The sequence below is a fragment of the Paenibacillus sp. LK1 genome, from assembly GCF_002750415.1.
GTDB classification, from domain to species: domain Bacteria; phylum Bacillota; class Bacilli; order Paenibacillales; family Paenibacillaceae; genus Paenibacillus; species Paenibacillus taichungensis.
Genome location: NZ_PEII01000002.1, coordinates 461,372 through 576,714 on the forward strand (window position 1 = coordinate 461,372; position 115,343 = coordinate 576,714).

A 115,343-nucleotide genomic window follows, 5' to 3' on the forward strand; every position below is an offset into this window, starting at 1 on the left:
TTCTCTTTCAACAGATCAACCAACACTTGATTGGCCTCGAGCGCCTGTGGCGTAAAGCGTGGCAGAATATTACGCAAATCCCCCTGATCAAACGTTGTTTTCGCATTAAAACTTCCCGTGAGATATCCTTTACCCAAAGGACTAAAAGGGACAAAACCAATACCTAGCTCCTCAAGCGCTGGAATCAGTTCTTCTTCCGGACGTCTCCACCATAAGGAATATTCGCTCTGAACAGCAGCGACCGGCTGAACGGCATGCGCACGTCGAATCGTGTTCACGCCGGCTTCCGACAGCCCCCAATGCTTCACTTTACCTTCTCGAATCAGATCCTGCACGGCTCCGGCAACCTCTTCAATCGGTACATCCGGATCAACACGGTGCTGATAAAACAAATCAATTGCATCGATCTTAAGTCGTTTAAGAGACTCTTCGGCAACTTTCCTGATCTGCTCAGGACGGCTATTCATCCCGCTCTGTTTGCCACCTTGAATGTCAAATCCGAACTTTGTCGCTATGACAACCTGATCGCGTACAGGGGAAAGTGCTTCGCCGACGAGTTCTTCATTGATATATGGACCATAGACTTCAGCGGTATCAAAGAAAGTTACATCGCGCTCAACAGCTTCCCGTATGACCGCGATCATCTCCGTTTTATCCGAAGCTGGACCATACCCGTAACTCATTCCCATACAGCCAAGCCCAATTGCCGAAACTTCCAAGCCGCTATTTCCCAGTGTCCGTTTTTGCATCATATAACTTCCTTTCTTCATTCAAATGATGTGAATGTGAACTAACGTACATGAATTTATTATCTCCATTTAGGAGTACACTGAATTAATGGGGTTTACTCACACCAAGACTGCGACGTATTTCCAGTTCTGGTGACTCTGCCAGCTTAACCACCAGAGCGGCCACGCTTTTGCAGGATACTTCCCTTCCTTTGAATGGCTCGCCTTTCTGGGTTATTTCATAATCAATCTCGTTTGATCTGGTAAACCACGCTGGCCGTAAGATTGTATAGTCTAGATCTGAAGCTTCAACGATGGAAGCTGCTTTACGATAAGGGTCCAATATACTGCTGTACTTCTGTCCGGGTACTTCATCGTAGATCCCCATGGAACTGATAAAAATCAGACGTTTCACTCCTACAGATTTCATCGTTTCCACGATAGTTCTGGCATACTGTTCCAAGTCACCTGCAAGATTGACATAGACAACGTCCACGCCATTCATGGCGTCTTTCAATTTGAGTTGATCCATCACGTCACCGTCGATCACACGTGCACGATTCGAATCGATATTTCCAAGCCTGCTGGATTTTCGCAAATAGAGTGTTAGCCTGACATCGGTTTCTTTGAGAAACAAGTCTATCGCTTCACGGGCGATTTGACCGTTTGCACCCAAAACTAATACATGACTCATTCCCATACCTCCTTTTGTTCAGGATATAGTTGCTATTTTTGTAGAGGTACTTCAGCTATGCTGTCTGATTGCCTTATTACGTCCCCTTGCTTAATTCTGCGAGCCTAATATTATTATGCCGAACTGAAGGAGCGAAGCGGTATATCATTTGTCTTAATTGATTGCCTGATTCTCTCAGGCCCACTTTTGTCTAAAGTCGTTAAGTCTTATAATGAAGCAAGAACAACTCGCAAGGAGGATATGTATGTCCGATAACGCAGTGCAGCAGAAACAGGAACTCACCGAACTAATCAAACGTCACTCCATTCATAACAGCTCTAAGGAAACGGCAATCCCTTCCCTGTATGTCTATCAGCATTCCAGCATAAGTGAGCCTGCTTACCGGGTTTACAAGCCTTCCTTTTGTGTGATCGTTCAAGGCTTGAAAGAAATCTTGCTGGCACAGGAAAGATTCGAATACGGACCATCCAATTATCTAATTGCTTCCATGAACCTTCCAGTGATTGGTCAGATTATAAAAGCATCCACTGATACGCCATACTTAAGTCTGAAGCTTGAGTTTACACAGAACCAGATTCTTGAAGTACTGAATGATTGTAATATTAAGGTCACCTATAAAGAAAACGCCAGACGCGCGCTGTTTGTTGGACAGATGGAGCCCTCCATTCAAGATGCTGTACTTCGATTGGTTCGGCTACTGGATACGCCGGGAGAAATCCCGTTCCTTGCCCCACTCTATACGCGAGAAATACTGTATCGGCTTTTGCAGGGACCTTATGGAACTGAACTCGCCCAGATTGCAATGGAAGGCAGCAGCAGCTACCGGATTCGGGAAGCCATTGAGCATATTATTCGACATTGGGAGCAACCATTTCGAATCGAAGATCTTGCAGAGACAGCCAACATGAGTGTGTCCTCATTCCATCGACATTTCAAAGAAATTACCGCCATGAGCCCACTTCAGTTTCAGAAGCAGCTTAGGCTTCAGGAAGCACGTCGACTCCTCATGGCTGAGTCAGCTGATGCTGCGGATGTAGCCTTCCGGGTTGGTTACGAGAGTGCGTCCCAATTCAGCCGGGAGTACTCCCGTATGTTCGGCGCACCGCCGAGGGCAGATATCAAACGTTTGAAGGAAAAATATGATCATGTTATGAGTGAATAAGTACATCGGCTGAGAAATTGAAATGTTAGAGAAATGGATAGCCAATAAGCTATCCATTTCTTAATTTAAAGAATGAATATCTAAATCTATTCCCATCCTTATATTGACAGCTTGTGATATATGGAACTATAATCCTTACTAAACCAAGTTACATACAATGTTTTATAAAGGAGAGGTATCGGATGGCTAATGTTCAGACTTTCAAAGCTACTGCCCATCTACAAGATGGGGTTAAAGTGATCACCAAAGCAAGACAATTCGAACTGATCATCGATGAGCCAACAAATCTCGGTGGTACGGACACGGGAATGAATCCTGTAGAAGCTTTACTTGCCTCCCTTGGCGCATGTCAATCCATTGTGGCCCGGGTCTATGCTTCCAAATTCGATGTAGTCCTTGATGATTTCAGAGTTGAAGTTGAAGGTGATCTGGATCTTGACGGATTTTTTAACCGATCTGATGTACGTCCCGGTTATTCTGATATTCGATACACCTTCTATATTAAAACCAGCTCATCTGAAGAAAAAGTTGAATCATTTGTACATTTTCTAGAAAGTAAATGTCCTGTGGGTGATACGATTTCCAATCCGGTAAATACCAAACTCAATCGTGTCATTATCGAAAATGGGATATCGTTGTAATAAAACGAATGAACCAGATACAAAAAGGTACAAAGAATACAGAAAGGCTGCTTCCCAACAAGTTAAACTTGCTGGAGAGCAGCCTTTCTGTAATTTTGAATTTATTTTGTGAATTGAATAGTTCTTTCGATGAGTGTAGCAGCTTCTGCGCGAGTTGTATTCCCTTTTGGTTTCAATGTTCCGTCTGGATAGCCGTTAACGAGCCCATTAGTAATGGCCGCAGCAAGTGCTGAACGTGCCCAACCAGATATTTCAGCGCCATCGGAGAAGTTGATATTACTATCTGAATCTGCGATCTGCGCTGCACGAACGACCATTGTCGCAATTTGCTCGCGGGTCACCAATTCGTCTGGACCAAAGGTGTTATCACTATATCCATTCACAATGCCCAGACCTGCCGCAGTGGAAATTGCGTCTTGCGCCCAATGCGTCGTAGTATCCGCAAATCCTTTGTCAGCAGAGCCTTGCAGATGTAAAGCCTTAATGATAAGAGTAACAAATTCGGCTCTGGTAATTTTTTTATCCGGTCTGAAGCTGTTGTCCGGGTAACCCTGGATCACACCAAGTTCAACCAAATCCATAATACTGCCGGAAGCCCAATGCCCTACGAGATCCGTGAACTTCTTGGTTCCTTCCGGAGTTGGCGTTACGGTCTTATCGGATACCAGAACAGCAAACTTGGTAAAATGATGAATGGTTCCCGATACCGTTCCATTCATTTGATCCACTTTCAAATTATCGAGTAAAACCCACTTTTGGGCTTGCTCGTTGAACCAATACAATCCCACTATTGATTTGTCAAAGTCCACCTTGTTCTTGTCGAATGGCAAGGTAACAGTTACCGGTTTGCTGAAATTCCCGCTCTTGTTTGCAGTAATCTCATAGACCTCCCCGAGCAGTTTCAATGTGGAATCGGTGAACAGATTCGCCGTTTGGCTTACTTTATTTACGGAAATGACGATGCTGCTATCCGTCGCTCCAGCTGGCACATTGATTTTGACCCCGCCCAGGCTCAACAATCCACCATTCACAGTAATCGTTCCACTGTTGGCAGTGGTACCCGTTTGATCCCCATTCGTTCCTCCAGTTGAAGTTGAAGGATTTGAAGGATTCGAAGGCGTTGGTGAAACGGAGGTGGATTCTCCGGCTCTGACGACAGTTATACTGTAAGTCTTGCTTGATCCATTACGTGCTTGTACGGTAATTTGAATTACATTTTTTCCAACAGACAAACCGAAAGATTGATTTATTCCGTTTGCATAAGGTTCACCTTTAGCAGACAAGGTAGCCCGGCTATCCGTAGCCTTCGCCATAACGCTGATGGAGTCTGTTGCTTGTTCAACATTCAGAGTATACGCCGTGATTGTAGGATTGAATGCTGGAGTTAAAGAGCCTTGATCAACAGATAAATCATCCAATGTAGAAACGTCAATCAGCTTCCCGGTTCGCATATCTTCCTTTACAAGCGCAAAATCCGCTGCGACCTGGTGGGAGTAATCCTCCGCTGCATTAAGAATAAAGTTCTGCAAATCATCCCAGATGGGTACGATATTCGATACAAAACGTTCCTCAAAACGATAGTTCAACTCATCGGATACCTTGTCCAAGCGCGAACTTGCATAAGCGTAAGCCTTGGCCGCATCGACCAAATACTGCTCCAGCTCTTCCTTGTTCTTGAATGGCTTATCTGTGTAATCCCCTTTAAAAGGTGATACTTCCTTAATCAGATACGAGCGATTCATTGCTTCGAGTACACCCAGATAACAATCGGGATCGACTGAAGTTTTAAGATAAGCATCTTTCGATACATTGGCGTCCCGGGTCTGCTCTTTCACGTCGAGCAGAATATCATCCGTATTGGCCTCACTTGCTCCTTCGATTAACACATTGTAGCGTTCAACCCCAATGCTACCAATTCCCTGATGAATACGGCGTACAATATCCTTTATCTTAAAATAGGCATCGAATTCATCATCACTCAGGTTCGGGAAATTGCTTCTGACTTGTAATTTGTATGCTTCCCAAGCGGCTTGCAGGGAAGATTTCTCTGCATCTGTCGCGGATTCAAACTTATCGGAGTTGCCGGCAATGTTTAATTTTCCATCAAGTGCCCGCTTGCCGAGCAATTTTTGCAATGCCTCCTCATAAGACACTTTAGAGACTTTGTCCATGACCTCTTTCGTATAAGCCGTTACATTGCTTTTGGTCAACTTGGTGTTTTTAGGGTTTATCTCGCTATTAATCTCTATCAGAGTATCCTTATAGGTATTTAGAAAGGTACGAGATACATCCCGGAAATCGGCGTCCTGTAGATTGCTAATCGCAGAGCTGTCTTTTTCGTATTTGACTACATAAATACTTGTAACAAAGCGAATCAGGTCGTCATAAAAGCTGCCAATGCCGGAAGAATCCACATCGTTTAAGCTGAACACCATTTGATTGGTACTATCGTTAAAAGTCCCCACATTCTGAATATGGGCGTCGCCTTGCGTGTAAGTAAGGACGTCCTTCTCATTCCAGCCTGGAATGACCAAACTCGGAGAAGGAATAATACCCGCTGCCAGATCAGCCTTGAATAAGGAATGTGTGCCGCGCAGGAAGGTATATTCGTTCGCTCCCATGGCATCACTTCCATATTTATATTCTTTGGTGGCAGGGTCATTAAAACCTGTATTGTCCGCTATGATGCTGTCTTCAACGACACGTTTGCGATTCTCATCAGCAAGAAGTGGTTGACTGTACCGAAGCAGCGGGACGCTGATCACTTCCGAAGCCAGCCAGTCCAGATCCTGCACAGTATCAACCATTAACGTCACATTCAGCATGACGGAGTTCATGACAGCAGAATTGGATGTACCCGAAATGGAGAGCGTGATTGTACGATCACTGCTTCGGCCCTCAGCCTTGATGCTCCAGTCTCCCTTAGGAAGGCCCGTCACACTGTAAGCATTCGAGTCCAATACCCCATCCACGGGAACGCCGGCGCTAAGATTGAGTTGGATCGTGGTATTCAAGTCCTTCGCACTGTTCATACGAATGTTGGACGATGAGGAGTCCAATGTTGCTACAATCTTATTGGATGGCGTGAATTGAGCCAAAGTTACGGTATTGCTTCGTTGATACACCGTTGAGGATGAGACTGGTCTGTGTGCTTGATCCCACGCACCAGGATGAATCTCAAATGTCAGAATGCTGTCTGAAGCTACATTCCCAGTACCGTCTCCAGATATGGTCACTTCGATCTGATCACCGTTCGCATTGGCTTCAGCAGTGAATCCTGCCGGGAGGCCTAGTACACTGAAGTCATCGGATGACCATGGTCCCTGCTTAACCAAGCCTCCAAATGCATTTAACGTAATCTTGTTATGTACAGGATCTACGCTCGAAGCCGATTGCATCTCTAACCTTTGATTACTTTCCAGAATGACATAGGCGGAAGTTGTGCTTGAATTGCGAGCCTTCGCCCCTTTTACCTTCTCAAAGTCATTTCCGTTATTCCGAGTGTCCCAGTTGTTTCCACGATTCGGAAACGCAGCTGCAGTCGTGCTATTCTCTGGATTCAGCGGATCATATACCAAACGCTGCATGGTGCTCTGCTTGCCCGCTTCCGGCGCCGGACTTCCCCAATAAGCGTCAGCACTATATCCAACAAAATCAATTACATGTTCCTGTAAAACATCTGCTGTTGGATCATTAGCAGTCAACAGTTGTGTCGTATTTAACAAAACCAGCTTTCCGCTGTTGTTGCCTAATTTGAATGAAGTTTCAGTCGCATCTGGCTGTGGAAGCTGCTCCCCGACATTTCCATTGCTGCCAAGCGCAATCAGATAATAACCAAATGCCGGAATCTGGGCAGTCGTTGTACCTAGCTGAGCTGCTTTCCAATTATTTTTTTGGGTATCCGCAAATTGTATGGACCAGTCGTTCAGCGAAACAGGTTCTGCTGTCGGATTATATAGTTCTACAAAGTCGTTGCCGTACACGTCGAGTACGTCGTCTTTTTTGCCTCCATAAAAATGGCTGATCACCACGTTTTTTGCTAAATTGCTGGTATTAAGGTTTTCTGATGCTGCAGCCTGTCCGATTCCTGCAAATGTCCAGAATGATTGGATAACCATTACTGCCACAAGAATCGTCGCTACCCAGCGTTGATTGATGTCTTTCAAGTTGTCTAACCCCTCTCCCATATAAAAGCTCAGGCTAGTATATCAACCCAATGTAAGAGGACAGTTAAACTAAAAAATCATAATATTAAAATTGTAAAATCCTTGAATACGTAAAAATCACAACAAATGTATACCGTGGATGATCTTTAAATAAAAGCAAATAAAAGAGCCGCGACTGATCGCGGCCCTTAGCTTGCTGAATGCGGGAATCTGAATTCCCCCTACCCCTTAAGAAACATTTCCATTCCATTTATACGTCATGGCGGACTTGCCTGGAATGGTGACAACGAAGCTTTGGCTGCCCCATTGGATCTTCACATTTTTCGACGAGCTGGAAGAGTTGTAGGCAACTACCACTTTGGAACCGTCCGGATTGCGGAAAGCCACATTTTTGACTTCAGATCCGGTGTTGCTGTCAATGCGGTATGCATTGGGTACTACAAATTTACTAAAGTGACCCAGCAAATAATATTGTTTGTGATATGTGACATTATTCTCAGGAGCATCATTACGGTTGTCCGAGTTACGGATTGTAATCATGCCTTTGTTCGTGTTGTTCGGTGAAAGCAATGCTGGACCGTCTTTTTGATCCAGGGCAGCGTTCCAGAGAATGATCGATTTGGACCAGTTTCTCGTAATATTAATGAACTCGTTCATCATATTATCGAAACCTGAAGAGGTACCATTCTGCGGATCATTCCAGTTGCCGAAACCACCCTCTGTGAACCAAACTTCCTTGTCCGGATGACTGTTATTCATGGAGGTCATGGTCGATCCGTCCCCACTGTCATAATGGTGGAATGCACTGCCGGAAACGTAGCTGCCCTTACCTGCGTTCTTCAGATTCGTAATGACTTGGTTCGGGAAGTTCCAGTCCAAAAAGTTATGGTCGAATGCAATAATCTTAGTGTTAATTCCGGCATTGCGGAGTGTTGGTCCAAGATAATCGCCGATAAAGCCCGTCTGATCCTGTACATTCATACCCATGGAAGGATAATGGGATGGCTCGTACATTGGCTCATTTTGCAACGTAACAGCATAGATGGGTACACCTTCAGCCTGGTAGGCTTCAATGTATTTTTTGAAATAGTTCGCATATGTTCCGTAATGTTCTGCTTTCAGTTTGCCGCCATTCAGATTGTTGGAATATTTCATCCAGGCAGGCGCACTCCATGGGGAACCCATTACTTTGATATTAGGATTCTTAGCGATTGCCGCTTTGACCATGGGCAGTATGTAAGCCTTGTCCCGGTCGATCGTAAATTGGTTGAGTGAAGTATCATTTGGCGTATCGGCATAAGTGTAGGCGGCCCAGGCAAAATCAGAACTTCCGATCGGCTGTCTCAATAAACTAAGCCCAATACCTGTGGTGCCAAACAACCTCTCCATCACTTCCGCGCGCTTACTGTTATCCAGCTTGTAGTTCATGAGCCATGCGGAAGCATCCGTTAACGACACTCCAAAACCATCCATTTGCTGATACGTTTTGTTCTCATTTACCGTAATGGTAACATCGGCATTGCCTGAGTTGCTGCTGAAGTTTTTGGATGCAATCTTGGTGAGTCTCGCATCTGTTCTAAGTCCCACTGCAGGTTCGGAATTGGGGTCTGAAGTTGAAATCCATACCTCCACCTGTTCACCCGCGGCATGCGCAGTCTTGGGCATATATGAACCATATGAACCTACCGTTACCAGGAAAGTGGACAGCAACACTAACGCACTCTTTTTCCATATCTTCATCAACATATCTCCTTTGATTTATTATAATTTGGACTGCCAAATATTGAATACTACAAAATGAAATCGATTTCATTTTCAAAAGCATAAAGTCTGTTTTTCAGTTATTGCATGTCGTAGTACTTACACCTCCTTTTTGAAGGGTATCGGAGAAAGATATAGATCAAAATCTTGTAAGCGTTAACAAAGATATTTATACACTTTATTGGAAAAAATTTCAACACTAAATTTTATTTTTTTATTTAAAATTGTAGAAAACCCTAAATTGGACTGGATTCTACGCTCATTCTGCTCCTCATTTCCCCCAGTCTGCCATCATATAATACATAAATGACGTACTCTGGAGGTATCCGCGGAATGAGCCATGTACTGAACACGATTGATGATGAAATAAGTCGGATGACGACTTCCTTGCTTCAACAGCAGCGACAAGACGGTTCCTGGCATTTCTGTTTTGAGAACGGGACGGTAATTGATGCTTATGTCATCATTCTCTTTCGGATATTGGAAGTCCCAAATGAAGTGCTGATCCGGGAGTTACATGACCGTATCCTTAACGAACAGCAACACGATGGATGCTGGAGATTGTACGCCGATGAAGAGGGTGGAAATTTATCCGCATCAGTTGAAGCCTACTACGCCCTGCTATACTCCGGGTACAGCCAGAGTACGGACGAGCCAATCCAGCGGGCCAAACAGTATATTCAGTCCAAAGGAGGTATCGGGAAAGTTACCAGCATTTTGACCAAAGCGATACTTGCCGCTACTGGACAAATGAATTGGCCTTTATCCATCTCTATGATCCCCCTGGAGATACTGATGTTCCCTACCTATTTTCCCATCAACTATTTTGAATTTTCCGGATATTCCAGAGTTCACCTCACTCCTATGCTCATTATGGCAGACTTACGTTTCGCTCTTACAGCCCCCCATGCCCCCGATCTGTCTGATCTGACCGACTTACGAAATGTGGAAAATGAGCCAACTGCTCAGGGATATCAGGAAATGCAGGACGACATTCTAAGCGGGAGAAGCCGACTGCTCGGTAACCCTCGCCACATCCACAACACTGCAAGAACGAAGGCGGAACAGTTCATGATAGAGCGAATTGAATCTGATGGCACATTATACAGCTATGCCAGTAGTACAATTCTCATGATTTTTGCCCTATTGGCCCTAAAATACGATAAGCAGCACCCCCTGATTACAAAAGCCGTAACCGGACTCACGGCAATGCAGTGCCGTTCTTCAGGAGGTACAACAACGATTCAAAACTCCCCATCTACCGTATGGGATACGGCCTTAATCACCTACGTATTGCAGGAGGCTTCTATCACCGATGACCATAAGTCTATTCAGCTCGCGGCCTCCTATTTGCTCTCCCGTCAGCAAGATAAAACAGCCGACTGGAGCATCCATAATCCGAATACAGCCCCTGGAGGATGGGGATTTTCGGAGTCGAATACAATCAATCCAGACGTAGATGATACAACAGCAGCTTTACGGGCTATTCGAAGCTTGTCCACAACTCTTCCAACATTTCAGGAATCCTGGAATCGCGGACTGAATTGGGTTCTGTCCATGCAAAATAAAGATGGCGGCTGGCCGGCATTCGAAAAAAATACAAACAAGGAGATGCTCACCTGGCTTGCCATCGACGGTGCCAAATCTGCGGCTACAGACCCTTCCGAAGCTGACCTGACGGGACGTACCTTGGAGTACCTCGGTAACTTTGCCGGGCTTGACACCAAGCATGAATGGATCAATCGTGGAACGAAATGGCTCATTCGAAACCAGGAGAAAGACGGCTCATGGTACGGAAGATGGGGCGTATGTTATATCTATGGTACCTGGGCAGCATTAACCGGTCTTACGGCAGTTGGGCTACCTGCAAGCCATGATACAGTACAAAAAGGAGCCAAATGGCTCTTAAGCATCCAGAACTCTGACGGTGGCTGGGGAGAATCCTGCCAGAGTGACCGACTCCTGCACTATGTGCCATTAGGGGAAAGCACCCCTTCTCAGACCGCTTGGGCACTTGACGCACTAATTGCAGTCCAACCCAAACCCACACCCGAAATAAATAAAGGCATTCTAAGGCTTATTGCATCAATACATGAGAACGATTGGAGAACCACTTATCCAACAGGAGCTGGTCTGCCCGGGAATTTCTATTCCCATTATCACAGCTATACATATATTTGGCCTCTTGTCACATTAAGTCACTACAGAAGCAAATATGGGGCATCTTAAAAACTTACTTGCGCGGCTATTTTTCAATATTTCAGATCCGGATCAATGTTCACCCATACCTACTCCTACTTCACACAAAAAAGCAGGAAGCTCGTTGAGCTCCCTGCTTTTGTTTGATATAAATTTTATTGAATGATCAAATTAAAGCCATTTTGAATCTGATTCACATTAGGGTTGGCAATGTTGCTTGTTGTCAGATTATTGAAGGTGGCAGAACCGTTACCCGTATAGGTGTAAATTGCTGCACCTTTATGCGGGGTTGTGAACCTAGATGTCTCAATGCCGTCCAGACCAGTACCATTAATGTTGATGTTATTAAACACAATGTTCTGGAAACCGCCGCCGTACCCGAATTGAACTGCACTGCGCTGCGTATTGAGGATGTCAATATTGGTAAACGTTACGTTCTTGATGGAATCATTGGAAGCTTCCAGATCAATAGCTCCGCGTTCACCATTGTACAGATCTTTACTTGTGCCACTGTTAATGATCGTTGTATCGGAGAACAGAATACCTGTGTTATTTTGGAAATGGTATCCAGGGAAAACCGTGTTCATCCGGATCGCCGAACCACCAACCGTATCAACAATCAGGTTGTTGGTTGCCTTATGTCCGCTACCACCAAAGAATGCAATGCCTGCTGCGCGCCAGTTATTCTCAATCGTGTTGAACGAGAATGTATTGTTCACACCTGCAGGAGCACCATTCACGTTGCTGGTCCATACGGCCAGACCATCATCACCATTGTTGCGGACACTGCTGTTGCGTACAGTCGAATTGCTCGTGCCTTGGGCAAAGTTGACACCGTCAGCAAGGTTATTCCGAATACGACTGTTCTCGATCACTAGGCCATCGGCAATGATTGCAGGTGTGTGGGCGTAATCCCCTACCCAGAAACCACATTCAAAGTGCTCAACCCATACGTTGCTAACCTTTGAATTTTTACCGAAATTGTCCATAAATCCTTTGTAAACTGCATTCTCGTTATAGCGCGAACGCAGCATGGAATTCATATAAATATTGCTGAAATCCAGCTTGCCCTGCACACGGAAAGAAATCCCGCCTGAAGCTGCATTAGGGTTCGTAAACTGAATGTTCGTATGCCAGATACCTGCACCTACAATGGTAAGGTTGTTAATCATATTTGTCGGCGTACCAATTTTCCACATATTGCCCAGATGGAACGTGCCCTCAGGGATATATAGAGTCTTGCCTGTAGATACCGCGGATTGGACCGCCGCTTCGAATGCGGCAAGGTCATCTTTTCCATCATTTGCAATCGCACCGAAATCGGTTACAGAGACGGAGTTAGCCGGGCGCGGGATTACCGCTTGAACGGGTTCGATTTCGAGGAAATCCACACCGTATTCCAGGTTATCTCCATTGTTTTTCTGAATACGAATGGTGTCTCCAGCTTTTAGAGGTGTATCCAGTTTCCAGTGCACTTCATCAAAACGGAACAACGGACGTCCTGCACTTGGTGTATCCCCCGGATGATCACTGGAGAAGTACTGCCAATTGTAGTAGGAGGTCAAAGGAACCGTTTTGGCCTTGGTCCCGTTAACATAGACGTCAAGTGCGCCGTTAAGACCCATGCCATCTGTGGAATCCGGCATCGTGAATCGCATGGTTACACCTGCGCCTCCCTCCCCTTGTCTAACCGTCCATTGTGCATAGGAACCGTTGGAAGGAAGAGCGATATAGCGCTGGCCAGAGGCTTCCGAAGCCGTCAGAGCCTGATCAAAGGTCGGTGCGGATTTCAGTGTGGCACTGCCACCCCGCGTAGCATCATCCGTATCATACCGGGTATAAGGCATGCTTGCACCACGGGCTGAATATACGTTCAAACCTGTTGTAACGACGTTATTCGTTTGTTTGACCGGAGCTTCATTATTGTCCACTGCTACGGTAGTTGTCACATTGTAGTTACCAGTTGCAGCAGTCCAGGTACCTACATTGACATTGACCGAAGCTCCAGGTGCTAATGTACCGGTATAGGAACCACTATACGTCTGAAGCGTTGCTCCGGCAGCGTTCTTGAGAACCACTGTAACTCCGTGTGCACCACCTGCGGAGGCCATGTTGCCTTGATTTTTCAGATTAACTGTAAATGTTACTGTACTGTTTGCTGTAGGGGTTCCAGGACTCCAAGAGACCGTGCCTACCAGATCAGAACTTGTAATCGGTGCAACCACCAAAGAAGAGGTGTGTGTGTAACTGTTGTTTCCTTCATTCTCTTCGATAATCTGGTTATTCTCATCTACCTTGGCACTGAGCGTATATGATGCAGCTGCTTTATTGCCAGCATTAAGCGAGACCGTAGTCGAAGCCCCTGCTTGCAAAGTAGCTACAGGTGAGGAACCCGCCAGTTCATTGTTAAGATAGAAGTTGACGCTAGAAGCTGGAGAAGCGGCAGAACCAATGTTTTTGACGATGGCATTAAGGGTGATGGCATTGTTCTCCACTGGAGACGATGGAGACCAGGACATACCTGTAATCGTCAGATCAGGATTGGGTGCAGGTGTACCGAATACCTGAAATTCAGCAATTTGCCCGGCAGGAGCGCCCGAGTTCGTGGTAATGTTCAGTTGCAGACGTTTAACCGTTGCTGTAACGGGAATGGTCACCGTGTTACCAGAAGCCGGGTTGAATGTATATGATTGGGCGGAAACCAGATTGCTGAAGGTGGTTGTATCCTGGTTATGTCCAAGTACTTGAATGGTCTGTGTTCGGGTGCTCCAGACCGGATCCGGGTTCAGTTTAAGTACAATGGATGTAATCTTATGATTGGAGCCGAGATCCAACGTCAGTGAGCTTGGATTGCTGCCTCCTTCCCAGTACGAATTGATATTGTTATCGTTAGCATTTGCAGCTACAAAGGATAAAGTGCTGGACGATGCAGTAATCGACTTGCCGATGGCGATGTTGCTTCCCTCTGTAGGGATGATTGGGGGATCCACAGGATCGGGGCCAGGTAGCGTTGGTCCCTCACTGCCTGGGCCGTAAATTTCAAATGTCGACAGTTGAGCTGCCGGCCACTCGGAATTGCCCGTTACGCTTAAGCGAACGAACCTTGTCTCGACAGCAGGAAAATCGATGGTCACCGAGTTCTCCCCAACTGATGGATTAAATACATAATCCGCAGAACCTACGATATCTGCGAACGATGAACCGTTCGTGCTGCCTTGCACGGTTATCGTTTGGGTTCTCTTTTCCCACACTGTCGGAATCTTCAATACAATTTGGTCAATGTTGGTGTTGGCGTCAAGATCCACTTGAATCCATTGGGGGAACTCACTATTGGTACTTTCCCAATAAGTTGCTTGGTTATTGTCAATCACATTGGTCGGGCTGTATGTTTGGTTGTACCCGCTCGCGGTAACCTGTTTGCCCTGTGCCAGATCCGGTCTTTCGGCTGCTGATACAGGAGATGGAAATCCGACAGTCAGGAATACGTTCGAGATCAGCATCGTTAATACGAGTGACCACACAATGTACTTGTTGCGCAAATTCAATTCCTCCTCAGGTTATTAGCAAAATGGATTTTCAAAGAAAATGGACGGTTGATCTGCCTAATTCTTTCGCTGCGCCGATCATCACCCCCTTATCAAAGTACAAAACAAAAAAATAGAAAACTCATACAACAACATGGTTACACGACAGTATTGCGTGGTTGCTACTTAACTTGAGGAGTTTCTTGGATAAACTGATTTGATTTTCTGCTTGGATTTGTCATCTCTGGAATAGATTAAGTATAAACCGCTTCCAATTCTCCTTATCGGACCCCTAGAGACGGTATTCGGACTTCTGATGTTCCTTTTTGGATGTTTACGAGCAGCCTTAAGGCTTGCGAACAGAAAATACATCGTTATCCAGACTTTCATATGTGCATTTCGGACTTTTGAACCAAAAGAGGGAAATATTTATATTTTTTCAAGCGATGGATTTATACTAATCCTTTCGTGTTTGTTCTGGATCTGATGACCAGCTTCTTTCAAACAACAAAAAGCACGCATTGATCCACTTAGGGTCAATCCGTGCTTTTTATTAAATTCATGCAGTGGAATACTTAATTTTGGACACACGACCTAGTTCAGGCCAAAGCCACAAACGAGCATAAAGCCTAGAATGGACAACACAATAGACCCCAGCAATCCTGCCAAAAAAGGTTTCTTGCCCAGACGACGGAAGGTTGCAATATCCACACCCAACCCCAATCCAGCCATCGCCATCGCGAGCAACATATAGGACAGAACCAGAAGTCCCGAGATCATCTCTTGCGGAATAATACCCAGCGTGTTTAACCCACTCATAGCCAGAAAACCGAAAATGAACCAGGGTACTGGCAATTCACGCCACCGGATTCCTTTAGATGATTTTTGCTCTCCCCCACGCGCTTGTCGTCCACTCCACAAGCCAATGATCAGGGCAATGGGCACCAACATAGCGACCCTAGTTAGCTTCACGATGACTGCCATATCCAGTGCTGTTTGCCCTCCAGGTGCAGCCCCAGCGATGACGTGTGCCACTTCATGCAGTGTAGCGCCTGTGAATAGGCCATATCCATTCACACTTAAACCCAACACCGGGTATAGCAATGTATAGGCTAAAGTGAAAATTGTGCCGAGTATCGCCACTGTGGCCGCACCTACTGCCGTTTCTTCATCTTTGGCCTTGATCTGTGGCGCAATCGCGACCACTGCCGCTGCACCGCAGATGGCTGTTCCACAAGCAGTCAGCAGCCCTATTCGTTTGTCGATCTTTAACCACTTACTCAGTCCATAGACAACAAAAATCGTGACAACAACATTGATTGCCGCTAGCGCAACGACTTTGTATCCTGCATGGACAATATCCATAAGGTTCAGCTTCAAGCCCAGCAGGATGATGCCAAACCGCAGCAATCGTTTTCCCGAAAAGGATATCCCTGATTGCGCGGTCAGCGGAACGCCACGCACCGCCCGGTACAAGATGCCAAGCAGAATTGCAATAACGAGTTGACCCATGATATTTAAAAGCGGCAGATAACCCAGCAGCTTGGCGATAAACGAGAGCAGTAAAGTCAGTCCGATCCCCTGCAGAAATCCCCTGTTCCTAACACCTTTTATGTTTTTAACGAATTTCAATTGTGTCTGTAAAATCATAGCTCCACACTTCCTTATTGGATAAAGTATATCCTCACTATAGAAGCAGACAGGAAGGAAGTGAAATATGAATCTGCGATCCTAACCATTATAAAAACTTATGATTGGTTAGGTATCTTATGCTAAAATGAGCTCAATAGGCTTATAACTATAAAAACACACTATTTAAATGAGGAATTCTAATGATAACTGATGCCTTAAAAGTCTTCGTTACCGTTGTAGAACAAAGCCATTTCTCCAAGGCTGCAGAACTGCTGAACCTGTCCCAACCGGGGGTGAGCCTGCATATCAAAAATTTGGAGAATGAACTGGGAGCCAAGTTGCTACATCGTTCTCCAAAGCAAGTGTCCCTGACTGAAGCGGGGGCAATCCTCTACAGACATGCCAAAGTCATTCAGTCCCGCTACGATGAAGCGCGTCAGGAGATTCAGATGCTGCGGGATGAAGTGACTGGAAGCATTCAGATCGGGGCAAGCTTCACCATCGGTGAATATATTTTGCCTAAGAAGCTAGCAGAATTCGCATCACAGTATCCTCAGGTCAACATTCAGGTTACGATTGGCAATACCCAGGAGATTCTGTCTGCGGTTAGGGGAAATCAGCTGGATATCGGATTTGTGGAGGGTGAAGCGCGAGCCTCGGCAGACCTTGACGTTATCCCTTACATGAAGGATGAGATGATCGTAGTAGCTCCTTCCGGTCACCCCCTCTCCGGTTCCGTCGTGGTAGAGCAGAATATGCTTCAGGATCAGGTCTGGGTTCTTCGTGAGTTGGGTTCGGGAACACGCGCGTTTAGTGATCATTTTATGGAACAGACTACGATTCGCCCTAAGCGGTCTTATGTCTTCACTAGCAGTCAGGGTGTGAAGGAAGCTGTTGCTGCGGGACTCGGAATTGCAATGGTATCCAGATGGATTGTTCATAAGGAGCTGGCAATCGGGGAAGTTGAAGAACTGCGAATCAGACAACTGCATCTGGAACGCAGCTTCTCCATCATTCGTCTCATCGAGCATTCACATTCCATGGCGCTTGACGTTTTCTTGCAAAAGCTTCTTTTCGTCAAAAAAGAGGGTTGAAGGCTATTTGCCTTCAACCCTCTTTTGAACTACACAAGCAGATACATTCTTGCTTCATAAGGCCTCAGTTCATTCTCTGAATGGACGTCCGCATAGTTACTAATTAATAATGTTTTATCCTCTCTAAACTCCTCAGGAATATCAAACGTAACTGTATTGCCATAGAAGTTGCACAGGACTAGCAATTTGGTATCACCAAGTGTTCGTGTGTAAGCGAAGAGGTTGGTGTCTTCCGGATACAACAGTTCATAATCCCCATAGATGATCACTTCATGCTCTTTTCGCAGCTGAATCAGAGTTTTATAGTAATGGTAAATGGAATGCGGATCATTGATAGATTCTTCCGCATTAATCTCCGTGTAGTTCGGATTCACCAAAATCCATGGTTTTCCATCTGTAAAACCCGCATTTTCGGAAGCATCCCATTGCATCGGCGTACGTGCGTTATCACGGCCTTTTGCATAAATGGATTCCATCACTTCTTTCTCAGCATACCCATTCTCGACCCGTTCCTTATACAGATTCAGCAACTCAATATCACGGTATTCTTCAATAGGGTAACGTACATTCGTCATGCCTAACTCTTCACCCTGGTACACATATGGCGTACCTTGCATGCCATGAAGAAGAGTAGCCAGCATTTTGGCAGACTGTACACGATATTCCCCGTCATTTCCCCAACGGGACACGATCCGCGGAAGATCATGATTATTCCAGAACAAGCTGTTCCAGGCTTCGCCCTTCAACTCGGTCTGCCATTTGGACAACACTTTCTTTAATTGAAGCAGATCCAGCGGCTGGAGATCCCACTTGCCTTTTCCCTCCTGCTCATCCAGGCTAATATGTTCAAATTGGAAGACCATGGATAGTTCACTGCCGTCCGGGTTGCTATAAAGCTTGGCACTTTCGGGCGTTGCTCCCCAGGTTTCTCCGACGGTTAGCAGATCACCCTTCTGGAATGTCTCTTTACTGAGTTCACGCATATATTGGTGCAAATTTGGCCCATTGCCTGTAATTTTGAGGTCAGGCTGCTTGCCAATCAGATCGATAACATCAAGACGGAACCCGCCCACGCCTTTATCCATCCACCATTGAATCATATCGTATATCTCCTGCCGTACCTTGGGGTTCTCCCAATTAAGATCCGGTTGTTTAACAGAGAAAAGATGCAGGTAATACTGTCCCAGCTCGGGAACCCATTCCCAGGCTGATCCACCAAACGTTGAACCTAAATCGTTGGGAGGTGTTCCTTCCACACAATCTCTCCACACATAATAATCGTGGTATGGATTATCCTTACTTTTCCGCGCTTCCTTAAACCAGGGGTGTTCGTCGGATGAGTGGTTAAGCACCAGATCCATGATTATTCGGATGTCCCGCTTGCCTGCCTCCTGAATCAGCAATTTCATATCCTCAAGCGAACCAAACATCGGATCGATATCCTGATAATCTGAAATGTCATACCCGTTGTCATCTTGCGGCGATTTGCACACTGGTGACAGCCAGATCGCACCGATGCCAAGATCCTTCAAATAATCGAGTCGGGATAAAATACCTTTCAGATCCCCGATTCCATCACCATTGCTATCTTGAAAGCTGCGAGGATAAATTTGATATACGACAATTTCTTTCCACCAATTTTTATTTCCCATCACGCACCACCTTTCTCTTGATCCAGATTCTGCTCATCTAAATTCCGTTTCATTCACTATTATTCTTTTACCGACCCCACAACAATTCCGGTTACAAAGTATTTTTGCAGCAGCGGGTAGATCAGAAGCAGCGGAATGACAGCCACTACGATTTTGGCTGCATTTAGATTTTTGTTCGAAATCTCAGTTAGATTGCTGAGCTGAGCAGAGTTCGTGCCGGATTGAAGAAGCTCCGCGATATTCACGTTAAGAGACTGAATATAGGTCATTAGCGGATAATTGCTAACTTTGGTCATATAGATCAATCCACTGAAGAAATCATTCCACGTGCCCACGATACTGAACAGGGATACGGTCGCCAGCGCAGGAATAGACACGGGCACATACACTTTGAACAGGACCTGCAATGCATTTGCCCCGTCAATGAATGCCGCTTCTTCAAGCGCTTTTGGTACTGCGGCGAAGAAGTTCATCACAAGGATGACACTGAATATTGGGACAGCACCCGGCAGTACAAGCGCCCAAATGGTATTGAGCATATCCAGGTTTTTGATCAACAGATAACTAGGGATCATGCCCCCACTGAATAGCATGGCAAAAATCATGATATTCATATATATATTTCTGCCCTTAAACTCCCTTTTCGATTTGGACAGCGGGTAAGCCATCAAAACAATAAGAATCATGTTGAGCACTAGAGATAGAGCCACACGTAGAACTGAAATGCCAAAGGATCGCCAGAACTGCGCATCCTCAATAATTTTCGAATATGCGGCTGTTGTAAACTTAACGGGTAACAGACCTACGGCATTGGCCGATACGGCCTCACTGCTGCTGAATGAAATCGCAACGATATTCCATAATGGAAGGAGGCAGATCAAAGCCAGCAATATAACGATGGCGTAGATGACAAACCGGCCCATTCGGTCTTTCAGGCTTGCGGAATAAGACACAAGTTTCGCCTCCTTAGAATATTTTTCTGTCGGTGTATTTTTTGGCCAATTCATTGGCGGACAATAATAGAACAATACCAATCACTGACTTGAACAACCCAACAGCCGTACCGAAACTATACTGTCTGCCAACGAGACCGATCCGGTATACATAGGTATCCAGAATATCGCCCGACTCATAGACAACCGGGTTGTACAGATTGTAGATTTGATCGAAGCCTGCGCTCAAAATATTGGTGAGACTCATAACCCCCATGAGCAGGATAATAGGGAGCATACCCGGTAATGTAATATGCCATACTTTTCTCCACCAGCTCGCTCCATCTATCCCTGACGCTTCATATAGGCCGGGATCAATCGAGGTAATTGCAGCCAAATAAACGATGGAGCTATAACCGAATTCCTTCCATACGTCCGTCCCGATAATCAACGGCTGGAACCAGGTGTTGCTTCCGAGAAAATTAATATTTTCCAAGCCGAAAAAGGCTAAAATCTGATTTACACTTCCATCCAGGCTGAACATGTTAACAACCACGGAGGCCAGAACAACCCAAGACAAAAAGTGAGGCAGATATACAATGGTCTGCACAGATTTTTTAACAAATTTAAAGCGGATTTCGTTTAATAAAATGGAAAAAATGATGGCCATCAGTGTTCCAAGTAGAATCTTGGCGATGGCAATCACCAACGTATTACTGATCACTTGGCCGATGTCCGGCAGCTTGAACATATAAATAAAATGCTTGAGCCCAACAAACTCGGAGCCAAACATACCTTTGGCTGGTACGTAATCCTGAAACGCCGTAATGACACCAACCATTGGAATGTAGCTGAATACCAGCAAAAATAAAATGCCTGGCAGCATCATCATATGATACATGGCACCCGTGCCCAAGCGGTTTCTTGCTTTATATTTTTCCTGCTTCATGGATGAACCCCTTTCCTGAAGAAAGGCTGCTCAGCGCAGCCTATCAGCAGTGTTAGCTTAATTATTTTTGGGATGTGGTCTCGGCTTCGATCTCCTGGATCACTTGGTCTCCGCCTTGTTTCTTCCAATTGCTGACGAATGTTTCGAAGTAATCCAGCGGTTCCGCACCCGTTATGATTTTGATGAAAGATTCCTGTTCCATTTTGGTCAGGTTAGCCCACGTCTGTTTCATGCTTGGTGTAGTTCCAGAGAACGCTGGCGTCATCCAGTTGAATTTGCCTTCCTGTGTCAACTTATCGATCAGCCCTACTCCGTTCATACGTGAGTGATATTTCGACCAAGCTGTTACATCATCCGTATCCTGGTCTTTCAAGTACGTTTGGATACTGCCAATATTGTTCTTCGATTCCGTTGTACGGACCTGATCCAAACCGATCTCGCCTTTAATTCCACGAACAACGTCGGAGTAATCATCCAACAGGGATGTTGCCGAGTTGACTTCAATATTAAAAGGTCTGGTTGAACCGTCTACGCCGCTTTCCAGATACTTAGCTGCCTCTGGCATGGTAGTTGCGACATCTTTGTCATTTGCCAATTTATCGTAGAACAGATTAATAATTTTAATCGCGAGTTCCGGGTGTTCATAACCTTTTCTCACAACGATAAACTGACCGGATGGATTGGCGTGTGCCACGTTTACCTTACCGTCTGCATCCTCCAGCGTGTAAGCCGTGAATTTTGCATGTTTATCCATCTGTTTCACACTGCTAAGTCCCCAGTCTGGAATGTGCCACGGTCCAAAAGCAATTCCGCTCTGACCATTGGTGTACAGTGCAGTGATATCGTCAAATGTACGGGTTCCAAATTGCGGGTCAATGATACCTCTCTTGAACCAGTCGGCCATAACGCCCAACATCTGCTTGGTTTCCTCTGTAGTCGAACCATAAATGATGCTGCCATCTTCACCCTTCATCCAATATTGAGGATACGCGCCTTCGGTTGAAGCAACACCCAGCATGGTATAGGCAGAACCGTTATAGTCCGTCGTATTCAAGGTGTTTACAAAAGAGATGCCCACCGGTTTCCCAGTTTGCCCAGGATCTTTTTTCAGGAACTCTTCTGCTGTTTTCTCTACATCTTCCAGCTTGATGGCACCGTCTCCGTCAGCATCGAGTTTGATTCCCAGCACATCCAACCAATCCTGACGAACCCAAACCATAGTTGGTGCGGAGTCCAGAGAGGTCGCTGGAAGGCCCATCAGTCGGCCATCAATCGTGGCATTGTCCAGTGCACGACCATCGTAGGAGTCGTAAATTTGCTTGATATTATCGGTGGCATATTGTTTGTATACTTCCGTCAGATCTTCAATCAGATCATTATCAACCAGTTCTTTAAGTTCATCCTTGGAATCGACTCGCATCATATCGGGCAATTCCCCGGAAGCGATTGCAAGAGAGACCTGACGACTGTAATCTTCACCATTAGCCTCAAATTGGTCCTTAATTTGTGCGTTAAACGATTCTTTAACCAGACGGGTATACGCATTGTTCTCATATGTATCACCAGCCGGTAATTTCGGGTTCGCCGTCGTAACACGCCCCATCGTTACCGTCACTTCGTCTTTATAAGCACTGAACGGATCTCCAGGTGTTACCTCATATTGGCCTGCATCCTCAGCAGTCGGCGGATTCGAAGATCCCCCACAGGCTGCAAGGACGGAAACCATCAATGCGGACATGGACAGCACTGCCAGTCGTTTCGTCAACAGTTTGCTTTTTATTGACCAATTATTTCTCATCAAATTCAACTCCCCTTCGTTCTGATTATTTCTCTATCATGTTGTTTGCGCTTTCATTATAAAACTTGGAGAAGCTTAATCGAGATAGGGATTAAACGCTAGTTTGGATAGAGAAATGTATACAGTTTTCACTCGGATCAACGAACAACATGGAGGTTGTGAACATTTATCTCACCTACTGACTTACATTTGTCTATCCTCGTTAATAAGTGAGGGTAGCATAGCTAGTGTGGCACAAAGAAAAACCGGCAAACTCCTTAAGCAGGAGTCTACCGGCTATGAATGATCGAATTAAGTAAAAAACGTGGGGATTCTTGCAGCTATGTTAGCAATTCAGCGTTGATTCTGTGGAGGAGTCACTTCAGCAGTCACTTGGTCGCCTCCCTGTTCTTTCCACTCTTGTACAAATTGATCGAATGAATCGATCGGTGCAGCGCCTAAAATAATTTTCAAAAACGTATCATGTTCCAGCTTGGACAATTTGCTCCATAATTTCTCCACCGCTGGCGTGCGTTTGTAGGTAAGGCTTCGAACTTTATGAATATTCGGATCAAAGAAGTTTCTTCCACCCACGAGCAGTGAATAACCACGCATAAAGTTTTCGTTGTGCTGATCCCAATACGAAATGCCAAGTTGATCATAAGGCTTTAGCTTGGTTTGTTTTATCGTCGAAACTGTATTTTCCAGTAGCTTATATTCGGACTTGTCCTTAAAATCAGCTGGGGTTTTGGTTCCGGCCAGAATCTCCTGCACCGCTTTGGATTCAAATCGTGCTTCATCTGCTGGAGCAAAGAAATTGCGGCTGAGCATAAAACTCGTACCATATTTGAACTCATCACGGAGGTACAGATTGTTTATCTTGATAATCGATTCGGGATGAGCATACCCTTTGCGAACCACCAGGAAAGAACTTGAGGGATTATCCACTTTCACACGAAATGCTCCGTTTGCATCCAGTGGGAGCGCGTATGCCTGCCAGTTCGCCTTGGGATCATTCAGCCAAGCGCTTGGGAGCGGCCAGTAGCCTGCAAAGAAACCTTGAAAGAACATCCCCGCCTGTCCGCTAATGACAGTTTCCTCTGGCTCTTTGCGAATGCCCAGATCTGGATCAAGGAGACCTTTGGCATACATATCGCGAAGCCTAACCAAAGCGTTCCTTGTCTCCGGTAGAATCGAACCGTATACAGGTTTTCCATCTTTTTCGAGCCAGTATCCGGGGAAAGCTCCATAAGCTGCGAAGATTGGCGTTAGATCAAAAGCAAAAGCGCTGTTGTTGAAATCGTTAAACAGACTTGTGCTTGAAGCAAGCCCGATCGTATCCCGTTTTCCGTTCCCATCCGGGTCCTGCTCCACAAAGGCCTTCGCGATAGCTTCCAATTCATCCACTGTTTTCGGTGGTTGTAATCCAAGACGATCCAGCCAGTCCTCCCTGATCCAGAGCATACTGAAGTCCTCCGCCGTCACAGACGGAACAGCCATCATTTTCCCTTCAAAGGTCACTTGTTCCAGAGCCAAACCATTGGTGCTGTCGATAATTTTCTTCATCTCAGGTGAAGCGCTGCTTGCATATGCCTTGGTCAGATCTTCAATTTCTCCCGCTTTGACCATCTCATTCAACTGAACTTGATTAACGATCATCGCATCTGGCAAATCATTGCTGGCAATAGCCAAATCAATTTTCTGTCCAAAATTCTCCTTGGATACCTGCCACATGACCTCGACATCAATGTTGAGGTTTTGCTTAATCACCGTTTTCCACATATTCTTTTCTAATGTCTCTCCTTCGGAGAGATCCGTACCTGTGGGGTCAACCACATATCCCAACCGGATGGAAACGGGATGTTTATATTTACCGAATGGCTCGGTGGCGGCTGTGTCAGGAGCGGTTGTCGTTGGACCAATTGGCGATTCCCGAAAGTATGAAATACTGAAAAATACGATCCCTGCAATCAAGCTGACGACAACAACACACACAGCCATCTTCTTGATCATTGCTTTCCCTTCTTTCACCGGATTGTCAGTCGGTTGTGTGGAGCGTACACTATTTGTCCGCTCTGCCTAATTGTCGATATTCACTAGGCAGCACGCCTGTCAGTTCGCGAAAGATTCGGCTGAAATATTTCTCATCCGTATAACCCACCCGCTCTGCAATCCAGAAAATCGTGTTGTTTGTGTTCAATAAATACTCTTTCGACTTCTCCATTCGTATATATCGGGAATAATCATTAAAGGTTTTTCCCATGATGTCCTTGAAGCATTGGCTGAAATAGCTGCGGCTAATGTTGAGTTGCTGGGACAGCCCTGAAGCTGTAAATGCCTGATCCAGATCATTCTGCATAATCATCACGGCTTTTTTCACTCCATCTATCATTTCCTGAGAATAAGAAACCTGTTCATCCGCCTTTCGAATACTCTCAGAGGTCAGCTTGATCCACTGTTCCACCTCGTACCAGGATTGAAAGGAATGGATCATTGAGATTCTGCCCAGTGTAGTCTGTGCGAAAAGATGGTTCCACTCCATGACCAGGGAGTACAGTAATCCCATCAGCTGCCCTTTTTGCAGCCTTAGAGATCTAAACTCTTCAACAAGCTGGTTATAATAATTATCATTATGCGTCCACGGAGATAGAAACCAACTTCGCTTAATACGATCCATGTCCTCATCCCGAGGTTCTATTGGAGCTGTATCCTCTTCATTCATGGAAACGGCAATAACCGGATCTTGGGGTTCATACGCATAAAATAAGGACGATTCTGTATAGTTTATAATCCAGTTTTGAATTTGCGACCATGTCCGTTCCTGTACATCAGACAACACCAGTAGCGCACCTTGAGGAACTTGATCCAAATATCCCTTCAATCTATCAAATAGCTGATCCTCTTCACCCTGAGGTACCGCCCACATCCAGCTGTTCCGTTCCACTTCAAATTGGACCTCATCTGTACCGGATTCGAGTCCAATGGGCCAGATCTGACCAGATTTTCGGTCCAGTGAAACAAGTGCAAACACTTTACGATAATGGACGTTGGTTTCACCTAGCTGCGGCAGCTTTCGTCTTGTATTCGTGAGCTCACCAATCCGGGTATGTATTCGATTCAGTACATGTTCGAATTGTTCCTTCTCAAGCTGAACTTTGGCTATATAGTCGATCGCTCCCAGCCGAAGCGCTTCCTGGATATAATCAAAATCCTGATGAAGAGTAAGTACGACAATATGTAGTTCCGGGTATAGCTGCCTTGCACCGCGCATCAGTTCAATGCCTGACATCACGGGCATCGCAAGATCCGTTAGCATCAGATCAACCGAGTTGGATTCCAGAAAATCCAGCGCCTTAGCCCCGTTACTTGCTTCTCCAACAACCTCCATGCCGAACTCGTTCCATGGCATTGCGGAGCTTATTCCTTTTCGCACCAATTTATCATCATCCACAATCAATACCTTAATCATGCCGAGATATCTTCTCCTTTAATCGGAAGTATAAGTAATATGCTTGTGCCAGTTCCCAGTTCACTCTCAATCACCAGTTGAGCTTGATCCCCGTATTGTGCTTGTAACATGCGGTGAACATAATTGAGCCCGATGCCCATCCCTACTTTTTGATGATCTGCTACACGATTGTTCAGAAGTCTTTCAATCGCTTCCTCCGTCATGCCAGCTCCATTATCCTGAATCATAATGTTCAGCGTTTCTTTGCGTGTCACTTCAATTTGAATAAAACCTTCGTCGCTCAGTCCATGGTAAAGTGAGTTTTCTACCAGTGGCTGTAAAATAAAACGAGGTACAGGTATTTGAAGCACTTGTTCATCAGCCGAAATACGCACATCAAATTCAAAATCATAGCGAATTTGCTGCAGGATCAAGTACTGTCTAAGCGCGTCAATTTCCTCTTCCATCGTGGAAACCTGTCCTAATTTACCCAAATTGTAATACAACAGCTTATTCAGGGACTGCACCAGCTTGTCGATCTCCCCTTGTCCATTCATTACTGCCAGCCAGTGGACCGTATCCAGCGTATTCATCAAAAAATGAGGATTGATCTGGTACAGCAGCTTCTCTACTTCAAGGTCTGCACGAATTTTCTCTTTCTGCTGCACCTCTTTAAAGAGGTCACCGATTTGATGCTGCATATTCGAGAATTCGCCTAACAGAAAATCAAATTCCGGAATCTGCGTGCGGGTCTGGTTACCAGTTGTTTGAGGATTTTGAGACATGCCGTTAATCTCCGAATGGAACAGACCGAGAGGTTTATAAACCATCTTCCACAGCAGCCAAGCCAGAAATACCGTAAAGCCCAGGAAAAATAAAGCGACCAGCAATATTTGAAGCAACCACTGGTTTTTTTCCTGTTGATACTTAGCCTGCGAGATCACCGACACAACGCTCCAGTTCTGAGTGGACCCCTGTCTGAACCAATGATAATCGCGAGCTATTCCGTCGGATGCTGCACCATTCGATAAGCTGGAGAAATTCTCCCCGACTTTCATCGCTTCCGGAATCTCACTATACACAATATTCCCCTCTCCATCGAGGATCAAGTGGGATAAATCTCCTTTGTACTGATTGTAACCCAATATATCCTGTGCAAGGTGAAAACCGGATTCAACGTAAATATACACATCGTCCCTCTGGGGTAATTTTACCTTCCGCATGGCGGATAAGACGAGCTGATCATCAAACCGGTTCATACTGACATGAGGTCCATAGTAGGTGATACCATATGCTTTGGAAAGTACAGGCAAAGATTCAGGTGAAAAACGATCCTTTATAGGAAAGTTTCCAAACTGTGTGGAGCCATCCTTCTGAAAATAATACAATGTCAAACCTATATTCGGGTTGGTAAAGGTTACGACATTTAATTCGCTCTTTAGTTCATCCCGAGTTTCAATCAATTCAAATATATTGGAGGATGGCTTCAACACCTCATCCAACTTTTTGCCTAATGTACCACTGTAGGATAATTGCTGAGTAACATGATTCAGGTTGGTGATCGAATTCTCCAGTGAGGAAGTCACCTGCTGTAAATTGCTCCGAATGCCATCATCGATCTTGTTCGCAAAAATGGAATCAATGGTGTAGTAGGAAATCGCAACTATACTAATGAAGGGAATAAACGCACTGAGAAAAAACAGTAAAAAGATCCTTTTTTTAAGTGTCATTCCAACCTATTCTCCTTAACTTCATCCATTCTATGTTGAATGCATAACTCCATAATTATAGATTGATAATTCAATATGTCAAACGCTTTCAAATTGTGATCATGACAAAAAGACCCTGCCAGCGTAATGCCAGCAGAGTTGTTATTATGGTAAAGGAATTAAACCAGGAAAGCTTTAGAGATGATGACCAACAAGATGAACAGAACAAGGATTGCGCCGATGGATGTGAAACCACCGTATCCACCAAGACCTCCAACATTTCCATATCCTACTTCACTCATGTAATCTCCTCCTCTTTTGTGTTATGTCATAAGGTATTCAACTCTTTGTGTATTGACAAGGCTTTTGAGGCAATCATCAAAAAAAGGGCTCTATCCGCTTATGCAGCAGACAGAAACCCCATCATCATACTGATCATTGTCTTATGCACTTACTTCAGTTTCATTAAAGAATTCAAGTGCAGAATAGTACCATTTAGGTTTAGGCTGTAACTCACCATCCACATAGACATCAACTTGCTCGTTATAAAACGACATCAATCCAGCAATCTTTGGGATTTCGGGGATTGGATTTAGATAGCTCCACACGATATTCTCATAGGTCTGTCCATTGAGGACAGCCGTCCAGTAGGATGCATCCCCTTTATAAGGGCAGGATGTCTGCTTGTCATTTGCGGTAAGCACATTCTGATCCACGTCTTCCATCGGAAGATAATAGCGAACGGGGACGCCCGTTTCAAATACGATCACCGGGCGGCGGCTATCTGCAAGCTTGATTCCATCTAGAACGATCTGAACATGCCGGGAACTATGGATCGCATCAACTCGCTTGTATGGGTCACGTGGATGAACAAAGATCTGCTCTTCTTCTTCATACCAAGCGTCCACCTTTTCCCAATAAAAAGCCACAAAACCTTTGATCGACTCGATATCCTTAAGTGGATTCTCATAACCCCAAACTGCATTTTCAGAAATACGTTCACCAACTTGAATGGTCCAGTAAGAGGCGTCCCCTTTAATAGGGCAGTGGGTCTGTAACTCGGTCTTCACCAGAAATTGCTGCATCACATCTTCTAGTGGGAAATAATAAACCGGTAGCTTGCCGCGCTCATGAAGTGTAATAACCCGTGTGCTGTCCGCAATAATCTCACCCGCAAACGTGACGTGAACCCGACGCGGGTTTAGATCTGCCTTCAACATCAGTTTATCTTCCTGACGCAGAGAACAGGCAATAGATGAATTCAGATGATTTACCATTTCACATTATCCCCTTTCTATATTGCGGTAAGGAAGGCGATCATCAGCAGATAGGGACCACCTTACCCCATCTACATAGAGCGCATCCACAGACTCATGATAAAAGCACAACAGTCCTTCAACTTCATGAACTTCCGGTAATGGGCTCTTATAGCTCCAAACAAGATCATTGTATTCTCTTCCATTCACTGAAGCTGTCCAATAGCTGGCTACTCCTTTATAAGGGCAACGTGTGGTTAAATCTACGGGCTTCAACAAATCCAGACGCACATCCTCCTGATGAAGATAATAACGCGGGGTCAATCCTGTCTCATAGAGAATCACAGGTCGCTTGCTATCAGCAACAATTACTCCATCTAATTCGATTTGAACATGACGTGAGGCCGGAATTGCATCCACCCTGGAATACGGGTCCCGTGCATGAACAAATATTTCTTCCTCTTCTTCATACCAGGCATCTACTTTGTTCCATGAAAAAGAATAATGATCTTGCAAATATACCGCTTCTTGATGCGCACCCGAATAGCTCCATACCGCATTCTCTACCGTGCGCCCACCGCTGCTGATATGCCAAAACAATTGATTTCCTTTATTCGGATCAGTCACTTGCTTTTCCGAAGGTTTGAATACGTCAAGGTTCACATCTTTTTTTGGAAAATAATAAACGGGCAGTCTACCTGTTTCGGTAACGATGAGAACCTGCTTGCTATCTGCGATAAACCGTCCATCAAATTTTACGCGAATCCACTTCGGACAGACTTCCGCACGGATTTGCCACCCTTCTTGGGAATGGTCCCTTAAAGACCACTGGGGATCAACATGTGCCATTGTACGTCCTCCTCTTTTGATCATTATTTAGAGAATTCATTCATCTTCCCACGAACTGCCCTTAGCCATTTCCCTTCCTTAAGCAGAAGGTATGCACGCTCTATATCTATAGATTGATTACGATCTTCGGACAAAAAAGGAACCTCGGAACGCAACAGTTCATAACCTGCTCTTGTCCCTTCACCCAGAGTCATATCCCTACGCAGATCGATAGCTTGAGCAGCATGGAGCGCTTCAATCGCCAAAATATAAGTAACACGATCAACAATCTCTCTTGCCTTGCTTACCACGTAAGGAGAATTGGCAGCATGATCCTCCATGTCTCCCGCCAGTGAGAAATAGTCAGATGAAACGGGATTACTCAGATGACGTATTTCTGCATCCAGTGAGGTTGCTGTTTTCTGAACCGTGCAGAAGCCGACAGAGCGGCTCGGATCAGAAGTCAAGAAGCGGCTTAACCCTGTAAAATCCGGGTCACCCAGCTTGATTATGCGATAGCATGAACTTTTGGATACATGATGCAGCGCACTTCCAAGCATCTCGAAACCTAGTGTCCATGTTATGGGATCATAATTAGCGCAGGATAAAATTCTCCGCTCTTCCGTCAGTACACAGGGATTATCGTCTGAACTGTTGAGATGAACTTCGAGCTGCTGGCGTGCATAGACATAAGCATCTCTTGCGGCGCCATGAATCTGGCATGCATCACGGAAGCTCAGCGGATCTTGCAGCGAATCTGGATTAAAATTATTCCAGAGTCCGCTGCCACGTAGACTACGCCGGACCATAGCCAGACTCTTTAACTGCCCGGGAAAAGGACGCTTGAGATGAACCGCTTCATCCAATGGACTAATATTACCCCGGATGGCTTCCAAAGACAGCGCGTATACAGAGTCTGCGGTATCCAGTAACTCTTCTATGTCGAAGAGCGTCAGTGCTCCGTTTCCGGCAGAAAGAGCATTGGAACTGACGATAGCCAGACCGTCCTTGGGACCAAGGCGCAGGGGTTCTAAACCCACTGCCATTAATGCATCGCTCGCTGGTATACGATTGCCCGCCATGTTCACTTCACCTTCACCAATCATGGCCAGACCGATATGCGATATCGAGGTAATATCCGCCGCACCCACAGATCCGCGAAGCGGGAGAACCGGGTGAATACCCATATTGAGAAAATCTGCGTAACGTTTGGCAATATCGGGCTGAGCGCCAGTTGCTCCAGCAAGTAAGCTATTGAGACGGGCAAGCATCACCGCACGAACGACATCTTCTGTGGCCTCCGGCTTCACCCCAGCACTGTGAGATAACAACAAATTCCGGTTATAGTCTTCAAAATAATCATCTCCGATAACCTTGTCCTTATTCCAGCCTACACCACGATTCAGTCCATAGACAGGAACGCCTTCTGCAGCTAATTCATAAATTACTCTTCGTGCCGTAACTAGTCGTTCCCAGGCTTCATCGGCAATCACCACCGATCTCCGCGAACGAGCTATACTCTCCACATCCTCAATGGTCAAGCGGCTTCCGTCCAATACAATTTGGTTAGAGCTGAGCGAGAGAATGCTCTCCTCAAGCATAGATTGTTTTCTCCTTGTCAAAAGCATAACTCTGTAAATCGATGCCCAGCATTTCTTCTACCTCTGGATATACGCTGGGGTCCTTTACACTGGAGCTCAGTGGCACCTTGGATTTATCAATGGCGAAGACAGCTACTTCCATCCCCTCTTCAACATCTCCCACACTCACAGGCAGACCATTCTTCAGGTCAAACGTAGTAATTACGTCCGGAAAGGTGGTCAGACGTGTACCTTCATTGTCCTCGACAGCCATATATTCATTCATCACATGAAGTGTAAGCCTACGGTTGGGGATGGATACTTCGATCGTACCCACATCGAAAGCACCTGAATAACGAACATTTTTTGTTGTCACCGTCCCTCTGCCGAGGATTCTTCCATTGGTCTTTTGTACCACGGCCTCTAGCACCGCTTCCGGTCCATCTGGCTCTGCCTTCTGAATGACACGACCCAACTCAATCGCTATCGAGATGCCACCGATCGCAGCATGCTTCTTAATATGTTTGATCGGGAGCGGGTGCCGTGCGGCAGCAATAAACCCACCCGCCATGTCCGAAGCAGTACGCAGTATATTGGAGGTCCGTGCCGGAGTTCCCTTAACCACAAGTTCCATGTAGCTGCCAATCTCTGGTTTGCCACCAGCCACTGCTTGTATCGTCTCGTAATCAATAGAAGACGCGAGGCCAAGTGAGCCCATCTTGCCAGTTGGATGTGCGCGGATATCTCCAGTGGCATCAATAACAGCAAGACCTAGGGCTGCTGCCGGCAGCCAACCGTTAATGGTGCTGGACATGCCATTCTGCGGAGTCATGACCCCGGCTATTTTGCCATCATAGTTTTCAATGATTAGCTGAACAGCCTTAATGTAGTCCTTTCCAAGCATTTGCCAGTCTCGTCCGGCAGGTGCACCGATTGCGGTACAGGTCAATATAATGGCGTCATCCGGCAGTTCATCTACCGACAGGAGCTTCGGTCGTCCGATGCTCAGGGCCGCGTGTCCAATCTCCAGTCCATGATCCACCCAGCCTCCCCCGCCGCTGGCAAATACAGAGCCACCTTTGACAGCAGCATTTACATCATCTCTTGTTAATTCCCGCATAAAATCTCCTCCTGATTGAAATTTTGTTGTAGCATTTCCCGATGTTATTTCACAGTGGATGAAATGGTTTCATATTGATGGGTATCAATTCGGGCAATGCCCTTGGTTTGAACTTCGGCCAACGATTGCTCGTAACCGGCATCTGCATAACGGAGTACGCCAAGACCAGTATCATTGTCAAGCGCTGTACGAAGACGTGCATCACTTGCCTCTGACCCGTCGGCTACAATGGTGACTCCCGCACTTGTCATATAACCGGAATAGCCCCCTCCGCCAGAATGAATCGCCACCAGATCAGCCATGGAAGAACAATTGAGCATGGCATTCAACAACGGCCAGTCGGAAATCGCATCGCTTCCGTCTTTCATCCGTTCGGTCATAATGTTGGGATGAGCCATAGCAGCTGCATCCAGATGATCCCGGGAGAAGGCGACTGGTCCTGCAAGTTTTCCTTCTCGTACCAATTGGTTAACCGCGAGTGCCAGCTTGCTGCGGTCTTTATGCCCAAACCAGCCTATACGGGCCGGCAATCCCTCAAACGGCACATACGTATTTGCGAGTTTGATCCAATTAGACACGATGTCATTATCACTAAATTCTTTCAGAATATAATCGTCAATGATTCGTATATCTTCTGCCTCTCCGCTTAGAGCGATCCAGCGGAAAGGACCGATAGCCCGCGCAAAAAGAGGACGAAGAAAAGCTTCCGTAAATATATCAATCTCAAAAGCATTCGTAACTCCATATTGCACTGCCTGTGAACGGATATTGTTACCATTGTCAAAAACAACCGCGCCCCGTTGTTTGAATTCCAACATCGCCTTTACTTCATTCGCAATTGAAGCTCCGGCAGCGGCTTGAAGCTCCGTCGGATGTTCTCGTCGTGCCACACCAGCGGTTTCAGGTGAGTATCCGCTTGGAATATAGCCGTATAACAAATCATGTGCAGATGTTTGGTCAGTCACAATATCCGGCTGGACACCTCTCCGAAGTAGCTCAGGATAAACATCCGCAGCATTTCCGAGCAGTCCAACGGACAGGCTTGTGCCGGTGTTTACAGCTTCATTAATCCATAGCAATGCTTCATTCAGGCTATCAGTCTTTCGCTGTAAATAACCGGAAGCGATTCGTTTGTCTATTCTCTCCTCCGCAACTTCTACACAAAGGATTGCCGCATTAGCCATATAACCTGCTAAAGGCTGCGCGCCCCCCATACCTCCCAAGCCAGCTGTTAGAATGAAACGTCCTCGCAAATCGCCGCCGAAGTGCAGCCTAGCGATACTTTGGAAGATTTCATAGGTTCCCTGTATGACACCCTGTGATCCGATGTATTGCCAAGCAGCCGCAGTAAGGCCGCCCCAAATGATCAGACCTTTATCTTGCAACTCATAGAAATTATCGCTGGTTGCCCATCGGCCGACCAGATTGCAGTTAGCCATTACGACAAGTGGTGCTTGCCGATGGGTTCTGAATACACCAATCGGTTTGCCTGACTGAATGACCAGTGTTTCCTCTTCCTCCAATTGCTTAAGGGTATCGACAATTGCCAGATAGGAAGGCCAGTTACGGGCTGCCTTTCCAAGGGAGGCATAGACGATCAGCTCCTTCTGGTTCTCACCGTTCTCGAGCACGTTCTCCAGCATGCGCAGCAACGCTTCCTGACGCCAGCCTTTGCACCGCAGCACGCCGCCTCGTTCAGCAACAATCCTTTTCACAGTCACTCCTCGCTTTCTTATCTTTCTGCAATTCCTGAAGTAATCTTTTCTTGTGAATAGCGGTTCTCTGGTTTGCTGAGTCCAAAATGGTCCCTCAGTGTAGTGCCTTCATATTCTAGGCGCAACAAACCTCTGCGCTGAAGAATGGGCACTACCTCTGCTACAAAATCATCCAGAGCACCAGGCAGGTGAGTAAAGGCAATATTGAATCCATCTGCCGCACCATTGCTGAACCACTCCTCAATATGATCAGCAATCTGCTCGGGAGTTCCGGCAAAAGCCCGTTTGCTTACAATCCGTTTGGCAAGCTGAATCAGCGTCAAATCTTCTTCCTTGAGGATACGCCGGATACGTTGTAAACCACTTTTACTCTGGTTAAAGCCTTCTTCTTCAGGTAGAAAAGGCAGCGGTTCATCCAGGGGATAGCCGGAAACGTCTACCCCGATGTAATGTGATAGCAAGTCCAAAGCCAGTCGGTCTGGAGTAAGATTCTCGACAATAGCAAGCTGCTCTGCTGCCTCTTCCGTAGTAGCCCCAATAATGGGCATTAAGGCAGGCAATATCTTGATCTCATCGGGAGAACGGCCATATTTGGCAAGCCTTCCCTTGATGTCTTCATACAGTGCTTTCCCTTCTGCGAATGTGCCACCAGGGGCAAATACAATTTCGGCCGTTGCCGCGGCTACCTCTTTACCGGCTTCCGAAGCTCCGGCTTGGATCAAAACAGGATACCCTTGTGGTGGACGGGATATATTAAGGGGTCCTTTTACTTTAAAATGAGTACCTTCGTAATCCAGATTGTGCAGCTTGTTCTTATCTGCAAAGTACCCACTTTCCTTGTCGAATAGCAGTGCATCCTCTTCCCAACTATCCCAAAGTCCTTGCGTTGCCTCTACAAATTCTTTCGCACGTTCATATCGCAGCTCATGCTGCAGATGGCGTTCCTTACCGAAGTTCCGCGCCTCTTCGTCCGTTTGAGACGTCACAATATTCCACGCGGCTCGCCCGCCACTGAAATGATCCAGCGTCGCCAGCTTCCGCGCAATATGATACGGATCGTTATAAGTCGTCGAGATGGTCGCCGCCAAACCTATATGCGACGTTACCGCCGCCAGTGCGGAAAGTAGTGTGAACGGCTCCGGCCGAATGCTATTTGCATGGCTAATACCCGACTCGAATCGGTCCCAGACATACAGTTCATCGGCGTAGAAGAACATGTCAAATCTTCCACGCTCCGCCGTCTGCGCAATTCTTTTGTAATAATTGAAATCAAGAAGTCCCTCTGCTTCAGACCCAGGATGTCTCCAACTTGAAATATGCTCACCCGCCGGAAAAAACATCATTGCTCCCAGCGCAAGCTGACGATTATCATTACTCACAACGTATCACCCTCTCTTGTTAACTCGTTGTTAGACAACGTAATTACTATTAATCATTGATCTATCATGTAGAAATTCACTTGATTAGCCCTTGGGCTTTCAACCAGTCCCTCGCAACATCAAGTGCCGGTTTCTGATCCTGTTCCACCTCTGCATTCAACTTTTGCATTGCCTTCTCATCCAGTTTTCCTGCCAACTTGTTGAGGACTTCTTTCAACTCCGGATGTTCTTCCAGCGTCTGCTCACGAACCACTGGAAATGCATCATACGGAATAAACACATGCTTGTCATCCTCCAACGCTACGAGGTCATTCGCCAGGATTTGGCTGTCCGTTGAATACGAGAGCTTCACATCAATCAGCTTTTGCTTTATCGCCTGATACTGCAAGGAAGGGTCCTGAATGGATTTCGTTTCCTTGAACTTTGGTTTGTATATGCTCTCTACATAAGGCCAGGCATCTGGGCGATTCAGAAACTCCTCACTCGCTCCAAAAACCAGTTCACCTGATTTCTCAGCAAGTTGAGAAGCTGTCTTTAGCCCATACTTCTCAGCGGTTTCTCTGGGTACCGTAAAGACATAGGTATTGTTGAACCCTAGTGGGTCGAGCGCAATCAATTTGCTCTTTTCCTTGAGCTGGGTTACGACTGTTTTGAATGCTTTATCTGCATCAAATTCTGGTTCCTGCTTCAAAATATTGATCAAGGCCGTCCCGCTGTACTCTACATAAGCATCCACATCTCCCGAGTCAATGGCATTCCAGAGCAGTGTGTTATCCAGCTTCTTAACCTCTGTTTTCAGCTTCGTGTCATTCTCAACTAAAATTTTGAAGGCGTTGGCCAAAATATCCGACTCTGCGAATCCTTTTGTGGCCAGTACGATGGTATCGTTGCGCCCGGACGCATTGGAATTTGAGCACCCCGCTGCTGTCAGCACGGTCGTCAACACCAGCCCAAGGGTGATAAGCAGCCTGCCTCCTTTGATTACACTCCATCTTTTTTTGTTTGTGGTTGTCATGATTGCTTCCCCTCTCCCTAAGTAAAAGCTTAAAATTTATTCAAATGCCGCAAACCTTTCGGGGTAAGTGCCCTGTTAAGTAGCAGCAAAATGAAGTTAACGGAGATTACCAGCATCGAGACAGGGATAGCCCCTTCCATAATGGTAACCGTGTTAATCATGGCAATGCCTCTTGTGATGATGTCTCCTAGGCCTCCTGCGGCAATATAGGTCGCAATTGTCGTAAGGCTGATCGTTTGCACCGCGACGAGTCTTACGCCGGCCATGATGACACTGCGCGCAATTGGAAGCTGAATCATCTTCATCATCTGCCATTTGGTCATGCCCATTCCGGTTCCTGCCTCAATCAGAGAAGGATGAACACCATTAATGCCGACATAGGTGTTCTGGAGCATTGGAAGCACGGCGTATAAGGTTAATGCAATAATGGCGGGTGTTGTACCGATACCTACCAGCGGAATCATGAATCCGAATAAGGCCAAACTTGGGATGGTCTGGATGGCAGAAACTACAGTAATGATCGTATCTGCCATCCGCTTACGGCTGGTCAGATAAATACCAAGGGGGATTGCAATAATTCCCGCCATCAGGACGGAAATGAGGGACAAGTACATGTGCTCTCCCATTTTCTCAACGATCATCGGCCAGTCAGCAACTAACGTATCCCATACATGGTTCATGCACTGGTCTCCTCTCGGTGAAAGTGTCTCCCAATTGCTTCAATAACACCTGAGCGGGTTACCGTACCGATTAAGCGGTTCTGATCATCCACGACAGGTAATATTCGTTGACTTTGCATCAGTTCGAATACATCAGAAATTGGTGTGTTCTCAAAGAGGGCGGGAGTCCCATTTTTCACAATATCCCCGACCTTCATTTTGCTGTCATGCTGCAGATATTCACTGATTTCTTCAATTCCTACAATACCCAGCAGCTCTCCCCAATTCCCGGTCACAGCAAGGGCATCTGCCTGATTCAAACGCAAGAGATCAAGTGCCTCTACGATTGTTGAGATATTACTTATCGAGAGACCGTCAATCATAATATGCTGTGCCATCCCACTTGGAAAAGAAGGACGAAACCTCTCCTGACCAATGAATTCAATCACAAAGTCGTTTGCCGGATGGGCCAGCAGCTCCGCAGGTGTACTGTTCTGAATTACCTCACCCTCCTTCAGTAGAATAATCCGATCAGCGATCTTCAGCGCTTCTTCAATGTCGTGGGTGACAAAAATTATCGTTTTATGCAGCCGCTGATTCAGCTGGATCAGTTCTTTTTGTAGCTGGACTCGGCTGATGGGATCAAGTGCGCTAAAGGGTTCGTCCATTAAAATAATGGAAGGGTCTGACGCTAGTGCACGGGCTACACCGATCCGTTGTTGCTGCCCGCCACTAAGCTCATGGGGATAACGTTTGCTGTATTGTTCAGCTGGGAGACCGATCAGGTTCAGTAATAGATCAACTCTCTCTTTTCGTTCTTCCTTTTTCGCTCCCTTAAGCCTCGGAACAATGCCAATATTCTCTTCTATGGTCATATGTGGAAACAAGCCAATTTGTTGAATCACATATCCGATATCGCGTCGGAGTTGGACTGCATCTGCAGCTCCTACATCTCTCCCTTCGACAAGAACTCTTCCCTGACTCGGCTCCTCAAGGCGGTTGATCATTTTGAGCAGTGTAGTTTTGCCGCAACCCGAGGGCCCAATAATTGTTACAATCTGACCTTTCGGTACCGTAAGATTAAAATCATGCAGCACACTACCGGAGCCATAATTTTTATTTACATGTTGGAACTCAACTGCCACTGCTTCAGTCATCGTTCTTCCTCCCCTTCAAAAATACAGTAAACAAATTTGTTAACTCGGATAAATAAATAAATTTTTTTACTTCCTTACTTCACATTTAACTAATATTGCGAACTCTTGCTAAAAAAGAAGAAGGCCTTATTTCTCGCCAATAGGCGAAAAACAAGACCTCCACTGTTATGGTCAGCCATTTATTATTAACATGTGATAATTAAATTTCTTATTTCAATAATATTACCAAGAACATTCTTTTGTCAATCATTAATTCAACTATTTCTATCGGGATTAATCGTGATCGGTGATTTTCTTCTATTCCCCTCCAAGTAGATTGGAGAGATGCTTGGACGATTCCATAACGCTATTAATCATTTCGGGTATCCTCTCTTTGGTCCCGCGAAATAAAGGACCCGCAATAGAAAGACTTGCCACGACAAGACCATGACTATCCAATATAGGTGCACCAATAGCGAACACATCAGGATCGTATTCTCCTTCAGTACAAGCGAAGCCCTGTTCCTTGATAGCTTTCAAACTATCAATCAATTCCGATCGATTCCGATCGGTTGTAATATTCGCTACAACCTGCTCAATCGTCTTTTCATTTTCAAAAGCCAGTATACTTTTTCCAGAAGCGCCTTGATGTAAAGGCAGACGTCTACCGTTCTCGATTACAAATTGAATAAGACCTCGGCCCTTCACATGTTGAATGCATACAGCATCATTTCCAGTTCTAACGAACAATAACGAAGTTTCTTTTGTAGACTCCATCAGATCGATCATAATAGGCAATGCAAGTGACAACAACTCACGATGAATTTGTTGATTCAAGCTACGAGCTAAATCCAGAATACGCAAACCAAGTCCAATCTGATTTTTGCCCCTACGCTCCACAATCCCGTTCTTTTCAAGCGTTTGCAAAAAACGATAGGTTGAGCTTTCTGGAATGCTGACCTTTTCTGCGATCTCACTAACCGATAATGTTCCATTCGCCTCAGATAACGCAAATAAAATATCCAAAGCCCTTCCAAGAGTGTTTGTTCCACTTTTCCGATCCAAAGCGACGCTCCCTTTCATTGTCATCCGTTTCTTTTATCATATAGTGAAAGATTACGGAAATCACTATCGTTTTACTCGTCTGTATAAACGACATACAAATAGAAGGCATATTAAATAGTTACTGTCATAGCACGTTAGTTCACTCCAGCACTGCAATGACTGGGTAGACATACCTCCAGAAAAAATCATTAAAAAAAGAGATATGCACCTCCAAAAAATGAGGCACACATCTCTAATGATAAGCATTTTATGACTCTCTGTCTCATGGCACAGGCATGTTAGAGATCTTGAATTTTAACCTTCCTGTGCAATGGAAACACGGTGTATCTCATCTTCAGCCACTTTTACAGAAATAAAGCTGATCTGTTCTCCACCTTCGGTTGTTTCCTGCTCGGCAGCAACGGCTATGCCGTTGTGGTATAACGTCTCGGTATTTACAGGGAAAGCAGCCTTCCAGACAAAAGGTTTTCCAGATAACAGCGTCACTTCACTCTCTGTATTTCCCGTATGTTTAACCATAATGTTCCGATCAAGGATAGGGATATTCCCCATTTCCGCCCATTCCAGTGAATGCGTAAGTCTTGGCAAGGTGCTAATTACGGATGCACCGTTTCCCGTAATTCCCATCAATCCTGCGGCGATGGAACCTATTACGCAATAAGATACCTCCGGGTAATCCCGTCGCTCCAATGATGGATTTACCAGCTCTTTCAATTCACTAAAGGCTTCTTCATTTTGGCCGTACTGATAAAAAATATCCGGCAAGTAAGTCTTACCTTCAACGTTAGCAACACGATGGATCTTGACATCCTCAAGCGCTTTATGCAGTTTCTCCGGGTCACTGACTGCCCCGTAATAGAGAGGGAGAAATGTCCCTTCTGCATTATAGCCTGTTAGGAATGAATGATCTTGCAGCTTGGCGCCGAAGAAGCGCCTCTCCTCCTCGTTCCACCATTCCTGCTCATAACGCTGTTTCAGGTCTTGCGCCTTGATAGCGTACACTTCCGCTATCTCCGTTTGCTCCCTGAGACGGGCAAGATGAACAAATGCACGGTAACCGGCAATTTGAGCAGCAATCATATCACCACCTATTAAAGGCTGATGTCCAGCTTCGTTGAAGGTAGCCAGGCCCCTGCGTCCGTATTCGGGATAATATTCCAATACTCCGTCTCCGTCTTTATCCCAAGTGTTCGTATATTCATTTAAAGTCAAACTAAAGAAATCCAGTAACTTACTGTTATTTAAATAATAAGTATCGCCGGTCCATAAGTATTGACGTAAGCTGGCATCAATAATGTCGAAATTCGCGGGGAGATTATACCAAAAGTCCTCATCACTTTCATAATCGACTGGGGCAGGAACATTGTCTTTATTGATCTCCCAGTACGTGCACCAGTCACGTGACTCGGCAATATTTTCGGCAAATTGCATGATCATGTTCTTGGTATGGAGACGAAGCCCAAGAACAGCAGCTCCGGTGCTATGGTGCATGACATCACGGATGCAAAATGCTTCTCTGGCTGGAAGAGCGGCTTCGTACCATAGTCCGACGGGATCTTCACCAAAGTGGGCATATTCCAGCGCCTGCCGTTTGGCCCAAACAAAACCTTCATTCAACTCCTTATCGGAAGATTGAAAAGTTACTGCACCAGCTTGGGATTCTACCTCTCTCTCATAAGGCATGTCAAAGTCACTCCTATCCTTTTTCGGTTTAACTTTCCTTGGAACCTGAGAAGGTCAGACCTTCCATAAACGCTTTTTGCGCGGTGAAGAATAATAGGATACACGGTAAAGTGATTACGACAGCCGCTGCCATTAACAAGTTGGTATCTGTGGCATAAGTACCCTGAAAACCCGCCAAACCGAGCGTGAGTGTCTTCCATTTGTCGCTGTTGATATAAATCAGCGGTCCCATGAAGTTGTTCCAGGAGCCCATAAAGACCATGACGCCAACCGCCATTAGAGCCGGTTTGGACAGCGGCAGGAAAATCTTCCACCAAATTTTAAAGTAACCGCAACCGTCGATGATCGCTGCTTCCTCCAATGCGACGGGTAGCCGGGAATAGAACTGACGTAGCAAAAAGATATAGAACGCCGATCCAAAGAAGGTCGGAACGATCAGCGGGTATAGCGTATCCAGCATGCCCAGATTCTTGAACAGAATGAATTGCGGAATCATCGTAACCTCGCCCGGTAGCAGCATGGTTGACAGCACTAGTACGAACAAGATCCCGCTTCCCCTCACCTTCAAGCGGGCAAAGGCATAGCCCACAATAGATGAAGAAAGAACCGTACCCACGATCGGGAACACCGTTGTAATTACAGTATTGACCAGATAACGACCAAACGGGAACGCGGTAAGCGCCTTCGCATAATTATCCCAGCGCCAGTTATCAGGCCATATACTCATTCCTGAAACTGCAACCTCTTCCAGACTCCTTAGCGAGGCAGAAACCATCCACAGAAAGGGATACAGGAACATAACGGCTCCGATTAGCAGCAATATATAGGCCAGCCAATGCACCTTTTTGTGAGTAGACTTACGCTCTTTTTTTACGGACACGACGCTTCCTCCTTCCGGTTTGCTCTGTTTCGTAATAAACCCATAATGCACTGCTGCGGAATACGAGCGCAGTGAACACGAGAATAATCACAAAGAGTACCCAAGCCAGGGCCGAACCGTAACCCATTTTGAACCACATAAAGGCATTTTGATATAGATAGTAGGCATAAAATAACAACGAATTATCAGGTCCGCCGTTAACCATGAAACCTTGGGTAAAGGTCTGGAATGCCCCAATCATACTTGTAACGGTGTTGAAAAATAATATCGGTGAAATCTGTGGTAGCGTCACATGCCAGGCTTTTCTTGCTGCCGTTGCTCCATCAATCTCAGCCGCCTCATACAAGCTCTGTGGAATATCCGAAAGACCGGCCAGATAGATAATCATATTGCCTCCGACCGTCCAAAGACTCATGATAATGACCGCCGGCATTGACCAATCTGGACTGGAGAACCAGCCAGGGCCTTCGATACCAATCAAACGTAATAATGAATTGACCAGACCGACATTCGGGTTAAAAATCCAGATAAACAGTACCATTTGTGCAACACCCTGCACGAGCGTTGGCAAATAATAGATGGTACGGAAAAAATAGATCCCGCGCAGCTTCAAATTCATCAGCAAGGCAATCGCTAAAGAGAGAATGACCTGCAAGGGTACACTTACAAGTGTGTAATAGAAGGTTACCGTCAGCGATTTATAAAACATGGTATCCTTGAACAACATGCGGTAGTTATCCAAACCAATCCATTTCGGGTCGCTGACGACCTCCCATTTGTTGAAGCTGATATAGAATGAGAAAATCATCGGACCTACCGTAAATAACAGAAAGCCAATAATCCAGACTGAGACGAACAAATAAAAACTTGCTGTTTTGGTATGAATAATCCTCTTTTTCACAAGAACTCTGGTAATGGTATAAATAATAGCGAATACTAGCACGATAACGGTCAGAAAAGGGAGAAGAGGCAACAATGCTGCTGGTGCCCCTATTCCTTCATAGAAACTGTAGATCCCTTCTATTATTCCATTCATAGTTTGCTCCCGTTAGTTTTGTTGTAAAATCTTGTTTATCTTCTCTGCCACCTGCGGGAATACTTCCTTAACATCCTTGTTTCCAATTCCGATTGGTGTCGTATCATCGATAGCTTTCATCTCGTTGTTGATTTCATTCGTACCCTTCTGGGCTTCTTGTGTATGCTGCTTCTCGGCGGCAAGTACAAAGGCTTTTAGGTTCTTGTCGGGGGAAACCGTTTCAAACGCGCTTGTTGCACTGGAAATAACTGGTACCCCATAAGCATTCTTGTTTCCTCCGATGATCTTTTGCACCTCTTCGTTTTGTGTAAGGTGATTAATGAACGTTTCGGCAGCTTCAGCATTCTTGCTGTCCTTGCTTAGAGCCAGTCCATTAACTTCTTTGGAACCGCCGTTCCCTGGGAAAGGAACAATATCCCATTTGAATTTCTGCACATCAGCCATTTGCGGCAAATACCAAGGACCAAAGTCGGTGAACATGCCGATTCTTCCACCCAGGTACCAGTTCATCATGCTTTGTCCCTGCTTCTCACTATCGTTCGGCACGATGCCAGCTTGTTTGCTAGAGACAATATACTCAGCAGCAGCTATGACTTCTGGTGAATCTAGTGCCGACTTACTCAGATCATCGCTGTAAAATTGACCACCGAACGCATAAATCCAGTTACCGAGCCACAGCGGTTCTGAACCAAAAATCTTTGTTGCCCCTTCTCCAGATGTGAGTTTCTTTGCGATGTCATTGAATTGTTCAACCGTCATCGGTTCAGTCTTGCTTGGAAGCGGAATGTTATTTTTCTCAAAAAGATCGACGTTAATCGCCATAACTTTAGGCTTGATAATAAATGGTGCTGCATAGGCTTTGCCATCCACACTCATGGAATCGACGAGGGAAGGTGAACTGAAGAGCGATTCATCCAATTTCAATTCTTGGAAAGCGTTTGCAAAACCAGGCAAATCCCCTCCTGAGATCAGCATGACATCAGGAGTCGTACCTCCAGCAATCATCGTCTGTAGTTTGGTGAGGTAATCCTTCTGAATCCACTGGCTCTCAACCTGAATGTCGGGGTAATTTGACTCGAAGTTATCAATGGCTTGCTTGATCGCATCAGCTTCTGACTGAGCTCCCCAGAAGGCAAATGTTATTTTACCCTTGTCCTTCGTCCCGCCCTGACTTTTCGACGAGTTCCCTCCATTTCCGGAACACGCCGACAATGCAATTACAACAAGCAGAGATAAAATAATCAAAGACCATTTTTTCATCATTTTTCCCCCTATTGAATTGAATATTTAAATAAAGGTCAATCTTTCACGTCCCCTACGGATCTGATTTCCGCACCACAGCTGCTTCTAATAACCAGCTTCGACGGAATCACGATCTTTAACGGTACTTCTCTGCCACCGATCCGTTCTAGCAGCATTTTCACCGCGCTCTGGCCCATTTGTTCAGTGTAGATTTTCACCGTGGTTAACGGTGGATTAGCGTAAGAAGCCATTTCAATATCATCGATGCCGACTATTGCGATATCTTTCGGTACCTTTAACCCGGCTTCTTTTAAGGCCCTCCCAGCAGCTATCGCCATGGGGTCGGAACCAATCAGGAAAGCTTCCGGTAAATCCTGCTTATCAATCACTTCCTTCATGAGCTGATACCCGGTAGACATGGAGAAATTATTACCGATATGGACATGCTCAGGCAGGTACAGATTTTTCTGCTTCATATAAGATTCAAAACTGCTTTGCCGTTGATCCACTGAATCAATACCAGAATTGGAACCAAAACGATTGATGAAATCACGTGAGCTGATCAGGCCAATTTTTGTATAGCCAAGTCCGGTAAGATGATCCAAAGCCATCCGAGTTACCTTGTCAAAATCGACAACGACGGAATCAAAGCGGTCCTCATCCGGCGAATAGTCGACAAAAACAATGTTATGTATTCGGCTGAAGTACAAATTGTATGGATCAAATTCGAACTTGCCAATCACTATAAGGCCATCAAGCCCCGATAGGCTTTCATACGAATCATGGTTCACCCAGCGAATAGTCCGAGTAATGTGAAGGCCCAGTTGATTGAATTCCTTTTCGATTTGCAACCTTATAGTCAGGTAGTACGGGTCCTCCGACTCAAATTGCTCCGAACAGAAGGTCACCAACCCAATTTTATAATCTTTCAACTGCGCCGCTTGATTGGTATGACGACGCTGGGTTACTTTATATTGCAGCTGTTCTGCAGCAGAAAGAATTTTTCTTCTTGTTTCCTCCAATACCGATAAAGAAGGATCCCCGTTCAGTACACGGGAAACTGTAGATGGAGAAACACCGGCCAGACTTGCAATATCACGAATTGTTGGCACTACTGATCACCTTTTCACTTCATATTTGGGAAACACCCCTCACAATCATTTTATAGTTTTGCTAACCACTTGCCAATCACATTGTATTTTGTTTACTAAACATTAGCGAACTAATGTGTGTTTTCAATATATCAGAGATCAATTTGTTTGACAATACCTTATTGTCATCGCTTACATACATTTTTATTAGTATAAAACGCTAATTATATCCCGTATTACGTATATTTATTTTATTTGTTTACTAAACTTTTTGTAAACATTATACTCTAAACATGGTATCGTTAGTCCAATATCTATTTATACAAGCAGGAGGTATTATGAAAACTTTAATCAACTACGATTGTCCCACTGTAATTATTAACGGCAACAACACCTTGTTTGAAAGCTTTACCCACGTCGAAACCATTACGGAGAACCTTTTTCTGGTCCATATCCGGCTAACTGCTGCGAAAAAAGAACAGCCGCCAGTTTGCCGGATCGAGTGGTCTACTCCCGCCATAGACATCCACTCTTTATGGCATCCGGGAACCGACCGGAATAAAGCCCTTCAAGTGGATTGGGGTGATGGTTTCCAATCCAAAAGCACTTCTCTCGCACCTGTGGCCTCTCTATATAATCTAGAGGGGCGAAATCGAATGACCTTCGCTTTTACTGATGCATTGAACAACGTGTCGATAAAAGCCGGTATTCATGAAGAGGATTCCACCTTCCTATGCTCTGTTACCCTGTTTGAAGAAGCGATGCCAAAACTCGATCATTACGAAGCAACGCTTCGAATCGACCGTAGAGATATCCCCTTCTATAAGGCGCTTGAAGATGTAACCAAGTGGTGGGAAGGCCTTCCGGGCTATGAACCCGCCGCAGTTCCTGATTTGGCCCTCCGTCCTATGTACTCCACATGGTATTCCTATCATCAGAAACTGACCGCTGCCGAATTGGAGGAACAATGCAGACTTGCTAAGGAACTTGGCTGTGACACTATTATCGTTGATGATGGCTGGCAGACGGACGACAACAACCGGGGTTATGCGTATACCGGGGACTGGGAAGTCTATGCGGGTAAGATTCCGGACATGAGAGCTCATGTGGATACCGTACATCGGCTAGGTATGAAATATATGTTATGGTACTCCGTGCCATTTGTAGGGAAGCGCAGCAAGGTATGGAGCAAGTTCGAGAATAAACTATTGCGGGTAGATGAGAAGCTGAATGCGGGAGTGCTGGACCCCCGGTATCCGGATGTACGGGAATACCTGATCAATACCTATGAACAGGCCGTATTCGGATGGGATATCGACGGTCTGAAGCTGGATTTCGTGGATAGCTTCAGGCTAAGCCCAGATCAGAAGGAGGGAACAGCGGAAGGACGGGATCATGAATCAGTGCCTGAAGCGGTGGACCGACTGCTCTCCGATGTTATGGAGCGACTGAGAGCCATTAAGCCGGATATTCTCATCGAATTCCGCCAAACGTACATCGGCCCGTTAATGCGAAAATACGGCAACATGTTCCGGGCCAACGATTGCCCGAACGACTCTATCCAAAATCGCATCCGTACGCTCGACCTGCGACTATTGTCGGGGAATACAGCCGTCCATTCCGACATGATTATGTTTAACCCTAAAGAATCGGTCGAAAGCGCAGCCATGCAGCTGATCAACGTTCTCTTCTCCGTGCCTCAAATCTCTGTTCGTCTCGCTGAGATTGGAGAAACGTACGCTGGAATGATCCGCTTTTGGCTCTCCTTCTGTAAGGAGAACAGTGACATTCTGCTGAAAGGTAAGTTAGTTCCGGAACAACCCGAGCTACTTTACCCACTTGTCAGTGCTCAAAGAGCAGGTACGAAAATTGTCGCTGTTTACGCTAATATTGTTGTCCCAATGGACGCTACCTATGACCGATTCATTGTAGCCAACGGCACTTATAACGAACAAGTAGTTGTGCGTTGCCACCATCAGGGTCGTTACGATCTAACTGTAAAAAATTGCTGCGGTCAAGTTGTTCTACTTCGTCAAATTGAGCTTCAGGACGGTTTGCACGAGCTGCCCATCGCAAGAGCTGGTCTAGTAATTTTACAGCGTATAGATGATTCAGGAGAGATATGAGCAGATCATTCAATAGCAGACAGATGCCTTCCGAGGTCATAGCCATGTCACATAGACAATAAAAAAAGATTTTTGAAGCGGCGACTTTTTCCCGGAATTCAATTGGGGTGAGGTCGCCCTATTTGTTTTGGGAAGATGACAAAAGTCACCTTAAACGAATTACTTTGTACACTGATATAAATTTTAAATATCCTCGATACTTAGGTTACACAAAAAACAGACGAGGTGCTTACCATGAATCCAATATCTTTAACAATCTCATTATTAATTGTCGTACTTATTTTGAGGGGCGTTATCCAGGGCAGCAAGAAACCATTGCACGAATCTGGGCGGAAATTATTAATTCCTATCCTTTATATCTCTACTTCTTTGTTTGAATTGTTCGACCCTACGTTGGTGCTTACATCTGGCAGAATGATCAGTTCAATTATTATAGGTGCAGTTCTGTCAATCCCATTAATTCTGGTGACGCAATTCGAGCGAAAATCGGATGGCAATATGTATTATAAAAGAAACGTATCTCTTTATGTTTTAATTATTGTTATCTTCTCGATGCGATTTTTTGACTTCTTGTTCATCTCAGGGATTGATCCCAAAACTCTTGGATTCCTGAATAATGTAGTCGCCTTATCCTATATCGCCATTTGGCGAATAGCTAGCTTCATTAAATTTCATAATTCCAAATCAAGTACGTTCAGAGCTTGGGACAAAACCGCTTAATCGTACGATTAGCCAGAGCTAGTTGACTTGCCATATCAAGCATGTTAACCTAGGCCGAGTATTAGCAATGATTGTCAAACCCTCCTACTCTTATAATGATGAAAGGTAATTCAACAAATGATGATTTATAGTCGTCTCGCCATCATGATGCCCCCCTTTCCCTAGCTAGGCTCATATTCTTGTTGTCATAACAGAGTATAAGCTTGTAGGAGGGCTAATATATAATGAAGAAATATGCAGTACCATCTTTGCTGTTAATGATTGTTCTTATCGCTTTTCCACAAATCAGTGAGACCATCTACACTCCATCGCTGCCAGATATCGCAGCAGCACTTGGTGTATCTAATAGTTCCGTACAATTCACATTAAGCATCTATTTTATAGGATTTGCCTTGGGCGTCTTCTGCTGGGGCTGGCTGTCCGACTTGATTGGTCGTAGACCTGCAATGCTGGGCGGTCTCATCGTATATGGGATCGGAAGCTTGATGTGCTTTTATTCGGAATCGATTCAATTGCTTCTCATTGGCCGTTTCGTACAGGCTTTCGGTGCCGCAACTGGCTCGATTATCACCCAAACCATGCTTCGAGAAAGTGTATCGGGAGATCGAAGACATGCGATGTTTGCCCAAATCTCTGCTGTCATTGCATTTACGCCGGCAGTTGGGCCACTTATTGGTGGTTGGATTGATCAGGCCCTTGGCTTCAGATGGGTATTCTTGGCGTTAGTACTAATGAGCGTTTTGTTGTTCATATATGCTTTTCTTAAACTGCCGGAGACAACGAACGTTCTTTTACGATCCAAAGTCGCTATACTTCCGGTTGTTAAAAAGATGCTCGCTATGCCGCGCGTAATGGTGTTTGGCGTATTGATCGGAGGTATTAACGGAGTTTTATTTAGTTATTATGCCGAAGCTCCCTTCATCTTCATAGAACACTTTGATCTGTCGCCTGGCGTTTATGGTTTTCTGGGCATTATTGTGGCCTTGGCCTCAGTGGTCGGAGCAATGATCTCAAAACGATTATTGACCGTTTACACACCGGAAAAGATCATTCGTCTGGGTTGTCTGGTCATGACCAGCGGTGCTCTGCTCCTGACCCTTGGAAGCAGCTTGTCTATGCTGCCCAATCTTTTGCAGATCATCTGCATGTTAACTGCCATGTTTGTTCTGTTGATTGGCGCAGGTATTGCTCTGCCCAATTGTCTAAGTCTTGCGCTTGTTCATTTTCAAGATGTAATTGGCACAGCAGGTGCTATATTCAGCTTAGGCTACTACTTACTGGTAAGTCTTACGACATGGGGAATGGGTGCTCTGCATAACGGCTCATTGCTGATGATGCCTTTATATTTTCTAATCATTAGCGGCGTAATGTGGTTGCTTGGCAAAAGATTTATCTCAGAAGAATAATCTATTAGGATAATTCATTAGGATCATAAATAATACGAAGAAATGTCACGGGGCACATTTCAAAAAAATAGAAGCAGTCCAGTACTTTATCGTATCTGGGCTGCTTTTATTCGTATTGTTGAACACGATGTTTTGAAAGACTACCCACAATCAAACACTTTTTAATGTTTTATATCCATATCTACAACCTTAACTTTGAAGATTCCTCGCATATACGGAAGCAGTGAAATTACACCCACCAAAGCCAACACAACCCCGACCCAGATCGGTGCAACCAGACCATAACCGGCACTAATAGCCAAGCCTCCAACAGAAGACCCTACCACTACACCAAAGGTGACGATTGCGGTGTGAACGGTGTTCACCATCAGACCACTTCCTCCCGTACGTATCACTCGCGCGACCATAGGCGGGTTCATTGGAACCCCGGCCAACCCGATGATGATTACGGCAGGAATAACCACGGCAGCTGTATGTACGCCAATGGCGAATGTCAAAAGACCAAACGTCAAGAGAACAAGCCCTATCGTTAGAATCAGCATAGTGTATCGGTCCGCCAGTCGACCAGTGATCAGATTACCAGCAACCGTAGCAGCTCCATACACAACAAACAATAGTGGCACCGCGGACGTTGAAAAGCCCGACAACTCTGTAAAAATTGGAGCAAAGTAGCTGAATGCTGCAAATGTAGCTCCTATAATAAGAAAACTTGTCAGGTAAGCCGCCCAGAGCTTGCGATTGCGAAAAGATTTCATTTCATGACGCAAACTCGTGGGCTCCGGTCTGGATAATACGGGGATCAACCGCAATGCAGTTACTCCTGACAGTAGAACAAGAATGGCGACCGCCCAAAAACTGAAACGCCAGCCATAAGCATCGGCCACCCATGTTGCAGCAGGTGTACCCAGAACTGTGGCGATCATAAGACCCCCGAAGATTATCGACACCGCCCGTCCCCGCTGATTTTCCTCCACGAGCGAAGCAGAGATCGAGATTGATACGCCAAAAGCAGCCGAGGAAGCAACACCTGCTATGATGCGTGAGGCCATCATAACCTCATAGCTACCTGCGATCGCGCCAAGCAACTGTCCAGCGAGAAATAGTCCGGTTAGCATAATAAACGCTTTTTTCCTAGGCATATTCAGCAGAGCAGCGGTTAGTAAGGGACCTCCTACGACCATCCCCGCTGAAAAGGCTGTAATCAAATAGCCTACTTGCGAGACAGATACTCCAAACTCCCCCGCAAGTGTATTCATCATTCCAGCTACCATAAATTCTGAGGTAGTCATGCAAAAAATAGCCAAGCTAAGCACATAGATTGCCAATGGCATCTTCAATTCCCCTTTTCATATGAGTTATAAAATCACACTATTGTAATGATCGGTACAAAACTAATGCAAAAAAAGTGCCGGATTACCCGGCTAGTAAATAGCTGCCAATGTACCTTCTACAATACTTTTTGCCAGATCACGGTTCTGTGAAGAGCTGTTAAGCACGCGAAGTCCGTAATAACTGCTTAGAAACAGGCTTGCCAGTTCTTTGGCTGGTCTCCCTGAAGTAATCTCTCCTGTCTGTGCACCCTGCTCCATCAGATCACAAAGTGCATCCTCCAAAAAACCGATATGACGTGTTACCACTTGCTCAACCATAGGATCAACCCGTGCCCGTTCCATTGCTGCATTAATTAGGAGACAGCCTCTTCGCCCTGATTCCGAAAAATCCTCCTGTATACCCCACTCCAGCAGGCCGCGTAATCTTTCTTTCAACGGTAAGGAGCTCTGTAAAATCTCGCTTTGCTCCCGTATCCCTTCCTCATGATAACGCTGGAGTACCTTTTCGTATAAATCATGTTTGCTGCCAAACGCATTATATAAACTGCCCTTCCCGAGACCGGTCTGTTTACATAGATCCTCAGTAGAGCATCCTTCGTATCCGTTCAACCAAAAGGCATCCATGGCTGCGTCAATCACAGCCGTATCCTTAAATTCTCGTGGTCTTCCACCTTTGGTCACTGCATTCCCTCCCTTCTCAACGAAATAATAAATCTTAGTATAGGTAATTTGTAACGTTCAGTCAAGAAGTTGTTTACAGCTTCATTGTTCTCTGTTACAGTAAAACTGTCATACCATATTAAATCGGGAAAGGAAGTCGGAATAAATGAAAATCGCAATTATTGGAACCGGAAATATCGGTGGTAATCTCACCCGTCGTCTCACCAAACTTGGTCATGATGTCTCGATTGCTAACTCACGTGGTCCTCATACCTTGACGGAACTGGCTGAAGAGACAGGCGCAAAACCACTTGAAGTAACGGAAGTCGCCCATGGAGCCGAGCTGGTCATTGTAACGATTCCACAAAAGAATATTCCGGATCTCCCTGATGGTATCTTAGACCACATTGCACCTGGTGCTGCCATTATTGACACCGGGAACTATTACCCCCGTCAGCGTGACGGCTTGATTGCCGAGATCGAAGGTGGCTTACCTGAAAGCCGATGGGTTGAGCAATACTTGAAACATCCTGTTAACAAAGCCTTTAATGGGATTTCCGCTATAAATCTGCTTGAACGTGGACTGCCTGCCGGTTCACCCGATCGACTTGCTCTACCGGTAGCTGGTGATGATCCTGATACAAAGAAAATTGTACTTCAACTTGTCGAGGAGCTGGGATTTGACGCCATAGACGCCGGCGGATTGGACGAATCCTGGCGCCAACAACCGGGGACTCCCAGTTACCAGGAGCATGGAGCGGATAGTCTTCGGCAGGCCTTATCGAATGCTAGTCCTGTACGAAGCGAGGACTTTAAAGCTTAAGCATTTGAAATTCTGGGACATTGAATACGTCATCATCCACCGCCCTTTCGGGCGGTTTTTTTGTTTGATCATGTCTATTCCATGAAATACAACTGATGCTTCTTGCGGTACTCTCCAGGCGTGAGGGAAGTTTGACGCTTGAATAACCGTGTAAAATAGTTATGGTCCTGCAGTCCACACAACTCGCCGATACGCTTCAGCGGAAGCTCCGAATGTGCCAATAACCGCTTGGCCTTCTCCATTTGCAGGTGATGCCTGTATTGCAGCGGGCTCATCCCCGTATACTGCTTCAGGCAGCGAGCCAGGTAATCAAAATGATAAAGCAGATCACGCTCCATCTGTCCGGAATCAAACGGCTGCTCAAGGCGTTGACCAAGATAAGTTGCCACCTTCTCGCTTAGAAAATAGGAGCGAGCCTGCGGGCTGTTCTGTCTCATTCCCTTCTGTAATTGCAGCAGGAATTGGCCCAACAGAACATGAAGCTCGAAGGAACGCTGACGGGTGAGTACATGGTGCAGCTCAAGCATTTCTTTCAGTATCGGCTCCAGGTTACGTAGATCCACCGCGGCGAATTTGGGAATTTCAATGACTCCTGGGGGAGCCTCAATATCCTGGTCTGTTTGTTGAAGCAAAGGCTGCTCCCAAGTCGTCTTTTCTTTCAAAATCATCTTTTGCACAGAGGGAAGCTGGAAATGAATCCAGTATACTTCCGTCTGCACATACGTTGGTCTATAGCCACGGTGGTCTTTGCCAGGTTCAAGAACCAGCATCATACCTTCCGCAATCTCGTAACGGAGGCCATCTTCCTCCATGTACAGCGCTCCTTTGGCGCAAATAATAAGATCGAACACATCAAAGCTACGCTGGGCATGCTGCATCCCCGGCTGCCATTCGGTGTGCCCAATGGCTGCTAATAACGGAAACGGCGGAACTTGAAGTTCAAGTACAAACATAAGATCCCTCCTTTGTTCAAAATGTAGATAATGTGCTATATATAGTCGTGATTGTCAGCTGTATCGAAGCTGATGATCGATTAGAGTGGTAGATATAATATGATTCTATCATTTAATGACCAGGGGGAAGCAAGCATGAAATTTCGTCAGGTTCATCTCGATTTTCATACGTCAGAAGCCATTGAAGGCATTGGCCGTGATTTTTCGAAGCAGCAATTTCAGGAGATGCTCAAAACCGGGCATGTCGATTCCATCACCATATTCTCCAAGTGCCATCATGGCTGGGCCTATCATCCGACTACCGCCAATCAAATGCATCCACATCTGAATTTCGATCTTCTGGGTGCCCAGATTGAGGCTGCTCATGAGATAGGTGTGAAGACTCCGGTCTATCTCTCCGCTGGCCTGGATGAGCGACTCGCCCGCAAACATCCACAATGGCTCATCCGCAATCAGCAGGAGCAGATCAGTTGGACAGCCGACTTCATGACGCCAGGCTATCATCAATTTTGCATGAACACCCCTTATCTTGACGTTCTCACCCTACAGGTAGAGGAAGTCGTAAAGAAATATGATGTGGACGGCATCTTCCTCGATATCGTTGGTGTTCGGGAATGTTATTGTCAATATTGTGTTGCCGAGATTCGCTCACAGGGCTCCGATCCACGAAACATTCAAGATATGAAAAAACTGTGGGAACAGACGTATGCTCGTTATGCTAATCGAATGAATGAGACTGTGCATGCAGTGAAACCCGGACTACCAGTGTTCCACAACAGCAGTCACGTCGACCGTGGGCGGCGGGATCTCGCTCATGTGAATACCCATTTGGAATTGGAATCGCTACCAACGGGTGGCTGGGGGTACGACCACTTCCCGCTCTCTGCACGTTATGCGCAGACATTGGGCATGGATTTCCTCGGCATGACCGGAAAATTCCATACCTCCTGGGGCGAATTCGGCGGATACAAGCACCCCAACGCGCTGCGCTATGAAACTGCACTGAGCATTGCGAACGGGGCACGCTGCTCCATTGGAGATCAGCTGCATCCGGGCGGTCAGATGGATCATGCCACGTATTCGTTGATCGGGGAAGCTTACCGTGAGGTAGAAGCGAAGGAAGAATGGTGTCGAGATACTACCGCTATGGCTGATATCGCATTGCTGTCAGTGGAGGCAGCCTTATGGGAAACCGGAGTCGATCCTCATAACCAGCACATGCACCACCACGATACCGGCGCTGTAAGAGTTTTGCTGGAAGGCCACTATCTCTTCGATGTAGTAGATCTGCAGGCTGATCTATCCAAATATAAAGTTGTTATTTTGCCGGATGCCATTAGCATTACAGAGTCAATCAAAACCAAACTGACAGCATTTCTTGCCGGGGGCGGCAAAATTCTCGCCACTGGCCGTTCCGGACTCTCACCGGATGGTACGGGCTTTGAATTCGATTTGGGTGTAGAATATCAGGATGTTTCCCCATTCCGTCCCTCCTATTTCCGTCCGAATTTCGAGCTTCCTTCGCTGCGTACAGCCTCTTTCGTCATGTACACCGAAGGACAGAACACAGTGCCCACGACAGACGGCATCGTACTTGGCAGTAAGGAAAATTCATATTTTAACCGTGACTTGTTCACGTTCTGCTCTCACCAGCATACCCCTTCTGATCTGCAGGAATCGGGAACTGGCATGGCTGAAGGTCAGGATGGAATCTATATCGCGTGGAATGTTTTTGAAGATTATGCGACGAAGGGGAGTTTGGCTGTCAAGGAAATCATCTGTTACGCGTTGGACCGTTTACTGAGTAACAACAAGTCGCTGATAACCAACCTACCTGCCCAAGGGGTTACCACGCTGCAGATTCAGAAGAACTCGAACCGTTGGGTGAATCATCTACTGTATGCCTCTCCAGTACGTAGAGGACAAGGTGTGGAAGTTATCGAGGATATCCCTCCACTTATCAATACAGAGGTGACGGTTGCGGCTGCCGAACAAGTACAAGATGTGTATCTGGCGCCACAGAACCTTAGTCTCTCATTCAGTCAGGTGAATGGCCTTGTGACCTACACGATACCGGAGTGGTCCTGTCATCAAATGGTCGTGATTCAATTTTAGAAGTACATTCATGGAACATTTAGCAGTAAACAAAAAAAGAAGTCGCCATTAAAATGGCGACTTCTTCTTTGGCGTTTTACTCCGCCGATGTACTATCTTTAGGGATTAATGATTACACACAAGCTTTCAATTTGTTCAGAGCATGGGAAATATCCCGAATCAGTGAGTCCACATTTTCCCGCTGGGTTGCCCAACTGGTACAAAAACGAACGACGCTGTGTGTATCGGACACCTTTTCCCAGAATGTGAACGAGTAACGGCTGCGTAAATCCTGAAGCAGATCATCTGGCAGAATCGGAAATTGCTGATTGGTTGGTGAATCATATAGGAAAGTAATACCTTGCTCCGCAAGCGAATCATGAATCAACATGGCCATGTCCACCGCATGCTGGGAAATTTCAAGATACAGACCATCTTCAAACAGCGTTTCAAACTGAATGCCCAGTAATCTGCCTTTGGCAAGCAGGCCGCCTTTTTGTTTGATCATATAACGAAAATCTGGCTTAAGCTTGTCATTCAGGATGACTACCGCTTCTCCCATCAATGCTCCGATCTTGGTTCCGCCAATATAGAATACATCACATAGGCGGGCGAGATCAGCGAGAGTCATATCACAATTTCGGGAAGCAAGAGCATACCCAAGACGTGCCCCATCAATAAAGAACGGGAGACCACACTGCCGGCTCACATCAAACAATGCTTGCAGCTCTGCCTTGCTGTACATTGTACCGTTCTCAGTAGGCTGGGATATGTAAACCATTCCGGGCTGGACACAATGTTCAGGTGCTGCATCATTCCAATGGGCATCATAGACCGCTTTGACCTGATCTGACGTGATCTTCCCATCTTCGCTCGGTACCGTGATCACTTTGTGACCTGTGGCTTCAATCGCTCCCGTCTCATGGACCGCGATGTGGCCCGAAGTCGCTGCAATCACGCCTTGGTACGGACGCAAAATGGAGGCAATAACCGTTGTATTGGTCTGTGTACCCCCAACCAAAAAATGCACATCCGCCTGTTCATTTTCACAAGCTTGTCGAATGAGACTTCTCGCCCGATCACAATGGGCATCTTTACCGTAACCGCTCGTTTGTTCCATGTTCGTTGAAATCAGTCTTTGCAAAATGCGCTCATGCGCGCCTTCGTTGTAATCACATTCGAATCGTATCATCGTCTTGTCTCTCCTGCTCTTTTGTTCAACTTATCCTGAATATTCATCATTGAAGCGTAAATTTCTCTGATCTCTTCCTCATCCAAACCTTGCATTAACTTCACAATCTGCTGATCTGAACGTTCATTCAACTCACCGTAAAGCTCCTGCCCTTTTTCAGTCAGGCGAATCAAACTAACCCGGCTGTCAGCAGCTGAATCCACTTTCATCAGCAGCCCTTCTCTGGTCAGTTTACTTACAATCCGGCTCATGTAGCTGCGATCTATGGTCAGTGTATCCACCAGATTGTTCGCAATGCTCTCCCCTTGAATGCCAATTTCAATAATGACCCTTGCTTCAGCGAAGGAGTATCCCGTTCCCAGGATATGCTTATCGAGTACACCGAGTATATTGGTATAAAAACGGTTAAAACGCCGCATTTCAGTCAACATATCTGCATTTATTTGCTGAGAGTCGATGTGAAACCCTCCCCTTTAGTGGACATTGTCAACATTATAATAATCAGTTTAGTGGACGTTGTCAACAATATATAATATTGATGAACTTTATATTTCAAATGAATGCCACTTTATTGAAAAACCAAAAAACAAACCGCGCAAATGCACGGTTTGTTTTTTGGCTATTAGGAATGGCTGTATTGCACCTGATGAAGTCTGCTGTATATGCCTCCGGCAGCGACCAGTTCCTCATGGTTCCCCTGCTCAGCGATGCCATCCGCATTGACTACAAGGATGCGATCTGCATTCTTGATGGTTGTCAGTCGGTGTGCAATAACAAGTGTTGTTCTACCCACTGACAGTTCCGCCAAGGACTTCTGGATTAATGCTTCAGTTTCGGTATCCAGAGCGGACGTTGCTTCGTCCAGGATGAGAATCGGTGGATTTTTCAGGAACATACGAGCAATGGACAAGCGCTGTTTTTGACCTCCGGAAAGTTTGACACCACGTTCACCAATGATCGTATCGATCCCTTCTGGCAAAGTAAGAAGCAACTCTTCCAAAGAGGCACGACGGGCTGCATCCCAGATTTGTTCGTCTGTAGCCGTTAAATCGCCATAAGCGATATTCTCCTTAATTGTGCCTGAGAAGAGAAATACATCTTGTTGAACAATACCGATATGTCTACGCAATGATTCCAGCTGAACCTCACGAATATCAACTCCATCAACGGTGATCCGACCTTCCTCTACTTCATAGAATCGTGGAAGCAGACTGCAAATGGTCGTTTTACCTGCACCCGAAGGACCCACAAATGCAACGGTTTCCCCTGGATTGATGGACAAACTGATATTATTCAGAATACGTCGATTTTCCTCATAACCGAATGAGACATTTTCGAAGCGAATATCTCCACGGACGCTTTTTAGCTCAACGGCATTTTTCGCATCGGCGATTTCCGGCTCAGTATCAATGATTTCCAGATAACGCTTGAATCCTGCAATGCCCTTAGGATAACTTTCGATTACGGCGTTAATTTTCTCAATCGGACGGAAGAAGATGTTGGATAACAACAGGAATGCCATGAAATCACCCATATCAATTCTGCCATCGATAAAGAACCAGGCACCGCTAATCATAACGAACACAGTAACCAGACGCATCATCATGTAGCTGACCGATATACTCTTCGCCATCGTTTTGTAAGCAAGCAGCTTTGTTTTACGGAAGTTCTCGTTGTCTACGGAAAATAGTTTTTTCTCATGCTCTTCGTTAGCGAATGATTGAACGACACGAATTCCGCCTACGTTGTCTTCAATACGGGAATTGAAATTCCCCACATCGCCGAAGAGGCGCCGATAGGTCTTCGTCATACGCCCACCGAACACGATAATGACCCAGGCCATGATAGGAATAATGACAAAGGTGATCAGTGCAAGCTCTAAATTAATGTTCGCCATGAGCCAGAAAGATCCGATTAATGTCATCACTGCGATGAAAACATCCTCTGGTCCATGGTGAGCCACCTCGCCAATATCGTTAAGGTCATTCGTAAGATGACCGATCAGATGACCCGTTTTACGATTATCGAAAAACCGGAAGGATAACTTTTGCAAATGAGCAAACATCTTCGAACGCATGTTGGTCTCAATGTTAATGCCAAGCATATGTCCCCAGTAGGTCACGACATAATTCAAGACGGTATTCAGCGCATAGATCGACAGCAATACAATACATGCGAGGATAATGAGTGGCCAATCTTGACCTGGCAGCAACTCATTAATGAACTTGCTTACAGCAAGTGGAAATGCCAGCTCTAGTAAACCAGCTATTACGGCACAACCAAAATCAATTAAAAACAGTTTTTTGTAAGGACGATAATACGAGAAAAAACGACGAACCATTCTTATTCACTCTCCAGATCCTGATTAGGGCTTTCTTCTTCATTTTGTAATTCAAAAAGTTGGATGTATTCATCAATGACCTGATCAATCGCTTTCAACTCACCACTGATCATCTGATGTATATTACGGAACTCCTCCTGACCAAGCTGTCTAGCCAACGTAGCTCTTCGATTCTGCATTTGTTCCAAAAAGACTAGAATTCTTCCACGACGAAACGTTTGTGCCCCATTACCCCGTTTTCCGTGATGTTCTCCATGCCCTCTCCCACGTCTTGAACGTTCACCTTGTTGCTCATCTTCCCCACGACCGCGTCTGGACCGCTCTCCATGGCGATCAGGTTGTTCGTTCACATTTATATGTCTTTCTCTCATTTGTGAAGCACCTCCATTTTCGTATACATTTGTATACGAATTGTTTATGTATACGATTGTATACGCAAGGGATTTTTCTGTCAACCCGTATTTTTCCATTTTATTCTGGGCCAATTCATATTCAGTTCACCGTCCTAGAGTACACTAGCTTACGTACCACCACAGAGATCCCCAATCCACAGATAAGACAGGAGAAGATGAGATTGACACTAAAAAAACGAACTTCATTCGCCGCCGTAACCCTGGTGTTAACCATGTTAGCCCCAATGACTGCTCTCGCCACACCGGCAACCAGTAACAGTAGTAACCTTACGTATGATATGACCCAAAAAGCGGTGATGGAGAAGGCCAAGCTCCTTACCGAAACATATGGTACAACAAGTGTGCAGTACGCACTCATGGATGAGGGAGAGATCGTGATCTCCGGACAGGTAGGCAAAAACGACCCAGAGGGCCGTATCCCCCTTTCTTCTAATACAATGTACGGCATCGGTTCAACCAGTAAAATGGTGCTCACAGCCGCTGTGATGAAGCTAGTTGACGAAGACAAGATCGATCTGGATGTGCCGGTTGTGAACTATATCCCTGACTTTAAAATGAAAGATAACCGTTACAAACAGATCACACCTCGTATGTTGCTGAATCATTCATCTGGGATTCTTGGAACCTCAAGCGGTAGTGCCATACTGTATGGGGACAATGATACCTATGCACATGATACATTTTTGGATCAATTGGTCGAGCAAAATTTGAAGGCAGATCCGGGAGCCTACTCGGTGTATAGTAACGATAGCTTTACGTTAGCGGAGATTCTGGTTGAACAGGTTAGTGGCATGAGCTTTAGCCATTTCATCCAACAGAATTTCACCGAACCCTTGGGTATGAGCCATACCAAAACGCCGCAGGATCTGGTTGATCCTGACCAAATGGCGGTAACTTATTCGCAGCTGAATAAGGAACAACTTCCACTAGAGAACACGAATATGATTGGCTCTGGAGGCATTTACTCTACTGCAGAAGACCTGGTCAAATTTTCGCAAATCTTTACGGGAGAGATCACAGGTATTCTTTCCAGTGAGTCAGCAGAAGCCATGACGCAGGAAGAATACAAAAGTGGCCTGTGGCCAGAGGACAGCGATTCATCTATTTCGTACGGGTTAGGGTGGGATAGTGTGAACTTGTTCCCATTTAGCGAATACGGCATCAAGGCAGTTACCAAAGGCGGGAATACGATTGCCTATCATTCGTCATTAATTGTGCTTCCGGAATACAATATGGCTGCAGCCGTTACTTCCTCAGGTGGGTCAAGCACAACCGACCAATTGATTGCCAGCGAACTGTTGCTTAGCGCACTTGAGGAAAAGGATATTATTGAAGGACGGAAGCCGGAAAAATCATTTGGCGCCCCTGTAAAAACAACCATGCCGAAAGAGCTAACGCAGTATGCTGGCATTTATGGGGCGGTTGGCAGCTCGTTATTGAAGTTGGAAGTGAATGATGAAGGACAGTTGACGATGTCCCAGCTATTGTCGCCGAACAGTACCGAACAAAAGTATACGTATACTGAAGATGGCTCTTTCGTGAACGAGCAAGGTACAGAAAAGTTGAAATTCGCCCAAGGAGATAACGGGAATACATACTTGTGGTCCCGTTCGTATCAGTCTGTGCCAGGGCTTGGACAGATCGCCTCCTCGGAATACAAGGCAGAAAAGCTCGAAACCAATACATTACCCGAAGATGTAACAGCCGCTTGGCAGAAGCGTGAAGGCAACATTTATTACCTGGTGAATGAAAAATACACCTCAACGGTATATGACAGTGCAACGCCGATTATCCCTATTCATATGTTCGATGAAGCACCAGGGTATGTGTATACCAATAAAATTATTGATGCAAATTCGGCTGTGAACCAACTGCAAATTCCAGGCTTGGCTGGGCGTGATACGATGGAGTATAAGTTCTTTGAGAAAGACGGCGTGGAATACGTCTCAGCAGGAGGAAAGGTCTACGTCAGTCAAGAACTTGTGAGACCACTCTATTCAGGGAAACAATCGAAGACAACGATTCAAACAAACGGTTATGCGACATGGTACTCGATACCGGCAGCAGCCGCAGGTAAAGTGATGACAGTGAAGATGCCTTCGAAAGGCGCTTTCACTGTATATGACCAGACAGGTATCAGTACGAACCATACCGTGGTTAGTGGCGAGAATGAAGTTACCTTACCTGAAAACGGTACGATTGTATTTGCTGGTGAAGCTGGTTCAAGGTTCGAAATTTCGTTAACAAATCAATAATAATGAGCATGGAAAATACGCCCGTTCCCCGGTGTTCTATTGGGGAACGGGCGTTTCATTCTTTCTGAAATCAATCCTGAAACTACGTTTGCTCTAAGTTTATTTTACTTCGTTCATAAACTTCCTGAAGTTTTCGGCTATTTCCTTGGACCGGGTATGGTGTAAATAATGTCCACCTTCGAATGTCATCACTTTACCATGTACTGAATTTTTGACTTGCTCTTCATGCAAAGGTATCCAACCTTCCGTTTCGGTATCATTCGCTTGTAAAAAGAAAATGACAGGCAAATCTCTAGGGAAGCTCAAGTTTTCAGCAGCTTTGAAATTGGGACCAAAATTTTCGCCTTCATTTAAGTTATTCGGATTAAACGTATTTTTGAGTGAGAGCATTCTAATCTGTTCTCTGGTTTCATCATCAACATCGGGTGCAATCAGTTGATCAGGGGCCAGTTTCATTAACAATCGGTAGAATCCTGATTTTTTAAGCAGTTTGTACGTTTCGGTTGGAAATGGATCATCGTTACCTCCCTGCGTTGGAACGCTGCTATCAATCCCGACGAAGGCAGTTACTTCGTTTGGATATTTGTTCACATAGTCCAGTCCATAAATTCCTGAAATAGAGTGACCCATGAGCGTGTAACGATGAATATTAAGCTGCTGTAACGCTTCATGAATTTCACTAACCATATTTTCCGTGGTACGCTCTTTTTCAGTTACGTCACTTAATCCATAACCGAAAGGCTCAATGACAACGACTTTGTAAAATGGTGATAGCTCATCGATGAGCGGTTTAAAATCGAGAGCTGGGGCAGGCGTTCCGTACCCCGGAAGCAATACCACGGTTTCTTCACCTTTTCCTTGGATCAACACATTCATGTTTTTCCCGTCAACCGCTACGGACTGACCATAGGCTTTTATTTTCCCTTCCTCCGATTTGTTGCTAATTACATTTACAATAAAAACAGTGGCAATAAATAATGCAAAAGCGATAACTATGGCACCGAATATTTTGAGCAAAATGATAAATATTTTTTTCATCATGATGGTTCTCTCCTGTTGAGTTCGTTTATTGTACAGCCATTTGAAACTCTATTCATTTTACTTCTTTAATGAAATTTCAAATCGGGAGCCAACCTCACCTGCAAATACAATACGACCGTTTTCTGGTAAGACAACTTCATTCTTACCGCTGACCCCGGTGTAATTAATACAAATTCCCGTCTGGTCGTATACGGCAAAGGCGCTATTTGCGGGTATTTTCACCGTCATGACTTTTCCTTTCTCAGTCGCTGGTACCGAGAACCATTTAGCATATCCATCTGCTTGAATGGTTGTTGCGGATTGTTTACCCGGATAGATGGGTTTTACAAGTTCCTCACTGGCGTATACATAAGCCGAAGCTGTAAGATACTCTCCTCCGTTCTTTTGGGAGAAATGAATGTCCATCGTATCACGTCCGGCAGTACCCGGAATATGCAAAGGATTGGCTGCTTCGTTAGCTCCAATAATCTTATTATTGGACATATACCCTGGATTCTCTTTATTCATATGAATAGGCAGGATCGATGAAGCATTGAGATAGACCATTGATGTGTATTTCTCATTCACCAGATAATATTTTTTACCATCGCGCTTTGCCCATGCGGCGTTAATCTCCTTTGATAATTTATTGGCTTCCAGCTTCTCCGCATTATATTCTGAGAAAGCCAGCTGTCCGAGTCCTGGAACGGATATATAAGACCGTGACCACAAGTAGGTATTCCCATTTTTCTCGACAACGAATTTCAACTTATCTGTACCTTCGTTGTTAACAAAAGTACCATCTGCTGTATATGTGTATTCTTGAGCCGGATTACTCGGAGCTGTAAGTGAAGATACCGTCATTTGTCCAGCCGTATTGATGTTGATCTTCGTAACTGAATTATTTCCACCATACATACCTGCAAACTTGGAGATTTCCTTAGGCATATTGGCCTTCACGGGTACGCCAAATGATTTTTCCGGCTTCCGTTCTTTAATAACGCCCTTTTCCTCAAGTGCGCTGAGTAATAATTCATTGGCAATGAAATGATTGGTTAAGCTTGACCCGCCTGAGGAGATAACGGCTGCAGCCATGTTGTATTCCGGGAGTACCACTAATGAGGACTGATAAGATAAAGTATCTCCACCTTTCATAACCGCCTTAATTCCGTATTCGTTGAATGGGAACAAGTTCACACTATCCCAACCTAACCCGTAAGACATAAGCGTATCGCTATCCTCTGGCCACATGCCTCTTTTATACTCTTCTTGCGCCATAGCTTCTACAGACTTACTGGAAAGAATGCCTTCGACCTGTCTCGTGAAGATTTGTGAAAATTTGACCAGATCTTCAGCGGTGGAATACAGACCTCCAGTAGCAATGATATTATAATTCTCTTTTGGAAGTTGTCCCTCATAAAATGGGGAATAGATTGCCGCCATTTCTGCCGGGTTAACCACATCCTGTGGTGTTTTCGTATGTTTCATATCCAAAGACTCCGTGAAAAACTTGTGTATGAATGCGGTATAATCGAAGCCGCTAACTCTTTCGACCAGAATCTCGGCTAACGTAAAACCATCGTTGCTGTAGACTGAGTATGCGCCGGGTTCTGCTTTCAGGTTTTGACCTGCCAATTGCTCCAGAAACGTATCATGTGAATACGTGTCATTATCTCCGTACAAGGTGGCATTGCTGAATGAGCTGCCCAGTAGACCGGAAGAATGATTCAGCAACATACGGGGTGTGATCTGTTTGTATCGGTTATCTTTCATTTTAAAATCGGGCATATAGTTCACAACCGGCACATCCAAATCGATCTTGCCTTCGTCAACCAGCTTCATTACAGCGGCTGCAAGCATCATTTTGCTGGTTGAACCAATACCATAGATCGTGTTCGAAGTAAGACGTACCTTGTCGTTTATATCGTTCTTGCCCGTTTGACCGGACACCACAATCTCTCCACCATCGATGAGCGCATATTGCAGACTCGTCGTACCGTAAGTCTCAGTCAGCAATTTGGCTTTTTCAATCACGGTTTTCTTCGTTGTCTCATACTTTAGGGTGCTGTTGTTATTCGTGGTAGCCGGTGCGGCCATTGTTGATAGTGGGGCTAACGTGGTTAACACTAGAGTTAAAGCTGCAATTGAGGTTCGTTTTTTGACTGTTCTCTTGACCACGTTCATTTTCTCTTGTTGTATCATCCGCATCTTCTCCTGTCAGTCTCTTCATTAGAGTATCTTGCTTTGGTGCTAAAATAAGCTTAACCAATATAAATGTACTGCTCGTGACATCTATATGAACCGAGTATGAACAGGCAAAAAAATTTGAGTACATAATGATATACGATCCCTGATCCTTCCTTTTTTCGTCATAAAAATATCCCCTTAAGTGTCTACTTAAAGGGGATAAAGACTTCGTCTATTTCAATGAAATTTCAAATTTGGAATCAACGTCGCCTGCAAATACAATGCGGCCGTTTTCTGGTAACACAACCTCATTCTTACCGCTGACTACGGTGTGATTAATGCAAATACCCGTCTGGTCATATACTGCAAAGGCTCCATTTGCAGGCATCTTAACCGTCATAACTTTTCCTTTCACAGTTGCTGGTACCGAAAACCATTTGGCATATCTATCTGCTTGAATGGTTGTAGCGGATTGTTTACCCGAATAGAGTGGTTGTACAATTTCCTCACTGGCGAATACGCTACCTACGGCTGTAATGTACTCCACTCCGTTCTTTTTAGAGAAATAGATTTCCTTTGTATCACGACCAGCCATGCCAGGGATTTGCAGCGCAGTGACTGCTTCGTTTGCTCCAATAATCTTAATATTAGACATATACCCTGGGGTCTCTTTATCCGCATGAATCGGGAGAATTGGTGACGAATGGAGATAAACCGTTGATGTATATTTCTGATTTACCACGTAATATCTTTTACCTTCACGCTTCTCCCATGAAGCCGTAATATCCTGGGATAATTCATTGGCTTCCAGCTTCTCTGCTGTATATTCTGAGAAAGCCAACTGCCCAAGTCCTGGCAAGGATATATATGATCGAGACCACAGATACGTACTTCCGTTCTTCTCCGTAACAAATTTCAACTTTTCTGTGCCTTCATCGTTAACAAAAGTACCATCTGATGTATAAGTGTACTTTTGAGCTGAATCACTCGGAGCTGCGAGTGTGGATACAGTCATTTGTCCAGCATGATTCATTTCGATCTTCTTAACCGAATTATTGGCGGCATACATACCTGCATACGTGGATATTTCTTTAGGTATATCTGCCTTTACTGGCACCTCAAATGATTTTTCTGGCTTCCGTTCTGTAATGATACCCTTTTCCTCAAGGGCGCTGAGTAATAATTCACTCGCAATGAACTGATCTTTGGCACTTGTCCCACCTGATGAGGTAACGGCTGCAGCCAGATTGTATTCCGGCAGTACGATTAATGAGGAGTGATACGATATCGTATCTCCACCTTTCGTAACGGCCTTGATGTCGTATTCACTGAATGGGAACAAATTCACACTATCCCACCCTAACCCGTACGAAATAGAACTATCGCTATCCTCCGGCCACATGCCTCTTTTGTATTCTTCTTGCGCCATGGCCTCTACCGACTTACTGGAAAGAATGCCTTCGACCTCGCCCGTGAAGATCTGTGAAAATTTCACAAGATCTTCAGCGGTAGAGTAAATGCCACCAGTAGCGATGATATTATAATTCTCTTGTGGAAGCTGGCCTTCATATAAAGGAGAATAGATTCCCGCCATTTCTGCTGGCTCAACCACATCCTGTGGTGTTTTGGTATGATTCATGTCCAGAGGCTCTGTAATATACTTGTGTATAAAAGCAGTAAAGCCCATGCCACTAACTCTTTCGACTAGAATCTCCGCTAATGTAAAACCATCGTTACAATATACGGAGTATTCTCCTGGATCGGCTTTTAGAGTCTGTGTCGCCAATTGATCCAGAAAAGTGTCATGTGAATAGGTATCATTATCTCCGTACAAGGTGGCATTGCTGCCGGAGCTGCCCAACAGACCGGAAGAATGATTTAACAGCATGCGTGGTGTGATTTGTTTGTAGCGATTATCTTTCATTTTAAAGTCAGGGATATAGTTCACAACAGGCTTATCCAAATCAATCTTGCCTTCGTCAACCAGCTTCATTACAGCTGCTGTAAGCACCATTTTACTGGTTGAACCAATGCCATAGATCGTGTTCGAAGTAAGAGGCACCTTGTTATTGATATCGTTCTTGCCCGTTTGACCGGACACCACAATCTCTCCAGCATCGATTAATGCATATTGCACACTGGTCGTACCGTACGTCTCAGTAAGGATCTTCGCTTTCTCCGCTACTATTTTCCTGGTTGGTTCATACGTCAGATCGCTGTTGTTACTCGTAGCTGGTGCGGCCATGACTGACATTGGAGCTAACATCATTAACACCAGAGTTAAGGCAGTGATTGAAGTTCGTTTTCCCGTTTGTCGTCCCATTCACATCATCTCCTGAGTTTAAATGTTTTGGTTGATTAGAGTTCTTTTGGATCTATAAATTTCACCTCTGGATACAAGTCGCTCGGCCCCTGAATTAGAGTTCCGCCCGATCCTTTCAATTGCTTATTAAAGAAATCAAGTACATATTGATTTACGATGTTTGACCCTCTTTTACCATTGATGTCTCCTGTAATTCCGGACAGTTTAATCAGCTCCGAATAGAATTGAAGATCCGTGAAATTGAAGTGCTGGGTTCCTTCTATATAAATCACATTCCCCCCCTGATTGATAACCGTTTTCATAATGTGCAGCTCATCTGAAAGAAACTTAGTTACTTCGTCATCCGAATTTCTATCACTTTCAAAATTGGCTAACCAGTCTTCAAAATTTCCCGATCTGATAAACATAAACGGCTTGTTTATATCATCTCTATCTTCTACTTCATTCAGTGACCCATCCATATTAACCCCGGCCTTGATTCGTTGATCTAAATACGTTGCATTAAACGCCGTTGCTCCCCCAAAAGAATGTCCCATCGCGCCTATATTATTTAAATCGATCTTCCCTTTAAATTGACTTTCAATTACACCTGAATTTAGCTTTTCGATTTGATTGATAACAAACTCAACGTCTTTTGTCCATATATCCCCAACTTCACTGCGGTCATCTATGGTTGTCATTTTTGTTGTATAGCCCGTTACACGGCCATCCGGAAAAAGGGTAGCAAAGGTGCTGTACGTATGATCGATTGTGACCACGATAAAACCATGACTGGCAAGATTCTCGGCCTGTGATGCTTGTAGAACTCTACTGGTTCCCATACCATGAGATAGCAGTACCACGGGATAAGGACTTGTGGAAGGTAATATTTCTACATTTTCATAAGAGTTGGTTTGACTATACTTCAAGTAGTCGAGCAAAAATTCGGGCAGTTTTAAAGAAGCAGAGAAGCTCTGAATATACGTTTTGAACATTTCTTTATCATTTGGAAACAGCGTGTCACGCTTGTTGTTATTCATGTTCTCAGTAGGATACCAGAATTGGACCATTAACTCCCTCTTGTCGCTCTGATCTTCAGTTAAGACTTCAGCTCTATTCTGGTCTGTAAAATGAAACGTTTGAGTACCCACTTTCTCTGGACCATCCGGCTTCGGCAAATTAAAAACAGGTAGGTATACAGACAAGGCAGTAGAAACAACCAGCAGAATGACGATTAGGGAAGACAAACTATATTTCAAGAACTTCCCTATTTTTAGATTCACCATCTTCTCGGAATGTCTGAATAAAACGATGAGTATGAATAGCGCCGTCATGATATATACCAAAAGCAACTGCCATCTGTATCCCTCAACAAACAATTGAACTAATAATATAACGCTACTTCCTATACCCAAACCCAAGCCTATTTTCTTGGCACTTCTTTTAATAAACAATAGATCTACCAGTAAAGCGAAACAGGATAAAACTAAAAGTATTTCAAATAATCTCATTTGAATCCTCTCTTTCATCACGGACATCATCCGAATTGGATTTACTAACTATGGAAAAACCGCCCCGCAGGACGGTTTTCATATTCGTTCATACACACCTGTTAAGTCAAAGCGTGTACGTTTACACCATATTTATTTTGCTTCATTCATAAAAGCTCTAACGTCTTCAGCAATTTTTTTGAATTGAGTATGGTGTAAATAATGTGAACCATCCATTGTGATTACTTTCCCATGTACCGAATCTTTGATCTGCCCTTCATGCAGCGGTATCCATCCTTCTACACCTTCATTATTTGCTTGTACAAAGAGAAGAAGTGGAAGGTCTGTAGGGAAGGTTAAACCTTGAGCACCTTTAAAATTGGAATAAATATGATCCATCTCGTTTAATGACGTGGGATTATACATGTTTTTATTCGAGATCATTTTCATCTGCTCAACCGTCTGACCATTAAATGCAAGTCCCTCATAGGGGTCTGCACTCACTTTCATCATTAATCTTAAGAGACCTGTATTTCTGAGAAGAGCAAACGTTTTTAATGGGAACTTCGCATCTGTAATACTTGGTTGGGTGGAAACACTACTGTCAATACCTACGAAGGCAGTTACCTCATCCGGATATTTGTTCACATAATCAATGCCGTAAATGCCTGCAATAGAGTGACCCATGAGCATGTACTGATGAATATCAAGTTGCTGCAGAGCTTCATGAACTTCACTTACGATATTTTCTGTGGTTCTTTCTTTTTCTGTTCCATCACTTAATCCGTAACCGAAAGGCTCAACTGCAACAACTTTGTAATATGGAGATAATTCATCAATAAGCAGCTTGAAATCAAGCGCTGGTGTTGCTGTTCCAAAACCAGGCAGAAGCACAATCGTTTCCTTGCCTTCACCTTGAATGAGCACATTCATATTTTTCCCGTCTACAGATACGTGCTGACCATAAGGCTCAATCTTTTTCGCTTCGGAATTGCTACTGATCACATTCGTGATATAAACAATACCTAGAAACAAAATAATGGCGATTACGATTGCTCCTAGTATTTTAAGTATAATATTCCGTACTTTCTTGGCCCTCGATCCATTCTTCGCTTTCTTTTCCTCTGGCTGTGTCACTCTCATCTTCTCCTGTCTTGAACTGTTAGTTCGGCTTTCTTCTTTGCTTCTAATGAAATCTTAACCAATGAAAATGTACTCCCCGTGACATCAATATGAACTGAATATGAACAAGCAAATAAATTAATAAATTTACGGAGACGTCATTGTCGGATAAATTTCCGTGAACACATTATTGGATTTCCTTCATAAATCCCATAAAGTTTTCAGCAATTTCTTTGGCATGGGAACGATACAGATAATGATTTGCTTCCAGCAGCACCACTTCACCATGTGCAGAATCCTTTATTAACTTCTCGTGTTCAGGAATCCAATTCTCCGCTGCCGGATGATTCTTTTGAACAAAGAAAAGAACCGGCAGATTAACAGGGAACGTTAGCTGTTCAGCTGCTTTAAAGTTGGAATACATACTCTCTGCCTCATTTAATTGAGTGGTATTATACATATTTTTTCGGATCAAAATGTTCAATTGTTCTTTAGTCTGCTCATCATAAGGCTGTCCATCATAAGGGTCAGCACTCAGTTTTAATTGTAATCGCGCGAAACCTAAGTTACGGAACCATTTAATCGGTTGTGTATCTGACGAATCAATCTTTTGTTCACTAAGCGTTGGAACACTGCTATCCAGTCCGACAAATGCACTTACTTCGTTTGGATATTTGTTCACATAATCCAGGCTATAGATCCCGGAAATGGAATGACCCATGAGAATATACCGATCAATATGAAGACTTTGCAGCGCTTCGTGGATTTCACTTACGATATTTGCTGTACTGCGCTCCCTTTCGGTCTGATCACTCAATCCATAACCAAAAGGTTCAACCACGATTACTTTATAATAGGGGGATAGTTCTGAAATAAGTGGCTTAAAATCAAGTGCGGGTGACGCTGTTCCAAACCCTGGTAAAAGGAGGATCGTTTCTTCTCCTTTTCCTTGAATGCTGACATTCATCTGTTTTCCATCTACAGATACGCGCTGTCCATACGTTTCCATTCTTTTTTGCTCCGAATGACTGCTGATTTTGTTAACGCTATACACGGTGGCCACGAAAAGTAGGATGACTATAACGATTGCACCAAATACTTTAAGCAAAATGTTTAATACTTTCTTTGTTTTGGATCGACCCGACTGTTTCTTCTCGGTTTCTTGTGTCACACTCATCTGCTCCTGTCCTCATCTGTTTAATGGCTGTAACAAGCCTTTAATTCAAGACTAACCAACAAAGATGTCCTCATCATGACGACAATATGAACGGAATATGAACTAACAAAAAAAGACCACGTTTCACATGCGAGGGAGCTTGCATGTGAAACGTGGCCTGAAAATATGGTTTAGACAATCGGATGAATATTCTACACATTCCTTATCCTATAAGCCTAACTATTCCGTTGGTGGAGTGATTGGCAACGTGACAATAAAGGTCGTTCCTTGACCAGGTTCACTTTCTACTCGGATGTCCCCTTGATGAAGCGATACAATCTGTTTAACGATAGCAAGTCCCATACCACTGCCATCATACTTGCGACTGTGAGAGCGATCCGACTTGAAAAATCGTTCGAATATGCGCTTCTGGTCTTCAAGGGGGATACCGATACCTGTGTCGGAGATTCGAATAGTCACGTTCTTGATATCCTGCTTGGTGCTGACGTGAATTACGCCGCCATCTTTGGAAAATTTAATACCGTTGCTGAGAATATTTGTCCATACCTGGTTCAGCTGGTCGTGATCAGCCAATACTTTAACAGCTTGGAGATCGAGCTCAAAGTGAATGTTGCGAGCAGACCATTGTGGCTGGAGAGTTACAATGACCCGCCTGATCTGTTCATCCAGGCTAAGTGTGCTAAGTCGTGGTTGCTGTGACTGCGATTCAAGCATACTCAGCTTGAGCAGATTATCACTCATTTTGGACATCCGCTTCGCCTCGGCGATGATAATCTCAAGGTATCGGCTTCGTTCTTGCTCTGAGAGATTTACTTGTTTCAGTGCTTGAGCATAACCGGATATCGAAGTCAGCGGAGATTGAACCTCGTGTGACACATTCGTTACGAATTCTCTGCGCATCTGCTCCAACTGCTGCAAATCATGAATCATTTCTTCAAAACTGCGCGCCAGTGTGCCCAGTTCTCCGGTTTGCTTAATATTCAACTTAACGTTGAAATCTCCAGCAGCGATCCGCTTCGTTGCTTTTGTCAGTTTTTTGATCGGTCTAACCAAAAATATGGAAGCAATCAGAATGATAATACTTCCCGCAATCAATGAACAGGTTGCAAAGATCGAAGCCCATTGGACGACAAACAAGGAAGAAGGGGGAGTGAGTGTCTCAAAAAACATGGCTTTCGCTCCCATTTCCGTTTTCACCGGCAAACCTAAAAGAACTGTTGCAATACCATTCGGATTGTCCTGAACTACGCCTCCATCTAGCACTTTCTTTAGTTGCTCTTTCGTCACCGTGGCCGATTTATGTCCGTTAAGCTTTCCATACGACTGGAACTGACCCGTTGCATCGTAAATTCGAATATGATATGAATTCAGTAGCTTCATTCCACTAACGTACGATTCTGCTTCACTTAATGGAAGGGTCTTGTAAATCTGCACGATATCCTGGCCGAAGTTACGTATGTTAATTTGAGCATTTTCATTCAATTGATCTTCGAATATCATCGTGGACACAAAAAAAGAAATGACCGTGCCGGCGATGACGGAGACCAGAAATGTCAGGACCACACGGATATATAACGATCTAATCATTCGTAAACCTCAAGCCGGTACCCCAGACCTCGCACCGTTTCAATCCGAAAATCGGGTGTTGTTGCGAACCGTTCACGCAGGCGTTTAATATGTACGTCTACTGTTCGATCATCACCGGCGTAATCAATGCCCCAGATCTGATCGATCAATTGCTCACGTGTATAGACTTGTCCGGGTGTTCCAGCGAGTTTATAGAGCAATTCGAACTCCTTCAGCGGCAACGTAAGCGACTCTGTTCCGCTCGTCACCTTGTAGGTTTGTCGATCCAGGATGACGTTGCCGAAATGGATCGTCTGCGTGGAGCCGATTTTGTATCGTTTCAGTAATGCTCGAACACGAGCCGTGAGCTCCAACGGATCAAACGGTTTCGTCAGATAATCATCGGTTCCCAGTTCGAATCCCTTCACTTTCTCCCAAGTCTCTCCTCTCGCCGTCAGCATGAGCAACGGAAGATCAGGATTGGCTCTTCGCAGCTCCTTGCATAATGTCCAACCATCCATGATAGGCATCATGATATCAAGCACAACAAGATCGACATGTGTTGAGCCGTAAACAGTCAGTGCTTCTTTACCATCCGCAGCTTCAGCCGTTTCAAATCCGTCATTTCTCAAAAATAAACAGACGAGTTCACGAATGTTCGGATCATCGTCAGCAACTAGTATTGTAGGCATTTGTTCCCTCTTTTCCTGTTTCCATGTCATGTAGTCGTAATCATTATACTATTATGGAATTTGTAAAAAGCAAGAAACACATAAGAAATTTAATCAAGCCATCCCCTCAGAATACTCTGCATCCCCGCTTTGTTATGAAGAAACTGTTTCACACGAGAGCCGTTGGCACCAGATGGATGAGGGAATCCCCATAAAATTTTCCCTTCAACTAACCGATGTTCATCTAGCAATTGATGGAGTACAGCCTCCACCGACTTTCCTAATGGAATAATAAGAGGATGCTTTAACTGTTCAACTTCAGGCAGAAATGATTCAAGTACAGCTTGATACAAAAAATTATTTTGAGTAATAGAAGGCTGATGTCCATTGTAATTTTGCTTATTCACCAAGACCGGATATCGAATCAGAGAAGTTGTATGTAACAATATACAATCTGCTTCAAACAGCCTTTGCACATGGGGCACTTTTAAATATTCATGCAAGCTTATTTCCTGGAGCATCTGAATCAAATTGCTACGCATGGAGCCGGCCATTCTTGCCGCTATTTTGGCTTCTTTACAGGCTTGCTCATATGATTTGTGTGCTTTCAAAGCCTGGATAGCCGTTCTATATGCAATCTCCATTTGCTGCCAACCTGGTGTGATGCCCACAAGCATGACTTTTGCAGAAGGATTGATATATTCATTATGTGGAGAGTAGAACATCTCCACCTCTCCCGCTGAGCTTAATTTCAGATCATTAATCAGCAGCTCTGCTTTGGAGTACTTTGGTTGTACCGGTAATGAATTCATCACATCAATCAGACGTTGTTGGTGAGTGGAAGATATCAGCAGACTGCACACTCCTTACGGCCTTATGTATTGGCTACCCTGTAGTTTATCGATTATATACCTTATTTTGTACAATAACCGCCGAATTAATTGAAATAAAAAGGGTAATTGAGGACAACGTCCATCAATTACCCTTTTTATTATTCTGAATGGACAGGTAACTGTACAGTAAATGTCGCACCTTCTCCTGGTTCACTGAACACGGAGACAGTACCCCCATGCATCTCCACAATTTTATGCACGATGGACAGACCCAACCCACTGCCGCCCAAGGCACGTGTACGAGATTGATCTGCTTTGTAGAAGCGTTCAAATATACGAAGTTGATCCTGCTTGGTGATGCCAGGTCCACTGTCAGTAATACGCACACTGACCTTGCCTTCACCTTGCGTAAGGAAAACATCAATTTTGCCGCCTTCTGGCGTGAACTTGATTGCATTATGAATCAGGTTGATCCATAACTGAATCATCAAGTCCTCATCAGCCAAGATTTCAACTTCTTCCAGCTCTACGTTCATATCTATTTTCTTGTCATCCCATTGGGGTTCGCAGGCCAGAACCAGAGTTACCAACTGCCGATCCAATCGGTAAGATGTTTTATGTGATGCATGCTCGGATGAATCCAGAACAGCGAGCTTCATCAAATTATCACTCAGTCTGGACAAACGAACACATTCCGTCTCAATGATCGTCAGATACTTTTCCCGTTTCTCCTGGTCCATATCTTTATTTTTCAGCGCTCTGGCGAACCCGCTGATTGACGTGAGCGGCGATCCGATCTCATGTGATACATTGGAGATGAATTCCTGACGCAAATCTTCCATCACTTTGAGATTTGCCGCCATGTCATTGATGCTTTCAACTAACTGCACAAACGGATGGGGATTTCTCTGTCTCCCGTTTCTATTGGCAAATTCTGCATCCAGATTCACACGAAAATCCCCCCGGGAAATGCTTTTCAGTGCCTGAATCATCTCATTAAAAAATTCATACTGCCTGCCTTTAACCAGCGGACCGATGATTGAAATGCATATCCCGAAGAAAATGAACCCAAGCATGGCATTAATCAGAAAAGCAAGCAATTCATGCGGTTCCCATGGGACAAAGGAATACACATATCTCGTAAGGTAGAAAGCTGCTGTCCAGCAGGCAAACAGGGCCAGAGATACCAGAATGACGTTTCTGGCAATATGAAGAAATGTAGCCTCCTGCTTCATTGCCGTACCTCCAGGCGATAGCCTAAACCTCGCATAGTACGAATGACAAAAGCATGCTCTTCCTCCGGAAACCGTTCACGAAGCCGTTTGATATGCACATCAATTGTCCTCTCGTCCCCTTCGTAATCATAACCCCAGATCTTTTCGATTAACTGATCACGTGTAAAGGTCTTGCCAGGGTAACTCGCAAGGGTGAAAAGCAGTTCAAATTCCTTACGTGGCAACACAATATCCTGATCGCCTTTCTTGCACTCAAACGTATCCCCCCGCAGGACCAGTTCACCAAGCAGGATCACTTGTGAAGTCATAATTCGATATCGTTTCAATAAAGCCTTCACTCGTGCAACCAGCACCAGCGGATCAAAAGGCTTCACCAGATAATCATCCGTCCCAAGGGTAAAACCTTTAATGATCTGCGAGGTTTCTCCTTTGGCTGTTAACATCAGGAGCGGCAGATCCGTCTGCTGCCGCAACTGGCGGCACAATTCCCATCCGTCCATGCCTGGCATCATAATATCGAGAACGACGAGGTCGACCTTATGGTCAGCGAGTAATCGCAGTGCATCCAAACCGTCAACAGCCTCAATTACATGCAAACCCTCCTGCTGTAAAAAATGTCCTACCAGCTCTCGGATATGCGGGTCGTCATCAACGACCAATATGCTTGTCAACGTGACCACCTCCATTTTTTTCAACCTTGCCTTATACTCCACATTCTGTCAAGAAGAAGACCTTATACCACAAGGCATAACGTCTCTTTCCTGATAACTCCACATTTTTAGAAAATTTTATGATTTCCAATTACGTTCTGCGCATATATGCCCGTACTGTTAATGGTGCAAAAATGGCTACAATAACTGCCGCTCCAGCAAGGCTAGTCACCAAATCTGTGCCCATTGTCCCTTGATTCGCCAAATCCCGTACAGCTGAGACCAAATGGGATATCGGATTGACATTAACAATCCACTGAAGCCAATTTGGCATCGTATCTACCGGAACAAAAGCGTTCGAAGCAAAGGTGAGCGGAAACAATACGAGCATGGAAATCCCTTGTACACTGGACGCTGTACGTGCAATAACACCGAGAAAAGCAAAAATCCAACTGATCGCCCAAGCGCACACAATAACCAGCAATCCTGCCAAGGCGACATGACCCAATCCACCCGCAGGGCTATATCCCAATAGATATCCAATCGCAAAGGTAAGGATTGTTGCAATGGTATATCGGATCGTGTCCGCCAGCAATGCTCCGGCCAATGGCGCAATACGTGCTATAGGCAATGATTTGAATCGGTCGAATACCCCTTTATCCATATCCTCACGCAATTGCACGCCAGTAACGACTGAGCTTGTAATTACCGTCTGCACAAGTATACCCGGAATAATGACCAACAAATAAGCTTGAATGTTTCCCGAGACTGCACCGCCAAAAATGTACGTAAACATCAATGTGAAAATGATCGGCTGTAGGGTAACATCGAATAATTGCTCTGGTGTTCGTCTAACCTTCAAGATCCCGCGATAAGCCATCGTTAAGGAATTCCGGACGGTTTGCCCAAAGCTTGTGTATTTTCTCAGCTTACGGCTTGGGTTTTGTTTCGCTATTGTACTGTTCATACTTGCAACTCCTCCACTGCTTTTGATTCTTGAGACGTATGAGACGTATTGCCACTCGCATCTTGGCCCGTAATGGTAAGAAATACTTCATCAAGTGTAGGTTTCTGGACACTCATCTCTGCCAGATCAATGCCTGCGGAACGAAAGGCAATCAGCAGATCTGCTGCAATATTCGCATTAGCCATCGGCGCAGTAATCTTCCCTGCTTCCGCTGATACGCTGGAATCTGTCCGAAGGATCTGCTCCACAATCTGACGGGCGTGTTCAATCCGTGTCGGTTCCTGGATGCGCAGTTGAAGGGAGGCAGTGCCAACGGAAGCTTTCAAATCATCTACCGTACCTTCGGCCACAACATGACCCTGATCAATTACGGCAACGCGGTCTGCCAGTTGATCCGCTTCATCAAGATATTGTGTGGTCAGAAGCACTGTTGAACCAGTCTTGACCAATTGGCGAATCGTATTCCACATCTGTGCACGTGTCCGTGGGTCAAGTCCAGTTGTCGGTTCATCCAAAAAGATCAGCGGCGGCTGAGCAATAAGGCTTGCTGCCAGATCCAGACGGCGGCGCATGCCTCCCGAGAACCCTTTGATCGGACGTTTCGCCGCCTCCGTCAAGCCGAATTCTTCGAGCAGCTCAGCGGTCTTGCGTTTCGATTCTGCGCGGCCTAGACCCAGGAGCCGTGAAAATATCATCAAATTTTCGTTGGCACTAAGTGACTCGTCAACCGATGCGTATTGTCCTGTAAGTCCAATCAGCTGGCGTACAATATGTGACTCCTTCACCACATCATGCCCAAATATTTTGGCTGATCCTCCATCGGACCGAAGCAGCGTACCCAGCATCCGAATTGTTGTTGTTTTCCCTGCTCCATTCGGGCCCAGTACACCGTAGATTGTACCTGCCTTCACGTTTAGATTCACACCATCCACTGCACGCTTATCTCCAAAGATTTTTACAAGCCCCTCTGCTTCAATGGCCCAATCTCCAAGTTCATTACCTGTTGTTCTTTGCTGTATGTTTGTCAATTGTGGTTCCTCCCATATCGTTTATAGGGGAAGAATATCGTACTTTTATGAACTGAATATGAATGGAATCAGAAAGTTTTCAATTTCAAATCACAAAACCCCGCCAAGGTCCAAATGGACACCGGCAGGGTTCGTATCGGATTTATCATTCTCTAATTTGCAGGTTTGATATCAAAGAAGTCCAGTTCTCCATATCCTTCCCCTTTGGAGAAACGAATTTTGTTCACACCAGCCTTTAGCTGAACTCTTGCTGTAGACAGTCCCCAGTTCTCCCATCCCTTGTTCGTAATGTAGAATGGGCTGGCTGTACCTCCATTCACACTCAGCAGCAGGCTGGACCAATTCCCACCTGCTGTACCATTCGCCGTCCTTGCCAGGAGAATATATTGCCCTGCAGCTGTTGCATTGACGTTAAATTCTACATAGCTGTCCGCCGTATCGATATGACCAGCTTTCATGCCGCCTGAACCAGAAGGACTCTGGGATGCATAAGCGATCCCACCAAAGGTTCCCTCCTCTCCTTCATATCGAACGATTGACTTTTCTCCCGAAGGTAGAGCAATAGGTGCGTTGGGATTCACCGGCGCACCCAAGTTCGGGGTATTGTCGGCATTCCAGGTGAACTTCTGTAAGCGAATCTCACGATTCCATCCGGAATTATTGGATTTCGCTGTGTGGTACATGATCCAGTCCTCAGTCCCGTCAGGCGATTTCGTAAAGGAATGATGACCCGGACCATACAAACCGTTCCCCGATTGGAAGATAGGCTGACTGCGCTTGTTCCAGGATGCCGGATTCAGCAAATTGCTTGAGGCGTTAGCGGTAATAAGCCCCAGACAATAGTCGTTGGTCCAGCTGCCACTTGCAGAGTAGACTAGACTGATAACTCCGTTTCGAATGATCACCTGTGGTCCCTCATTTACATTCGGGGAATGATTGGTTTCCCAGGCGTAGGTTGGTCGTGCAATCTCCACACGATTTGAATCGATGGTCCAGGGATTACTCATATGGGCAATGTACAGATTCTGCCTTACATTCGTATCTGCTTCCCAGCCCGACCAGATGAAGTAGAGCTGTCCGTTCACCTGCAAAACCGTCCCGTCGATAGCCCACTTGTTGGTGGGATCCGTAATCTGCCCTTTGTATTGCCAGGTTCCCTGAGTAGGATCAGCTGACGTATTTTCCATAACATACATGCGGTGATTGACGTTGTCTCCATCATCCTTCGCATAATAGATGTACCAAGCACCATTGATGTAATGAAGCTCTGGAGCCCAGATGCCGCAGCAGCCAGTATTCACCACTGTGGTTGGAGCCGCATCAACGGTTGTTAATTGAGCTGACTTCCAGATGGTAACGTTACCACCTGTTGTTTTGGTGAAATAATAGAATCCATCTGTGTGCTTGTAGACCCATGGATCAGCTCCATCCTGCATCACGACATTGTAGAAGTTATTCTGAACGGTCGCAGCATGCGTCGTCTGTCCCATTGGAAAAATAAGAAATGCACATAAGGCCAGCAAAAATTTGTTCCTGTAATTCATTATTTTCATCTACAGTCACGCTCCCTATAGGATTATGAATCATGCGTGTACCTGACCTTCAACGTTCAATCTTCAATGGCAGCTTTGCGGGAATTAATGCGACGAATCGTTTCCGGGTCGAATTTGGGACGGCGGTCATAGGTGTACAGTCCATTCACTTCCTGTTCCACATCATATAGCTGGGTATAACAAAACCCGAACATTTTCGGATGGTCCAACAGGACATTGGTTAATCCCTCATAACGTGCAATGAAAGCTTCTTCGGAATTCGGTCTGTCCCCGTAGCCCCAAGCTTTCTCATCTTGCTGATCCGGATTCCACCAGATACCGCCATACTCGCTAATAAAATAGGGCTGCCCTTCATACGTCTGCCGCTCCGGAAACGTATTGAATACTTCTCCACCGCTTTTCATCGGTTCATATCTGGCACGGAACGTTTCCGGGTTCTGATCATAGTCATGTAAATCGAAGATATCCGTCACCACATGAAAGTTACCACTGGTATCAATGACAGGACGTGTCGGGTCCATACGTTTGGTCATCTCATAGACAATGCGTAGCACATCATTATCCTGCCGGGTTCCATCACGATCCCACGTTTCGTTGAACGGACACCAACCGATAAGTGATGGATGATTAAAGTCGCGTTCCATACCTTCCATCCATTCTGGCAAAAACCGGGCAAGGCTTTCAGACGTTGTAATATCCTGTCCCCAGTTGGCATGTTCTCCCCATACCAGATAACCCAGCTGATCAGCCCAATACAGGAAACGCGGCTCAAACATCTTTTCGTGCAATCTCGCTCCATTAAAGCCAAGCCCCATGGAAATCTCGATGTCTTTGCGCAGATCTTCGTCGCTAGGTGCCGTGTAGATGCCATCCGGGTAAAAGCCCTGATCCAGCACAAGCCGCTGAAAAACAGACTTCTCATTAATACGAAATGCCATGCCATCCAACCTTACCGTCCGCAGTCCGAAATACGAGCCTACCGTATCGATGGTCTGATCCTGCCCATGCAGCTTCAACTCCAAATCATACAATTGGGCATGCCCTGGCTCCCATAAGTGGATTTCAGATAATGGGACGGTAAGCTTCACAGCAGGTCCATGAATAACCGCCGTTGCCGATCCAACATCCTTGCCGTCAAAGTGGGCTGTTGCAGCCAGCTCTCCTCCAGCAGTGTTACCGCATATTTTCACTTCAAGGTGCACACATGCATTTTCCGGATCAGCCGCGACTTTCATGTCGGAGAGATACACCTCTGGCACGTGCTCCAGCCACACCGTTTGCCAAATGCCGGTCGTCCGCGTGTAATCGCAGCCATGTGAGTGGAATCGTTCGCTCTGCTTGCCTCGCGGCTGAAGTCCAGAACGCACATCGTCTTCCGCATAAACCGTGACTACATTCGTTCCCGACGAAACATGGGATGTGATATCAAAATGGAATGGAGAATAGCCTCCCCGATGTTTACCAACCGCTTTTCCATTGACCCAGATCTCGGCTTCGTAATCAACAGCGCCAAAATGAAGCAAAATGCGTCCATTCATCCAGGTATCCGGAATGGAGAACTCGCGTTTATACCATACTGCTGCCATAAAATCGGTATAGCCCACCCCGGACAGTTTACTCTCTGGACAGAACGGAACAGTGATTGTCCCAGAGAAGTCATGTCCGGACTGTTCATAACCCCGTTCATTTCCACTTTTGCCATGATCCATTTCGAACTGCCAAGTTCCGTTCAGATTGATCCAATCGTTACGTACCCACTGAGGACGAGGATATTCCGGTCGTGGTGTCAATGTCATCTTGTCTTTATTCATACGTAAATCACTCCTATTAGCCTTTGATTGAACCGATATATACTCCTTTTACAAAGTACTTTTGTAGGAAAGGGTATACCATCAGTATTGGAATGGTGGACACAACAATGGTGCAATATTTGTTCTGTATTTGAATCAAAGTATAATTACACAATAATTAGATGTCAACGTTTTCAATTTATTTTCTTGTAACAAAATATATCTGGTATTCTTGCTTACATCTCATTCAAACAGCATTGGAAAGTTGATTATTCACTAGGTTACACCATTAAAACATAGTTAGAATGCGGAAAAATCCAGTTTAAAGCCAAAATAATTATTACTTTCTTTGTCTAATGAAAGCATTCGTTTTGACCCAATCATTTATCTAATTCGCTATTAATTACAAAATAGTTGTAACTTTAGGCATACCTATCCCCTATTCTCAAGTCTTATGTCTTACTCTCCCGATGGAACTTGGAGCGCATGATCATCGCTGAAAGGCACACCAAAATCAGGTGTTCCATCCCTGTTCCATTCAAATTTTTGAATGCGCGTAGCCCGAAAACCAGTATCAGCACCCGGTGCCGGAAGAGTATGAAATACGATCCAGTCCTCCAGACCATCCGGTGATGTAGTAAAGCTGTTGTGCCCTGTGGAATATACATCATTCTCCGTACTCTTCCAAAAAACAGGCTGCGGGGATTTGGTCCATGATGAAGCTAGCATTGGATCATCTTCTTCATTCATGGTTAACATGCCAAGTGCATAATCTTCCGTCCAGGTTGTGCTGGCCGAGAAAATCAGAAAAACTCGTCCATTTCGATGCAGCATAACCGGGCCTTCATTAATCGCCATCCCGCCTTGCTTTTCCCACGAAAAGGTTGGAGCTGTTAACAGCACATGGTCACCTGTCAATGTGTAAGGATTAGACATCCGCATAATATAGATCGCTGACCCATAGTCCGGAAAATGACCGTAGACTGCGTACAGAAAATAGAATTGAGCACTCAATTTCAGCACGGTACCATCCAGACCAGGGACAGGAGTGTCCAGAGCCCCTTCCATACCCAATCGCCATCCATGGGATTTGGGCTTTCATTCTCCAGCACGCAAATCCGCCGTGAATCGTCCCCTCCCCCATCATTGGCCGTATAGTATATGTACCATTTTCCGTTCAAAAAATGGATTTCTGGTGCCCACAAATGATGGCTATAACGCCCGCCAGGCTCCGGTGACCAGATGATTTTCCGTTTACCTTCGTCAATTTGAGATAATCGGGTGGACTGAATAAGCTCCAGGTAATTGGAACGTGTTGCTCCTGATGAAACAAGTTCGGTTTAAAACGCTCGATACTCACGATAAATGAAGTACCGTTATTTGGCATATCTCGCATCCTTATCACCTGAATTCATCGTATACCTTACCTGCATAATAATGTTCTGTTCATGATCTCCGAACTCATTGCCAAACAGGTTCATGCCTCCCTGATGCCTAGCATCCGGATGAATTCCAATGCGTAATCTTAACTTGTGTTTATCCTCAAGATGAAGATCTGACAGGGACACATCCGAAATTTTCTCCTTGTCCAGCATGGTCATGTTGTCGTCCACACGCCATTTTTTGAGAATGCCGTATTGTGTGGAACCATCTGACCACCATGCCGGATTCAGTTTACCTCGGCGGTCGCCCAAATCTCCGGGACTAGTCCACATCCCGATCTCAGTGCCATTCACCCAAACAGAAATATCCGAGGGCCAATCATTGTTATACGTTGCTACTTCAGAACAGATTTCCATGGACAATTCCAAAGATTCAATCGTTGCACCTTGCGGAATATCCATTGGAAGCAAATATTCAAGATAACCTTTTGCCAGCCAAATGATCTGAGCATCAATATGCTTAGGATGATAGAAGCTTGCCGGGTCATCTTCCTTCAGAATCATCTCCTCCGTGCTCGCCATGCCGCATGTTGGCGCAACTTCACAGTCGCTGTAATGCCCTATCGGCATCTGAACTTCATAGACATTCGTATCCCGTGTGGGAAAGGAACTCACTCGATCCAGGGCAATATGAATATCATCATAATTACGGCTGCAAACTTTCATGGCCCCACGAGAGGCTGGGAGCATTTCCGTATGTATTAAATTGGCCGCCTCCAGCACTTTAATATGGTTGGCTACCGTTGACACGGGCAGGTTAAGTGCTTCGGCAATTTCGATTATGTTTAATTTGTTGGCATTAAGAAGCTGGAGAATGTCAATCCGGGAACGAGTCGACAAGGCGTGGGTTACAGTTACCAGTTTTTCCGGGTCGTTAAAGCTAAGTTCCAGCACGTATTTGCTCTCCTTTGGAAAATATTAATTAAAATAATTCTACTTAATAACAGGAATAAACACAATGTTGCTATGCTCCATCCTGCTTTCGAAGGAATACTTCTGAGAACATTTTCCACGTAATCTTTCCTATAACGAAGGCAATGAATAGATGTAATCTGCATTTCTTGTGAAAGGAAGTGTTATACGTGATAAGTGAACTCAATAGCTGGATCAGGCATATTGCTTCTAACTATATATTGATTATTACGGCAGCTGTTATTTTCTTCGCGATTAAGGCTGTGATCGGATTCTACACGTACAAACACTACAACAAACAATTGGACCATCTGCACCATAAAGTTGATCTTCTCATCAAGGAACAGCAGCTTTTAGCTCAGCAGTTCTCCCTTCCTAACGAAAACAGAGACATGATGCACAAAGAAGACCACTTCGAGTCTTCATCGCAACCTCCTCTAATGTGATCTTCTCTTCTCATATAATATTGTATAGTTACTGTTGTATGACCCTCTCTACTCTGTTATGTAAACATCTCAGAAAAAACTTGAACGATATACAAGCCGTAGATCAGATGTTTGTACACATCCAATCTACGGCTTTTGTTATTTGGACTGTATGATAGTTATCTTCTTCTTAATGAACAATCTTCACAGGCAAGTATGTCAGGGACTGGCCTGGAGCCGAGACGGTAAGGTTGTTTTCCAACTCAAATGACTCAACTGATTCGATGAAGGGTACTTTTTCTACAAATGCAGTCAAAGCAACGCTTAATTCCATTCTTGCCAGTGGAGCACCTAGACAGAAATGCGGACCATTCCCAAAGGTAAGGTGTTTTTTGTTATTGGGACGGTGAATGTTCAAATCGAATGGATTTTCAAATATTGTTTCATCCATATTCGCCGCACTCATCCAGCTGATAACGACATCCCCTTTTTTCAATTCTACACCCAAGAGATTATTATCTTTCTTAACGGTCCGATGTCGCTTGGCATTATGGAAGCGATAACGAAGCATCTCTTCCACCGCAAGTGGGATCAACTCAGGGTTCTCTCGTAATTGAACATACAAGTTGGGGTCATCATAGAGAAAAGAATAAAATGTACTGGAAACCATGTGACTAGTGGTTTCGATACCAGCCCCCAGCAAAAGCATCGTGGTTCGAACAACCTCATCGTCGGAAAATTTCTCGCCGTCCACATCCACTTTCAACAGGTCTGTAATGATATCGTCGCCAGGCTGAGACCGTTTCTGAACGACAATGGGATAAAGGAACTGATAATACTCCTGTGCCGCGACTTGCTTTTTCAGTTCCATTTCCTCTGCATTTTCTCTATTGGCGGGTTGAAACAGAATATCTACCCAGCTTTTGAAGCGGTGGCTGTCCTTCAGCGGTATGCCCAGCAAATCAGCCATAACCATGGAAGGCAATGGTGCTGCCAGAGCTTGTACGATGTCAACCGTTGTATTGAGTTCGATATCCTCCACCAGTTGCTTGGCAATGTTCCGAATACGCGGCTCCCAGTTTTTTAAACTGCGGGGGGTAAAAGCAGCAGAAAGCAACGAACGGCTTTTTTGATGACGCGGTGGATCTATGCTTGAAATATTCATTTTGTCCGGCGGTGTGCCTTCCTTGTTTTTCGCCCCAACAGAAATGGTTGTTCTTGATCCTTCGGATGAAAAATATTCATGATTGCTTAGTACCTGCTTGACATCGTCATATCTGAATACATTCCAGGTATCCGTACCCTCATGATAGTAAACAGGTTTTTCCGACAACATTTTCCGAAACCAGTGAAGTGGAAAAAACTCTTCCGATCTGGACTGAAAATTGGTTATATCGTGAACTCGAATCACTTCTTTGTACATCCAAACACCGCCTTAAAACTATTTTTATCCAGTGCAAAGAGGGATTTCTTCCATGTCTTTGATAATCATGCCACGGCGTCACTCCAGGTCTTCGTTTCCTTTTCATTCCTCCTTTGGTTGGCACATGAATTGACAGTTCAGCGCACAACCATTTTATACTAACCGTATATTATTTGGAATGAAACTTTTGAACTATATTCATATTTTGGATATTTTAAGGTGTATTTTTATACTAATAGTTCATTTATGACGAAAATTAAGTTCTTAACGGTTATAATACAGGATTACAGATAGGTAAGCATGAACATGTCTAAACCTAATACGTGGACCATATGGTTTACTATGGTATGCTTGAACACTAGACTCATTGTTTGCACATCGGGGTTTCTTTCGGGAGGGATAAAGTGAATTGGATACGTCCATTGAATAGCGGAGAATCTGTCTTTAAAGTTAAAAATAATCGCATTATCTACTTTGCAAAATTATCTATTCCACTAAATGCCCTTATCGCAGTTGGGAAAATACTTTTAGGGATTTTTACGCTCTCCTTCTTTTTATGCATTAACGCTTTTTATAATATCGGCATCGCTGTTGCCAAGTATCACGCAGCAAAAGCACATGAGGACTCGAATCTTGATGATTCCAGCCCGGAGGAAATCCTAAAAAAACAATACGCTGCATACCGATTTATAGGCAATATTGTGCTCGCTTCTAGTGCGGTGTACATCATTTATTGCAGTAAGTTATTATTTGTTACAGGCAGTAGAACACATTATCCTCACTATGTCGCCTTCATCATAGCTGCCGTCACTTTCACCGAAATCGCGGTTTCTCTAGGGGGCGCCATTATGGCGAGACGGAATAATGAACCGGTCATTGAAGCCATCAAACTGACGAACTTCTCTTCATCATTGATCTCACTTTCATTAACACAAACTGCGATCATGTCATTTTCATACAAAGGAGATCCCACCTTTTACAATGGACTGTCTGGCATTATTTTTGGTGCTCTGGCAGCACTCATCGGGCTGTATATGATATTACGAACTCCGACAGGAGCGTAGGCCGTTAAATTCTTAAAAAAACATCTGCGTAAGTTGATTCTGACTTTAGCTGGATGTTTTTTTGTTATATCAAGTCATTGTAAGAATAAGCACGAATTAAAGAGAACTGTTTGGCTAGAAAATGCGGTGCATAAGGCATATCATTGCGAAGCCAGGATACAATGGTCCCAATCAGGGCTGAGGAACTGTACCAGATGGCGATCTCCTTATGAATACCTGCTTGTTCAAGTGTGCTTCCCAATTCCAAACTTTCGATCTTGGCTGAAACAAGTTTCGTTAGCAATTTCAATAGTCTCTCCGTAAAAATGGGGGTTCTTCTTGACGCGAGAACGACGCGATAGAATTTGGAGTGGTCAGCAAAGTGTTCAAGCAATTTCACTAGAACTGGCCAACCATCATCTTTGGCAGCATCTTCAAATTGAGGAGCATGTTCGTCCACAATCCGTTCAATGTGCTCAATCATCTCATCCGCCATTTTCTCCATCATGTCTGTGATATCCCGATAATGCAGATAGAAGGTCACGCGGTTGATCGTCGCTCGTTCTGCAATCCGATTGACGGATAGTTTCTCGATGTCCATTTCCTGCAATAGATCTACAAAAGCATCACGAATCAACTGTCTTGTACGAAGTATACGAGGATCTGTAGCAGACTTTTTTTCGTTCTTCATGCAAAATCACTCCTCAAATTTTAAAAATTACAATTTTAAATGATCAGTCGTTTATTCCCGAATTAGACGACATATTTTATTTTTTCGTAAAATAAGCAACGAAAATACCCAAAATCGTAAATTGTAATCTCCGGGAATATGTATATAATTCAATAAATACAATGTAAACTATACAACACGTTGTAAATTTAGTCACGTGTGGATTGAAAGGATGGAATGGATTGAGTCAGGCTAGATTAAAAGAAAAAGATGATGTAAAAAAGGGCCCCATACTGTTTGTTATGATTTTGGGTGCATTTCTTGCCACATTGAATCAAACCGTTATGAGCGTGGCAACTCCGGAGCTGATGGGGGATTTTAATATCTCAGCAGCAACAGCCCAATGGTTTACGACAGGCTACATGCTGGTGAATGGTGTACTCATTCCTGTCACGGCCTATTTCATGCAACGCTTTTCGACACGGCAATTATTTCAAGCTTCGATGTTTATTTTCCTCATCGGTACGATTATATCTGCCCTTGCGAGTAATTTCGGTACATTGTTGACAGGACGTATGGTTCAAGCAGCTGGTGCTGGTATTATCATGCCATTGTTGATGCATGTCATTCTAACCCTGTTCTCTCCTGAGAAAAGGGGAGCAGCGATGGGTATGGTCGGTTTTGCCATCATTTTCGCTCCAGCGATTGGGCCAACCCTTGCTGGATATATTCTTGAAAACTACACATGGCAAACGATGTTTTACGGAATGATCCCACTAACCGTTATTGTTATTGGTTTTGCGTTTGTATATCTCAAAAATGTATCGGAACGAATCAAACTCAAGTTCGACACACTCAGCGTGTTGCTGTCCACAATTGGATTTGGTGCATTGCTGTATGGTTTCAGTCGGGCGGGAAGTCTGGGATGGTCAAGCGCAGAAGTCATCATATGCCTTGCAGCAGGAGTAATTGCTCTTGGACTGTTCACATGGAGACAGCTCGCGTCTACAAATCCGCTGCTCGATCTGCGTGCTTTCAAGTATAATATGTTCTCACTGACCACGGTCATTAATATCGCGATCACGATGATCATGTATGCTGATATGATGTTGCTTCCTTTATACCTCCAAAATGCACGGGGTTACACGGCATTGGAGTCCGGATTATTGTTGCTTCCAGGGGCGCTTGTCATGGGCTTCCTGATGCCAATAACAGGTAGATTGTTTGACCGGTTTGGCGCAAAATGGCTGGCAATTATCGGGATGGTTATCACGATCGTAACCACTATTGGTTTCATCGATCTAACCGATTCTACAAGTTATACTTACCTTGTCTTAATGTCAACAGGTCGCCGAATTGGTATGGCCTTGCTCATGATGCCTATCCAAACGGCAGGTTTGAATCAACTGCCTCCAAGACTTGGGCCGCATGGTACAGCGATATCCAACACCGTCAGACAAGTAGCTGGCGCTGTGGGTACTTCATTGCTCGTAAGTGTAATGACTAGTCGCACAACGGCACATGTACAGGACATGGTGGCAACGGGTGCAGCCAAAGGTTTAACCCAGCAACAGTTGGGAATGGAATCCATGATCCAGGGAATTAATGATGCTTATGTTGTCATTATCGGCATTGCCGTTCTCGGATTGCTACTTTCCTTCTTCATCAAACGTACCAAACAAGCGACGGAGGAAGACTCCAAGCAGCCTGTAAGACAAAAAGTCTCGATGAATACAAATTAAGAACAACATTTACATGAATTAGATCATTTAGAGCCTATGTATCTTATATAAAAAGCGGCAGATCAGGACCCTAAGCTTTACGTCCAATCTGCCGCTTTTTTTGTGTATTACAAATGAACAGAAACCTCTGCACTTCAGTGAGAACCGCTGCGCTAACGTGTTCTATTTCGTGTTCTATTTCGTTTTCTCCATCGGAACCTGCCTGATTTGTTCAAGATATAAGCCGCAGTCTTTGACAATTCTGCTAGCTTCGCAATTCATAGAAGACGATTCAAATTCCGTTTGAAACGCCTGCAGCGTTACTTCCAACATGGAAATATTGATCTCTTTCTGCTCGACTAAAGCAAGCAGTCCTTTGGTCAGTTCTTTCGCTTTAATAGATACTTCCGAGTGGAGAATAGAATGACTGAATTTTTGAAGACCAGCAATCAGATTGTTTTTATCCACCGCAATTTCTTTGGAATCAGGAGCGATCACCAACAGACTTGGAAAATCAACAATATGCTCTTGCCTTTCCAGCATGGAACGAAGCAAAATTTCAATGTAGTTCAGGATTTTGGGCACAAGATGGTTCCAATTCGGTTGGGCAAGATGGAAGTTTCTCCACATATTCGAGATTTGATGGATCATGCCAAAACCAAAAATAGCCCCTTCATAAGCAAAGGGTTTTAATTCTTCACCAAATACCTGTACCAGTCGTTCAGATAACCAATTTAACTGCGTACGAGTCAAGTTCTCTAGATTGCATTCTCCAGAGTAGAAGCCTGTCCAGAATAGCTCCACAACAAGCTTTTTTTCCGGCAAAATCATCGGCACCATAATTTGATCTACCAGTAAGTCAAAATCGGATGCATAGCTTTGGCTCTCCAAATCTTTGCGAATCATCATATCTTCCTGTACACGCTGCTCCAGAATAGCAAGAATACAATCATCCTTGGAACCAAAGAATTTATAAAATGTTCCTTTGGACACACCTGACTCGTCTAGGATCATCTGTATAGAGGTGTTGGTTACTCCATGTTTCTCAAAGAGCACAAGTGCTGAGTCCAATAACATTTGTTTCCGTTTATTCATAAGTTCCCCCTGGATGATTTAGGTGGTTCACGTTACGGTATTCAACAATCTACTGCAAATCCACTGCAAACATCACATGTTCCTTCCAACTTCCCTTGATTTTAATATTCTGGCGGTCCGTTTCCTGGAAGCCCGCTTTACGCAACACTCGAATTGATCCGGCATTGTCGGGAAGTGCACCTGCCTCCACTCGTTTTATTCCCGCTTCATTCATAGCAAAATCCAGTGCTAGCCGAAGGGCATCGCTCATGTATCCCTTGCCATTCTGCACTTGATCTAGCACATAACCAACAATCCATTTGGCTGTGGAATCCAGTTCAAGTTCGAACAGAGAAATCTCTCCAATGAGCTCATGTGTATTGTTCAGGAAGATTCCAAAAGAGTAACGTTTCCCTTCTTCCCTGGCCTTGTTCCAACCTTCGAGAAGTGCAACTTGACCCTCCAGTGTATAAAACGTCTCCGATCGTTCACTTGCCGATATCTCTTCGAAAACAGCCCGGTTACGGAACTGCAAATCCAGCAATGTCGGCGCGTCCTCCACGTTCAAAAATCGCAAATAGATACGTTCCTCACGATTGTCCATCTGTATGTTCATCCTTATCTCTGGTTGTAGTAGATTGCATTCATCACAAGTACGAGAGTTGCCGTTTATACGACATATCCCAGAACAGATATTCAAATTCAACACTTCTTCTGAATATGTCTTCTATGGCCTCCAGCTCCAGCTCGGTTTTATGTTCACATAATGCATCCAGTGTATCATAGAACCATTCAAATGAGTCGCGGAAATCATCACTTGCATAATTTTCGATCCAGGTCTGATAGAAATTGCCCTCTAATGAATCTCGATATTGTTCTTTTAATCTTGTAGCATAGTCGTAATACGTCCACGCACAAGGGAAAATGACGGCGATGATTTCGGCAACCCCACCTGTTTGTGCAACACTCATCATATTCGACGTATACGCCTTGTTGTATAGAGAGGGTTTGACAGCATGATTTTCATCCAGCGCAATCCCAAATTCATTCATATACTTTCGATGCAAATCCATTTCTTCGTACAGAATAGCGTGTTGAATCACCGTAAAGTTCGTCATCAATTTTTCATCTGTCGCCTTCACCGCACCCATGGCAAAAATCTTCGCATATTCAATCAGATATGTATAGTCCTGAAGAAGATAAAACTTAAACGCTTCCCGATCCAGTGTGCCTTTCCCCATTTCGTGTAAAAAAGGATGGTTGTATCCATCTTCCCATACGGTTCTGGACTTATCTTTTAACGTTCTTGAAAATGACATGATCATTTCTCCTTTTATTAAAATTATAATGTCCCCGCTTCACATCCAGCTATCGCGTTCTGTCCTCTAAAATGCAGACCAAAAAGCCCTTGTCCTATTTTCGGCAAGGGCAAAATAACATGAGTACATGTTATTTGCTCCCTACGTCAGTATTAACTAACAGGTTCAAAGGGTCAGGTTTTAACCTTCTCAACTGCGAACAGTCCCCCTGCAAATAGCTCAGGCTTATTACAACATGTGTTTTTCCAAATGTCAATCCATTCCTATTAATCTTCAAGTTCCCCTAAATCTTCTTGCAAGTCTTTAAGTCGGGTCCGGATATCTTTAATCATACCTTGCAATTTGTTTAACTCATCGACCCATTTTTTCTCATTAGAGACGTCCGTTGCTGAAGTTGAATGATACCCGGGAGACGTTCTTAACTGATCTAAATCCGATTCGTATGCCCGCCGCTTTTCCTCAGCTTTTGCCAATTCCTCCTCTGCGATGGCAATCTGATGCTCCAGATAGATGATGTCTGAGGAGTAGCCGTGAGTTAAGCGCTGTGAATACGTCATAGTTCACCTCAATTCTGATCATTCATTGCTTTTCCAAGGTCATATGGCTGAATATCGATATCCAAATCCATACCCAAAGCCAATTTGGCCAGTTGACTGCCAATAAAAGGCCCCATCGTTAGCCCAGACGCTCCAAGCCCGTTAGCTGCGATCAAGCCATTCCAACCTGGAACAGCACCCATTACCGGAAGAAAACCTGGAGTAAATGGACGAAAACCTACTCTTACTTCCTGAAACGTGCTATCAGCTAAACCGGGAGCCAGTTCCAATCCTTTATTCAAAATTTCCTGCATTCCGCCTGCGGTTACTCTTGTATCGTATCCTTCAATATCATTTTCGTGAGTCGCTCCGATCACAATCTTCTGTTGATCAAAGGCTAACAGATATTGATCCGAAGGAGGCATGACTACAGGCCAGTTCTCAGTGTCCTTTCGATCGTGAACCTGCAAGTGCATAATTTGCGCCTTCTGATAATGAACCTTAAAATCAATGCCCAAGGGCTTCAACAGTTCATTAGCCCAAGCGCCGGCACACACGATAACCTCGTCAGCCGATATGACTTTACCGTCCACAACCACTCCAGTCACTCGGTCCGATTCATATTGAAGTGTCGCGTCCCCATGAATCAGGACCGCTCCATTTCGTTGAGCCGATCGGATTAAGGCATCACGAAGCGCACGTCCATCGATACGCGCAGCACCACTGATGTAGACGGACTGAAAGCTCTCCTCCAGAAGAGGAAAACGCTCATGAGTTTCTTTTGCATCTAGACGGGTAATATCGGCAATCTCCGGTGCATCTTCTTTACGAAGGTGTGCCCTCTCCTGCATCTTGTTGATTTTGTCCACATCCGTATGAATACTAAGAGCACCCACTTGAGCGTAACCCGTTTCTGTTTCCCCTTCACTCTTGAGTTCTTCAATCAAGCCGGGATAAAAACGTGCACCCGCTTTGGCAAGCTGATACCAATCCTGATTACGGCGCTGAGATAACCAGGGACAGATGATCCCGGCAGCAGCATCCGTAGCCTGCCCTCGATCTTTCCGGTCTATAAGAAGAACTTCCGCACCCCGTTTAGCCAATTGATACGCTGTGGAAGCCCCAAGAATTCCTGATCCTACGACGATGACTTTCTTCATGACTGCATCCCTTTCCTAAATCACTGTAACCATTATAACGCATACTGCTTGGTGTGATAATGGCAAGGCATCGACATTATGATACGTGTTCCTAAAAGGTTTTCGATAAAATGTTATTTATGTAATATAATTCAAATCAGGTTTCTTTTAACGCTGTATCCACGCCATTTACGCACACGACCTTTAACGAAATGAGGAAAAACACAACGATGCCGAAACCTAGTATGGGGAATTCACTGGATCCCGATATGCCGCTTATGATTACAGGTCAAAATCAGCTGACCGTAGATGAATTAATGAATTGGAACGGCCATTCACGGGATTACAGTATTGTGCAGTGTATCGGGGGAACAGGGAAAATCGCTGCCCAAAATCATGAGTTTTCAATTCGGGAAGGAATAGCTCTTATTATGTTTCCGGAGGTAACATATCGTTACGACAATCTGAGTGATTCATTGTTGTTCAATTGCCTGTCCTTTAATGGCTATTTGTTGCCCCGGTTTCTGCATACCTTGCAGATCGGGGAGCTGCGCGCCTTCAAGCCGGATGGAATGCTTCATATCCTGTTGCATGAAATAACGTTGGCGCTACAGTCCCGGCACAAGGATCAAATCTGGCACGTATCCGCATTGCTGTACATGCTTCTGGTCAGGTTAACGATTGATGGCGATCGTTATGGTGCTTATGAACGCTCGGATGCCCGATTAAAGCTGGGCGGACTGGTTACTTTTATCAAGCAAAATTATGATCAGGATATCTCGCTCTCCATGCTGGCTCAGCAAATGAACGTCACCGAACAGCATTTAAATCGGATATTCAAAAAGGAATTCCAAATGACTCCGCTTGATTATCTGACACGATATCGGTTATTGAAAGCCAAGGAAATGCTCGTCCATGATGCTGGGATAACGGCACACGAGATTGCTCGGGCTGTCGGTTTCAACAGCGCCAGTTATTTTGGATCCGTTTTCAAGAAATATGAAGGAATCTCTCCTATTGAGTTACGCAAGCAATACCAGGGTTAAAGAACTTCCATCGTGATCTCTGCCAGCGAGGTTAACCGCAGATCATACTTCGAGAATTCCAGATTACGCGTTACCTCGTTAGGCACAATGACACAGCGAATCCCCGCCGCTTTGGCTGCCTTCAGTCCATTCGGCGAGTCTTCAAACACAACCGCTTCGGATGCTCCGATCCCGAGACTCTCCAGGGCAAGCAGATACAATTCCGGGTCCGGTTTGACCCGCTTGACGTCCTCAGCTGTATGAATAACATCGAATAGTTCGAAAATGCCGAGTGTACGTAAATAACCATGAACCCAATCCCGGGTAGAGCTGGAAGCAACGGCAAGTTGAATTCCCTTTTTACGGGCAGACTGGAGCAACTCATGCACGCCTGGAAGAATTGCTGCCTGTCCAAGGTATGCTTCGTATTTCTGTTCAGAAAGCAGCTTGATATGATCGTGATCGATCGGTTTTTGCAGCGCTTGCTCCAGATATAGAAAAGGATGAAATTCTTCAAACGATGTCCCTACATTTTTCGACCAAAGCTCCAGCCCAAGTTCAAGTCCATGCTCTTTATAAATATCGCGAAAAGCATAGAACCAAGGTGTCTCCGTGTCCACAATCAGTCCATCAAAATCCAAAATAAAAGCTTTTACCATTCCGCTTTTCTCCCTCCAATGATCAACCGATTGGCAGGGAGATGGGCTTAGAAGCGTGCAGTCACATCCGGACGGGTAACATTCATCGATAAAAAGTGACAGGTGCATCCCGTTCCGGTTGGTGACTGTCCAACAACTCCAGCCCGAATCTCCCCCTCTATCGGCATGCCGAAATATCTAATTAATTTCCACTCCACCCCATCGGGTGAATAAAAGAATGAAATGCAGTCTTCCACTTTGCGTATGCGCAGATAAGGATTGGTTACGGGAACTTCAACCGAATTGCAATCATCGGATGAACCTTCCTTCGTTACTACCGACACAATGGTAGCTGCTTTTCCATCATACTCAAAACAAAGCTTGCACCAGTTTCGCTCATCTGCCATCACCATCAAACATCCGGAATCATACTGATGTTTCATGTCCACGGTTAGCTGGGTCGTCATTTCAAAATCGTTAGGCACCGGCATCGAAAGAAATGGCGCGGTTGCACGGATGTGTTTACCCGCTGGGTCCTGGAAAAAGTCCGTATCAGCCTGAGCTTCTACAATTAGAACTCCTTGATCGGTATAAGACCAGGTCTTCGGCTCATTAATCCAGTTCATTTGGTTTCTTGTTTCTGTTGCAAATACGTTTGTCATTTCTATGCCTCCCAGGTTCATTTTCTGTATTATATATTCGTTTCATATACAGAAAACCCCTTCTCCTACATATTTTTGTAAGTACTGATTACCTGGGAGTGTTTCTGGGGATCAGGGAGGAATAACATGATGACCATGAGTACGATATAAAGTACAAGAATGACACTGAATAACAGCACGGGGTTATAGTGATACAGCAGCCCTGTCAGGTAACCTGATGGAATCGCTGTTAACGTCATGACGGTCTGCACTGCCGAGAACATATCCGCTTTTTCATGTGTACCCAATCGGTTCATAAGCAGTGAGTCCCGATACGTTTGCAAGATGAAATTGCCTGCCGCCAGTACAATTAGAGTCAGAAATAACATGGCTATATTCCCCACAGGTATCAACAGAAAAAGTATTGCCCCCACTGTACTTAAAATGATCGAGAAACTGACATACTTTTCTTCTGAACGCCGTTTCAGACGCGGGATAATGACTAAATACAAGAGCATGACGGTTACAGCGGTGACGACCGGGATAAATGAAATAATCTGATCATTGAATTTTAACTGTTCCTTGAAAAAAATCACCTGAAAAAAGTTCAACTGCAGGATCAAATTGGAAAGCACCGTGATGAGAATAATCGGTAAAAGCCTCCGTTTGTAGAACGATTTGCCGAAAAGTCGCAGACTGGAAGCTAGACTCTGAATCACCCGGGTTTGGCTATGCATTCCCATAAGTTCCTTCCCTACTTTGGTCTCATCCGTATACCGGTTGCGAATGAAGAACATTACGGTCATGAGAATGCCACCGACAAAATAAATACTGGCTAGTGTTGGCACAATGCCAAAATCGGCAATCACTACCCCCGCGATCGGTGTCAGTACTCCAGCACCAGTAATGATCATGTTGAGAATGGCGAATACCTTGGATCGCTTGTGTTCCTCAACATCCTCAATAATTAGACAGTTGAAGGAAACCGTCACAAATTTGGAGGTTGCATTCAGCAAGTAAGCGATCAGAAACAACCAAAAGTTCTGGGAGAAAGCCCAGATGAACATAGGAACACTCCAGGCAATCAAATCAAAAATCAGTGTTGTTCGCTTGCGACCCAGCTTATTCGTGATTGAACCCGCAAATAACTGAAATATAAAGGCAAAATAAAGATTCACCGAATTGATCAAACCAATTTCAATATCCGAAAGTCCGGCTTCCTTCATATATAAGGGAGCATAAAAAAGAACAATCGTGCCCGGAATGGCCCATACCGGTTCAAGTAAGATGGAGTACCGCGGATTTCTCGGCAAATCCTGTAGCAGCTTCAATCGATATCTCCCCCTTTTCTGCGGTGTTTCACCGCTGCGAATTCCTGCTTTTCGCAGCGGCAAAACCGCTGATTCTACATGCTTACAAGATCAGAGCTGTTTTAACCGAATTCATGGGCAATTTCTCTCCGGTACGCAGATGATACCCGATTGTCCCATTGAATGCCTGTTCATAATCACTCAGCAGTTCCGTAGAGGTAACCATTTGCTCCAGTTCCGGAATACTTTGTGCAAATTTCAATGCTGTACTGATCATCGAGTGATTAGCTACCGCACCAATGATACTAATACCATCATTAATTACGGCAGTTGATTTGAACGTCACCTCATAGCTGTCGTCATAACCCATAGGAATGATCTTGCCACCTTTGGCAATCATCTCAAATCCCACATGAAGCTGGTTACCAACCGCGTCCACTACAATATCAAACTTCTTGTTATTATTGATCTCGTATACTTTATCGAGCGTCAGTTCCTGAGGATAGAACACATGATCCGCGATCTCTGAAGCGAACTCTTTGCGGAATGGATCAACTTCCGTGCCTACAGTAAGCCTTGCCAATCGTTTGCTCACAAGCTGACACAGAGAACCGATTGCACCAGAACCGAGGACCAGTACAGAGTCACTTGGCTTAGTCCCTGCTTTCATGAACGTCTGAAGTACACATCCCAGTGGTTCGATCATCATGGCCGTTTCCCAGCTCATGGAATCCGGGATGGCATAGATATACTTTTCGTCCCCAACAAAATATTCAGCAAAGGTTCCATGTGTCGTCATCCCTACTTGATAGTCATCAAAATTCTCGCAGTAGATGAACAGTCCTTCGCGGCAATAGGAGCAGGTACCGCAAGATTGCGTGGGATCAACCAATACCCGATCACCTACCTTGAAACCGCGAACTTCGTCGCCAACCTCAATCACTGTACCTACACCTTCATGACCAATAATCGTTCCTTTATTCGCCGGCACTTTGCCTTTGACAATATTCAGGTCTGTACCGCAGATGCCTGAACCATAGATTTTAATTTTTACCTGGTTTGGCTTTTGTATAGTTGGCTCCTCAATATCCTGGTAAGTCACCTGTTTAAGATCCTGATATACGAGTGCTTTCATTGAATATTCCTCCTAGTCGATGTTTGATATAAGTTGAAATAAAGATTTTACACAATCCACTCCGATGACAGAACAACCTTCCAATCGTTGTTATCCCCAGATTTTTTAATTCCTTTTTTTAAAGGGGGAAATCCGGGATAAAGGCGACCGCTCCGCTTTTTCAGGTTTATTCTGTCCTCTCCGTTCACGTGTAAATGAATAGTTCAACTAATATAATTTGAATAAAATTTTAAACGTTTTCGTAAATCTCAATTCGAAAAGTGTTCCTGTTTCAGAACTTCTTTCCAGTCGGATAGTGTCTGCAAAAGCGCTTCTTCCACCCACAATAATTCTTCCCGGGTATGAGCATCAGAGAAAATAAAGTACCCTTTGGTGAATATTCCGAAGTGGGCCATTCGTTTGACCATAAACTCACGGAAAGGATCGGTATGAAAGTTTTCCTCCGAAATAGAGCTAATGGAGAAACTCGCATAGGTACCCTTCAGCACCAATTGATCGGTTAATCCAAGAAGTACGAGTTCAGCTTCAATCAGATCCATAATCCGAATAGTAGCCTCGCGCCAGCTAGGCCATACTTTAGCGCTTTTCATCAATCTCTCACATGCAATCGCTGCCGCGAGTGCAGTAGTCTCGCTGGAATGGGCGTTGCTGAATCTGACCTGTCCTGATAATGACATCAGATGTTCTGGTCCCATTACGGCTGCGAGTGGCAGTCCATTCGCCATGCCTTTGGAAATGCAGAGCAGATCCGGCCAGATATCATACTCCCCAGCTGTAGCTTGCTTGCCCATTCGAATACCGGAGGTGACTTCATCAAATATGACAATGATATCCAATGACCGACATAGGGATACAACTTGCGCCAACGGCTCACGTTTCCATTCATTTGGACAAAGAACAATGCAGGCGATATCCTCGGGAGAGGATTGGATTTGGGCCTCGATACGCTCTGGTGAGGGCTTATCTATCCAGATTGTTGTGCGTTCGATATCCACGGGGATGCCTCGTTCTTTCGTTTCGCGGCCATAGTACCCATAGGCAGACCAGTCATGCCACCCATGATAGGCCGTCGCGATGACCCTGCTTTTGCCACTTCCCGCACGAGCCAGACGTACGGCTCCACTGACTGCATCGGCGCCACTTTTGGTGAATCGCAATGAGGGGTAGCGGCCCTCAAACCGTTCCAAAATCAATTCAGCGCATTCAAGTTCAATGTCAGCAGGAATCGAATAACTTGTCCCTTTTTTCAGCTGATGGATGATGGTCAGTTGAACTTCATGCCGCGCATGTCCCCATGGCGCCGTACCCATGGCCATCTCACAATCCAACCATTCATTTCCATCGATATCTATAAAACGGGAATTGCGTGCCTCTGCGCAGCATACGGGTGTATATCCCGGAAATAATCGTTCTGGTGCTTTCGCTAACGTACTGCATCCGCTCGGAATAACCTTTTCGACATGTTCCAACCACTCCAGATTCCGTGTAAACCTTACGGCACGATCAAGCGTGCTCTCTTTTGATTTCACCTTTGGTTCCTCCCTGTTTACTTGGTTTGTGAGTTAGCGAACTTTGGAGCCTGGCCAGCAGCCATCATATATGCGATCCATGGTGATAACATTGCCATACAGATCAATAATCAGATCTTTAGCCCGATGAGCATGTCTCATCTCGATCCAGTAACGGTTTTCCAACAACCGGGCGAAATTGTCCACCAGAAACAATAATCGGTTCTCGCTATGAATCAGCTCCTTGCCCAGAACCTGCGGCAGCCAGATAGCTCCATTAGAGTTAAAGCGGTTGGAATAGTCACGTACCTCAGCAACAGGTGCAATGTCAGCTTCCTCCAGCTTGGTCCAGAACGTATCCGCGTCACTGCGAACTTCTGCAAGATCGATACCAACGATCGGCAGATGCTGATATTCACTCTGGCTATCCAGCTGTTCTTTCAGATGACCGAATACGAATGGCCAAACATCGGCCTCAATTTCCCCACCCCACTTTTTCCAGAAACGTGCCAGATTGTTTTTACGGTTGAAGTTGCGATGAATGCCACTGCTCCGTTCCCAGTGATAGGCGAGAATATTCGGATTAATGACCGTATCATATCCGGCTGCCCGTGCTCGCATCTGATAATCAAAATCCTCATATCCGTTAAAGAACTTTTCATCCAGCTCGCCTACCGTTTCATACACTTCCCTCTTCATGCCGAACATGGCGAATACGACAAGCTGAACTGAAAATGTTTCCTTCGGAATGTCTTCAGGCGAAGCGTTCAGAAATAAGTGGCGACCAATTGTATCGGCAAATGCAATACCACAATGCTGCACACCTCCCGTTTGCGGATAGAGCAGAACACCGCCAATCATACCGATCGTAATGTCGCTGTCCATCGTCTCTTTCATCATGGATTGCCAGTTCGGTTGAAGGATCGTATCGGAATCCAGGAAGAAAATATAATCTCCCTCTGCTCGCCGAAGCGCGCTATTGATTGATACGGCACAACCAAGTGGAAAATCATGCTGAAGAATTTCAATCGTTACACCTTCTCTAACCTCTTGTTTCAGTTTCTCCAAATGCTGTAAGACAGCAGAACCGGAACCATCGTTGATAAAAATGATTTGAGTGGACGGGCTTACGGTCCGTAACAATGAGTCCGTGAACAGGTTCAAAATGTTATAGTCCTGGTTAACTGGCACAATAATGGTGTAAAGCATGGAATCCCTCCTGTTGGATATGATGGAATGCGTGCAAAAGCGAGTTGAAACGGTATCGCGTTCAGTGCAGATTATCGACCTCCTTGTCGCAAATTCACTGTCTTAATTTGGTAATGATTTGAATCTACTAGAAATTTATATCATTTTTTGTAAGTTTTAAATCTTAAATTCTGAACTCTGTTAAAATATGAATATGTACCGAAAAGAAAATATGCGCCTTTCAAGAATCGCTGATAGCTCTCCACGCAAAAAAACACCTCCAAAGTGAGTCCGTATCCAATGACACGACCGACTCCACAATGGGGTGTTATATTGCATTTATTATATGTTGTTCTTATCTGGCCCTAAAGCCGTGATAGAACGTATCCACAACTAGCGAAGCTGCTGATTTACGAGCAATGTCACCACTTACAACCTGCTGCCACGTCAGAAACAAGATAGAATAAAGCACATCTACAATCCAGTTTTTATTGACATCCTGACGAAAGTAATTCTTTTGCTGCAACATGCTGACCGCATGCAGTATAGGTTCTCTCAGCTTCAAATCTGCTCCCTCAATCTCAGGATTATAGTGTATAGCTGCGTCATGAGTAAGGAAAAATATTTTATCCCCTAACGGAATGAGCACTTCAATCAGTTCCGGAATATACGTTTCACAGTTTTCCTCATCCAAATGAATGTTTTGCATGGCCTCACTGACCACCTCGATCGCACGCAAGCCCAGATAAACCATTAATTGTTCGCGACTCTCCACGTATCGATGCAGGGTTGCAATACCAATTTTCGCAGATTCTGCGATATCATTCATGGATGCGTTGGGCTTTTCAATCAGCAGTTTGGTTGCTTCGTCCAGAATGGAATTAAGTCTCATTTGCTTCATCGATGTCATTTCTTTTTTCAACGGGTTTACACCTCTTGGGGAATATATTCAATAAATTGATTCAATGAACCATCATTTGATTGGCTGTGACTATAAAATTATAGCATAGTTGCTCACAATTCCGATGTCTGAACACGTAACAAGCATTACCTATGATTGGTTATGTATTGCAAAGATAGATGTAATGATTAAAAGCCGCCAAGCGGCGGCTCTTAGAATGTATATCTTTTATCTTTCCCTTTTGCTTATAGCTCGATAATTCTTGTTGCAATATTTGCGCAAAACTCACTGTCATGCTCTACAAACAGAAGGGTTGGGGAGTACTCCAGCAGCAAGTCTTCTATTTGCATACGAGAAATGACATCCACAAAGTTGAGGGGTTCATCCCAAATGTGCAAATGAGCTTGCTCACTGAGACTTTTAGCAATCAGCACCTTCTTTTTTTGGCCTGCACTATACGTTGAGATATCCTTCTCCAATTGCAGCCTGGAAAAATCAAGCTTTCTTAGTATCGATTTAAACAGGCTTTCATCGATTCCCTGCGTGTCAGCATAATCCGATAATTGGCCGCCGAGATCTGACGTGTCCTGGGACACATACGAGATCTTAAGTTGGTGATCCTTTCGAAATTGACCTGTATAAGGGATATCCTCACCACAAATCAGTTTAAGGATGCTTGATTTCCCCGATCCGTTTTTACCATAAAGTGCAATACGATCCCCTTTTTCAACTGTGAAACTCACGTCCTTACATACCGTATTGGAGCCGTATGCAATCGACACATGTTCCAATTCAACAAGTTCTTTTTTGTGAAAATCCAGTTGATGAATCTGTAGACGTTCTGCACTCTCAATATTTTTCAGAAGTTTGGACTTTTCTTGGATGGCGGATTGCTGCCTCTGCTCAATATTTTTGGAACGTTTCATCATTTTGGCAGCCTTGTGTCCAATATAGCCTTTATCCACCTTTGAACCGGAATTTCTCGTACCATTTTTGGTTCTTTCCACTTCATGCGACCATCCACCCGTCCGTTTGGCAGAATCGGATAAACGTTTGATGTCCTTTATTAACTTCTCATTACTTGCAAGTTCAAACTGATCTTGCCTTTGTTTATTTTCCCACCAAGCGGAGAAGTTCCCTCTCTGAATCTCAATGTTATTTTTATTGATGGACAGGATGTGGTCTACGCTATTATCCAAAAAAGATCGATCATGTGACACCAGAATAAATCCACTTTTGCTGCGAAGATAATTACTGACGAGTTTTCTGGCATGAATGTCGAGATGATTGGTAGGTTCATCGATGAGCAAAAACCGATTATCCTTCAGGAACAAGGCAGCCAGCATCACCTTCGTTTGTTCTCCGTTAGACAAGGAATCAAAAGGCCGATACAGAATATCTTCCGAAACTTTTAACAGGTTAAGCTCTCGAACAAGCTGCCAGTGTAAATATTCAGGATAAACCTCTTCAATGACATCGAGGGTCATAGCTCCTTTATTCTGAACCTGAAAAGGAAAGTACTCAAAGCTAACATTCGCAGAAATAGTTCCGCTGTATTCATATTTACCAAGCAGCAGATTGAGGAATGTCGTTTTGCCTCTGCCGTTCCTTCCGGTAAAGCCCAATTTCCAATCGGAGTCTAGCTGAAAACTTACATTTTCAAATATATTATCGTAACTGCCATCATAGGCAAAGGTTAGGTTGCTAACGTTAATTAAAGACATAAAGATCATCCTTTTTATGTGAAATATAAAAGTTAACCGACGTGAAATTTACCACGACATGGTCCCTCACTTTATATTTGAACATAATCAGAATTTCAATCCGTTCTTGCATAATGACATATCCCTCGTGTCAGAGTGATTAGAATATCCTCAAATGAAAAAACGCAAAAAAGCCCCATTCACCGGTGCTTTTTTGCGTTACATCAACCTGACTATGATAAAGAGACTTGGCGTTCAAAAAATTAACACCAAGATAATCTATGCATAGGAGGATAAAGTGCCGGATTCTGATTAGTTATGTTGTGAACCATGTCAGTGTTCATGTTCGTTGACAGGTTCACATAAACATCTACAACCTCTAATTCAGTCATCGCTCTATCCCCCTTTAAAAGCTCAACAATTTAATATCAGAAACTTAACATGGAATACAGCCACGGGTCAAGGCGAGAAATCAAGTTGTGCACCTTTTTGAATCCAAATCCACATTATCGACCCACAAGAATTTATAGTTACCACGCGCTGTATTCAATTATTAAACTGCCGCATACAGCGGTTTGTACACCGGATGCCACATGGCAGCTTTTACAGCCTCTTCAACGTCTTTCAATTCTACACGCGCAACGCCATCTTCCACTGCCGCCTTGGCGACCGCCACTGCAACTTTGTACGAAACAGCATGCAGCTCTTTCACTCTGGGCAGAAGTGGAGCACCTGGTGCAGAGGAGTCTACCGAATTAGCTACGGCCACTGCAGCTGCGGTGAACATGTTTTTGGTAAATTTCGATGCTTTCGCTACAATCGCTCCTAGACCCAAACCAGGGAACACAAAAGCATTATTGGATTGACCAATTTCATACAATGTGTCATTAAACATGACAGGTTCAAAGGGGCTGCCTGTTGCAATCAGTGCTTTGCCATCCGTCCATTCAATCAAACTTCTTGGTGCTGCTTCGGCAAGCGAGGTCGGATTGGACATTGGCATAATGATTGGACGTTCCACATGCTTCGCCATCTCTTTGATAACTTTTTCATTAAAGGCACCTGCCACACCGGAAGTGCCGATCAGGATCGTTGGTTTGATCTGTTTCACAGCTTCCAGCAAACTAACCTGCCCTTGCTCATTCAACGCCCAATTTTTCACTTCCGCAGCTTTACGTACATATGGTTTCTGGAATTCAAATAGACTTTCCGTCTCATCCGTAAGGATTCCACGATAATCGAACGCCCAGAAACGGCTCTCCGCTTCCTCCTGCTCAAGCCCTTCTTCCATCATAGCGTCACGAATCTGATCCGCGTTACCAATGCCAGCTGCCCCTGGTCCAAATACAAGGACACGATGTTCACAAAGAGGTACACCCGTCACTTGAACTCCGGACATAATCGCCGCAAGTGTAACCGCACCCGTCCCCTGAATATCATCATTAAATGTAAGGAGTTCTTCCCCATATTTCTGTATAATATTTCTGGCATTCACGCTGCCCAGGTCTTCCCAATGAAGCAGGATATCCGGAAACCACTTTGTTGTTTCTTTCACAAAGGCTTCGATAAATTGCTCATATTTTTCCCCGCGAATCCGTTCATGACGGTTGCCCACATACAATGGATCATTCAGCAGTTTGGGATTATTGGTTCCCACATCCAGCACAACAGGCAATACACGGCTTGGATCAACGCCTACGGCTGCTGTATATACCGCGAGTTTACCAATGGCAATTTTAATGCCGCCAACGCCCCAGTCTCCGATGCCCAGAATACTTTCCGAGTCGGTCACCACAATCAAATCCACATCTCCAGCATGTAAACCACTGTTGCGGAAAGCTTCCTCCAGCCCATCCATATCATTAATGGATAAATATAGACCACCTGGTCTGTGGTACTGATGGCTATATTCCTGAATAGCTTGTCCGACCGTAGGTGTATACACAATCGGCAACATTTCGCTAAGATGATCCTTCATTAAACGGTAAAAGAGTACAATATTACGGTTGAACAAATCACTAAGCATGATGCTTTTTCGCAGATTATCCGATTCATTCTGCAATTGCTGATATACTCGACTCACTTGTTCTTCAATATTTAAAACCATCGGTGGCAAGATGCCATTCAGGTTAAGCTCTCTTCTTTCTTCTTCGTTAAAGGCAGTACCCTTGTTCAACAAGGGATTGGACAGAACATCCTTGCCTTTCAAAGAGGTTTTCAAGTTTCCATTGGAATCTACAAAAAATGAGTTCATTTACTGATTGCCTTCTTTCATGATGTCTCTTGACGTTTTAACGTCTATTTAATTTAATTTTAACACTTAATAACTTTTAGTTAGTTATAGTTCTTCCGATGACAATTATAAAATATTTTCTATGGCATGTAAACGAACTCATGAAACGTTCATGAATGAAATTCAATTTCATTTCGATAAATAAAATTTATCACTTTGTTATTTTTCAACAAATTCATTTTATAAACAAATTCTCTTGGAATACAAAAAAGCCACGAAACTGCGTGGCTCTATCACCTTTTTTATGGGCTCAATTTTTGGGTGAGTGCTCATAGTGCTCAATACAAATAGCCTAAAAAATCGAGTTCTCCTTCACCCCATGGCATAGTTCCGACTTCTCTAACCATCAAGCCTTCGACCTTCTGAATTCCAACTCCAATTGTAATTAAGGTTTCATGGTCAATTTTCAACCACTTACATGTGTTGTTAACCGTTTTGAACCCATTTTTGCTATACAAGTCCTCATGATCAGCAAATAATAGCACAAAATCAATATGCCCTTTGGACAGCTTCTCCACTTCCGCTAGCAAAAAGGAACCAATTCCTTGAGAGCGATGTGAAGTGGAAACACATAGATCAATGATCCCTAGAACTCTTATTGCTTTTCCATTCAAATTCATCATTCTGTAATCTAATCCTACATGCCCAATCAGTTGATTATCTGAGGTGAATGCTAATATTCTGCCATGTGGAATTTGCTTGAAAAACAAACGGTCCTCCGGGTAGACCTCTGGAAAACTGGCAATAAGCAATTCCTGAAGATGCGTTGACCATTCTTCGTTCAAATCCATATCATAAGCTTTAACTAATTTCAAAAAATACCCTCCTGAATTAAATCGATTTCTATTCTTTATTTTGTCTCAGCAACCTTACACACTTCTACGTATATCTTGATGATATACTCATCCGGATTATTTTCCGCAAAATAACTGAGCAGATCCATGGCATACACGTTTCCACAGATTTCAAATCCCTCTCGTTCTATATGCTCTTTAATGATTAAATACGTTTTTGGCATGCTTTCATATGATCCTCGATGGTTCATGACAGCATACAGTCCTTTGGGCTTGACTAACATCGATTCGCCAGGAATCGGTGCTTTTATTTGATTGCAAAAGTAGTCCGGATAGAAGTGTCCTGTCTCAAAACTCTCCTGACAAACTACAGTCCATACCGGAAACTCATATTCGATCATTCGCTCTTCACAATGGTTTCGATATTCGACAAACTTGCGGGTAAACTCCTTGTCTCCATCTCCTCGTTCCAGTCGAACGGCAATAAAATATTCTTTCTCGCATTCTTCAAAAGCCAGACCTTCCTGTGAAGCACTCATAGCTTGTTGTGTCATGACAATGGCACCATTCAAGAGCTTTTGCATACGTTTGATTCGGAGTTGTTCTAGCTCCAGTTCCTTCATTTTCTGTTCAAAAAGCTCGATTAATAAAGGCGTATTTTGATTTTGAATAAAAGACTTAATTTCCTCTAGAGAGCTTCCCGCCTTTTTCAGCACATGGATTACATCAAGTACATAGGTTTGCTGAATACCGTAATAACGGTAACCGTTGGAATTCGTAAACTCCGGCTTTAACAGTCCAATCTCATCATAATGAAATAAAGTATGTTTAGTGACTCCGCAGATTTTTGCAAATTCACTGGTAGTAAATTGTTGTGTATGGTTTCCCGACATTGTACCAGGCCTCCGCTAGAATCTATAGTTCAAAATTAATTTGACTATAGGGTTACCCTATAGTTTATGGTTTAAAAATGCAAGTTATCTATTTATATTGTTGGAGGGAAATATGTCAAAGTTAAAACGTTGGATGATTCTTGTTATCGTATCAAGTGCACTATTACTAATCGTGATGGACATGACCATCCTATACACCGCTTTACCTAGCTTAACCCATGATTTAGGTGCATCAGCCTCAGAAAAATTATGGATTCTGAACGGTTACTCCCTCGTCATGGCGGGGCTTCTGCCTGCAATGGGAACGCTTGGGGACCGTCTTGGTCATAAAAAAATATTCACCCTGGGATTGCTCGTATTTTCTGTCGCTTCTCTTACTGCTGCCTTTTCTCCAGTACCGGCTGTACTTGTCATGAGTAGAATTCTTCTTGCAGTTGGCGCATCCATGATGATGCCAGCGACATTGTCGATCATCAGGGTTACCTTTACAAATGAACGAGAACTTGCACTCGCGATTGGTATTTGGGGCTCTATTGCATCAGGTGGTGCGGGACTGGGTCCGATTGTCGGCGGGCTACTGCTTCAACACTTCTGGTGGGGTTCTGTGTTTTTGATTAATCTTCCCATTGCCATTCTTGCGTTTGTTTTCGCCTTAAAAATGATTCCTAAACATCAAGGTGATTCGTCGAAAAAGTGGGATTTCACCAGTTCCTTTCAGATCATGATCGCCATGGTTGGAATCATCTATTCCATCAAGGAATTCACAAGGCGAGAAGGATCTCTGACATTAGCCATTAGCGCAGCATTAATAGGTATGCTGTCCCTAATGATCTTTATTCGCCGTCAAAATAACAGCACCAACCCGCTTTTGGATCTGTCCTTATTCAATATCCCAAGATTCAGCACTGGCTTTATCACCGCACTGGTCGGGTTGTTTGCGCAAATGGGTGTGCAATATCTGGTCACACAACGCCTTCAACTTGTGGAGGGCATGTCACCGCTTCAAGCGGGACTTTTCACCTTATCTATACCCGTTGCAGCACTCATTGCTGGCCCTATTGTCGGATCCATCATGCATCGTGTAGATGTCGTATACATCAAAAGTTTCTCTCTCTTGATCGCCGGTCTGGGCATAGGGATATATCTGATGCAGTTCAATGCAGGGTTTACTGGACAGATCCTTGGTTTAGCACTACTTGGCGCAGGCCTTGGCGCAGGGATGACCGCAGCATCCCATTCCATCATGAGTTACGCACCTCCACACAAAGCTGGTATGGCAGCATCGATTGAGGAAGTGGGTTATGAGCTGGGTGGAGCATCAGGTATTGCCATCATTGGGAGTATGTCTACTCTCGTATACACGCTTGCTATGAGGATTCCTGAAGGGATGAGTGTGCCAGTTAATGTGAAGGACAGTCTGGATGAAGCTCTTATCGCTGCCGAAAGTTTACCTACTGAGTCTGCGGAGTTACTCAAATCTGCCGCCTTTGCTGCTTTTGACCACTCCTTCTTTGTAGTCATTGCAGGATTAACTTTATTTTTACTCGTTGCAGCTCTGCTTATGAGCTGGGTAGCCTTGCGTTTAAAACGCTCAAAAAGAAACGGTGTTGAAACATAATGCATTGCATTTCATGAAGTGCATTGAGGTATATACGATCATGTGGTTTCCAATCATAAATGGAATAATTATTTTAATCGGTATACTCACCTAAGGAAGATAAGCATCCTCCACTTCAACCTTTCGTTCATTTCCGTTTGCTATGTATCTTACGTGAATGACATTTCCTTTCTGGAATTGGGGAATATGTGTAACCGGGATGTATGTTTCTAGAATCGTGGGAAAGGTACGACCGTCAACTTGGGTAACGGTCAAATCCAGTCGCACTCCCGGCCTTCCATCCATACTGGATGAAGTTTGTGTAATGTCATGAATAATCGCTTCTGCGGGAATCCCATCCATTAAAATGCTTTTTCGAAGGTGCTGTTTCTGTTTATTGTTACGGAGCAGTTTAAATACCATAATCATAGTGATTGTGCCTGTTATAAGCCCAAAGCCAATAACAGCAACAATAATAATTAATGTAGTAGTCATAATGGCCTCCTTTTATTTGAAACTTATGTTTATTATTTCTTGTTTATATCTGTTAGTCCTGCAAATTTGCTTGAACTGGAACAACTCCATATCAAAAAAACCGCCTTTATAGGCGGTTTCTTGTTTGTCGTTCAGCTTAATCTACTTTCGCACCATAAGAGCGTACAAACAGAACCGCTTGTTCGCGATCCAAACGTACACCTTTAATGTCCAATGATTTCAGATCGATTCCTTCCAGGTTAGCACCTCTAAGATCGGCCCCTTGCAGCTTGGCTCTGCTTAAAACTACTCTTGTGAGATCACAGTCTCTCAGATCTGCTTTGGTAAAATCCGTATCCGTAAAGTCAGCTTCAAAGAAACGAATTCCTCGCAAATCCTGTTTGCCCAATCGGGTATGTCTGAGATTCGTATAAGACCAATCACCCTGACTTAGTGTAATACCATCCATTTGTGCACCTGAGAAGTCCGATCCCGTCATCTTGCAGGAGGTAAATTTGGAAGCGAAAAGATTAGCACCACCAAATAAGCAGTTTTCAAACGCCGATTCTCTATGGATGGAGCCATTCATGGAAGCACCTTTAAAGTCACACTCGATAAAACGGCAGTTGCTTGTCTCGATTTCTTCCATCGAAGCGTTCATAAAGGTACACTGTTTGAAAACACAACTAATGAGTTCTCCATAACGCAAGTCACGTCCTTCAAAATGTACACCTTCATACTCTTGATCCTTATATTGATACATCACGTACACCCCATCTTGTAGATTATCATGTGTTCACCATTAAAGAGCTTTTTATAATATACCATACGGCTGTCAAGTACCTGCTTAAACGTCTGCAAAAGTCAAGTCACTTTTTTCTAAAAAACGTTGCTACTTCTAATAAAAAAACCGCGAAAATCGCGGCTTTTTGACTCCATACATGTGTTTAGCTAGTACTTCAATCAGGTTCCCTCTATAATTCCTTATCTGCATATGATCTAAAATTTTCCGTGACTGCTAACCGTTTGCTTCCTTCCAGATAAAAGCTATCATCTGCTCTCCAGGTATGACTTTTTTTATTTTGTCTCCGGTGATACACATAGTTATATGGTGACGTAGCATAGGTTTTGAATCCTCTTTTTCTGCATTGTCTTAGAAAGGTTACATCTTCTCCAATGGAACGATCCGTGAATCGGACCTTCTTTAATATCTCCCTTTTGAACAGAAGTGTGCCGCCTTGTATAAATTCCACATATTTATTCTTTTCTTTGGGTGATCTAACCAGCAGTGTTTTTGAAGCACCCAAGTAAACGAGGCACGAATGTTTGCCCACAATATCGCTTTTCGTTCTTCTTAGTCCATTTACTTGTTCTTTCAAATAAAATGGCGAGTAGTAGTCATCATCATCAAATTTGGCGATCAACGGGAATTGGGCTCGGGTAATCCCGGCATTCAGGCTTTGTCCAAGCGATATGCTTTCTGGTACTTGATAGACGCTAACATTCGCATGTTTTCGAACACGATTTTGATATAATTGCAGATTCATGCTGTCATGATTCAAAATGATGATAAGCTCTTTTGCTTTATAGCGCTGTCGATTGTAATTTTGTAGGATGTTGTCAAAGAATTGTGGCCGATTGGTACATACAATAATGGAGACACCGTTTCCCGTTTTATTTGCTGTCATGACATACCCTCTTTTCTGCACATATATGTTTTTTCATCATACGTTCAGAAGTAGAGAATGGTATAGACGAATCGATAGCGTATAAAACACCAAAAAACCCTCTGTCCTCAAGAATCAAGACAAAGGGCTCTTAAATTCAAACTAAGCTTAATTGGATTCGTTCATATATACGGCTTTACCTGTACGAGCTGACTCATAGAGTGCCTCCAGGATCTGAGAAACTACCAAAGCTTGTTTAGGAGTTACAACTGGCTCCAGATCTTTATCGATCGCTTCAATCCATTTTCTCATCTCTACATCCGGTGCACTTTCACTCTTTCCATCGTAGAAAGCAACCCCACCTGCACTCAATTCAATTTCGTTGGTGTACAAACGGCTGAATTTCTCGCCATTAATGCGCAAACCATTCTTCATATCCGCGCCCGCTTCGCTTCCGCTCAAGCTGCATTTCGCTTCATCCACATCCAGTGAATTGAGCGCCCAGCTGGATTCCAGCATGATCGTCGCGCCATTCTCCATTACGATCATACCAAAAGCGGAATCTTCAACGGAGAATTTTTTCGGGTCCCATGGGCCCCATGCATTCGCTGCATTTTCTCTTTGTGAAAGCTCGTGATGAGTTGTGCCCAGAACAACTTTTGGTTGATAGTTATCCATCATCCACAGTGTCAGGTCAAGTGCGTGTGTACCGATGTCAATCAACGGTCCGCCGCCTTGTTTCTCCTCATCAAGGAAAACACCCCAAGTAGGTACCGCTCTTCTTCTGATTGCATGTGCTTTGGCAAAGTAAATCGAACCCAGTTCGCCAGCTTCACACATTTGCTTCAGGTACAAGCTGTCTTCTCTGAAACGGTTATTGTATCCGATGGTCAGTTTTTTACCCGTACGCTCGGCTGCTTCAAGCATTTTTTGCGCCTCAGCAGATGTCTTGGCCATTGGTTTTTCACACATAACGTGTTTTCCGGATTCCAGTGCAGCAATAGAAATCTCTGCGTGAGAGATATTTGGCGTAAGAACATGAACAATATCAATCGTTTCATCCTGAAGTAATTCTTGATAATCCGTGTACACCTGTGCTTCGGCACTACCATACTTTTCTTTGGCTTCTTCTGCACGTTCCTGAACGATATCGCAAAAAGCAACCAGTTCTACATTATCAAGCTTGCTCAAACTTGGCAGATGTTTGCCGTTTGCAATCCCGCCACAGCCAATAATTCCTACACGATACGTTTTACTCATATCTAATCACCCTCACTTTTGGTTTGGTTGTTTCATTTTACGGAAAGCCGATGGGGTCATCCCCAGACGCTTGCGAAAAACAGCATGCAAATAATTCGCATTGGTAAACCCTGAAGCCAGGGCAATTTGTTCGATAGAAACATTACTTTCTTCCAGATTGCGGCACACCGCGCGCAGGCGAATATCCTCCAACACACGGCTGAAAGGCATTTCCGGCTGAACCTGATAAAAGATTCGTTGCAGTTGTCTGCTGCTAATATGCAGCTTCTCCGCTACATTCTCCAGCGTTACTGCTGAGGGATGATTCGCCTCCATATACTGAATGGCATAATCGTATCTATACACAGACATGTCTCGCACAGGAGCTTCCGCCCGATTTCCCCCGATATCGTAGGCTCGGACGGTCTTCAGTAGAATGCTGATCACCTGCTGTTTAATAGACGTGTAATATCCGATCAGTTTACGGTCACAAGCCTCATAGGCTTCCAGGAAACAGTTCATCGCGCGATGATAATCATGTACCGGAACAAGAGGAAGTGTTCTAAGCTTTTCGATCGTTTCCTCTGATTCTGCTGCCTCCCACGGATCTACACCCTCTCTGGGATGTTCAATGATATCCACGTGCAGGCATAATTCATCCATGGCCTCTTGGGAATCCGCCTCCTGATAATGAACAAGACCCGGACCTGTTAAATACAGCATGCCTTCAGAGAGCGGATGCATCTCATCACCCAAAATGACTTTCCCTTTCCCTCTAGGGATGAAATGTAACTCGAATTCCGCATGGTTATGAAAATCAACGATTCTGCCTGCTGGAAAAGAAGTCAGATGAAATCGCAAAACGCGTATTTCGTAGTGTCCCCACAGGATCGAGACATCCAGCCTTTCCAGGATATCCTGTCGTTCAAGCATCTTCTCAAAAGGATATCGGCTCAATGCGGCACCTCCCAATACCCTATCCCTGTAACTCCTTCAAGGAGATTTTGCGCCCTTCCTTCGCAGAAAGGTTGGCCGCCTCCATCAGGCGAGTTAACTGAGTAGCCGTCTGCAAATTCTCGGTAGCAATCGTATCATTTTGAATATGGGATACCCACTGGCTGAATGCGCTTTCTCTTCTGTCCAGCAAAGGAATCTCCGTCCATTCTTTCTGTTGATCTGAACCAACATTCGTACGGATTAGCAACTTATCCTCTGGTGTTCCATATAACAGTGTGCCTTCCGTACCATGAACCTCTATCGCAAACGGCGAATGACTGTTCACAAACCCAGCCTCGACTACACCGATTGCTCCGGAATCTGTAAATAACGTGGCAACCGCGTTATCTTCCACTTCTTTTCCAGTAACATATCCAAAATTAGCATTTACTCCTGTCACTTCTTGACCCAGGAATAGATTCGTCAGATACATCGGATGACAACCGAGGTCAATTAATGCTCCGCCTTGGCAATCTTTCAGATCGTAAAAATGCTCAGGCAGCCAATTGCCAATTGCACCGTTATGGGATAGACGCACACGAACATAAGTCACCTTACCAAGTAGCCCTTGTTTCAGAACATCTTGTATCGTTAATGTATATCCATCGTTCAAACGCGGTAAAGAAACCGTCATTTTCACTCCGTTATCCTGTACATCCGAAATGATCGTATTTACTTCTTTAATCGTTGAAGCGATAACTTTCTCTGTAAAAATGTGTTTGCCCGCTTTCGCGGCAGCAGTAATCACCTCTTCGTGAAGACGTGTCGGTGCATCTACAATGACGGCATCGATGTTGTCCTGTGCCAGCATATCTTCAAGCGAAGCATAGAATGGTACATTCAGACGTTCAGCAGCTTCCTGTCCACGCGCGGCATCTTCATCCCATACAGCAGCCATCACCGTATCTTCGTGCTCCTGAGCCTGTTTAATATAATCCCAGGCATGTACGTGCCATAAGCTTATTTTACCTATTCGAATGGTCACTATGATTAACCTCCATACTATATGATATTCTGACATCTAACTATAAATTAACACAGACCTGATCTAATTTTAATAGGAACTTACGACAATAACTATATAAAATTACGACATGAATCAGAATGACCTTCTTAAGAAAACAAGCAAAAAAGCTTCCTGTTCACAAAGTCGTGAGGATAGGAAGCTTTCTCTGCATGTAACCGTTCGGAATCTAGGCTGTCCAACGTTAGGTTGAAGATTTTATGGCTTATGATCTGTATGGCGGAAGTACCGGATTACCTTGCGATACATCGTCTTATCTTTTAATTGATTAAATATATAAGGGTCCGGTTTGGCATTCACTTCAATGACCCAGGGTGTCAGACTTTGATCCAGTCCAATATCCACGCCAATTGCCTTCAATCGCTTGTATTTCTTATTCATATGACGAGCTATCCCAACACCCAGCTTATTCATCTCCTGAATCAGTTCATTTCTGCGCTTTGTGGACACATGAGATTCCAGAAGCTTATGAATATCCATTGGCTGACCGCCGTTATGATAGTTGGTTACTATTTTTTTGGAATGTCCAAGTCGACCGATAACCCCCGTTGCTTCCCACTGCTGTTCTGGGCTTAACTGTACCATGACCCGGATGTCAAAGCGCCTGTTATTGTATTTTAGCAGATGTATTCCTCTTTGAATGAGGTAGCTTCGCTGATTCACAACGTGTGCAAGACTTTTATGGAATGAATCGAAGCTATTAAACGTCAGACGCTTTTGGTTCATCTGATACGCAAAATCCTGTTGATTATTCATCTCAGCCTTTATTACGCCCATTCCATGAGTTCCTATTTCAGGCTTGATATATAACATCCCATATCTGGCTATCATAGATTTTAGATTCACCTTGTTAAACTTTTGTGTATCAGGTATGAACGGTTTTATTGAATCATTATTGATAAGCTGCTTTGTTTTTAACCATTTGCTTCTTAATGGTTGTGATTTCTCAATACCC

At 44.6% G+C, this 115,343-nt stretch carries 95 protein-coding genes, 1 pseudogene and 1 riboswitch (2 of these 97 running past the window's edge); of the genes and pseudogenes, 15 read left to right on the forward strand and 81 right to left on the reverse strand.

Annotated features, from left to right (window positions below; genetic code table 11):
* Nucleotides 1-749, reverse strand: the 5' portion of a protein-coding gene (locus CS562_RS05795) for an aldo/keto reductase (protein WP_180287039.1). Its footprint begins 238 nt before the window's first position; 749 of the gene's 987 nt are visible here — the first part of the coding sequence; it begins with the start codon at nucleotides 747-749; the stop codon falls past the left edge of the window.
* An 85-nt stretch (nucleotides 750-834) separates the two neighbouring features.
* A complete protein-coding gene (locus CS562_RS05800; protein WP_099854279.1) occupies nucleotides 835-1,422 on the reverse strand; it encodes an NAD(P)H-binding protein in 588 nt (195 codons plus the stop codon).
* 244 nt (nucleotides 1,423-1,666) lie between these two features.
* Between CS562_RS05800 and CS562_RS05805 the strand changes: the two genes are divergently transcribed.
* Nucleotides 1,667-2,584, forward strand: coding sequence for an AraC family transcriptional regulator (locus CS562_RS05805; RefSeq protein ID WP_099854281.1), 918 nt, complete (start codon nucleotides 1,667-1,669; stop codon nucleotides 2,582-2,584).
* Nucleotides 2,585-2,766: 182 nt separating this feature from the next.
* Entirely contained in the window at nucleotides 2,767-3,225 is a 459-nt protein-coding gene (locus CS562_RS05810) for an OsmC family protein (protein ID WP_099854283.1), read from the forward strand.
* 101 nt (nucleotides 3,226-3,326) lie between these two features.
* Here the strand turns inward: CS562_RS05810 and CS562_RS05815 are convergent, their stop codons facing one another.
* Together CS562_RS05815 and CS562_RS05820 are read right to left on the reverse strand one after the other, a co-directional pair.
* A complete protein-coding gene (locus CS562_RS05815) occupies nucleotides 3,327-7,391 on the reverse strand; it encodes an S-layer homology domain-containing protein (RefSeq protein WP_180287040.1) in 4,065 nt (1,354 codons plus the stop codon).
* Nucleotides 7,392-7,619: 228 nt separating this feature from the next.
* Nucleotides 7,620-9,131, reverse strand: coding sequence for a glycoside hydrolase family 30 protein (locus tag CS562_RS05820; RefSeq protein ID WP_076288435.1), 1,512 nt, complete (start codon nucleotides 9,129-9,131; stop codon nucleotides 7,620-7,622).
* 354 nt (nucleotides 9,132-9,485) lie between these two features.
* Between CS562_RS05820 and shc the strand changes: the two genes are divergently transcribed.
* Nucleotides 9,486-11,381, forward strand: coding sequence for a squalene--hopene cyclase (gene shc / locus CS562_RS05825; RefSeq protein ID WP_099854287.1), 1,896 nt, complete (start codon nucleotides 9,486-9,488; stop codon nucleotides 11,379-11,381).
* 125 nt (nucleotides 11,382-11,506) lie between these two features.
* Here shc and CS562_RS05830 read toward each other — a convergent pair whose 3' ends face one another.
* Together CS562_RS05830 and CS562_RS05835 are read right to left on the reverse strand one after the other, a co-directional pair.
* Complete coding sequence (locus CS562_RS05830) at nucleotides 11,507-14,890, reverse strand: discoidin domain-containing protein (RefSeq protein WP_099854289.1); 3,384 nt, start codon at nucleotides 14,888-14,890, stop codon at nucleotides 11,507-11,509.
* A 579-nt stretch (nucleotides 14,891-15,469) separates the two neighbouring features.
* A complete protein-coding gene (locus CS562_RS05835) occupies nucleotides 15,470-16,525 on the reverse strand; it encodes a YeiH family protein (RefSeq protein ID WP_099854291.1) in 1,056 nt (351 codons plus the stop codon).
* Between the two features lie 182 nt (nucleotides 16,526-16,707).
* On the opposite strand from CS562_RS05835, the gene CS562_RS05840 reads away from it, so the two are divergent.
* Nucleotides 16,708-17,601, forward strand: a complete 894-nt coding sequence (locus CS562_RS05840; protein WP_076288431.1) for a LysR family transcriptional regulator — start codon at nucleotides 16,708-16,710, stop codon at nucleotides 17,599-17,601.
* A 29-nt stretch (nucleotides 17,602-17,630) separates the two neighbouring features.
* Here CS562_RS05840 and CS562_RS05845 read toward each other — a convergent pair whose 3' ends face one another.
* The 23 genes from CS562_RS05845 to CS562_RS05955 all read right to left on the reverse strand — a co-directional run bounded on the left by CS562_RS05845 (nucleotide 17,631) and on the right by CS562_RS05955 (nucleotide 45,774).
* On the reverse strand, nucleotides 17,631-19,253 hold the full coding sequence (locus CS562_RS05845) for a glycoside hydrolase family 13 protein (RefSeq protein ID WP_099854293.1): 1,623 nt from the start codon (nucleotides 19,251-19,253) through the stop codon (nucleotides 17,631-17,633).
* A 59-nt stretch (nucleotides 19,254-19,312) separates the two neighbouring features.
* The gene (locus CS562_RS05850) at nucleotides 19,313-20,206 is read right to left on the reverse strand and encodes a carbohydrate ABC transporter permease (RefSeq protein WP_083678829.1); all 894 of its coding nucleotides are present in this window, start codon (nucleotides 20,204-20,206) and stop codon (nucleotides 19,313-19,315) included.
* A gap of 13 nt (nucleotides 20,207-20,219) precedes the next feature.
* A complete protein-coding gene (locus CS562_RS05855; protein ID WP_063565144.1) occupies nucleotides 20,220-21,134 on the reverse strand; it encodes an ABC transporter permease in 915 nt (304 codons plus the stop codon).
* Between the two features lie 61 nt (nucleotides 21,135-21,195).
* Nucleotides 21,196-22,932, reverse strand: a complete 1,737-nt coding sequence (locus CS562_RS05860; protein WP_099854295.1) for an extracellular solute-binding protein — start codon at nucleotides 22,930-22,932, stop codon at nucleotides 21,196-21,198.
* A 333-nt stretch (nucleotides 22,933-23,265) separates the two neighbouring features.
* Complete coding sequence (locus CS562_RS05865) at nucleotides 23,266-24,924, reverse strand: extracellular solute-binding protein (protein WP_257219390.1); 1,659 nt, start codon at nucleotides 24,922-24,924, stop codon at nucleotides 23,266-23,268.
* 49 nt (nucleotides 24,925-24,973) lie between these two features.
* Complete coding sequence (locus CS562_RS05870; protein WP_099854297.1) at nucleotides 24,974-26,380, reverse strand: response regulator transcription factor; 1,407 nt, start codon at nucleotides 26,378-26,380, stop codon at nucleotides 24,974-24,976.
* Nucleotides 26,377-28,089, reverse strand: coding sequence for a sensor histidine kinase (locus tag CS562_RS05875; RefSeq protein WP_099854299.1), 1,713 nt, complete (start codon nucleotides 28,087-28,089; stop codon nucleotides 26,377-26,379). The genes CS562_RS05870 and CS562_RS05875 overlap by 4 nt, the downstream gene beginning before the upstream one ends.
* Nucleotides 28,090-28,247: 158 nt before the next feature.
* Nucleotides 28,248-28,370: a sporulation protein YjcZ gene (locus CS562_RS05880; RefSeq protein WP_079697598.1), complete on the reverse strand. Its 123-nt coding sequence runs from the start codon at nucleotides 28,368-28,370 to the stop codon at nucleotides 28,248-28,250.
* A gap of 141 nt (nucleotides 28,371-28,511) precedes the next feature.
* Nucleotides 28,512-29,345: a DUF427 domain-containing protein gene (locus CS562_RS05885; RefSeq protein ID WP_099854300.1), complete on the reverse strand. Its 834-nt coding sequence runs from the start codon at nucleotides 29,343-29,345 to the stop codon at nucleotides 28,512-28,514.
* 6 nt (nucleotides 29,346-29,351) lie between these two features.
* Nucleotides 29,352-30,173 (reverse strand): DUF427 domain-containing protein, encoded by an 822-nt coding sequence (locus tag CS562_RS05890; protein ID WP_180287041.1) that lies wholly within the window; start codon nucleotides 30,171-30,173, stop codon nucleotides 29,352-29,354.
* Nucleotides 30,174-30,196: 23 nt separating this feature from the next.
* Nucleotides 30,197-31,753: an HAL/PAL/TAL family ammonia-lyase gene (locus CS562_RS05895; RefSeq protein WP_099854304.1), complete on the reverse strand. Its 1,557-nt coding sequence runs from the start codon at nucleotides 31,751-31,753 to the stop codon at nucleotides 30,197-30,199.
* Nucleotides 31,746-32,852: a thiohydantoin desulfurase gene (locus CS562_RS05900; RefSeq protein ID WP_099854306.1), complete on the reverse strand. Its 1,107-nt coding sequence runs from the start codon at nucleotides 32,850-32,852 to the stop codon at nucleotides 31,746-31,748. Before CS562_RS05900 ends, CS562_RS05895 begins: the two co-directional genes overlap by 8 nt.
* Nucleotides 32,853-32,896: 44 nt before the next feature.
* On the reverse strand, nucleotides 32,897-34,567 hold the full coding sequence (locus CS562_RS05905) for a thiourocanate hydratase (RefSeq protein WP_218966724.1): 1,671 nt from the start codon (nucleotides 34,565-34,567) through the stop codon (nucleotides 32,897-32,899).
* Nucleotides 34,568-34,584: 17 nt separating this feature from the next.
* Nucleotides 34,585-35,946 carry an LLM class flavin-dependent oxidoreductase gene (locus CS562_RS05910; RefSeq protein WP_257219391.1) on the reverse strand — a complete coding sequence of 454 codons (1,362 nt, stop codon included), beginning with the start codon at nucleotides 35,944-35,946 and terminating at the stop codon, nucleotides 34,585-34,587.
* A gap of 76 nt (nucleotides 35,947-36,022) precedes the next feature.
* On the reverse strand, nucleotides 36,023-36,961 hold the full coding sequence (locus CS562_RS05915) for an ABC transporter substrate-binding protein (protein WP_099854310.1): 939 nt from the start codon (nucleotides 36,959-36,961) through the stop codon (nucleotides 36,023-36,025).
* 29 nt (nucleotides 36,962-36,990) lie between these two features.
* Nucleotides 36,991-37,641, reverse strand: a complete 651-nt coding sequence (locus CS562_RS05920) for an ABC transporter permease (RefSeq protein ID WP_076288418.1) — start codon at nucleotides 37,639-37,641, stop codon at nucleotides 36,991-36,993.
* Nucleotides 37,638-38,777 carry an ABC transporter ATP-binding protein gene (locus CS562_RS05925; RefSeq protein WP_076288417.1) on the reverse strand — a complete coding sequence of 380 codons (1,140 nt, stop codon included), beginning with the start codon at nucleotides 38,775-38,777 and terminating at the stop codon, nucleotides 37,638-37,640. The genes CS562_RS05920 and CS562_RS05925 overlap by 4 nt, the downstream gene beginning before the upstream one ends.
* A 297-nt stretch (nucleotides 38,778-39,074) precedes the next feature.
* Nucleotides 39,075-39,821, reverse strand: coding sequence for an IclR family transcriptional regulator (locus CS562_RS05930; RefSeq protein WP_256716772.1), 747 nt, complete (start codon nucleotides 39,819-39,821; stop codon nucleotides 39,075-39,077).
* A gap of 294 nt (nucleotides 39,822-40,115) precedes the next feature.
* Nucleotides 40,116-41,504, reverse strand: coding sequence for a glucosidase family protein (locus tag CS562_RS05935; protein ID WP_099854312.1), 1,389 nt, complete (start codon nucleotides 41,502-41,504; stop codon nucleotides 40,116-40,118).
* Between the two features lie 28 nt (nucleotides 41,505-41,532).
* A complete protein-coding gene (locus CS562_RS05940; RefSeq protein WP_099854314.1) occupies nucleotides 41,533-42,384 on the reverse strand; it encodes a carbohydrate ABC transporter permease in 852 nt (283 codons plus the stop codon).
* Nucleotides 42,362-43,420, reverse strand: a complete 1,059-nt coding sequence (locus tag CS562_RS05945; RefSeq protein WP_099854316.1) for a carbohydrate ABC transporter permease — start codon at nucleotides 43,418-43,420, stop codon at nucleotides 42,362-42,364. Before CS562_RS05945 ends, CS562_RS05940 begins: the two co-directional genes overlap by 23 nt.
* 12 nt (nucleotides 43,421-43,432) lie before the next feature.
* Nucleotides 43,433-44,680, reverse strand: coding sequence for a sugar ABC transporter substrate-binding protein (locus CS562_RS05950; protein ID WP_180287042.1), 1,248 nt, complete (start codon nucleotides 44,678-44,680; stop codon nucleotides 43,433-43,435).
* 38 nt (nucleotides 44,681-44,718) lie between these two features.
* Entirely contained in the window at nucleotides 44,719-45,774 is a 1,056-nt protein-coding gene (locus CS562_RS05955) for a LacI family DNA-binding transcriptional regulator (protein ID WP_099854320.1), read from the reverse strand.
* Nucleotides 45,775-46,091: 317 nt separating this feature from the next.
* On the opposite strand from CS562_RS05955, the gene CS562_RS05960 reads away from it, so the two are divergent.
* The 3 genes from CS562_RS05960 (at nucleotide 46,092) to CS562_RS05970 (ending at nucleotide 50,005) form a co-directional block, all read left to right on the forward strand.
* On the forward strand, nucleotides 46,092-47,879 hold the full coding sequence (locus tag CS562_RS05960) for a glycoside hydrolase family 36 protein (RefSeq protein WP_180287043.1): 1,788 nt from the start codon (nucleotides 46,092-46,094) through the stop codon (nucleotides 47,877-47,879).
* 234 nt (nucleotides 47,880-48,113) lie between these two features.
* Complete coding sequence (locus tag CS562_RS33790; protein WP_099854324.1) at nucleotides 48,114-48,599, forward strand: CcdC protein domain-containing protein; 486 nt, start codon at nucleotides 48,114-48,116, stop codon at nucleotides 48,597-48,599.
* A gap of 224 nt (nucleotides 48,600-48,823) precedes the next feature.
* On the forward strand, nucleotides 48,824-50,005 hold the full coding sequence (locus CS562_RS05970) for a multidrug effflux MFS transporter (protein WP_099854326.1): 1,182 nt from the start codon (nucleotides 48,824-48,826) through the stop codon (nucleotides 50,003-50,005).
* 161 nt (nucleotides 50,006-50,166) lie between these two features.
* On the opposite strand, the gene CS562_RS05975 is transcribed toward CS562_RS05970, so the two are convergent.
* Together CS562_RS05975 and CS562_RS05980 are read right to left on the reverse strand one after the other, a co-directional pair.
* Nucleotides 50,167-51,336 carry an MFS transporter gene (locus CS562_RS05975; protein WP_099854328.1) on the reverse strand — a complete coding sequence of 390 codons (1,170 nt, stop codon included), beginning with the start codon at nucleotides 51,334-51,336 and terminating at the stop codon, nucleotides 50,167-50,169.
* 90 nt (nucleotides 51,337-51,426) lie between these two features.
* Entirely contained in the window at nucleotides 51,427-52,017 is a 591-nt protein-coding gene (locus tag CS562_RS05980; protein ID WP_076288408.1) for a TetR/AcrR family transcriptional regulator, read from the reverse strand.
* Nucleotides 52,018-52,162: 145 nt separating this feature from the next.
* Here CS562_RS05980 and CS562_RS05985 point away from each other — a divergent pair, with 145 nt between their 5' ends.
* A complete protein-coding gene (locus CS562_RS05985) occupies nucleotides 52,163-52,819 on the forward strand; it encodes an NADPH-dependent F420 reductase (RefSeq protein ID WP_099854330.1) in 657 nt (218 codons plus the stop codon).
* A gap of 74 nt (nucleotides 52,820-52,893) precedes the next feature.
* Here the strand turns inward: CS562_RS05985 and CS562_RS05990 are convergent, their stop codons facing one another.
* Nucleotides 52,894-53,772 carry a helix-turn-helix transcriptional regulator gene (locus CS562_RS05990; protein ID WP_099854332.1) on the reverse strand — a complete coding sequence of 293 codons (879 nt, stop codon included), beginning with the start codon at nucleotides 53,770-53,772 and terminating at the stop codon, nucleotides 52,894-52,896.
* A gap of 135 nt (nucleotides 53,773-53,907) precedes the next feature.
* Here CS562_RS05990 and CS562_RS05995 point away from each other — a divergent pair, with 135 nt between their 5' ends.
* Entirely contained in the window at nucleotides 53,908-55,887 is a 1,980-nt protein-coding gene (locus CS562_RS05995) for an alpha-amylase family protein (protein ID WP_099854334.1), read from the forward strand.
* 112 nt (nucleotides 55,888-55,999) lie between these two features.
* On the opposite strand, the gene CS562_RS06000 is transcribed toward CS562_RS05995, so the two are convergent.
* The 4 genes from CS562_RS06000 to CS562_RS06015 form a co-directional block, all read right to left on the reverse strand.
* The gene (locus CS562_RS06000) at nucleotides 56,000-57,058 is read right to left on the reverse strand and encodes a threonine aldolase family protein (RefSeq protein WP_099854336.1); all 1,059 of its coding nucleotides are present in this window, start codon (nucleotides 57,056-57,058) and stop codon (nucleotides 56,000-56,002) included.
* Nucleotides 57,055-57,489 (reverse strand): MarR family winged helix-turn-helix transcriptional regulator, encoded by a 435-nt coding sequence (locus CS562_RS06005; RefSeq protein ID WP_257219392.1) that lies wholly within the window; start codon nucleotides 57,487-57,489, stop codon nucleotides 57,055-57,057. Before CS562_RS06005 ends, CS562_RS06000 begins: the two co-directional genes overlap by 4 nt.
* 191 nt (nucleotides 57,490-57,680) lie before the next feature.
* Nucleotides 57,681-59,399, reverse strand: coding sequence for an ABC transporter ATP-binding protein (locus CS562_RS06010; RefSeq protein WP_076288403.1), 1,719 nt, complete (start codon nucleotides 59,397-59,399; stop codon nucleotides 57,681-57,683).
* 2 nt (nucleotides 59,400-59,401) lie between these two features.
* Nucleotides 59,402-59,770: a hypothetical protein gene (locus tag CS562_RS06015; RefSeq protein ID WP_099854339.1), complete on the reverse strand. Its 369-nt coding sequence runs from the start codon at nucleotides 59,768-59,770 to the stop codon at nucleotides 59,402-59,404.
* 197 nt (nucleotides 59,771-59,967) lie between these two features.
* On the opposite strand from CS562_RS06015, the gene CS562_RS06020 reads away from it, so the two are divergent.
* Nucleotides 59,968-62,067, forward strand: a complete 2,100-nt coding sequence (locus tag CS562_RS06020; protein WP_099854341.1) for a serine hydrolase domain-containing protein — start codon at nucleotides 59,968-59,970, stop codon at nucleotides 62,065-62,067.
* A gap of 99 nt (nucleotides 62,068-62,166) precedes the next feature.
* On the opposite strand, the gene CS562_RS06025 is transcribed toward CS562_RS06020, so the two are convergent.
* From CS562_RS06025 to CS562_RS06110, 20 genes and pseudogenes are all read right to left on the reverse strand, one after another.
* Nucleotides 62,167-63,108, reverse strand: a complete 942-nt coding sequence (locus CS562_RS06025) for an alpha/beta hydrolase (RefSeq protein WP_076288401.1) — start codon at nucleotides 63,106-63,108, stop codon at nucleotides 62,167-62,169.
* Between the two features lie 57 nt (nucleotides 63,109-63,165).
* Nucleotides 63,166-65,289, reverse strand: coding sequence for a serine hydrolase domain-containing protein (locus CS562_RS06030; protein ID WP_099854343.1), 2,124 nt, complete (start codon nucleotides 65,287-65,289; stop codon nucleotides 63,166-63,168).
* Between the two features lie 217 nt (nucleotides 65,290-65,506).
* Nucleotides 65,507-67,597 carry a serine hydrolase domain-containing protein gene (locus tag CS562_RS06035; RefSeq protein ID WP_099854345.1) on the reverse strand — a complete coding sequence of 697 codons (2,091 nt, stop codon included), beginning with the start codon at nucleotides 67,595-67,597 and terminating at the stop codon, nucleotides 65,507-65,509.
* A 35-nt stretch (nucleotides 67,598-67,632) separates the two neighbouring features.
* Entirely contained in the window at nucleotides 67,633-69,087 is a 1,455-nt protein-coding gene (locus CS562_RS06040) for an alpha/beta hydrolase family protein (RefSeq protein WP_099854613.1), read from the reverse strand.
* Between the two features lie 132 nt (nucleotides 69,088-69,219).
* Nucleotides 69,220-70,203, reverse strand: coding sequence for an alpha/beta hydrolase (locus CS562_RS06045; RefSeq protein ID WP_099854347.1), 984 nt, complete (start codon nucleotides 70,201-70,203; stop codon nucleotides 69,220-69,222).
* 172 nt (nucleotides 70,204-70,375) lie between these two features.
* Complete coding sequence (locus CS562_RS06050; RefSeq protein WP_099854349.1) at nucleotides 70,376-71,365, reverse strand: alpha/beta hydrolase; 990 nt, start codon at nucleotides 71,363-71,365, stop codon at nucleotides 70,376-70,378.
* Between the two features lie 219 nt (nucleotides 71,366-71,584).
* Nucleotides 71,585-72,952 carry a sensor histidine kinase gene (locus CS562_RS06055; protein ID WP_076288396.1) on the reverse strand — a complete coding sequence of 456 codons (1,368 nt, stop codon included), beginning with the start codon at nucleotides 72,950-72,952 and terminating at the stop codon, nucleotides 71,585-71,587.
* Complete coding sequence (locus tag CS562_RS06060; RefSeq protein WP_024634376.1) at nucleotides 72,949-73,623, reverse strand: response regulator transcription factor; 675 nt, start codon at nucleotides 73,621-73,623, stop codon at nucleotides 72,949-72,951. The genes CS562_RS06055 and CS562_RS06060 overlap by 4 nt, the downstream gene beginning before the upstream one ends.
* Before the next feature lie 89 nt (nucleotides 73,624-73,712).
* The gene (locus CS562_RS06065; RefSeq protein ID WP_257219394.1) at nucleotides 73,713-74,465 is read right to left on the reverse strand and encodes a hypothetical protein; all 753 of its coding nucleotides are present in this window, start codon (nucleotides 74,463-74,465) and stop codon (nucleotides 73,713-73,715) included.
* A gap of 128 nt (nucleotides 74,466-74,593) precedes the next feature.
* Complete coding sequence (locus tag CS562_RS06070; protein WP_099854351.1) at nucleotides 74,594-75,670, reverse strand: sensor histidine kinase; 1,077 nt, start codon at nucleotides 75,668-75,670, stop codon at nucleotides 74,594-74,596.
* The gene (locus CS562_RS06075; protein WP_099854353.1) at nucleotides 75,667-76,341 is read right to left on the reverse strand and encodes a response regulator transcription factor; all 675 of its coding nucleotides are present in this window, start codon (nucleotides 76,339-76,341) and stop codon (nucleotides 75,667-75,669) included. Before CS562_RS06075 ends, CS562_RS06070 begins: the two co-directional genes overlap by 4 nt.
* Before the next feature lie 130 nt (nucleotides 76,342-76,471).
* Nucleotides 76,472-77,287 (reverse strand): ABC transporter permease, encoded by an 816-nt coding sequence (locus CS562_RS06080; protein ID WP_076288394.1) that lies wholly within the window; start codon nucleotides 77,285-77,287, stop codon nucleotides 76,472-76,474.
* Complete coding sequence (locus tag CS562_RS06085; protein WP_076288872.1) at nucleotides 77,284-78,306, reverse strand: ATP-binding cassette domain-containing protein; 1,023 nt, start codon at nucleotides 78,304-78,306, stop codon at nucleotides 77,284-77,286. Before CS562_RS06085 ends, CS562_RS06080 begins: the two co-directional genes overlap by 4 nt.
* Before the next feature lie 161 nt (nucleotides 78,307-78,467).
* Entirely contained in the window at nucleotides 78,468-79,868 is a 1,401-nt protein-coding gene (locus tag CS562_RS06090) for a family 43 glycosylhydrolase (protein WP_099854355.1), read from the reverse strand.
* Nucleotides 79,869-79,924: 56 nt separating this feature from the next.
* On the reverse strand, nucleotides 79,925-81,679 hold the full coding sequence (locus CS562_RS06095) for a glycoside hydrolase family 2 protein (RefSeq protein WP_306553725.1): 1,755 nt from the start codon (nucleotides 81,677-81,679) through the stop codon (nucleotides 79,925-79,927).
* A gap of 16 nt (nucleotides 81,680-81,695) precedes the next feature.
* Nucleotides 81,696-81,800, reverse strand: a pseudogene (locus CS562_RS33345) (carbohydrate ABC transporter permease); the annotation flags it as partial.
* A 317-nt stretch (nucleotides 81,801-82,117) separates the two neighbouring features.
* Complete coding sequence (locus CS562_RS06105) at nucleotides 82,118-82,726, reverse strand: family 43 glycosylhydrolase (protein WP_306553727.1); 609 nt, start codon at nucleotides 82,724-82,726, stop codon at nucleotides 82,118-82,120.
* A complete protein-coding gene (locus CS562_RS33685) occupies nucleotides 82,675-82,926 on the reverse strand; it encodes a family 43 glycosylhydrolase (RefSeq protein ID WP_306553767.1) in 252 nt (83 codons plus the stop codon). Before CS562_RS33685 ends, CS562_RS06105 begins: the two co-directional genes overlap by 52 nt.
* Entirely contained in the window at nucleotides 82,836-83,045 is a 210-nt protein-coding gene (locus CS562_RS33690; protein WP_306553729.1) for a hypothetical protein, read from the reverse strand. The genes CS562_RS33685 and CS562_RS33690 overlap by 91 nt, the downstream gene beginning before the upstream one ends.
* A complete protein-coding gene (locus CS562_RS06110) occupies nucleotides 83,035-83,994 on the reverse strand; it encodes an ArsR/SmtB family transcription factor (protein ID WP_099854357.1) in 960 nt (319 codons plus the stop codon). Before CS562_RS06110 ends, CS562_RS33690 begins: the two co-directional genes overlap by 11 nt.
* 188 nt (nucleotides 83,995-84,182) lie before the next feature.
* Between CS562_RS06110 and CS562_RS06115 the strand changes: the two genes are divergently transcribed.
* Nucleotides 84,183-84,458, forward strand: coding sequence for a hypothetical protein (locus tag CS562_RS06115; RefSeq protein WP_099854359.1), 276 nt, complete (start codon nucleotides 84,183-84,185; stop codon nucleotides 84,456-84,458).
* A 169-nt stretch (nucleotides 84,459-84,627) separates the two neighbouring features.
* Here the strand turns inward: CS562_RS06115 and CS562_RS06120 are convergent, their stop codons facing one another.
* Nucleotides 84,628-85,860, reverse strand: coding sequence for a cytochrome P450 (locus tag CS562_RS06120; RefSeq protein ID WP_099854361.1), 1,233 nt, complete (start codon nucleotides 85,858-85,860; stop codon nucleotides 84,628-84,630).
* Between the two features lie 404 nt (nucleotides 85,861-86,264).
* Between CS562_RS06120 and CS562_RS06125 the strand changes: the two genes are divergently transcribed.
* The gene (locus CS562_RS06125; RefSeq protein WP_099854363.1) at nucleotides 86,265-86,924 is read left to right on the forward strand and encodes a hypothetical protein; all 660 of its coding nucleotides are present in this window, start codon (nucleotides 86,265-86,267) and stop codon (nucleotides 86,922-86,924) included.
* Nucleotides 86,925-86,988: 64 nt separating this feature from the next.
* Here CS562_RS06125 and CS562_RS06130 read toward each other — a convergent pair whose 3' ends face one another.
* Entirely contained in the window at nucleotides 86,989-87,594 is a 606-nt protein-coding gene (locus tag CS562_RS06130; protein WP_099854365.1) for a TetR/AcrR family transcriptional regulator, read from the reverse strand.
* Nucleotides 87,595-87,875: 281 nt separating this feature from the next.
* Between CS562_RS06130 and CS562_RS06135 the strand changes: the two genes are divergently transcribed.
* Complete coding sequence (locus CS562_RS06135; protein WP_099854619.1) at nucleotides 87,876-89,315, forward strand: DHA2 family efflux MFS transporter permease subunit; 1,440 nt, start codon at nucleotides 87,876-87,878, stop codon at nucleotides 89,313-89,315.
* A gap of 174 nt (nucleotides 89,316-89,489) precedes the next feature.
* On the opposite strand, the gene CS562_RS06140 is transcribed toward CS562_RS06135, so the two are convergent.
* From CS562_RS06140 to CS562_RS06160, 5 genes are all read right to left on the reverse strand, one after another.
* Nucleotides 89,490-90,389, reverse strand: coding sequence for a TetR/AcrR family transcriptional regulator (locus CS562_RS06140; protein WP_099854367.1), 900 nt, complete (start codon nucleotides 90,387-90,389; stop codon nucleotides 89,490-89,492).
* Nucleotides 90,390-90,438: 49 nt separating this feature from the next.
* Entirely contained in the window at nucleotides 90,439-90,972 is a 534-nt protein-coding gene (locus tag CS562_RS06145) for a GNAT family N-acetyltransferase (RefSeq protein ID WP_099854369.1), read from the reverse strand.
* A 43-nt stretch (nucleotides 90,973-91,015) separates the two neighbouring features.
* Entirely contained in the window at nucleotides 91,016-91,687 is a 672-nt protein-coding gene (gene tenA / locus CS562_RS06150; protein ID WP_099854371.1) for a thiaminase II, read from the reverse strand.
* Between the two features lie 121 nt (nucleotides 91,688-91,808).
* A riboswitch (TPP riboswitch) is annotated at nucleotides 91,809-91,907 on the reverse strand.
* Between the two features lie 46 nt (nucleotides 91,908-91,953).
* The gene (locus CS562_RS06155) at nucleotides 91,954-92,244 is read right to left on the reverse strand and encodes a hypothetical protein (protein ID WP_099854373.1); all 291 of its coding nucleotides are present in this window, start codon (nucleotides 92,242-92,244) and stop codon (nucleotides 91,954-91,956) included.
* Nucleotides 92,245-92,252: 8 nt separating this feature from the next.
* Nucleotides 92,253-93,383, reverse strand: a complete 1,131-nt coding sequence (locus tag CS562_RS06160; protein ID WP_099854376.1) for an NAD(P)/FAD-dependent oxidoreductase — start codon at nucleotides 93,381-93,383, stop codon at nucleotides 92,253-92,255.
* A gap of 209 nt (nucleotides 93,384-93,592) precedes the next feature.
* Here CS562_RS06160 and CS562_RS06165 point away from each other — a divergent pair, with 209 nt between their 5' ends.
* Entirely contained in the window at nucleotides 93,593-94,408 is an 816-nt protein-coding gene (locus CS562_RS06165) for an AraC family transcriptional regulator (protein WP_180287044.1), read from the forward strand.
* Here CS562_RS06165 and CS562_RS06170 read toward each other — a convergent pair.
* The 11 genes from CS562_RS06170 to CS562_RS06220 all read right to left on the reverse strand — a co-directional run bounded on the left by CS562_RS06170 (nucleotide 94,405) and on the right by CS562_RS06220 (nucleotide 107,391).
* Nucleotides 94,405-95,046, reverse strand: a complete 642-nt coding sequence (locus CS562_RS06170; RefSeq protein ID WP_180287045.1) for an HAD family hydrolase — start codon at nucleotides 95,044-95,046, stop codon at nucleotides 94,405-94,407. The two genes, CS562_RS06165 and CS562_RS06170, sit on opposite strands and share 4 nt — an antisense overlap.
* A gap of 47 nt (nucleotides 95,047-95,093) precedes the next feature.
* Nucleotides 95,094-95,687, reverse strand: coding sequence for a DUF1349 domain-containing protein (locus tag CS562_RS06175; RefSeq protein WP_099854382.1), 594 nt, complete (start codon nucleotides 95,685-95,687; stop codon nucleotides 95,094-95,096).
* Nucleotides 95,688-95,752: 65 nt separating this feature from the next.
* On the reverse strand, nucleotides 95,753-96,997 hold the full coding sequence (locus tag CS562_RS06180; protein ID WP_099854384.1) for an MFS transporter: 1,245 nt from the start codon (nucleotides 96,995-96,997) through the stop codon (nucleotides 95,753-95,755).
* Nucleotides 96,998-97,079: 82 nt separating this feature from the next.
* On the reverse strand, nucleotides 97,080-98,111 hold the full coding sequence (locus CS562_RS06185) for a zinc-dependent alcohol dehydrogenase (protein ID WP_099854386.1): 1,032 nt from the start codon (nucleotides 98,109-98,111) through the stop codon (nucleotides 97,080-97,082).
* Between the two features lie 248 nt (nucleotides 98,112-98,359).
* Nucleotides 98,360-99,640: an aminotransferase class III-fold pyridoxal phosphate-dependent enzyme gene (locus CS562_RS06190; protein WP_076288377.1), complete on the reverse strand. Its 1,281-nt coding sequence runs from the start codon at nucleotides 99,638-99,640 to the stop codon at nucleotides 98,360-98,362.
* Nucleotides 99,641-99,673: 33 nt separating this feature from the next.
* On the reverse strand, nucleotides 99,674-100,828 hold the full coding sequence (locus tag CS562_RS06195; protein ID WP_090949691.1) for a glycosyltransferase family 2 protein: 1,155 nt from the start codon (nucleotides 100,826-100,828) through the stop codon (nucleotides 99,674-99,676).
* Between the two features lie 334 nt (nucleotides 100,829-101,162).
* Complete coding sequence (locus CS562_RS06200; protein WP_099854388.1) at nucleotides 101,163-101,729, reverse strand: TetR/AcrR family transcriptional regulator; 567 nt, start codon at nucleotides 101,727-101,729, stop codon at nucleotides 101,163-101,165.
* Nucleotides 101,730-101,953: 224 nt separating this feature from the next.
* Nucleotides 101,954-103,432, reverse strand: a complete 1,479-nt coding sequence (locus CS562_RS06205) for an Lsa family ABC-F type ribosomal protection protein (protein WP_099854390.1) — start codon at nucleotides 103,430-103,432, stop codon at nucleotides 101,954-101,956.
* A 532-nt stretch (nucleotides 103,433-103,964) separates the two neighbouring features.
* Nucleotides 103,965-105,665, reverse strand: coding sequence for an NAD-dependent malic enzyme (locus CS562_RS06210; protein WP_099854392.1), 1,701 nt, complete (start codon nucleotides 105,663-105,665; stop codon nucleotides 103,965-103,967).
* Between the two features lie 317 nt (nucleotides 105,666-105,982).
* On the reverse strand, nucleotides 105,983-106,519 hold the full coding sequence (locus tag CS562_RS06215) for a GNAT family N-acetyltransferase (RefSeq protein ID WP_099854394.1): 537 nt from the start codon (nucleotides 106,517-106,519) through the stop codon (nucleotides 105,983-105,985).
* Between the two features lie 35 nt (nucleotides 106,520-106,554).
* Entirely contained in the window at nucleotides 106,555-107,391 is an 837-nt protein-coding gene (locus CS562_RS06220) for a MerR family transcriptional regulator (RefSeq protein ID WP_076288371.1), read from the reverse strand.
* Between the two features lie 112 nt (nucleotides 107,392-107,503).
* On the opposite strand from CS562_RS06220, the gene CS562_RS06225 reads away from it, so the two are divergent.
* Nucleotides 107,504-109,009 (forward strand): MFS transporter, encoded by a 1,506-nt coding sequence (locus CS562_RS06225; RefSeq protein WP_099854396.1) that lies wholly within the window; start codon nucleotides 107,504-107,506, stop codon nucleotides 109,007-109,009.
* A gap of 90 nt (nucleotides 109,010-109,099) precedes the next feature.
* Here CS562_RS06225 and CS562_RS06230 read toward each other — a convergent pair whose 3' ends face one another.
* From CS562_RS06230 to CS562_RS06260, 7 genes are all read right to left on the reverse strand, one after another.
* On the reverse strand, nucleotides 109,100-109,483 hold the full coding sequence (locus CS562_RS06230) for a hypothetical protein (RefSeq protein WP_076288369.1): 384 nt from the start codon (nucleotides 109,481-109,483) through the stop codon (nucleotides 109,100-109,102).
* Between the two features lie 136 nt (nucleotides 109,484-109,619).
* On the reverse strand, nucleotides 109,620-110,225 hold the full coding sequence (locus tag CS562_RS06235) for a pentapeptide repeat-containing protein (protein WP_076288368.1): 606 nt from the start codon (nucleotides 110,223-110,225) through the stop codon (nucleotides 109,620-109,622).
* Nucleotides 110,226-110,436: 211 nt separating this feature from the next.
* Nucleotides 110,437-111,150, reverse strand: coding sequence for a glycosyltransferase family 2 protein (locus tag CS562_RS06240; protein WP_076288367.1), 714 nt, complete (start codon nucleotides 111,148-111,150; stop codon nucleotides 110,437-110,439).
* Between the two features lie 147 nt (nucleotides 111,151-111,297).
* Nucleotides 111,298-112,389: a Gfo/Idh/MocA family protein gene (locus CS562_RS06245; RefSeq protein WP_076288366.1), complete on the reverse strand. Its 1,092-nt coding sequence runs from the start codon at nucleotides 112,387-112,389 to the stop codon at nucleotides 111,298-111,300.
* Nucleotides 112,390-112,401: 12 nt separating this feature from the next.
* Nucleotides 112,402-113,325, reverse strand: a complete 924-nt coding sequence (locus CS562_RS06250) for an AraC family transcriptional regulator (protein ID WP_246318147.1) — start codon at nucleotides 113,323-113,325, stop codon at nucleotides 112,402-112,404.
* Nucleotides 113,326-113,344: 19 nt separating this feature from the next.
* Nucleotides 113,345-114,349, reverse strand: coding sequence for a Gfo/Idh/MocA family protein (locus tag CS562_RS06255; RefSeq protein WP_257219399.1), 1,005 nt, complete (start codon nucleotides 114,347-114,349; stop codon nucleotides 113,345-113,347).
* A 237-nt stretch (nucleotides 114,350-114,586) separates the two neighbouring features.
* Nucleotides 114,587-115,343 carry the 3' portion of a YheC/YheD family protein gene (locus CS562_RS06260; protein WP_099854400.1) on the reverse strand. It continues 2 nt past the right edge of the window, so the window shows 757 of its 759 coding nt (coding positions 3-759); only part of the start codon is in view: it crosses the right edge, with 1 base visible at nucleotide 115,343; it ends in the stop codon at nucleotides 114,587-114,589.

Excerpts from the sequence above, each read along its gene's own strand:
- CS562_RS05885 (WP_099854300.1), bottom strand. The coding sequence starts at position 29,345 with ATGGTAAATCATCTGAATTCATCTATTGCCTGTTCTCTGCGTCAGGAA.
- CS562_RS05860 (WP_099854295.1), bottom strand. The coding sequence starts at position 22,932 with ATGAGAAATAATTGGTCAATAAAAAGCAAACTGTTGACGAAACGACTG.
- shc (WP_099854287.1), top strand. The coding sequence starts at position 9,486 with ATGAGCCATGTACTGAACACGATTGATGATGAAATAAGTCGGATGACG.
- CS562_RS06105 (WP_306553727.1), bottom strand. The coding sequence starts at position 82,726 with ATGGAAGGGGCTCTGGACACTCCTGTCCCTGGTCTGGATGGTACCGTG.
- CS562_RS05985 (WP_099854330.1), top strand. The coding sequence starts at position 52,163 with ATGAAAATCGCAATTATTGGAACCGGAAATATCGGTGGTAATCTCACC.
- CS562_RS06060 (WP_024634376.1), bottom strand. The coding sequence starts at position 73,623 with ATGCCTACAATACTAGTTGCTGACGATGATCCGAACATTCGTGAACTC.
- CS562_RS06140 (WP_099854367.1), bottom strand. The coding sequence starts at position 90,389 with ATGAATAAACGGAAACAAATGTTATTGGACTCAGCACTTGTGCTCTTT.
- CS562_RS06205 (WP_099854390.1), bottom strand. The coding sequence starts at position 103,432 with ATGTCTTTAATTAACGTTAGCAACCTAACCTTTGCCTATGATGGCAGT.
- CS562_RS05880 (WP_079697598.1), bottom strand. The coding sequence starts at position 28,370 with ATGAGTGAAGTAGGATATGGAAATGTTGGAGGTCTTGGTGGATACGGT.
- CS562_RS05975 (WP_099854328.1), bottom strand. The coding sequence starts at position 51,336 with ATGCCATTGGCAATCTATGTGCTTAGCTTGGCTATTTTTTGCATGACT.
- CS562_RS06025 (WP_076288401.1), bottom strand. The coding sequence starts at position 63,108 with ATGATGAAAAAAATATTTATCATTTTGCTCAAAATATTCGGTGCCATA.
- CS562_RS05835 (WP_099854291.1), bottom strand. The coding sequence starts at position 16,525 with ATGATTTTACAGACACAATTGAAATTCGTTAAAAACATAAAAGGTGTT.
- CS562_RS06220 (WP_076288371.1), bottom strand. The coding sequence starts at position 107,391 with ATGTCGGGAAACCATACACAACAATTTACTACCAGTGAATTTGCAAAA.
- CS562_RS06070 (WP_099854351.1), bottom strand. The coding sequence starts at position 75,670 with ATGAAGCAGGAGGCTACATTTCTTCATATTGCCAGAAACGTCATTCTG.
- CS562_RS06225 (WP_099854396.1), top strand. The coding sequence starts at position 107,504 with ATGTCAAAGTTAAAACGTTGGATGATTCTTGTTATCGTATCAAGTGCA.
- CS562_RS06055 (WP_076288396.1), bottom strand. The coding sequence starts at position 72,952 with ATGATTAGATCGTTATATATCCGTGTGGTCCTGACATTTCTGGTCTCC.
- CS562_RS05805 (WP_099854281.1), top strand. The coding sequence starts at position 1,667 with ATGTCCGATAACGCAGTGCAGCAGAAACAGGAACTCACCGAACTAATC.
- CS562_RS06000 (WP_099854336.1), bottom strand. The coding sequence starts at position 57,058 with ATGATACGATTCGAATGTGATTACAACGAAGGCGCGCATGAGCGCATT.
- CS562_RS06035 (WP_099854345.1), bottom strand. The coding sequence starts at position 67,597 with ATGGGACGACAAACGGGAAAACGAACTTCAATCACTGCCTTAACTCTG.
- CS562_RS05925 (WP_076288417.1), bottom strand. The coding sequence starts at position 38,777 with ATGACTGAAGCAGTGGCAGTTGAGTTCCAACATGTAAATAAAAATTAT.
- CS562_RS06130 (WP_099854365.1), bottom strand. The coding sequence starts at position 87,594 with ATGAAGAACGAAAAAAAGTCTGCTACAGATCCTCGTATACTTCGTACA.
- CS562_RS05945 (WP_099854316.1), bottom strand. The coding sequence starts at position 43,420 with ATGAATGGAATAATAGAAGGGATCTACAGTTTCTATGAAGGAATAGGG.
- CS562_RS05920 (WP_076288418.1), bottom strand. The coding sequence starts at position 37,641 with ATGAACCATGTATGGGATACGTTAGTTGCTGACTGGCCGATGATCGTT.
- CS562_RS06240 (WP_076288367.1), bottom strand. The coding sequence starts at position 111,150 with ATGACAGCAAATAAAACGGGAAACGGTGTCTCCATTATTGTATGTACC.
- CS562_RS06020 (WP_099854341.1), top strand. The coding sequence starts at position 59,968 with ATGAGATTGACACTAAAAAAACGAACTTCATTCGCCGCCGTAACCCTG.
- CS562_RS06090 (WP_099854355.1), bottom strand. The coding sequence starts at position 79,868 with ATGAAAATAATGAATTACAGGAACAAATTTTTGCTGGCCTTATGTGCA.
- CS562_RS06120 (WP_099854361.1), bottom strand. The coding sequence starts at position 85,860 with ATGTACAAAGAAGTGATTCGAGTTCACGATATAACCAATTTTCAGTCC.
- CS562_RS05820 (WP_076288435.1), bottom strand. The coding sequence starts at position 9,131 with ATGAAGATATGGAAAAAGAGTGCGTTAGTGTTGCTGTCCACTTTCCTG.
- CS562_RS06235 (WP_076288368.1), bottom strand. The coding sequence starts at position 110,225 with ATGTATCAATATAAGGATCAAGAGTATGAAGGTGTACATTTTGAAGGA.
- CS562_RS05865 (WP_257219390.1), bottom strand. The coding sequence starts at position 24,924 with ATGATCAAGAAGATGGCTGTGTGTGTTGTTGTCGTCAGCTTGATTGCA.
- CS562_RS05890 (WP_180287041.1), bottom strand. The coding sequence starts at position 30,173 with ATGGCACATGTTGATCCCCAGTGGTCTTTAAGGGACCATTCCCAAGAA.
- CS562_RS06165 (WP_180287044.1), top strand. The coding sequence starts at position 93,593 with ATGCCGAAACCTAGTATGGGGAATTCACTGGATCCCGATATGCCGCTT.
- CS562_RS06195 (WP_090949691.1), bottom strand. The coding sequence starts at position 100,828 with ATGCTTTACACCATTATTGTGCCAGTTAACCAGGACTATAACATTTTG.
- CS562_RS05970 (WP_099854326.1), top strand. The coding sequence starts at position 48,824 with ATGAAGAAATATGCAGTACCATCTTTGCTGTTAATGATTGTTCTTATC.
- CS562_RS33790 (WP_099854324.1), top strand. The coding sequence starts at position 48,114 with ATGAATCCAATATCTTTAACAATCTCATTATTAATTGTCGTACTTATT.
- CS562_RS06160 (WP_099854376.1), bottom strand. The coding sequence starts at position 93,383 with ATGAAGAAAGTCATCGTCGTAGGATCAGGAATTCTTGGGGCTTCCACA.
- CS562_RS05875 (WP_099854299.1), bottom strand. The coding sequence starts at position 28,089 with ATGACACTTAAAAAAAGGATCTTTTTACTGTTTTTTCTCAGTGCGTTT.
- CS562_RS06230 (WP_076288369.1), bottom strand. The coding sequence starts at position 109,483 with ATGACTACTACATTAATTATTATTGTTGCTGTTATTGGCTTTGGGCTT.
- CS562_RS05810 (WP_099854283.1), top strand. The coding sequence starts at position 2,767 with ATGGCTAATGTTCAGACTTTCAAAGCTACTGCCCATCTACAAGATGGG.
- CS562_RS06145 (WP_099854369.1), bottom strand. The coding sequence starts at position 90,972 with ATGGACAATCGTGAGGAACGTATCTATTTGCGATTTTTGAACGTGGAG.
- CS562_RS06030 (WP_099854343.1), bottom strand. The coding sequence starts at position 65,289 with ATGATACAACAAGAGAAAATGAACGTGGTCAAGAGAACAGTCAAAAAA.
- CS562_RS06080 (WP_076288394.1), bottom strand. The coding sequence starts at position 77,287 with ATGAACAGTACAATAGCGAAACAAAACCCAAGCCGTAAGCTGAGAAAA.
- CS562_RS05870 (WP_099854297.1), bottom strand. The coding sequence starts at position 26,380 with ATGATTAAGGTATTGATTGTGGATGATGATAAATTGGTGCGAAAAGGA.
- CS562_RS06095 (WP_306553725.1), bottom strand. The coding sequence starts at position 81,679 with ATGAATAAAGACAAGATGACATTGACACCACGACCGGAATATCCTCGT.
- CS562_RS06015 (WP_099854339.1), bottom strand. The coding sequence starts at position 59,770 with ATGAGAGAAAGACATATAAATGTGAACGAACAACCTGATCGCCATGGA.
- CS562_RS06185 (WP_099854386.1), bottom strand. The coding sequence starts at position 98,111 with ATGAAAGCACTCGTATATCAGGATCTTAAACAGGTGACTTACCAGGAT.
- CS562_RS06135 (WP_099854619.1), top strand. The coding sequence starts at position 87,876 with ATGATTTTGGGTGCATTTCTTGCCACATTGAATCAAACCGTTATGAGC.
- CS562_RS05995 (WP_099854334.1), top strand. The coding sequence starts at position 53,908 with ATGAAATTTCGTCAGGTTCATCTCGATTTTCATACGTCAGAAGCCATT.
- CS562_RS05915 (WP_099854310.1), bottom strand. The coding sequence starts at position 36,961 with ATGACAACCACAAACAAAAAAAGATGGAGTGTAATCAAAGGAGGCAGG.
- CS562_RS06050 (WP_099854349.1), bottom strand. The coding sequence starts at position 71,365 with ATGAGTGTGACACAAGAAACCGAGAAGAAACAGTCGGGTCGATCCAAA.
- CS562_RS06170 (WP_180287045.1), bottom strand. The coding sequence starts at position 95,046 with ATGGTAAAAGCTTTTATTTTGGATTTTGATGGACTGATTGTGGACACG.
- CS562_RS05960 (WP_180287043.1), top strand. The coding sequence starts at position 46,092 with ATGAAAACTTTAATCAACTACGATTGTCCCACTGTAATTATTAACGGC.
- CS562_RS06155 (WP_099854373.1), bottom strand. The coding sequence starts at position 92,244 with ATGACGTATTCACAGCGCTTAACTCACGGCTACTCCTCAGACATCATC.
- CS562_RS06010 (WP_076288403.1), bottom strand. The coding sequence starts at position 59,399 with ATGGTTCGTCGTTTTTTCTCGTATTATCGTCCTTACAAAAAACTGTTT.
- CS562_RS06040 (WP_099854613.1), bottom strand. The coding sequence starts at position 69,087 with ATGAGATTATTTGAAATACTTTTAGTTTTATCCTGTTTCGCTTTACTG.
- CS562_RS05900 (WP_099854306.1), bottom strand. The coding sequence starts at position 32,852 with ATGCGGGAATTAACAAGAGATGATGTAAATGCTGCTGTCAAAGGTGGC.
- CS562_RS05935 (WP_099854312.1), bottom strand. The coding sequence starts at position 41,504 with ATGCCTTATGAGAGAGAGGTAGAATCCCAAGCTGGTGCAGTAACTTTT.
- CS562_RS05895 (WP_099854304.1), bottom strand. The coding sequence starts at position 31,753 with ATGCTTGAGGAGAGCATTCTCTCGCTCAGCTCTAACCAAATTGTATTG.
- CS562_RS05950 (WP_180287042.1), bottom strand. The coding sequence starts at position 44,680 with ATGAAAAAATGGTCTTTGATTATTTTATCTCTGCTTGTTGTAATTGCA.
- CS562_RS06175 (WP_099854382.1), bottom strand. The coding sequence starts at position 95,687 with ATGACAAACGTATTTGCAACAGAAACAAGAAACCAAATGAACTGGATT.
- CS562_RS06210 (WP_099854392.1), bottom strand. The coding sequence starts at position 105,665 with ATGAACTCATTTTTTGTAGATTCCAATGGAAACTTGAAAACCTCTTTG.
- CS562_RS33690 (WP_306553729.1), bottom strand. The coding sequence starts at position 83,045 with ATGCCAAATAACGGTACTTCATTTATCGTGAGTATCGAGCGTTTTAAA.
- CS562_RS05845 (WP_099854293.1), bottom strand. The coding sequence starts at position 19,253 with ATGGGAAATAAAAATTGGTGGAAAGAAATTGTCGTATATCAAATTTAT.
- CS562_RS05840 (WP_076288431.1), top strand. The coding sequence starts at position 16,708 with ATGATAACTGATGCCTTAAAAGTCTTCGTTACCGTTGTAGAACAAAGC.
- CS562_RS05800 (WP_099854279.1), bottom strand. The coding sequence starts at position 1,422 with ATGAGTCATGTATTAGTTTTGGGTGCAAACGGTCAAATCGCCCGTGAA.
- tenA (WP_099854371.1), bottom strand. The coding sequence starts at position 91,687 with ATGTCATTTTCAAGAACGTTAAAAGATAAGTCCAGAACCGTATGGGAA.
- CS562_RS05990 (WP_099854332.1), bottom strand. The coding sequence starts at position 53,772 with ATGTTTGTACTTGAACTTCAAGTTCCGCCGTTTCCGTTATTAGCAGCC.
- CS562_RS05855 (WP_063565144.1), bottom strand. The coding sequence starts at position 21,134 with ATGAAGCAGGAAAAATATAAAGCAAGAAACCGCTTGGGCACGGGTGCC.
- CS562_RS06245 (WP_076288366.1), bottom strand. The coding sequence starts at position 112,389 with ATGAGTAAAACGTATCGTGTAGGAATTATTGGCTGTGGCGGGATTGCA.
- CS562_RS06005 (WP_257219392.1), bottom strand. The coding sequence starts at position 57,489 with ATGTTGACTGAAATGCGGCGTTTTAACCGTTTTTATACCAATATACTC.